At 65.7% G+C, this 113347-nt stretch carries 109 protein-coding genes and 2 riboswitches (2 of these 111 only partly in view); of the genes, 44 read left to right on the forward strand and 65 right to left on the reverse strand.

Translation table 11 applies throughout. The features are described 5' to 3' along the window. Positions 1-460: the 5' portion of a glycosyltransferase gene (locus tag EBN1_RS04345; RefSeq protein ID WP_241762804.1), read on the reverse strand. It extends 1322 nt beyond the left edge of the window; 460 of the gene's 1782 nt are visible here — the first part of the coding sequence; the start codon lies at positions 458-460; its stop codon lies off the left edge, out of view. A gap of 546 nt (positions 461-1006) precedes the next feature. On the opposite strand from EBN1_RS04345, the gene EBN1_RS04350 reads away from it, so the two are divergent. Together EBN1_RS04350 and EBN1_RS04355 are read left to right on the forward strand one after the other, a co-directional pair. Continuing rightward, positions 1007-1264, forward strand: a complete 258-nt coding sequence (locus tag EBN1_RS04350; protein WP_011236694.1) for a type II toxin-antitoxin system Phd/YefM family antitoxin — start codon at positions 1007-1009, stop codon at positions 1262-1264. Next, positions 1254-1586, forward strand: coding sequence for a Txe/YoeB family addiction module toxin (locus EBN1_RS04355; RefSeq protein WP_011236695.1), 333 nt, complete (start codon positions 1254-1256; stop codon positions 1584-1586). The genes EBN1_RS04350 and EBN1_RS04355 overlap by 11 nt, the downstream gene beginning before the upstream one ends. On the opposite strand, the gene EBN1_RS04360 is transcribed toward EBN1_RS04355, so the two are convergent. The 5 genes from EBN1_RS04360 to EBN1_RS04380 all read right to left on the reverse strand — a co-directional run bounded on the left by EBN1_RS04360 (position 1558) and on the right by EBN1_RS04380 (position 4783). Next, a complete protein-coding gene (locus tag EBN1_RS04360; RefSeq protein ID WP_011236060.1) occupies positions 1558-3135 on the reverse strand; it encodes an IS66-like element ISAzo15 family transposase in 1578 nt (525 codons plus the stop codon). The two genes, EBN1_RS04355 and EBN1_RS04360, sit on opposite strands and share 29 nt — an antisense overlap. Positions 3136-3231: 96 nt before the next feature. Beyond that, positions 3232-3570, reverse strand: a complete 339-nt coding sequence (gene tnpB / locus EBN1_RS04365) for an IS66 family insertion sequence element accessory protein TnpB (RefSeq protein ID WP_011236696.1) — start codon at positions 3568-3570, stop codon at positions 3232-3234. Beyond that, positions 3570-3896, reverse strand: coding sequence for an IS66 family insertion sequence element accessory protein TnpA (tnpA, locus tag EBN1_RS04370; protein WP_041645449.1), 327 nt, complete (start codon positions 3894-3896; stop codon positions 3570-3572). Before tnpA ends, tnpB begins: the two co-directional genes overlap by 1 nt. 298 nt (positions 3897-4194) lie before the next feature. Continuing rightward, on the reverse strand, positions 4195-4515 hold the full coding sequence (locus tag EBN1_RS04375) for a hypothetical protein (protein WP_041645748.1): 321 nt from the start codon (positions 4513-4515) through the stop codon (positions 4195-4197). Further along, on the reverse strand, positions 4502-4783 hold the full coding sequence (locus EBN1_RS04380; RefSeq protein WP_041645751.1) for a hypothetical protein: 282 nt from the start codon (positions 4781-4783) through the stop codon (positions 4502-4504). Before EBN1_RS04380 ends, EBN1_RS04375 begins: the two co-directional genes overlap by 14 nt. A 220-nt stretch (positions 4784-5003) precedes the next feature. On the opposite strand from EBN1_RS04380, the gene EBN1_RS04385 reads away from it, so the two are divergent. The 8 genes from EBN1_RS04385 to EBN1_RS04415 all read left to right on the forward strand — a co-directional run bounded on the left by EBN1_RS04385 (position 5004) and on the right by EBN1_RS04415 (position 9901). Beyond that, complete coding sequence (locus EBN1_RS04385) at positions 5004-5183, forward strand: type II toxin-antitoxin system HicA family toxin (RefSeq protein ID WP_041645754.1); 180 nt, start codon at positions 5004-5006, stop codon at positions 5181-5183. Between the two features lie 11 nt (positions 5184-5194). After that, the gene (locus EBN1_RS04390) at positions 5195-5614 is read left to right on the forward strand and encodes a type II toxin-antitoxin system HicB family antitoxin (protein WP_041645757.1); all 420 of its coding nucleotides are present in this window, start codon (positions 5195-5197) and stop codon (positions 5612-5614) included. A 330-nt stretch (positions 5615-5944) separates the two neighbouring features. Beyond that, positions 5945-7036 (forward strand): hypothetical protein, encoded by a 1092-nt coding sequence (locus EBN1_RS04395; RefSeq protein WP_011236701.1) that lies wholly within the window; start codon positions 5945-5947, stop codon positions 7034-7036. A 60-nt stretch (positions 7037-7096) separates the two neighbouring features. Beyond that, complete coding sequence (locus EBN1_RS22965; protein WP_422103723.1) at positions 7097-7333, forward strand: DUF4160 domain-containing protein; 237 nt, start codon at positions 7097-7099, stop codon at positions 7331-7333. A gap of 37 nt (positions 7334-7370) precedes the next feature. Further along, a complete protein-coding gene (locus EBN1_RS04400) occupies positions 7371-8408 on the forward strand; it encodes an IS5-like element ISAzo11 family transposase (protein ID WP_011236702.1) in 1038 nt (345 codons plus the stop codon). A gap of 189 nt (positions 8409-8597) precedes the next feature. Continuing rightward, entirely contained in the window at positions 8598-8852 is a 255-nt protein-coding gene (locus tag EBN1_RS04405; protein ID WP_011236703.1) for a DUF2442 domain-containing protein, read from the forward strand. A 497-nt stretch (positions 8853-9349) separates the two neighbouring features. Further along, positions 9350-9574: a type II toxin-antitoxin system RelE/ParE family toxin gene (locus tag EBN1_RS04410; RefSeq protein WP_277813120.1), complete on the forward strand. Its 225-nt coding sequence runs from the start codon at positions 9350-9352 to the stop codon at positions 9572-9574. Positions 9575-9583: 9 nt separating this feature from the next. Then, the gene (locus tag EBN1_RS04415) at positions 9584-9901 is read left to right on the forward strand and encodes a HigA family addiction module antitoxin (RefSeq protein ID WP_011236706.1); all 318 of its coding nucleotides are present in this window, start codon (positions 9584-9586) and stop codon (positions 9899-9901) included. 67 nt (positions 9902-9968) lie between these two features. On the opposite strand, the gene EBN1_RS04420 is transcribed toward EBN1_RS04415, so the two are convergent. The 3 genes from EBN1_RS04420 to EBN1_RS04430 all read right to left on the reverse strand — a co-directional run bounded on the left by EBN1_RS04420 (position 9969) and on the right by EBN1_RS04430 (position 13590). Then, the gene (locus EBN1_RS04420; RefSeq protein WP_068881123.1) at positions 9969-10667 is read right to left on the reverse strand and encodes a DUF2304 domain-containing protein; all 699 of its coding nucleotides are present in this window, start codon (positions 10665-10667) and stop codon (positions 9969-9971) included. After that, the gene (locus EBN1_RS04425) at positions 10664-12499 is read right to left on the reverse strand and encodes a glycosyltransferase (protein WP_011236708.1); all 1836 of its coding nucleotides are present in this window, start codon (positions 12497-12499) and stop codon (positions 10664-10666) included. The genes EBN1_RS04420 and EBN1_RS04425 overlap by 4 nt, the downstream gene beginning before the upstream one ends. Positions 12500-12582: 83 nt before the next feature. Next, positions 12583-13590: an acyltransferase gene (locus EBN1_RS04430; RefSeq protein ID WP_011236709.1), complete on the reverse strand. Its 1008-nt coding sequence runs from the start codon at positions 13588-13590 to the stop codon at positions 12583-12585. Between the two features lie 378 nt (positions 13591-13968). Here EBN1_RS04430 and EBN1_RS04435 point away from each other — a divergent pair, with 378 nt between their 5' ends. Then, on the forward strand, positions 13969-14709 hold the full coding sequence (locus EBN1_RS04435; protein ID WP_041645765.1) for a SapC family protein: 741 nt from the start codon (positions 13969-13971) through the stop codon (positions 14707-14709). A gap of 54 nt (positions 14710-14763) precedes the next feature. Here the strand turns inward: EBN1_RS04435 and EBN1_RS04440 are convergent, their stop codons facing one another. The 26 genes from EBN1_RS04440 to EBN1_RS04565 form a co-directional block, all read right to left on the reverse strand. Continuing rightward, positions 14764-16767, reverse strand: a complete 2004-nt coding sequence (locus EBN1_RS04440) for a tetratricopeptide repeat protein (RefSeq protein WP_049780175.1) — start codon at positions 16765-16767, stop codon at positions 14764-14766. 126 nt (positions 16768-16893) lie between these two features. Next, on the reverse strand, positions 16894-19101 hold the full coding sequence (locus EBN1_RS04445) for a glycosyltransferase (RefSeq protein WP_049780177.1): 2208 nt from the start codon (positions 19099-19101) through the stop codon (positions 16894-16896). 38 nt (positions 19102-19139) lie between these two features. Continuing rightward, a complete protein-coding gene (locus tag EBN1_RS04450; protein WP_011236713.1) occupies positions 19140-20363 on the reverse strand; it encodes a hypothetical protein in 1224 nt (407 codons plus the stop codon). After that, positions 20360-21610 carry a glycosyltransferase family 2 protein gene (locus EBN1_RS04455; RefSeq protein WP_011236714.1) on the reverse strand — a complete coding sequence of 417 codons (1251 nt, stop codon included), beginning with the start codon at positions 21608-21610 and terminating at the stop codon, positions 20360-20362. Before EBN1_RS04455 ends, EBN1_RS04450 begins: the two co-directional genes overlap by 4 nt. A 25-nt stretch (positions 21611-21635) precedes the next feature. Further along, on the reverse strand, positions 21636-23069 hold the full coding sequence (locus EBN1_RS04460; protein ID WP_083782932.1) for a class I SAM-dependent methyltransferase: 1434 nt from the start codon (positions 23067-23069) through the stop codon (positions 21636-21638). A gap of 18 nt (positions 23070-23087) precedes the next feature. Continuing rightward, positions 23088-23909 (reverse strand): ABC transporter permease, encoded by an 822-nt coding sequence (locus EBN1_RS04465; RefSeq protein WP_011236716.1) that lies wholly within the window; start codon positions 23907-23909, stop codon positions 23088-23090. Further along, entirely contained in the window at positions 23902-25317 is a 1416-nt protein-coding gene (locus tag EBN1_RS04470; RefSeq protein WP_049780348.1) for an ABC transporter ATP-binding protein, read from the reverse strand. Before EBN1_RS04470 ends, EBN1_RS04465 begins: the two co-directional genes overlap by 8 nt. A gap of 38 nt (positions 25318-25355) precedes the next feature. Next, positions 25356-26264, reverse strand: coding sequence for a peptidylprolyl isomerase (locus tag EBN1_RS04475; protein WP_083782933.1), 909 nt, complete (start codon positions 26262-26264; stop codon positions 25356-25358). A gap of 75 nt (positions 26265-26339) precedes the next feature. Continuing rightward, complete coding sequence (locus EBN1_RS04480; RefSeq protein ID WP_011236719.1) at positions 26340-27041, reverse strand: hypothetical protein; 702 nt, start codon at positions 27039-27041, stop codon at positions 26340-26342. A gap of 101 nt (positions 27042-27142) precedes the next feature. After that, positions 27143-28519: a hypothetical protein gene (locus EBN1_RS04485; protein WP_049780179.1), complete on the reverse strand. Its 1377-nt coding sequence runs from the start codon at positions 28517-28519 to the stop codon at positions 27143-27145. 233 nt (positions 28520-28752) lie between these two features. Further along, positions 28753-29172: a hypothetical protein gene (locus EBN1_RS04490; RefSeq protein ID WP_157866574.1), complete on the reverse strand. Its 420-nt coding sequence runs from the start codon at positions 29170-29172 to the stop codon at positions 28753-28755. Between the two features lie 48 nt (positions 29173-29220). Next, positions 29221-31530, reverse strand: coding sequence for a type II secretion system secretin GspD (gene gspD / locus EBN1_RS04495; protein WP_011236722.1), 2310 nt, complete (start codon positions 31528-31530; stop codon positions 29221-29223). Next, on the reverse strand, positions 31527-32243 hold the full coding sequence (locus EBN1_RS04500) for a hypothetical protein (RefSeq protein ID WP_011236723.1): 717 nt from the start codon (positions 32241-32243) through the stop codon (positions 31527-31529). Before EBN1_RS04500 ends, gspD begins: the two co-directional genes overlap by 4 nt. Then, a complete protein-coding gene (gene gspM / locus EBN1_RS04505) occupies positions 32240-32821 on the reverse strand; it encodes a type II secretion system protein GspM (RefSeq protein WP_011236724.1) in 582 nt (193 codons plus the stop codon). Before gspM ends, EBN1_RS04500 begins: the two co-directional genes overlap by 4 nt. After that, complete coding sequence (locus EBN1_RS04510; RefSeq protein WP_011236725.1) at positions 32818-33843, reverse strand: PilN domain-containing protein; 1026 nt, start codon at positions 33841-33843, stop codon at positions 32818-32820. The genes gspM and EBN1_RS04510 overlap by 4 nt, the downstream gene beginning before the upstream one ends. Then, complete coding sequence (locus EBN1_RS04515; protein WP_049780182.1) at positions 33833-34708, reverse strand: type II secretion system minor pseudopilin; 876 nt, start codon at positions 34706-34708, stop codon at positions 33833-33835. The genes EBN1_RS04510 and EBN1_RS04515 overlap by 11 nt, the downstream gene beginning before the upstream one ends. 65 nt (positions 34709-34773) lie before the next feature. Further along, entirely contained in the window at positions 34774-35445 is a 672-nt protein-coding gene (locus EBN1_RS04520; RefSeq protein ID WP_011236727.1) for a prepilin-type N-terminal cleavage/methylation domain-containing protein, read from the reverse strand. Next, complete coding sequence (locus EBN1_RS04525) at positions 35442-35867, reverse strand: type IV pilus modification PilV family protein (protein ID WP_011236728.1); 426 nt, start codon at positions 35865-35867, stop codon at positions 35442-35444. The genes EBN1_RS04520 and EBN1_RS04525 overlap by 4 nt, the downstream gene beginning before the upstream one ends. Further along, entirely contained in the window at positions 35864-36334 is a 471-nt protein-coding gene (locus tag EBN1_RS04530; RefSeq protein ID WP_011236729.1) for a GspH/FimT family pseudopilin, read from the reverse strand. Before EBN1_RS04530 ends, EBN1_RS04525 begins: the two co-directional genes overlap by 4 nt. Continuing rightward, entirely contained in the window at positions 36331-36777 is a 447-nt protein-coding gene (gene gspG, locus EBN1_RS04535; RefSeq protein WP_011236730.1) for a type II secretion system major pseudopilin GspG, read from the reverse strand. Before gspG ends, EBN1_RS04530 begins: the two co-directional genes overlap by 4 nt. Before the next feature lie 134 nt (positions 36778-36911). Continuing rightward, a complete protein-coding gene (locus EBN1_RS04540; protein WP_011236731.1) occupies positions 36912-38228 on the reverse strand; it encodes a type II secretion system F family protein in 1317 nt (438 codons plus the stop codon). Beyond that, on the reverse strand, positions 38221-39933 hold the full coding sequence (gene gspE / locus EBN1_RS04545; RefSeq protein WP_011236732.1) for a type II secretion system ATPase GspE: 1713 nt from the start codon (positions 39931-39933) through the stop codon (positions 38221-38223). The genes EBN1_RS04540 and gspE overlap by 8 nt, the downstream gene beginning before the upstream one ends. A 37-nt stretch (positions 39934-39970) precedes the next feature. After that, a complete protein-coding gene (locus tag EBN1_RS04550; RefSeq protein ID WP_011236733.1) occupies positions 39971-40642 on the reverse strand; it encodes a rhamnosyl O-methyltransferase in 672 nt (223 codons plus the stop codon). A gap of 249 nt (positions 40643-40891) precedes the next feature. Beyond that, positions 40892-41896 (reverse strand): glycosyltransferase family 2 protein, encoded by a 1005-nt coding sequence (locus tag EBN1_RS04555; RefSeq protein ID WP_157866575.1) that lies wholly within the window; start codon positions 41894-41896, stop codon positions 40892-40894. A gap of 40 nt (positions 41897-41936) precedes the next feature. Beyond that, complete coding sequence (locus tag EBN1_RS04560; protein WP_011236736.1) at positions 41937-43124, reverse strand: glycosyltransferase family 4 protein; 1188 nt, start codon at positions 43122-43124, stop codon at positions 41937-41939. Beyond that, complete coding sequence (locus tag EBN1_RS04565) at positions 43111-43932, reverse strand: symmetrical bis(5'-nucleosyl)-tetraphosphatase (RefSeq protein ID WP_011236737.1); 822 nt, start codon at positions 43930-43932, stop codon at positions 43111-43113. Before EBN1_RS04565 ends, EBN1_RS04560 begins: the two co-directional genes overlap by 14 nt. 307 nt (positions 43933-44239) lie before the next feature. Here EBN1_RS04565 and EBN1_RS04570 point away from each other — a divergent pair, with 307 nt between their 5' ends. Then, complete coding sequence (locus EBN1_RS04570) at positions 44240-45481, forward strand: ATP-binding protein (protein ID WP_041645775.1); 1242 nt, start codon at positions 44240-44242, stop codon at positions 45479-45481. Between the two features lie 42 nt (positions 45482-45523). Here EBN1_RS04570 and EBN1_RS04575 read toward each other — a convergent pair whose 3' ends face one another. The 4 genes from EBN1_RS04575 to EBN1_RS04590 are packed head-to-tail and all read right to left on the reverse strand — an operon-like array spanning position 45524 to position 50375. Next, positions 45524-47410 (reverse strand): polysaccharide biosynthesis protein, encoded by a 1887-nt coding sequence (locus EBN1_RS04575; RefSeq protein ID WP_011236739.1) that lies wholly within the window; start codon positions 47408-47410, stop codon positions 45524-45526. Continuing rightward, positions 47407-48387, reverse strand: a complete 981-nt coding sequence (locus EBN1_RS04580; protein WP_011236740.1) for an MraY family glycosyltransferase — start codon at positions 48385-48387, stop codon at positions 47407-47409. Before EBN1_RS04580 ends, EBN1_RS04575 begins: the two co-directional genes overlap by 4 nt. After that, positions 48384-49367, reverse strand: a complete 984-nt coding sequence (locus EBN1_RS04585; RefSeq protein WP_011236741.1) for a UDP-glucose 4-epimerase family protein — start codon at positions 49365-49367, stop codon at positions 48384-48386. The genes EBN1_RS04580 and EBN1_RS04585 overlap by 4 nt, the downstream gene beginning before the upstream one ends. After that, the gene (locus tag EBN1_RS04590) at positions 49368-50375 is read right to left on the reverse strand and encodes an NAD-dependent epimerase (RefSeq protein WP_011236742.1); all 1008 of its coding nucleotides are present in this window, start codon (positions 50373-50375) and stop codon (positions 49368-49370) included. It abuts the gene before it with no gap. Positions 50376-50522: 147 nt separating this feature from the next. Here EBN1_RS04590 and waaA point away from each other — a divergent pair, with 147 nt between their 5' ends. Continuing rightward, entirely contained in the window at positions 50523-51815 is a 1293-nt protein-coding gene (gene waaA, locus EBN1_RS04595) for a lipid IV(A) 3-deoxy-D-manno-octulosonic acid transferase (RefSeq protein ID WP_011236743.1), read from the forward strand. A 10-nt stretch (positions 51816-51825) separates the two neighbouring features. On the opposite strand, the gene EBN1_RS04600 is transcribed toward waaA, so the two are convergent. The 7 genes from EBN1_RS04600 to EBN1_RS04630 form a co-directional block, all read right to left on the reverse strand. Next, the gene (locus tag EBN1_RS04600) at positions 51826-53187 is read right to left on the reverse strand and encodes a TolC family outer membrane protein (protein ID WP_011236744.1); all 1362 of its coding nucleotides are present in this window, start codon (positions 53185-53187) and stop codon (positions 51826-51828) included. A 21-nt stretch (positions 53188-53208) separates the two neighbouring features. Further along, the gene (locus EBN1_RS04605) at positions 53209-53532 is read right to left on the reverse strand and encodes a rhodanese-like domain-containing protein (RefSeq protein ID WP_041645778.1); all 324 of its coding nucleotides are present in this window, start codon (positions 53530-53532) and stop codon (positions 53209-53211) included. An 85-nt stretch (positions 53533-53617) separates the two neighbouring features. Next, entirely contained in the window at positions 53618-54271 is a 654-nt protein-coding gene (locus EBN1_RS04610; RefSeq protein ID WP_011236745.1) for a protein-L-isoaspartate O-methyltransferase family protein, read from the reverse strand. A 71-nt stretch (positions 54272-54342) separates the two neighbouring features. Then, the gene (locus EBN1_RS04615) at positions 54343-57585 is read right to left on the reverse strand and encodes an efflux RND transporter permease subunit (RefSeq protein WP_011236746.1); all 3243 of its coding nucleotides are present in this window, start codon (positions 57583-57585) and stop codon (positions 54343-54345) included. Continuing rightward, the gene (locus EBN1_RS04620) at positions 57582-58685 is read right to left on the reverse strand and encodes an efflux RND transporter periplasmic adaptor subunit (RefSeq protein WP_011236747.1); all 1104 of its coding nucleotides are present in this window, start codon (positions 58683-58685) and stop codon (positions 57582-57584) included. Before EBN1_RS04620 ends, EBN1_RS04615 begins: the two co-directional genes overlap by 4 nt. Positions 58686-58957: 272 nt before the next feature. Further along, positions 58958-59953 carry a radical SAM protein gene (locus EBN1_RS04625; RefSeq protein ID WP_011236748.1) on the reverse strand — a complete coding sequence of 332 codons (996 nt, stop codon included), beginning with the start codon at positions 59951-59953 and terminating at the stop codon, positions 58958-58960. Beyond that, positions 59950-60444, reverse strand: a complete 495-nt coding sequence (locus EBN1_RS04630) for a pyridoxamine 5'-phosphate oxidase family protein (RefSeq protein WP_011236749.1) — start codon at positions 60442-60444, stop codon at positions 59950-59952. Before EBN1_RS04630 ends, EBN1_RS04625 begins: the two co-directional genes overlap by 4 nt. 358 nt (positions 60445-60802) lie before the next feature. Between EBN1_RS04630 and EBN1_RS04635 the strand changes: the two genes are divergently transcribed. The 6 genes from EBN1_RS04635 (at position 60803) to EBN1_RS04660 (ending at position 63319) form a co-directional block, all read left to right on the forward strand. Then, a complete protein-coding gene (locus EBN1_RS04635) occupies positions 60803-61081 on the forward strand; it encodes a hypothetical protein (RefSeq protein ID WP_041645782.1) in 279 nt (92 codons plus the stop codon). A 52-nt stretch (positions 61082-61133) separates the two neighbouring features. Beyond that, positions 61134-61406, forward strand: coding sequence for a hypothetical protein (locus EBN1_RS04640; protein ID WP_041645785.1), 273 nt, complete (start codon positions 61134-61136; stop codon positions 61404-61406). A 92-nt stretch (positions 61407-61498) separates the two neighbouring features. Beyond that, on the forward strand, positions 61499-61780 hold the full coding sequence (locus EBN1_RS04645; RefSeq protein WP_041645787.1) for a hypothetical protein: 282 nt from the start codon (positions 61499-61501) through the stop codon (positions 61778-61780). A 69-nt stretch (positions 61781-61849) separates the two neighbouring features. After that, positions 61850-62140, forward strand: a complete 291-nt coding sequence (locus EBN1_RS04650; RefSeq protein ID WP_041645791.1) for a hypothetical protein — start codon at positions 61850-61852, stop codon at positions 62138-62140. A gap of 147 nt (positions 62141-62287) precedes the next feature. Then, positions 62288-62476, forward strand: a complete 189-nt coding sequence (locus EBN1_RS04655) for a hypothetical protein (protein ID WP_049780183.1) — start codon at positions 62288-62290, stop codon at positions 62474-62476. Between the two features lie 78 nt (positions 62477-62554). Beyond that, entirely contained in the window at positions 62555-63319 is a 765-nt protein-coding gene (locus EBN1_RS04660) for a PP2C family protein-serine/threonine phosphatase (RefSeq protein WP_011236752.1), read from the forward strand. Positions 63320-63351: 32 nt separating this feature from the next. On the opposite strand, the gene EBN1_RS04665 is transcribed toward EBN1_RS04660, so the two are convergent. The 7 genes from EBN1_RS04665 to EBN1_RS04695 form a co-directional block, all read right to left on the reverse strand. Further along, complete coding sequence (locus EBN1_RS04665) at positions 63352-64671, reverse strand: sigma-54 interaction domain-containing protein (protein ID WP_011236753.1); 1320 nt, start codon at positions 64669-64671, stop codon at positions 63352-63354. After that, a complete protein-coding gene (locus tag EBN1_RS04670) occupies positions 64668-67733 on the reverse strand; it encodes a peptidase domain-containing ABC transporter (RefSeq protein WP_011236754.1) in 3066 nt (1021 codons plus the stop codon). The genes EBN1_RS04665 and EBN1_RS04670 overlap by 4 nt, the downstream gene beginning before the upstream one ends. Positions 67734-67749: 16 nt before the next feature. Continuing rightward, positions 67750-68502, reverse strand: a complete 753-nt coding sequence (locus EBN1_RS04675) for a peptidylprolyl isomerase (protein WP_011236755.1) — start codon at positions 68500-68502, stop codon at positions 67750-67752. Positions 68503-68536: 34 nt separating this feature from the next. Further along, complete coding sequence (locus tag EBN1_RS04680) at positions 68537-69910, reverse strand: beta-barrel domain-containing protein (protein WP_011236756.1); 1374 nt, start codon at positions 69908-69910, stop codon at positions 68537-68539. Further along, positions 69888-72383, reverse strand: a complete 2496-nt coding sequence (locus EBN1_RS04685) for an FHA domain-containing protein (RefSeq protein WP_041645797.1) — start codon at positions 72381-72383, stop codon at positions 69888-69890. The genes EBN1_RS04680 and EBN1_RS04685 overlap by 23 nt, the downstream gene beginning before the upstream one ends. A gap of 89 nt (positions 72384-72472) precedes the next feature. Then, a complete protein-coding gene (locus EBN1_RS04690; RefSeq protein WP_011236758.1) occupies positions 72473-73906 on the reverse strand; it encodes an efflux transporter outer membrane subunit in 1434 nt (477 codons plus the stop codon). Positions 73907-73947: 41 nt separating this feature from the next. After that, positions 73948-75873 carry an HD domain-containing phosphohydrolase gene (locus EBN1_RS04695; RefSeq protein ID WP_041645800.1) on the reverse strand — a complete coding sequence of 642 codons (1926 nt, stop codon included), beginning with the start codon at positions 75871-75873 and terminating at the stop codon, positions 73948-73950. Between the two features lie 683 nt (positions 75874-76556). Between EBN1_RS04695 and EBN1_RS04700 the strand changes: the two genes are divergently transcribed. Next, on the forward strand, positions 76557-78620 hold the full coding sequence (locus EBN1_RS04700) for a serine/threonine protein kinase (RefSeq protein ID WP_011236761.1): 2064 nt from the start codon (positions 76557-76559) through the stop codon (positions 78618-78620). A 48-nt stretch (positions 78621-78668) separates the two neighbouring features. Here the strand turns inward: EBN1_RS04700 and EBN1_RS04705 are convergent, their stop codons facing one another. Then, the gene (locus EBN1_RS04705) at positions 78669-79841 is read right to left on the reverse strand and encodes a formylglycine-generating enzyme family protein (RefSeq protein ID WP_011236762.1); all 1173 of its coding nucleotides are present in this window, start codon (positions 79839-79841) and stop codon (positions 78669-78671) included. Positions 79842-80188: 347 nt separating this feature from the next. Between EBN1_RS04705 and EBN1_RS04710 the strand changes: the two genes are divergently transcribed. From EBN1_RS04710 to EBN1_RS04720, 3 genes are all read left to right on the forward strand, one after another. Beyond that, positions 80189-80575, forward strand: a complete 387-nt coding sequence (locus tag EBN1_RS04710; RefSeq protein ID WP_241762807.1) for a DUF4399 domain-containing protein — start codon at positions 80189-80191, stop codon at positions 80573-80575. 55 nt (positions 80576-80630) lie between these two features. Beyond that, entirely contained in the window at positions 80631-81068 is a 438-nt protein-coding gene (locus EBN1_RS04715; protein WP_011236764.1) for a DUF4399 domain-containing protein, read from the forward strand. Between the two features lie 254 nt (positions 81069-81322). Continuing rightward, entirely contained in the window at positions 81323-81901 is a 579-nt protein-coding gene (locus EBN1_RS04720) for a hemerythrin domain-containing protein (RefSeq protein WP_197531847.1), read from the forward strand. A 109-nt stretch (positions 81902-82010) separates the two neighbouring features. On the opposite strand, the gene EBN1_RS04725 is transcribed toward EBN1_RS04720, so the two are convergent. Both EBN1_RS04725 and EBN1_RS04730 read right to left on the reverse strand, forming a co-directional pair. Beyond that, positions 82011-82556 (reverse strand): hypothetical protein, encoded by a 546-nt coding sequence (locus EBN1_RS04725; RefSeq protein WP_011236766.1) that lies wholly within the window; start codon positions 82554-82556, stop codon positions 82011-82013. A gap of 27 nt (positions 82557-82583) precedes the next feature. After that, positions 82584-83753, reverse strand: coding sequence for a zinc-dependent alcohol dehydrogenase (locus EBN1_RS04730; protein ID WP_011236767.1), 1170 nt, complete (start codon positions 83751-83753; stop codon positions 82584-82586). Positions 83754-83952: 199 nt separating this feature from the next. Between EBN1_RS04730 and EBN1_RS04735 the strand changes: the two genes are divergently transcribed. After that, positions 83953-84906 carry a YihY/virulence factor BrkB family protein gene (locus tag EBN1_RS04735; RefSeq protein ID WP_011236768.1) on the forward strand — a complete coding sequence of 318 codons (954 nt, stop codon included), beginning with the start codon at positions 83953-83955 and terminating at the stop codon, positions 84904-84906. 21 nt (positions 84907-84927) lie between these two features. On the opposite strand, the gene EBN1_RS04740 is transcribed toward EBN1_RS04735, so the two are convergent. Continuing rightward, complete coding sequence (locus EBN1_RS04740; RefSeq protein WP_168953637.1) at positions 84928-86139, reverse strand: hypothetical protein; 1212 nt, start codon at positions 86137-86139, stop codon at positions 84928-84930. A 219-nt stretch (positions 86140-86358) separates the two neighbouring features. Beyond that, a riboswitch (yybP-ykoY riboswitch) is annotated at positions 86359-86533 on the forward strand. A gap of 5 nt (positions 86534-86538) precedes the next feature. Here EBN1_RS04740 and EBN1_RS04745 point away from each other — a divergent pair. The 4 genes from EBN1_RS04745 to EBN1_RS04760 all read left to right on the forward strand — a co-directional run bounded on the left by EBN1_RS04745 (position 86539) and on the right by EBN1_RS04760 (position 90499). After that, positions 86539-87117 carry a TMEM165/GDT1 family protein gene (locus EBN1_RS04745; RefSeq protein WP_011236771.1) on the forward strand — a complete coding sequence of 193 codons (579 nt, stop codon included), beginning with the start codon at positions 86539-86541 and terminating at the stop codon, positions 87115-87117. 85 nt (positions 87118-87202) lie between these two features. After that, positions 87203-87304, forward strand: a riboswitch (TPP riboswitch). A 45-nt stretch (positions 87305-87349) separates the two neighbouring features. After that, a complete protein-coding gene (thiD, locus tag EBN1_RS04750) occupies positions 87350-88195 on the forward strand; it encodes a bifunctional hydroxymethylpyrimidine kinase/phosphomethylpyrimidine kinase (RefSeq protein WP_011236772.1) in 846 nt (281 codons plus the stop codon). 51 nt (positions 88196-88246) lie between these two features. Beyond that, the gene (gene thiC / locus EBN1_RS04755; protein WP_011236773.1) at positions 88247-90163 is read left to right on the forward strand and encodes a phosphomethylpyrimidine synthase ThiC; all 1917 of its coding nucleotides are present in this window, start codon (positions 88247-88249) and stop codon (positions 90161-90163) included. 9 nt (positions 90164-90172) lie between these two features. After that, complete coding sequence (locus tag EBN1_RS04760; protein WP_011236774.1) at positions 90173-90499, forward strand: nucleotidyltransferase domain-containing protein; 327 nt, start codon at positions 90173-90175, stop codon at positions 90497-90499. Between the two features lie 303 nt (positions 90500-90802). Here EBN1_RS04760 and EBN1_RS04765 read toward each other — a convergent pair whose 3' ends face one another. The 4 genes from EBN1_RS04765 to EBN1_RS04780 all read right to left on the reverse strand — a co-directional run bounded on the left by EBN1_RS04765 (position 90803) and on the right by EBN1_RS04780 (position 92578). Beyond that, the gene (locus EBN1_RS04765) at positions 90803-91348 is read right to left on the reverse strand and encodes a hypothetical protein (RefSeq protein ID WP_011236775.1); all 546 of its coding nucleotides are present in this window, start codon (positions 91346-91348) and stop codon (positions 90803-90805) included. Then, positions 91345-91785 (reverse strand): hypothetical protein, encoded by a 441-nt coding sequence (locus EBN1_RS04770; protein WP_041645805.1) that lies wholly within the window; start codon positions 91783-91785, stop codon positions 91345-91347. The genes EBN1_RS04765 and EBN1_RS04770 overlap by 4 nt, the downstream gene beginning before the upstream one ends. A 134-nt stretch (positions 91786-91919) precedes the next feature. Further along, positions 91920-92303 (reverse strand): type II toxin-antitoxin system VapC family toxin, encoded by a 384-nt coding sequence (locus EBN1_RS04775; protein WP_011236777.1) that lies wholly within the window; start codon positions 92301-92303, stop codon positions 91920-91922. Further along, positions 92300-92578 carry a type II toxin-antitoxin system Phd/YefM family antitoxin gene (locus EBN1_RS04780; protein WP_011236778.1) on the reverse strand — a complete coding sequence of 93 codons (279 nt, stop codon included), beginning with the start codon at positions 92576-92578 and terminating at the stop codon, positions 92300-92302. Before EBN1_RS04780 ends, EBN1_RS04775 begins: the two co-directional genes overlap by 4 nt. Positions 92579-92862: 284 nt before the next feature. Here EBN1_RS04780 and EBN1_RS04785 point away from each other — a divergent pair, with 284 nt between their 5' ends. Both EBN1_RS04785 and EBN1_RS04790 read left to right on the forward strand, forming a co-directional pair. After that, positions 92863-93396, forward strand: a complete 534-nt coding sequence (locus tag EBN1_RS04785; protein WP_041645807.1) for a DUF2478 domain-containing protein — start codon at positions 92863-92865, stop codon at positions 93394-93396. Next, positions 93393-93740: a YkgJ family cysteine cluster protein gene (locus EBN1_RS04790; RefSeq protein WP_338390409.1), complete on the forward strand. Its 348-nt coding sequence runs from the start codon at positions 93393-93395 to the stop codon at positions 93738-93740. Before EBN1_RS04785 ends, EBN1_RS04790 begins: the two co-directional genes overlap by 4 nt. Before the next feature lie 88 nt (positions 93741-93828). Here the strand turns inward: EBN1_RS04790 and EBN1_RS04795 are convergent, their stop codons facing one another. Then, the gene (locus EBN1_RS04795; RefSeq protein WP_011236781.1) at positions 93829-96018 is read right to left on the reverse strand and encodes a PhoX family protein; all 2190 of its coding nucleotides are present in this window, start codon (positions 96016-96018) and stop codon (positions 93829-93831) included. Positions 96019-96213: 195 nt separating this feature from the next. Between EBN1_RS04795 and EBN1_RS04800 the strand changes: the two genes are divergently transcribed. The 8 genes from EBN1_RS04800 (at position 96214) to mgtE (ending at position 104683) form a co-directional block, all read left to right on the forward strand. Beyond that, positions 96214-97038 carry an undecaprenyl-diphosphate phosphatase gene (locus EBN1_RS04800; RefSeq protein WP_011236782.1) on the forward strand — a complete coding sequence of 275 codons (825 nt, stop codon included), beginning with the start codon at positions 96214-96216 and terminating at the stop codon, positions 97036-97038. A gap of 62 nt (positions 97039-97100) precedes the next feature. Beyond that, a complete protein-coding gene (locus EBN1_RS04805; protein WP_011236783.1) occupies positions 97101-97685 on the forward strand; it encodes a YqiA/YcfP family alpha/beta fold hydrolase in 585 nt (194 codons plus the stop codon). Continuing rightward, positions 97682-98590, forward strand: a complete 909-nt coding sequence (locus tag EBN1_RS04810) for a methyltransferase domain-containing protein (RefSeq protein WP_011236784.1) — start codon at positions 97682-97684, stop codon at positions 98588-98590. The genes EBN1_RS04805 and EBN1_RS04810 overlap by 4 nt, the downstream gene beginning before the upstream one ends. 101 nt (positions 98591-98691) lie before the next feature. Continuing rightward, on the forward strand, positions 98692-100602 hold the full coding sequence (locus EBN1_RS04815; RefSeq protein ID WP_011236785.1) for a ribonuclease catalytic domain-containing protein: 1911 nt from the start codon (positions 98692-98694) through the stop codon (positions 100600-100602). A gap of 12 nt (positions 100603-100614) precedes the next feature. Beyond that, entirely contained in the window at positions 100615-101544 is a 930-nt protein-coding gene (locus EBN1_RS04820; RefSeq protein WP_011236786.1) for an energy transducer TonB, read from the forward strand. Between the two features lie 2 nt (positions 101545-101546). Next, positions 101547-102380 (forward strand): shikimate dehydrogenase, encoded by an 834-nt coding sequence (gene aroE / locus EBN1_RS04825; RefSeq protein WP_041646938.1) that lies wholly within the window; start codon positions 101547-101549, stop codon positions 102378-102380. Continuing rightward, complete coding sequence (gene mtgA / locus EBN1_RS04830; RefSeq protein WP_041645811.1) at positions 102377-103069, forward strand: monofunctional biosynthetic peptidoglycan transglycosylase; 693 nt, start codon at positions 102377-102379, stop codon at positions 103067-103069. Before aroE ends, mtgA begins: the two co-directional genes overlap by 4 nt. Positions 103070-103240: 171 nt before the next feature. Continuing rightward, entirely contained in the window at positions 103241-104683 is a 1443-nt protein-coding gene (gene mgtE / locus EBN1_RS04835; protein WP_041645814.1) for a magnesium transporter, read from the forward strand. 135 nt (positions 104684-104818) lie between these two features. Here the strand turns inward: mgtE and hemL are convergent, their stop codons facing one another. From hemL to thiD (EBN1_RS04850), 3 genes are read right to left on the reverse strand one after another with little or no spacing between them, the layout of a single operon-like run. Beyond that, positions 104819-106102, reverse strand: coding sequence for a glutamate-1-semialdehyde 2,1-aminomutase (hemL, locus tag EBN1_RS04840; protein ID WP_011236790.1), 1284 nt, complete (start codon positions 106100-106102; stop codon positions 104819-104821). Between the two features lie 47 nt (positions 106103-106149). After that, positions 106150-106776 carry a thiamine phosphate synthase gene (thiE, locus tag EBN1_RS04845; RefSeq protein WP_011236791.1) on the reverse strand — a complete coding sequence of 209 codons (627 nt, stop codon included), beginning with the start codon at positions 106774-106776 and terminating at the stop codon, positions 106150-106152. Continuing rightward, entirely contained in the window at positions 106769-107650 is an 882-nt protein-coding gene (thiD, locus tag EBN1_RS04850; RefSeq protein ID WP_011236792.1) for a bifunctional hydroxymethylpyrimidine kinase/phosphomethylpyrimidine kinase, read from the reverse strand. The genes thiE and thiD (EBN1_RS04850) overlap by 8 nt, the downstream gene beginning before the upstream one ends. A gap of 135 nt (positions 107651-107785) precedes the next feature. On the opposite strand from thiD (EBN1_RS04850), the gene EBN1_RS04855 reads away from it, so the two are divergent. The 6 genes from EBN1_RS04855 to EBN1_RS04880 all read left to right on the forward strand — a co-directional run. Next, positions 107786-107938 (forward strand): rubredoxin, encoded by a 153-nt coding sequence (locus tag EBN1_RS04855; RefSeq protein ID WP_197531876.1) that lies wholly within the window; start codon positions 107786-107788, stop codon positions 107936-107938. A gap of 69 nt (positions 107939-108007) precedes the next feature. After that, complete coding sequence (locus EBN1_RS04860) at positions 108008-108394, forward strand: response regulator (protein WP_011236794.1); 387 nt, start codon at positions 108008-108010, stop codon at positions 108392-108394. Between the two features lie 23 nt (positions 108395-108417). Further along, positions 108418-108783, forward strand: a complete 366-nt coding sequence (locus tag EBN1_RS04865; RefSeq protein ID WP_011236795.1) for a response regulator — start codon at positions 108418-108420, stop codon at positions 108781-108783. A 5-nt stretch (positions 108784-108788) separates the two neighbouring features. Continuing rightward, positions 108789-109304: a chemotaxis protein CheW gene (locus EBN1_RS04870; RefSeq protein ID WP_011236796.1), complete on the forward strand. Its 516-nt coding sequence runs from the start codon at positions 108789-108791 to the stop codon at positions 109302-109304. A 51-nt stretch (positions 109305-109355) separates the two neighbouring features. Next, positions 109356-111497 (forward strand): methyl-accepting chemotaxis protein, encoded by a 2142-nt coding sequence (locus EBN1_RS04875; RefSeq protein WP_011236797.1) that lies wholly within the window; start codon positions 109356-109358, stop codon positions 111495-111497. Between the two features lie 22 nt (positions 111498-111519). Continuing rightward, positions 111520-113347 carry the beginning of a hybrid sensor histidine kinase/response regulator gene (locus EBN1_RS04880; RefSeq protein ID WP_011236798.1) on the forward strand. Its footprint extends 3521 nt past the window's final position, so only the first 1828 of its 5349 coding nucleotides appear in the window; the start codon lies at positions 111520-111522; the stop codon falls past the right edge of the window.

The raw sequence follows: 113347 nt of genomic DNA on the forward strand, positions 1-113347 counted from the left end.
CCACGACACACTTGTCACGCCAGCGCGCGAGCGGTGCTGAGGCCTGGAGGTAGTCGGGCGAGGTGACGACGATGCGTTCGGCACGCTCCAGCACAGCCCGCTCGAACGGCCGGTACAGCCGGTAGGCCAGCACCAGCGCGCCGCGAATGCGCGACACGACGACGTCGGCGTGCCAATGCACGACCCACGGCAAATCGCGCGCCTCTGCGAGTACCAGCGCAAAGAACGCGGAATTGTTGGGCAGATGGAGGTGCAGCACGTCCGGACGGAAACGCTGGATGGCTTCGCGCAGCGCGCGCCGGAAACCCGGCGCGATCGGAGCATAGATCAAGCTGAACCAGACCGGAACGCGGACGAGCCAGTCGGGATCGTCGACGCGGGCTTCGCCATGCACCAGCGCCGCCGCCTCGACTCCCTGCGCGCGCTGCGCGGCGACGAGGTCGGCGAGGAAAACCTCCATGCCTCCGGGTTCAGGCGGGAAAAATTTGCCGATGTGCAATACGCGCATGTTCGCAAGGCTAGGCGCGACGAATGGTCACCGGCCGAAGATCAGGTTGGGAGGATGGAGCGGGGCGGGCGATTGTACCGCTCCATCAGAACCGGGGCAATGCTGTCAGGTTGTGTAAACAGTGCAATATGTTGAATATTCAACATATGTTTTTCCTGCCACGCGTACGGACGCAGATTACGCCAGAAAATATGAAACCCATCGCTTTCCCTGTTCCCGCTTCCTCCGGTTGCCTTTCAGACCACGCGACGCAACGCCGAAAACAAAGGGACACCCACTTTGTTTTATTGCCCGGGTTCCAGCAGCAACAGCGGCTCGCCCCGATCGTCAATTTCACCACCGTTGTCGAAGTCGGTGAGCACGCCATTGAAGCGTGCCGCCTGTGGCGCCTTCCGCTGGCGTCGAGTTGTTCGAGGGTCATAGGTACCTGCCTTGCAAGCGCGCACGCAACGCCTTAGACTTGTGCAATAATTAGCACAACTCAAGGGAATCGTCGTCATGCGCGTGGTGAATTTCTCCGAGGCACGAAACAACCTCAAAAACGTGATCGATCAGGTCATCGACGATGCCGACTACACGGTCATCGCGCGTCGGGATGCGCCCGATGCGGTGGTGATGTCGCTGGACACCTTCAACGGCCTGATGGAGACGGTCCATCTGCTCAAGTCGCCGGCCAACGCGGCGCATCTTGCGCGCTCCATCGAGCAGTACCGCCAGGGACAGGTGAAGCAGCGGGACCTGCCTAATGCCGATTGAAGAAAAGCTGCTGAAACTGGCCTGGACCTTGGCCGCCTGGGAGGATTACGAATACTGGCAAGGCCAGGACCGCAAGGCACTCAAGCGCATCAGTGCCTTGATCAAGGACTGCCTGCGCCACCCCTTCGAGGGCATCGGTAAACCTGAGCCCTTGAAAGAAAACCTCTCAGGCTTCTGGTCGCGCCGCATCGATGACACCCACCGGCTGGTTTACTGTGTCGATGGCCAGGCGCTGGCCGTCATCGCCTGTCGCTACCACTACCAGTGTAAGCGTCCGCCGCTTCCACGCCCTCTTACGCTTGCGCAGACTCTTTCTTTCTGATCGGCAGCAATTCGTCGATGCGGCTGTTGGGCCAGGCCGGCAGCTTCTCGAGGGTGTCGGAGAGCCACGCCAGGGGCTCGAAGCCATTGGCGCGTGCGGTGGCGAGCAGCGACTGAATCACCGCGGCCCGCTTGCCGGCGGCTTCGGAACCCGCAAACATCCAATTTTTCTTGCCCAGAGCGATCGGGCGGATGGCGTTCTCGATTGGATTATTGTCGATCGGCCAGTCGCCACGGCTCGCGTAACGCGCGAGCGCCGGCCAGCGCTTCAAGCTGTAGTCGATGGCGCGCGCCAGCGCCGCGCCATCGGCCACGGTCTTGCGGGTCTGCACGAGCCACAGGTACATCGCCTCCAGACGCGGGCGGGCGTACTGCGCGCGCAGTTCGGCGCGCGCCTCGATCGAGACGTCGCGCGCCTGCTCTTCGAGCGCATACAATTCGCCGATGCGCCGCAACGCCTCGGCCGCCACCGGGCTCTTGTTGGCCTGATGCAGTTCGAAGTACTTGCGTCTTGCATGGGCCATGCAGGCCAACTCGCCGATGTCGCCCCCCAGCAGCGCCTTGTACCCCGCGTAGTCATCGACCATGAGCATGCCCTTCCAGCCTTTCAGGAAGGCCTGGGGATATTGCCCGCCGCGCCCGGGCTGGTAATCGAAGAGGATGATGGGCGGGTCGGCGCCGAGCGTATTGCTGCGGTAGGCCCACAGATACGCCCGCTTCGTCTTGCCGCGCCCCGGATCGAGTTGCTCGACGGGGGTTTCGTCCGCATGCAGCACCGTACCCGCCAACAGATGCTCGACCAGTCGAGCGTAGAGGGGCGACAGCGCCACCCCGATACGCCCGATCCACTCGGACTGTGTCGAGCGCGGTAGCGCCACCTCGCTGCGCCGGGCAATCTGTTCGAGCCGGTACAGCGGCAGATGATCGACGAACTTGCTCACCGTCACCCACGCCAGCAGCCCCGGCGCGGCCAGGCCGCCGTCGATGACCGCCGCCGGCACGGGGGCGGTCGAGACCGTCTCGCAGTGCCGGCAGGCGTACTGCGGACGGATGTGGCGATGCACGAAGAACTTGGCCGGGATGATGTCGAGCTGCTCGGAGACGTCCTCGCCGATCTTGACCAGATCCTGCCCGCACGCGGCGCAGCTGCAGGATTCGGGCTCGTGGCGGTGTTCGATGCGCTCGAGGTGTGCCGGCAACGGCGGGCGGCCGGCGCGGGGGCGCTCGGGCGGGGCCTTCGGAGACGCTTCGGCTTCGGATGCCGCGGCGTCGCGCAGCGCCTCGAGCCGGGCTTCGCACGCGGCCAGATCGGCCGCGAGCGTCTCGTCGAACAAGTCCTTCATGCCCGCCGGCAGCGTCTCGCTGCGCGCGCCAAAGCGCAGGCGCTTGAGGGTGGCGATCTCGTGGACCAGGGCCTCGATCTTGAGCTTGCTCAGCTTGAGCTCGGCTTCCAGGCGGGCCACGTCGGCCGCCTGCGCGACCCACCGCTGAACCTGCTGCGCGAGCGCGGGCGGCAGGTCGAAAGCGGTCAGTTCGGCGGCGAAATCCATGCCGGAATTATACCCGATGAAGGCGCTGAATCCCAGCATCCACAAGGGTTTCAGGAATTTTTACGTGGCGGATCGTCGACGCTGCCGGCACACCGGTCACACCCGCCAGTGAGCCGGTGCGGCGGCACTCAGGCGCTGCCACTCGACCCCCGCCACGAGCCACTGCCACTGCTCGGCCGACAGCGCGAACACCGCCGTGTCGGCAGCGGGCCAGCTGAAGCTGCCCCGATGCAGACGCCGCTGACTCAGCCACACTCCGGTGCCATCCCACCGCAGCACCTTCACGCGCGTGCGGGCCCGGTTGATGAAGGCGTACGCACTGCCATCGCACGGCGCGCGGCCCAGGCTGTTCTGCAGCCGTGCCGACAGGCCGTCGATGCCCAGACGCATGTCGATCGGCTCGACCGCGAGCCAGATCTGCTCCGGCGCAATCATCACGTCGCCCCGTGCGCGAGCACCTCGGCGAGCCACGGCGCCGGCGGCAGCGCACCGAACTGCAGGCGCCAGCCCGACGGGCTGCACAGCGACAGCACATCCCCCGCTTGCCGTGGCGGCGCAACGCCGACAGGACGCGCCGCCACCAGCGTCAGGACCGAATCCGCCTCGCGCGCTGACTCGTGGCGCGACCGCCGAATCCAGTACCCCAGTGACTTCTTGCTCACGCCATGCGCGGCGCTGTAGGCCGCCTGCGTCTGACCGCTGCGGCGCCACCGCTCCACGTGCTCGCGCCAGCGCGCAACGCGCTCCGATTGTGTGCTCATCACGACCTCCGGGTGAAAATCAGGAGTGTCGGCAAAACCGGGGGGCTGTTACAGGTGGGAGCGGCGGACGCTTACCTACCAGTAATACCCTCAGATGTAGTTCGACGGAGATCAAACAAAAGCGAACAAAAGCACCCACTTTGTTTTTGGAAAGTCATGGGACACCCACGTTAAAAAAACGTAAGCGCGCAGAAAGTTGTGCCCACCTGAGCCAAGAGAGGTTGCGGGAGGCGGTGGAGGTTGTAAGGGTGGGGTGACTCAACGCGGTGCCGTTTGCGATGGCAACACCGCTGCTTGTTCACTTCTTGCCATAGGGAGCATCGTGATCAGGCGCGATAGTGAGCAGTCGGATGAAATCCCCGTCACGGTACGCGGTCGCCCGGCGTGCCTGGGTGATGCGCAGGGAGTAGATCGCATCGATGCTTTGGGGTGGCCTGACACTGGTGATCTTCTCCCACTTCAGGCCCTGGTCGCGGTACAGCTGGTTCCAGGTCAGCTGGCGAATTTTGTGGAGCGTATCCAGGGCTGCGTGGCGCTCGGGCTTTTGCAGGGTGAGCAGGTTGTCCTGAAACACCGGGTTGTTCAGGTCGAGTCTGACCTTGGCGTCACTGCCCGCCATGGCCCAGGCGCTTGAGCGTGTCTTCGGTATCGGCATCCGATGCAACATGGGCCACGGACCAGGCCATGGCCGTTTGCAGATCGGCCGCTGCTTGAGGCTCGTGCAGCCAGCGCTCGTTGTCGGGAACGACAGTGGCCGTGCGCACCAGCCAGACGCCGGGCTCGTACTCTTCCACCAGCACCTGGCGGCCCGCGTATTGCTTGCCCAGCGAAATCTGGCCGTTGGTGCCGACGACCTTGACGGTGGGAGAGTGTGCCGTGATGGCCATGATGAGGCTCCTTGGTAGCTATGCACGATATTATAAATTTCGTGCAGCACTAATTCAAGGTGAAAAACAAAGGGACACCCACTTTGTTTACGAAACGCGGGGGGAAACAAAGGGACACCCACTTTGTTTACGAAACGCGAAACTCAGCGCGCTCCAGTGCAGACCTGAAGCGCCCTCACCAAGCCTTGATAAACGCAACACATGTGTTTAGTATTGCCGCATGAACTCGAAGCAGATGAAGAAATGGCTTGAGCAGCAGGGTGCGACATTTGCGCCTGGCAAGGGCTCACATCTGAAGGTGTTCTTGAACGGTCGCCAGTCCTCACTTCCTATGCACGGTACGGCTGAGTTGGGCAAGGGGCTGGAAGCGGCGATCAAACGTCAGTTGGGCTTGAAATGAGAGGTGTGGCCATGTTCGATTACCCCGTAGTCCTGACACCCGACGAGAATGGCACGGTGCTGGTGACGTTTCCCGATGTGCCCGAAGCCATCACCTTTGGCGCAGATGAGGATGAGGCGCTGTTGCTGGCGGTGGATGCGCTGGAGACCGGGCTGTCGTTCTATGTCGATGCGCGTAAGCCACTGCCGACGCCTTCCTCTGCGCAGGGCCGCCCAACGGTGCGGCCTTCCGCGCTGGAGTGTGCCAAGCTCGGGGTGTATCAAGCGATGACCGAGCAGGGCTTGCGCAAGACGGATCTGGCACGTCGTCTGGGCTGGCATCTGCCTCAGGTGGATCGCCTGTTTGATCTTTCTCACGCTTCACGCTTCGATCAACTCGAAGCCGCCGCCCGTGCGCTGGGTCGGCATATCGAGGTGCGTGTTGCCCCGTAGAAATTGGGGTCAGACTCGATTTCAGGAAAACAGAGGCAGAAAACAGAGGGACACCCACTTTGTTCAGCCAGGCCCAGAAATGACAACGCCCACCAAGGTCTCCCCGGTGGGCGCAGTTATCAACAGTGCGAAGACAAAACCAAAGGACAAAACCAAAGGACAAAACCAAACAAAACCAAAGGACACCCACTTTGTTTTTCACGAAGACAAAACCAAAGGACAAAACCAAAGGACAAAACCAAAGGACAAAACCAAACAAAACCAAAGGACACCCACTTTGTTTTTCACTTTGTTTTTGACGTAGCCATGTTCTCCGTCTAGCCTCACGTCATGACCCGCCCACGCTCCACTCTCGTCTCTGTCTCCGACACCCCGTGGTACCACGTCGTCTCACGCTGCGTGCGCCGCGCCTTCCTGTGCGGCACCGATGCCCATAGCGGCCAGTGCTTCGAACACCGCCGCGGCTGGATCGTCGAGCGGGTGAAGCAACTGGTCAGCGTCTTCGCCATCGATGTGGCCGCCTACGCGGTGATGAGCAACCACTACCACCTGGTGCTGCGCATCGACGCCGAACGTGCCCGCTCCTGGAGCCGTGACGAAGTGCTGCGACGCTGGACCCAGCTCTTCGACGGCCCGCTGGCGGTGCAGCGGCTGCTGGCAGGGCAGGGCGATGAACTGGATGCCGGCACCCATCTCGCCATTGATGACTGGGCGGAGAAGTACCGCGCCCGCCTGTATGACCTGTCCTGGTTCATGCGCGTGTTGAACGAAACCCTCGCCCGCAAGGCCAATACGGAAGACGAGGTCACCGGCCGTTTCTGGGAAGGCCGCTTCAGGAGCCAGGCGCTGCTCGATGAACACGCCATCCTCGCCGCGATGGTCTACGTGGATCTGAACCCCATCCGCGCCCAGATGGCCGAAACGCCGGAAGAGTCCGAGCACACCTCGGTGGCCGAACGCATCGCAGCCCTGAAACCGGCCAGACAAAGAAGATCACCCGCCCCCCGCAACACCCAGCCGCCCGCTCCGGCGCCGCAGTCCGCCACCCCAATCGTCGCCCTCAAGTGCGAAGCCCATCTCGCCCGGCTACCCCAGCAGCCGCTGATGCCCTTCGATGCCACCGCCCGCCTCAAGGCAGCGATTCCCTTCGCCTTCGACGACTATCTGGAATTACTCGACAGCACCGGACGCAGCCTCCGCCCGGACAAACGTGGCGCCATCTCCAGCACTACTCCGGCGGTGCTCAATCGCCTGAACATCGACCCCGAGCGCTTCATCGACTGCGCAACCCACCTGATGCAGCAGTTCGGCAGCGCCGTGGGGGCACCTGCGCACCTCACCGCCCTGTGTGCAGCACGGCAGGTGAAGTATCTGCGCGGGATAGCGACGGCGAAAAGAGCGTTTGCGCGCGAGGCGGCGTAAGATCGGATTCAGGTTATCTTCCCGGCCGCGACACACTCAAGGAGGTCGAAAGTGCCGGTAGTGTTCAGGTATCAAGGTGTCCGTTTCTTCTTTTACTCGAACGAGGGCAATCCGCGCGAACCTGTGCATGTCCATGCTCAGCGGGGCGAGAGCCTGGCAAAGGTCTGGCTGTACCCCGAGCCAGTCATTGCGGAGAGTTTTGGCTTCTCACCGTCGGAGATGCGGACCATAATCGAGCAGGTACGCCTGCATACTGAAGGGCGCCTCGAAAAACCTCGCCTCTCCCGCTCTTGGTAAAATTACATCCTCCTGAATCTCGCCACAGCCGACATCGATGAAACCGCGCAGCGCCATCAAGACCGACCTGTTTGCCTTTGATGCCCACCGACAGAAGATCGACGCGCTGGGCGACCCGCTGGCCGAGATCGAGTCGCACATCGACTTTGCGGCGTTGGCGGCCGAGGTTGATCGGGTGGCGCCCCGTCCGGTGAGTGCGCAAGGCGGGCGCCCGCCGTACCCGACCGAGACGATGGTGCGCATCCTGGTGGTGAAGCGCCTGTACAACCTCTCGGACGAGCAGATGGAATACCAGTTGCTCGACCGCATGAGCTACAAGCGCTTCTGCGGCCTGGCGAACGCGACGAACGTCCCGGACCGCACCACGGTGTGGACCTTCGAGAACCGGATCGGTGAGGCGGGGGCGAAGGCCTTGTTCGACGGGGTCTCGGCGCAGCTGCTCCAGAAGGGCTTCATCGCGCGCGGCGGTCAGATCATCGACGCCACCTTGGTGCCGGCGCCCAAGCAGCACAACAGGCGCGGCGAGAAGGAACTGATCGAGCAAGGCGCAATGCCCGCCTCGTGGCGCCCGGCGAAGCGGCGCCAGAAGGATCTCGATGCGACCTGGACGAAGAAGCACGGCAAGAGCCACTTCGGCTACAAGCTCTCGATCAACGCAGACAAGAAATACAAGATCATCCGCAGACTCGAGACCGACACGGCCAGCACGCACGACAGCCAGCACTTCGACAACGTCTTCGACACGCGCAACACGAGCCGCGATGTTTATGCCGACCGGGGCTACCCGTCCGAGCAGCGTGAAGCCTGGCTGAAGGAGAACGGGTTTCGGAATCGGATCCAGCGCAAGGGCAAGCGCAACAAGCCGCTGTCCGAGTGCCAGCAACGGCGCAACAAACGCATCGCCAAGACGCGCGCGCGGGTCGAGCACGTATTCGGGGCCATCGAGCAGATGGGTGGCAAGCTGCTGCGTACCATCGGTCAGGAGCGGGCGAACTTTGCGATGACGATGATGGCGGCCTGCTACAACTTGAAGCGGCTGGTCTATTTCAGGAAGGCCGGAATCGAGGCCTTCTGACGCCCGAAATGGGTCGAATCGCCGCTGCCTCAGGCGATTCGAAGCGAAAACGGGGCGACACCGCCGGGAAAAAGCGGTGATTCATCAGAGAAATTGGACCGGATTCGCTCGCGGTCATAGATGCGCGGCAGGATTCATTGAAGACCTCGGGTTATTCGAGGTGCCCTGAAGACATCGAGAGGACATGGAATGAGCACTTTGGCCAAGGGACTGCGTTTTGATGATTTGATGATGTGGGTCGATCTGATGGATGGTCGTCAGCTGGGTGTACCGCTGGCTTACTTCCCACGCTTGCTCAATGCGACCCCCCAGCAGCGCTGCGACTACGTCATCAGTGGTGGTGGTGCAGGTATCCATTGGGATGCACTAGATGAAGACATCTCTGTCGAGGGGTTGCTTGCCGGACGCGGCGACCTGACTGCACGACATCGTATGGCAGCGTGACAGCAGGATTGGAACTGCCGCCCGAGTTCGAGCCCTACCTGCCGAGCCTGCTCGCCAACGAGGTGGCCCCGTTCAATCATGACACCTTGAACGTGACAGAGAACGATAACTACGTCGGTTGCCCCACCGCTCCCGGGCAGGGGCATCAAGGTGTCGAGGTGTGGCTCGATGCGATTCAGTCACGTTCTACACACCGCAGACTACGCCGCCGAGCAACGCTGGCCGGGCCGGTTTCAGCCCGTCATCATGATGTCCAGCGCCTCGGTCGGCTACGTATGAAAAGGGGCCCATAAAAGGGCCAGGCTCATTTAAACAAAAGAACACTCACTTTGGTTTGCGGGGAGAAACAAGAGCCGCCCTCCCCCTCCCTCTCCCCCTCGGATGCAGTCTTCCACTGGCAATTTCTACTTGACAGGTTCCGCGTCACGAAACATTATCGCCGCATGATCCACTCGTTCTCGTGCGCTGACACCGAGGCGCTTTTCCACAGCAGGGCCGTGCCGCGATTCCGAAACATCGAGCGTGTAGCGCGGCGCAAGCTGCTGCAGCTTCATGCGGGGACCGATTTGACCAGTCTGCGGGTTCCGCCCGGCAATCAGCTCGAAGCGCTCAAGGGCGACCGGAGAGGACAGTACAGCATCCGCATCAATGACCAGTGGCGGTTATGCTTCGAGTGGCGCGAGGACGGCGCCCATCTGGTCGAGATCGCGGATTACCACTAGGAGGGTCATATGACCGACACCGAACTGCTCGACGAGATCCATCCAGGCGAGATCTTGCTGGAGGATTTCCTGCGGCCGATGGGGATTACCGCTCGGCAGCTCGCGGCCGATATCGACGTGTCGCCAAGTCGGATTAGCGAGCTCGTGCATGGCCGGCGGCCGATCACCGCCGATACGGCGCTGCGCCTTGGGCTCTTTTTCGGTATGGAGCCCCGCTTCTGGCTAAACCTGCAGGCCGAGTACGACATGCGCATTGCGACAAGAGAGCTGAGGGACAAGATTGCTCCGCGTATCCGGGTTTTTCACTCCCGCCATGCGGCGATGTAAGCTGCACCAACAACATAAACAAACAAACGAACACCCACTTTGTTTTTGACGCAGGCAGGCTCGCCGTTTAGCCATACGTCATGACCCGGCCATGCTCCGCCCTCGTCTCCGTCACCGACACGCCTTGGTACCACGTCGTCTCGCGCTGCGTGCGCCGCGCCTTTCTCTGCGGCGCCGACGCCCACAGCGGCAAGAGCTTCGAGCACCGCTGCGGCTGGATCGTCGAGCGGCTGATGCAGCAATTCGGCAGCGCAGTCGGCGCACCCGCACCTCTCACGGCCCTGTGTGCGGCACGGCAGGTGAAGTACCTGCGCGGGATGGCGGTGGCGAAAGGGGTGTTTGGACGCAGGGCGGCGTGAAGGAAGTAATACGGAGCCCGCCAAGGAGAGTGATCTGCATGGCTGCGTCGCAGCTTTGCGCCGGCACGTGCGCGCTGTTCGTACTCCGCCTCGAACATCGCCAGCCGCTGGTTGAGGCGGCGCACCTGCCTTTCGAGCCGGGTATTGGCAATATCGGCAAGCAGGGCCTTGATCAGCAGGACGACTACGCCCGCAAGCAGCAGCAGCGCCGGGGGATAGGCGATGCCGGCAACGAAGGCGATGCGGTCGAGCAACATCGGCCAGGCGCCCAGCAGCGCGGCGGTGGCGGCAACGATGATCCATGAAACACCGTGACTCAGATGCAGGTGGTCGCGGCGTACGAGGACGAGGATTGCCGTCGCGAGCGCAGCCCCCAGGAGAGAGGTGGTGAGATTGAGGGAGATCATCGGCTGAGGTGGTGTTTGGGGTGCCAGCGCGCAAGACATAGCAGCGTGCTTTCCGCCATGTAGCGGGCGACGCGAGACCAGCTGGCGAAGATGCGCGACGGACCGGTGGCGCGCGGATACATTGCGACCGGCACTTCGGCGATTTCGAGCCCCGCATGGCGCAACATCAGCAGCACGCCGAGATCCTGGTAATCCAGCAGCGTCGCTTCATCCGCGGCGAGGATTTCGCACGCGGCGCGATTGTAACAGCGGAACCCGGAGGTGAGGTCGTCAATGCCGAAGCCGGTGATGGCGCGGAAATAGCGCCATGCGATCCTGCGCAGGCGGCTGCCGCGCTGGGGGAAGGCGCCGATGACGACATCGTGGCTGCGGGCGGCGGCGAGCAGCACGGGGATGCAGACCGGTTCGTGCTGGCCGTCGGCGTCGATCGTGACGACCTGGCGGTAACCGTGACGCAGCGCATAGCGGATACCGGTCTGCATCGCCCCCCAGGCGCCCAGCGGCAGGACCGGCGACAGCACGGTGGCGCCGGCCGCCGCCGCGATCGCCCCAGTCGCATCGGTGCTTTGATCATTGACGACGATGATGTCGCGCCAACCGGCTTCGCACAGACTACGTATGACCGTCCCGATCGTTCCGGCCTCGTTTCGCGCCGGAATCACGATGAGGAGATCCTTGTCGGGGGCGGCCACTGCCGCGTCGGGCACGACTGCCGCATATTCGACAGCGATCGACTCCACGCAGCGGTCGAGCGCGAACTTCTTGCGAAACGCCTGCTGACCCTGTACGCCGCAGCCTTCGCGGTAGTGGGGATCGCGCTGGAACGCGCGGATCGCGTCCCGCCACGCACCGACATCTTCGACCGGAACAGTCACCCCCGCGCCGCCTGCGCGAACTACCCACGGCATGCCCGAGCCGGACAGGTCCGCGACGACGCAGGGTCTGGCGTAGCGCATCGCTTCGAGCAGGACGATGCCGAAGGCCTCGGTACGCTCTCGCGACGCGAGGCAGAACACGTCGCAGTCGTGCAGCAAGGCATGCTTGGCAGCGTCATCGATGCCACCCAGCAAGCGGATATTCGGCTCGATGCCGGCGGCAGCGAGTTCGCCGATCAGTTTTTCAAGCGCGGGGCGAAGCGCTCCTTCGCCGACGATGAGCAGCTCGACGCCGGGCATCGCAGACACTGCACGGATCAGCGTTTCGAATCCCTTGTAATAGGTCAGCCGGCCAATCGACAGCAGTCTGAAGTTGCCCCGCCGCCACGATGGCGCGGAACCGAGGCCGGGATGCTCGGGCAAGCGGCCGCTGTCGAGCGCGAGCGGTATGACGCGGCATTTGTCGCGCCAGCGCGACAGCGGCTCCGAAGCCTCCAGGTACGGCGTCGAGGTGACGAGGATGCGCTCGGCGCGGTCGAGCACCGCCTGTTCGAACGGGCGATACAGCCGGTAGGCCAGCGCGAGCGCGCCGCGAATGCGCGACACGACGACATCCGAGTGCCAATGCACGACCCACGGCAAATCCCGCGCGGGCAACAGCAGCAGCGCCCAGAACGCTGAGGTGTTGGGCAGATGCAGATGCAGCACATCCGGGCGGAACTGCCTGATCGCCGCGGCGAGCGCGGTGCGGAAACCCGGCGCCAGCGGCGCGTAGACGAGATGGCCCCAGACCGGCACGCGCATCAGCCACGCCGGGTCGTCCGGCAAGGGCTGGCCGTGCACCAGCGCGGCAGCATCGATGCCCCGGGCGCGCTGGGCACGGACGAGGTCGGCGAGAAAGACTTCCATGCCACCCGGATGGGGCGGAAAAAACTTGCCGATGTGCAATACGCGCATGTTCGCAAGGCTAGGCGCGACGAATGGTCACCGGCCGAAGATCAGGTTGGGGGATGGGGCAGGACGGGCGATTGTAGCGCCTTTCAGACGACGCGACGCAATAACGGCAACCTGCCGATCACCCACGCCGTCGCGGCGGCGAGCGCGAACACCAGCACGGAGATCACCGGCACGGTCCACCACGCACTGCCGCTGGACAATGAGAGACCCAGCGTTTCGCGCGTGAAATCGATGAACAGGACGTGGACGCAGTAGATGCCCAGCGAGTGAGCGGAAAGCATCCTGACCGCGGGCGAAATCCACGAATCCGCGCGCTGGGCGGCGCCGAGAAACAGGAACGCGCCAATTGATCCGAGCAGGACGAAAGGCGACAGATAGGCGTAGAAAAGCTCGTCGGGCGCTCCGGCCTGCAGCGCGCGGTAATGCGTCGCTGCGGCGACGGCTGCTGCCGAAAGCGCAAACAGCGCGAAGCCCGGCAGGCGATTGCTGCGCCGCAGCAGATAGCCAAGATGCGCGCCAACGAGCAGATACACTGCCATCCCCAGGAACGAGTGCAGCCAGTACACGTCGATCAGGTCGTACGAGAAATTGAAATGCGTCGCCACGACGGGCCATATGCAGCTGACAAAAGCCCACATCAGCAGGAAAAAACGGTTTTCCGCCACCGAAGCATGAAGGTGAACCGCCCGCATCACCGGCACGAACGCGTAGATGCCGAACAGGGCGTACAAGTACCAGAGATGGTACTGGACAGGGCCGGTGGCCAGCCGGCGGACAAAGCCCGCCAGGTCGGTGACGCTATACCCCTGAAAGTATGCGTACACTGCGGACCAGAACAGCAGGGCCGGCAGTACCCGGCGCGCGCGTCGAAACAGGAAGGAAGCCAGCGGCTGTTCCCGGTTCAGCAGCAGGACGCCCGTCACCATCAGGAACAGGGGCACGGCGACGCGTACGAAAGAATCGTAGAGGTTGATCGCAAACCAATTGTCGTCAAAACGGTAGAAACCACCCGCTGCAACATGGAGCACAACGACCAGGAACGACGCCACCGCGCGTATCACGTCGAGCCCGTAATGCGACTCCGCCTTCATCGCCGCTCCCCATTGGCGGACTCCACCCGGGGCTCCACGAGCGGCTTCCCGATGGAATGCCGGTTCACGGCCCCGGCAGCATGCAGGATCTCGATGAACGGGTACTGCTGCAGGCGGAATGTCGTCATCGTAGGGGCGGAAAGTCACCGAAAAAATGCTCGCCGGGGATCGTACACAAGCTGACTGAAACGCGAACAGGCGCCAGCGCGGGCGCTGACTTTACCAGATCCGCGTACTCGGCCGTCCATTCCGGATAAACGCCGTCTATCGCGCCTCGTCCCATGTATGCGGTCACGCGGGCCCGCGCACTGCCTCTGCTACACTTGCCCCCTCCCGCGCAAACCCCCTTCACCCTTCAGCACCGAATACTTTCAGACCATGGCAAACATCCAACCTGTCACCTTCGCCAAGTACGGCAAAAAACGCTGGCAGCATTTTTCATCGTATGCCTTTGCTGCCCGGACCGCCCTCGTCCCGCTGATGCTGACTGAAGTTCGCAACGCCGCAAGCGCTTTCCCGATCGGCTTCGCCAAACACCAGAACAACTGCTTTCCAGTGGCGATCCTCGGCCTGGAAGCGGAGACCAACGTGTTCGTCGATGAACAAGGCCAATGGCTGGGCGCCTATACGCCGGCGGCTTTCCGGGCCTGGCCATTTTCGGTGAGCTATGCCGAACGCGGCGAAAAACTGCTGTGCGTCGACGAGGACAGCGGCTTGATCACCGATCCACCGGACGGTGAGGCATTTTTCAACGAAGACGAAACCCTGTCCGAAGCACTGCAGGGCGTGATGCATTTTCTCGCCCGCTTCACGCAGGATCGCGCCCCGTCCCTCGGCGCCTGCGCAGCGCTCGAAGCGGCAGGCCTGCTGCAGCCCTGGACGGCGACGGTGCGTACTGACCGTCGGCAGTGGACGATGGATCAATTCCTGCGTATCGACGAAGAAGCGCTGAACAAGCTAGGCACCAGCACCTTGGCCTCGCTGCACAAGGTCGGCGCCATATCGCTCGCCTATTCGCAACTGCACTCGATGGCCCACCTGCCGCTGGTGGGGCGCCTGGCCGAGCAGCGCCTGTCGCAAGCGGACGCGCGAGCGGAAACCGTTTCTCCCGGCGCCTGAAGGGGCCGCACCGGCCGGGTGGCGTTCAGTTTACCTCGCCTCCGGCGCCCCGCCTCATCGCGCCGGCGTGCCGCCCGATGCACCCCACTGAGAGCGCAGCGAACGATAGCCGGGATGCTTCGGGTTGAGCGCAATGGCGCGGTCGATATCGGCCACCGCCGCTGCGCTTGACCCTTGCATGCTGTTCAGCAGGGCACGGCCGTAATAGGCGGCGTGGTGAGGTTTCTCGGCCAGCAGGTCGTCCAGCAGCGGTCCTGCGGCGGCGAGGTTCCGCATTCCGAGATGTGCCATTGCCAGGCCGAGGCGGACGGCGTAATTGCGCGGATCGTCGCGCAGCAGCGCCAGGTATTCCCCAACGGCGACGTCGTAGCGCCGGATTTGCATCGCTGCGTCCCCGCGCAAGGTGCGTGCGTGAGTGCGCAGCTTGTCATCGGCAGCCTTGTCGATTGCGAGCTCAAGATCGTCGATCGCCCCCTCGAATTTGCCCATCATGGCTCGCGTGGCGCCCCGATGATAATAGAGGCCGAACGTGCGCAAGCCCTGCTTTTCAGCGGCGTCGAAAGCTGCGACCGCTTCCGGGATCTTCTTCTCGATCTGGAGAGTCACGCCCATGTTGAAGCGCGACGAACCGAATGACTCCCCGAGCGATTCGGCGCGCGCGAAGTCGGCATAGGCGAGTTGCGGGAGATCGTTTTCGAGGTAGTACGTCCCACGATTGAGGAAGGGGCGCCAGCGTCCGACCGCGTTGGCCGGCGCATCGACGTCGATTTTGTCGACGGCATCGGCCCACACTGTGAGACTGCTCCTGAACGTCGTCACACGCTCGACCGACAGGCCGACCAGCACCACCGACACCGCCAGCCCGATCAGGTAGACGACCGCCGGCCTTGTGCCGACGAACAGCAGCATGACGATGCCGGGAATCGCAATCGCCCACAGATAACTGCGATACAGCACGAACGGATCCTGGATCCATACCGTCGAAAATTCGGTCGCGAACAGGATCAACGGCACGCTCAGGCACAAACCGAGGAAGCGCAACGGCCCCTCGCGGCGGAACAGCAGATAGGCCACCCCCGCGATCAGGGCGAGGAAGCCGATCGCACCGAGCACGTGAGGAAACGCGCCGAACGCGAGCGGGAATGGCGGCCGCAGATCGATCGACATCCACTGTACGTTGGGCACCAGCCACAGGAAGCCGTACTGGAAGAAAAGCGTTGCCTGATTGATGATGCTCAACGGATAGGTGCGGGCTTCGATAGCGGGGTCGATCGCCTTCAGCTGGGCGACAAAGGTCCGCGATAGTTCGTCGAAGGCCACGCCGACGATCGAGCCGTAGATGCTGGACAGCACCGCCGCGACGCCCGCCGCTGCAAGAGCGCCGACCGCCGCGATCAGCCCAAGCTGCTTCGCCGTTGGACGGCGCAGGAATACGTACAACGGCACCCCGAGCACTGGCGCCATCAGCGCATGCTCCTTGGACAACACGGCGGCGAGGTAGCACAGCGCGGCGCCCAGATAGTTCAGCCTGCCCTTGCCGACGATGCCCCTGGCAAAGAACAGGCAGGACAGGACAACGAACAGCGTCGCCATCAGGATTGAACGCTGGATCAGATAGGCAACCGCGTAAACCGCGACCGGATTGAAGGCGAAGACGGCGACGCCGACAAACACGGCAGCATCGCGCGAGGCGGCGAAGCGCGTTTCCGCGGCCAGTTCATCAGGCCATTTCACCTGCGCCGCAAGCAATCGATACAGTCCGAGCAGCGACACGGCCACGCCGAAATGGACGATCAGGTTGACCACGCGCTGCTTCCACCAGCCCTCGCCGAACAGCGCGTTCACCCAGACGAAGGAGCCATAGGAAAGCAGCCGCTGTTTCAGGCTCAGCAGGCTGCCGTAGCCGTCGAGCAGGGCCTCACCCGCATCGAATCGCCCATCGTCGAAGACGAGCTCGTTTTGCAAGCCCGGTACATAGATGAGCAACACTCCGGTCAGCAATGCCGCACACCAGAATAGCCACTGCCGGTTGCTCTGCAGGTTTCCGATCACAATCATGTCATATCCACAAAAAATGGGGTGCGACCGGTCCATTCGACGCGCCTGACATCGCACTGAGAACTAAACAGGTTCACATAAACCGGGCACGGCCTCGCGGGCTGCAGTCAGCATGCCCCCGCGGACCTACCCCAGCACGCGGGAAACGGCGCGGAACACGCCGAGTAGCGCGCGCTTGCGCCGCGCACCCATGCGAGGCGTGGCCTCGGTCTTGCGCCGCAGATAAACAATAAAATCCTGTAGCACCGTGCGCAGCGGTACCTGACGGTCAACGTACAGAGCCCCGATGTGTTCGCGCTCTTCCGCCTCGGGACACTGGGCTACCGGACGCCCCGGCAATCCGGCAGCGACCCCCGGCATCGGCCGTCGCTCGTCGAGCGGCAGCATGCGATGATAGTCCGCCACCATGTCTTCACGGCTGCGTACCGGAGTGGAGAGCAGCGCCGCACGCACCGGCGCGAGCCGCGCGCGATCGACGTCGAGGGTCCGCAGCAGGTCCACCAGGGCGTCGGCCTCGGGGTCGCACAGAAAACCGTTGCGCCCCTCGTCGATGCGATCCGCGAAGCCGCCCAGTCGGGTTGCCACCGGCGGCACGCCCATTGCCCACAGTTCGCTCAGGGTATAGCTGAACGTCTCGGGTACCACCGACAGCAGCAGGCCGGCATGGGGGGCAATACCGGCGATGATGGCGGGAAGCTCTTCGCGCTGGTAGCGGCGGACCAGGCGATCGTCGCCCAAGGCGGCAAAGCGCTCTCCCTCGTCCCCACAGCCGACGAGAAAGACATCGGCAAAGACAGACACGGCCGGCAGCGCCGCAGCCAGCACGTCGGCTCCTTTCTGCGGCGCCATGCTGCCCAGCACGACGAGGCGCAATCGTCCCGTGGGGGCAGGCTCCCACGCGGGTCGCGGTGGAAACGCCATGCCGTGCGCAATGACTTCGACCGGGACGTCGGCAATGGCGGGTGCCAGGCGATGCAGGTTGCGGGCCACCGACGCACTCGGCGCCACGAGCCGGATGTGAGGCTGATGCAGGCGCCGATGATAGTGTTCGCGCAGCGCCTCCCAATAAGCGGGGCCAGCGTCGCGGAAGAAGCGGTTCAGCGGATTGTGGGCAAAGCAGTCGCGCAGCCGGTCACCGTCGCAGCGCGTGCACAGGCCGTCGAAGCGGATGCTCAGCGCTGCGCAGAACGGCGTGTAATCGTGACCGACGATCAGGGTCGGCAACGGCAGGTCGAGGATGTCCAGCGCATGGCCGATCAGCGATGAAACGATTACCGCGTCGACGTGAAAATCGCGCACGATCTCGTCGAGGATGCGCCGGTACTGGACGTGACTGATCGCAATCGAGCCGATCGGCATGTCGAGCAGCCAGTCGCGCAGGGGCTGATCCATGCGGTGCGAACGGTACAATGCGATGCGCTGTCCGAACGCCCCCCAGGTGCCGATCGAACGCAGCACGAGGTTCCAGCGTGCGCTGTCGGCTTCGCAGTAATCCTCCACCCACCGCCCCAGGCCGCCGCCCCAGCTATGGGCGACATGCAGTTGCACGGGCTTGAGCATCGGTGCAGACGGAGGCACCGATGCTTCACCCCACACTCCGGCCTCGCTAAAGCCGTGACGGATGCGAAGCAGCGGGTGATAGGTGAGGAAAGACTGCAGCCCTTCGCGGGCGCGCGGCACCACAGCCTCGATCGCCGCAGGCCCCTCGATATACAGCCAGTCGCAGGCCACGAAACGCCAACCACGCTCAAGCAGTGTCTCCTCGGCTGCGGCAAGTCCGCAGCCCGCGTCCAGCGCAGCCACCGCTTCGGCTCGCCAGTAAGCACAGAACGATGCAATCGCCGGCACTTCGAACGCCCGCCCACGCGACAGGTGCGTCAGCCAGCGATTGACATGCCCAACGTCCATCCAGGCCGGCTTGTCGGCGGAAAATGGCGAAAACACCGGACTGGCCGCCGTCAGCGGACTTGCAACGCCGATACCCGTGTCCTCGCACACCGCACGGGCCAGCAGCGCGTCCCAGTCGTCCACCACCGTACAGCCCGCATCGATGTAAATAAGGTCGCCCTTCTCGTTCTGCTGCGCCAGGGCCAGGAGCACATCGACCATGTTGCTGCCGTCGGGGATGTGCAACACCTGCGGCGCAGCAATGCCGGCGAGTGCCGGCATTGCGCCCCGGAAGCTGCTGGCCTGCGCTGTTTCGACGACACAGATCACACGCCCGTCATCATGGCGGCCCAACCAGTCGAGCAGTGAGGGATGCCAGCCGAACTCGGCACCGGCGCGCACGTGCACGCAGACCCGCCAGCGCGGAACGGCGAGGTTACGCGGCATGAGCTCCGCAGCAGGACGAAACATCAACGCAGGCGGAGTCAGACCAGAACCTTGCGCGCCAGCCCGGCTCCCGCACGCAATACCGCTCCGGCAACCGACTTGCGCCAGCCACGCAGGCGTCGTGCCCCCGCCACCCGGCGCTCGGCATAGGCGATGAAATCCTGCAGCACGACGCTGAACGCCACATCGGGCTTGACCGTCAACACGCCACTGACGCTCGGTTCGGCCGCGTTCACCTGGTACCAGTCCCGATAGCAATGATGCTGCGGAGCGGTGCAGAACGGGTCTGGAAACACTTTCCGCAGATCCTCGCGCTCACGGTACAGCACCCGTTGTGCACGGCTGATCGTCGTGCCATCATCGAAAGCAGCATACTTGCCCGGCCGCTTGCCGAGTTGCGCCTGCCCGGCCTTGTCGCACTCGGCCAGATACCAGTTACGCAGCTCGATGAGGGCCGGGTTGTCCTGTCCGTACTTGTTCAGCATCGCTTCCTGCGCACCGCTGTCGAAGCCGGAGAAGTGATAGAAGCCCAAGTCCTCGTCATTGACCTTGACCCCGCCTGCAAGCGAACCGGTAACCCGGCGATGCGTCAGGTTCCAGGTGGCGACATTGAAGCCCGCATCGCGCATGACTTCGAGATCGTCGAAGAAACAAGGTGCCAGATCGACCCAGCGCTGGTCGGTGAACAAACCGCGATCGGTGTTGTCGTGGCAGAAGTCACGCAGCCGGGCTGCCCACCAGTCGATGAAGGCACGCCCCTGCCCGTCGGCACGCGCACCCAGAAAACCGAGGTTGAACACGCCGTGCTTCAGGCTGGCGAATTCGTTGTCGATGATCGACTCGAAAGTCTTCTCCGGTGCGGTCTGGTGCGGCGTCAACAGGATGGCATGCTCGTCGAGGCGACGGCACAATTCGTCCAGGCGGGAAAACACCACCATGTCCGGATCGAAGTAGAAAGCCTTTTCCGCTCCCAGGCGGTCGAACAGATGCTGGAACGCGAAACCTTTCACCGCTGTGCACAGCTCGACGACCGTATGGCCGAAAACCCATTGTTCGAGGTTGTCGATCTGCAGGTCCCCGAGCGTGATCACCGAATCGAATGGCTCGCTGGCGAGGTCGAAGCCCGGCGGCGGATCGTCGCTCAACATCAGGTGAAATCCGATGTCCGGCGCCAGCTGCTTCACCGACGCAGCGAGCACGCGCGCCTTGGGCAGGTAGTTGGTCGTGATGCTGGTAAAAGCGTGAATACGTTGCTGGTTCATTTTCTACCCATCAGTTTCAGGACGAATCGCGCGTAGCGCCAGATGCGGCTCGACGTTATGACTTCAAGTCGTGCATTCGCGTGCGTCATGGCCTGACGCAACGCCTCGTTCCCCGCTGCCAATGCCTTGTTTTCGGCCTGCAGCGTCGTCACGTCGGCTTCACGTTCACGCACGAAACCGCTGGCGCGTTCCAGTTCATGCTCCAGCACACCTTGATAGGCGCGCGCCTCGTCGAGCAGCCGGCGTAACGCGTTGCCGTCGTCGCGCAGTGCGTCGGCGAGGCGGCGAGGCTCGGCGCTCTTGGCCTCACGTTCGGCAAAAACTTCCTCGACCACGGCGAGCGCCTCCGCCGGCCCCTGCATCGCACGTTTCAACCCGATGCGTTGACGCAGGAAACGCAAAGGATCGGCGAGCAGGAAAGCGGCGACATTGCGCGCGTAGTCGGGATGCAGGACTGCAATCACCGGTTCGGCCTCACGCACGCGCTCGATGCGCTCGTCACCGAAGCTTACCGATCCTGCGTGCAACACGAACACATCTGCGGCAAGCACACTGCGCCAGCCCAGCGCTTGCGCCCGCATGCAAAAATCGCTTTCCTCACCGTAGCCGCGGCCGAAACGCGCCTCGTCGAACAGACCGACCGCATCCAGGCAGGCACGCCGGATATACAGGCAGAAACCCACGCCGGTAGGCAGTTCGGGATGCTCGCCCGCGAGGGCATCGGCGACCAGCCGATCGAGTGCCGCGAGACCGAGCGTACCCGGCACCTCCCCGCCCCAGTCTTCGAAAGGATAGGAGCAGATCGTGCCGTTATTCGAGAACGGCGTGACGGTGCCGATATCGGTGGCGGAATAAGCGGCACCGCGCAGCCGGTCCAGCCAGTCGTTCGCCACCTCAGTGTCGCTGTTGAGCAGCACTACGTCGCGCTCCGGGTGCAGCGCCATCGCACGGTTGACCGAACCGACGAATCCGCGATTGCTCTCGTTGCGCAACAGGTGGATACGGCCCGTTGCCGCCAGCGCATCGACCAGCGCCACGACTTCCGGCTCCGGGGAGCAGTCGTCCACCACGATCAGTTCGAAACGTGCCCGCGCACTGCAGCCCAGCACGGATTCCAGGCAGCGCCGCGTTTCTTCGGCACCACGGAATACCGGCACGATGACATCGATGAGGTCCGCGCCCGCGCCTGCGGAACCACCCCGCTGGATCTCGCTTCCGGCATCGGGGCCGACGTGTTTATCGTTCACTCTCGCTTCCTTGCTGCTGTTACGCTCACGCGGGCTTGCGCACGCGGATCACCGCGTTGTCGTCCCATGCCCAGGTCTGATTGACCGCCCACAGGCTGCGCACCGCTCCCTCCAGTTCGTCCACCCGTGACTGCAGTCGCGCAGTGTACTCGTGCTGCACCGCAACGTGCTTGGTGAAAGCATTCTCGAGTCTGCGCAGCGCGGCCGGAGAGATGATGCCGAAACGCCTCAGCATCCGCTCCATGCGCCCGGCCGGCTCCACCGGAAACGCAGGAGAAGGCAGCGCAGCGGGCGGATTCGGCACCGCTGCGGCAGCATTCAGCGGCGGCTGCCAGGCAAACGGAACCACTTCGCGGCCATCGGCGCGGTGACTATGGAATTCGGGATCGAGGCCATGACCACGGCACATCAGCTCGATCAGGTCGGGATGATAGAAGCGCACGTGTTCCGGGTCGCGCCAGAAACCCAGCAACTGGCTGCGGATCGATTCGGGGTCGGGAAACACGAACACGGCCACGCCACCGGGACGCAGCGCGTGCGCGATGAGGCTGATCAGCCGGTCCACTCCCGCAGTATCGAGGTGTTCGACGAAATGCGAACAATAAATGCCGTCGAACCGGCCGCCGGCGCCGGCAAGATAGTCGAGCGCATCGGCCTCCTCGATGTCGAATCCGAGGCCGCGCGCATAGCGCACCGAGGCGGAATCGCGCTCGACGCCGCGCGCGGCAATGCCCCGCTGACGCAGGATGTCGAGAAACACCGCGGTCCCGCAGGCCACTTCCAGCACCTCGCTGCAACCGTCGAAATGCCGGGCGAGCGGCAGTTGCATGCGGTATAGCAGGCCGTGGTCACGCAGGCCGAAAGCATAGTGGGCATAGCCGGACACCGTACTGTCCGAGGAGGCGACCACCGGCAACGGCTGAAGGGCCTGGAGTGCCTGCTCCAAGCTGGCCGCAAGCGCAGGCGCCCGGGCAGGAAATGTCTCGCGGAAGGCGGCATCGGCCGCTTCGTCACCATTGACGTAAATGCCCGAAGCCAGCGCGACCACGTCTGCCAGCCACAACCGCGCACGCGAACCCGCGGGGGGCAAGGCCACACCGGGCACGCGCATCAGCACCGGATAGCCGAGCAGTGCGCCGACACGCACCATGTCCAAGCTCGCACCGGTCACGCCGTCGATGACGATCACGTCCGGGCGATAGACCAGCAGTTCGTCGGTGAAATGACGGTTCGCCAGTTGCTGCTGGAAATCCGCACCCAGCCCTCGCCAGCGCGGATGCACGCTGAGCCGGCGAACGCCGCCGTCGAGACGGCAATCACCGACGGCGAACTCATCGGCATCGGCGTCGAAGCGCAGCACGACGCGGCGCTCATCGACGCCGCGCACTGGAGCGCTATCGAATCCGCCTTCCTCGACCACTCGCAGCAAGCGCAAAACCGGCCTCGGCACCACAGTCATCGCCACCGTTGCCCTACGCTACAGGACATCGGCAAAACCGCTGCGCAGGCGACGGAACACCGCATGGCCGATGAGCAACGCGCCCGCTGCGACGAGCCACCACAGCAGCAACTCCTGCCACGCCGGCCAACGCCCGAAAATGAGTATGCCGCGGAACATTTCCACGACGTGGGTCATCGGGTTGAGCCACAACAGGTGACGATAGCTCTCGGGCACCGCGGTGATCGGGTAGAACACCGGGCTCAGGAACATCATCGCCGTGGTGATGAAACCGGTCACCTGGGCGACATCGCGCAGGAATACCCCCAACGCCGCAACCAGCCACGACAACCCCACCAGCACCAGCAGGAAAGGCAGCAGCACCAAGGGCAGGGCGACCACCGAAAGTGGCGGCACACCCATGCTGACACCGACGAAGACCAGCAATACTACCAGTGAAAAGGCAAAGTGCAGGCACGCCGCGAGCACCGCCACATAGCTCAGTATCTCGAGCGGAAACACCACCTTCTTGACGTAATTGACGTTCTCCAGGATCAGCACCGGCGAGCGGTTGAGTACATCGGCAAACAGCGAAAATACCGATACACCGCAAAACAGCACTGCGGCGAACATCGCCTTGCTGTCGCCGACTCCGCCCCAGCGCACCTGAAAGACCACACCGAACACGAAGGCATACACCGCCAACATCAGCAGCGGCGCCAGCACGAGCCAGATGGCGCCCAGCGCAGAACCGCGATAGCGGCGCACGATCTCGCGCCGCGTCATTTCACGCAGCAGCTCCCGATGTCGCCAGGCGAGCCCCACTGGCCGCAGCACGCGCACCGAGGCAGCCTCAGTCATGGCACGCCCCCGCTGTTGCACTTTCCCGGTCCACTTCCAGATTCCCGCCGTCATGCACCACCTGAAGCTGGATCGACGTCATCGGCACGCCCAGCAATCCGTGCGTGACATGCGACGCAACACACCGAATCACCAGCGCATCGTGCACCCAATGATGCTGGACGTGATGCTCCTGGGTGCCCGCGGCAATGCCCACGCTGATCGCGTATTCGCCCGAAGGCAGGTAAGGCAGACGGAAGGCGAAGCGTGCTGCGCCCTGCATACCGGCCTCGAATACCGGAGTCGCATCCAGGCACGCCAGATAGGTGTTCTCGCCGAACAGCACTTGCCCCAGGCGATCCTTGAACATGAAGCCGACGATGAGATCCGCCGCTTGCGCGAACGCTTCGAAACGCACTTCGAGCATGACCTCCTCGCCGCCCACCAGCCAGGCAAGGGGGCGCTCGGCATGATCGCGGATGCCGACCCAGTTCACCCTCACATGCCCGGTACCGAAACCTCGCGCCTCGCCGTCGAAGGGCAAGATCTCCAGATCGTTGCGCAGGTTCGAATGGATCAACAGGTCGCGGCGGGCGTCGTGGGCGAGGAGGTCGCCCTCCGTCGCCGGCCGCGCCATGTCGCTCCCGGCGCCGCCTTCGTTCGGACGCAGGCCGGCGATCTCTTGCCGCTCGGCATAGACCGCTTCCAGATAAGCTTCGGTGACATCCTTGGCGGTCCCGGCCATGCGCAGCGAACCGTGTTCGAGCCACAGCGCGCGGTCGCACAGGCTGGTCACCGACGGAATATCGTGGCTCACCAGCAGCAGCACGCCGCGCGAACGGAATTCGCGCAGAAAGCGCATGCATTTCTGTGCGAACAGCGCGTCGCCCACGGCCAGGGCCTCGTCGACGATCAGGACATCGGCATCGACGTGGGCGACTACCGCGAACGCCAGGCGCAGGAACATGCCGCTGGAGTAGTGCTTGACCGGCTCGTGGACGAAATCGCCGATCTCGGCGAAAGCCAGGATGTCGGCCAAACGAGCATCGATCTGCGCCCGGGACAGCCCGAGAATGGCGGCGTTCAGGTATACGTTTTCGATCCCGGTGAACTCCGGATTGAAACCGGCACCGAGTTCGAGCAGCGCGGCGACCCGCCCGCGCACCTGCACCTGCCCTTCAGTCGGATCGAGCGTACCGCACAGTAATTGCAGCAGCGTGGACTTGCCAGCACCATTGCGCCCGATAATGCCGATGGCCTCACCGCGGCGCACGCTGAAACTCAGGTCGCGCAGGCTCCAGAAATGCCTGGCGCGCCGATGCGGGCCGCGCCACAGCAGATCGAGCAGGCGGTGATGGGGGGCGGCGTAGGTTTCATAGCACTTGCCCAGGCCGCGCACCCGGATCACTTCGCCGTCAATAGTGCTCATACCGACGATGGAATCGCCCTTCCGAGCGACGTCCACGATTACTTTTCAGCCGCGCGGGCGTGCGCCTTGAAGTCGAGCGGCTTGACCAGCGCCTTGATCGCGTCCTGATCCACCTCGATGCCGGGCAGCTTGCCGATGCGGCCGTACTCCTTACCGATTGCCATGCGACGGTACTTGAGCGTCTCGTCGCGCACGAGCTTGTCCTTGACCTCGTCGAACGGAATCGTGGTCTCGGCCTTGCGCTCTACCAAGCGGATCACGTGGAAGCCGAACTGGCTTTCCACCGGGCCGACGATCTCTCCAGGCGACTTGAGACCGAAAATGGCGTCCTCGAACGGTTTGACCATGCTCCCGCGAGCAAAGAAACCAAGGTCTCCGCCATTGGCCTTGCCAGACGGATCCTCGGTGAATTCCGCGGCGAGTTTGCCGAAATCCTGACTGTCCTTATTCGCCTGCGCGACCACCTGCTTCGCCAGCACCAGCGCCTCTTCCTTGCTGCGCCCTTCGCTCTTGATCAACACGTGCTGGGCATGCACCTGCTCGGGTTGAACGAACTGTTCGGGATGAGCCACGTAGAATTCACGTGCAGCCTTGTCGAAATCGGGCAACTCCTGGCCGTTCACTAGATGATCGAGCTGAACCTGGGCTGCCGCGCGCTCCATGGAGGCATCGATTTTCCAGCGCTCGCCCGCGTCGAGCGTGCGAGCACGCGCCTCGTCAGACAGCTTGCGGACCGCAAACAGCTGCGCAACAAAATCGCGCAAGCGCTTTTCACTTGCCATCAGTTCGGCACGCCCCTGCTCCGGCACAAAATTCTCCACCGCCAGTTGAACGTCATGAGCGGTAATCGTGGTTTCGCCCTGACGCACCAACACTTCGTCAGCGGCATGTACATTTGCATTGGCAAAAACAGCCGAAAGAAGCAAAACGACGCACTTTATTTTCATACAAAAACGCTCTTAATATCGAGAATAAAAAAAAGCAGGCCGAAGTCGGCCTGCTTTCCATGCGAGAAAACCGGATCAAGCACCTTCGAAATAGAAACCGCAATTCGAAGTGCTGGTGCAGGTCGTCTTGCCATTAAGATCCTTGCTCGCCGCATTAATGTAATACACGGTATTCGGATCAAGGCGGCAATTGAGGTATTTGTTCACCGCCGGATTATTCACAGCAAGTTGCACACTCGTGCTTTCAGTCGCCTGACGATAGCAACCTAGATCTTTGCCTGAAAGACTCACATCACCCGGCACCTTGGATATCACCAACAGCTTGGATGAAGTTGCCCCCGACATCCCCGTGGCGATGACACGGTTGAAGTAGGTTCCTGAGGCTGGAGTAGTGATCTTGAAAGCGTAAACCATCGTCGGCACCGGCCGGAATGAAAGGCGGCTCTGCACCTTCGCAGGCAGCGGCGTGTCGACGCAAGTCAGCGTATCGGATGCAACGCACCCTCCAGAATTGGGAGGAGGATCAGTCGGACCGGGATCAGTCGGACCGGGATCAGTCGGACCGGGATCAGTCGGACCGGGATCAGTCGGACCGGGATCAGTCGGAGCCGACCCTCCCGATGCAGCAACCTTCACATTGCCCGCACTGTCGACAGTCAGAGATGTGAGTGTATAAGTCGTACTTGCCTGCCCATCAACCGAAAGGGTCAGGCTGGCAGCATGCGCTGTCGAGAACGCAACGGCCCCCAGTGCAGCGGCAAGGACAAGACGTTGCATAACATTCCCCTTCCGAATTTGACGTTCGAATTTTAGCATTCAAAAAACAAAAAACACCGGCCTTTCGGCCGGTGTTTGCACTACAAATTGTAAGACCGAGCTTACAGGGGCTGGAAGATGGCGCGCACGCCCTTGTGCGCCGAGCTACCGCCGTAGTTCGACAACACATTCACACCTTCGACTTCGAGCGTGCCGTTGGTGAAGGAGGACAGCGCAAAGCCGATCACCGGCAGACCACCCACATTAACGCCTTCAAGAGAAGTCACACCCGTCTCAGCCGCGGGGCTAATGAAGCCGATGTCCATCCAGCCGGCGTTGAAGCCAGCAGCCAGTTCGATCTGCGCGTTGGTGAACGCAGCACCCAGCAGGCCGCCCTCTCCACCGTTGGCAACGATCGAGATAGTATTGACTTCATTGCACAGCGCAGCTTCTTGAGTATCCGGCAGCGGCGAGAAGTCGCCTTCACCCACTTCGGTTTTCTCTTCGCGGTCGTAGTAAGTGATGCCGATGGTGTCGCAAGACTGCGACTTGTCGGTCAGCCACTTCTGGCTGAACGGTGCACGAGCAGCCGTATCCACACTAGTGCTCAGGACACCCGGATTGACGTAGAAACGCTTGGTCGGGAAAGTGATGACCCAATCGGTCAGCGCATCGAAGTCCAGCCCGACGACGTAATCGTTGATCACGTTGGTACGGGCCAGGACAGCGGATACGGAGTCGACCGGGTCACCGGGGAACGTGGCATTCACGATCTCATTGCCGTTCAGGATATGCGCTTCGCCGGACGCGTTGTTCAGGCTGGGGGTGGTGGTGCCGGTAGCGGTGTGGCTAGCGAGATCCGCGGACCAGAAGTCATCCAGCGCAACGGCGTCGACCGTGGTGGACAGGCCGTCTTCGACGTTGATCACGGTGTTGAAGCCGTACAGACCGCCACTGGCCGGCAGCAGGGTAACGGTGCCGGCAAAAGTGCGAACAAGCGCGCAGTTAGCCGGCACGCCAGCCGAAGTGTGGGTAGCGGCTGCGGCGACGTCCACCGGAAGGTCGCCCATCTCGATGATCTCGAGATAGCCTTCACGGGTACGTGCAGCGTCTTTCACCGAGTCCTTCGAGAACAGCGTGGTACGGAAGGCTTCCGGCGTGGTCAGCTGGCGGGGCGCGATGCACGAGGTGTCCTGCGAGCTGATCTGGGCACCGGTTTCGGTACGGGTGATCACACCGGTCCACTCGTCCTTCGGCGACAGGTAGAGGTTGAAGTCAAGCACTTCCTGGCTGTTCTTACCTTCCAGGAAACGGACCTTCACGGCCTTGGCGCTGTCGGTGGTGTTAACTACATGCACATATGTGTCGTAGCCGTCCTGCACGGTGTAATACGGGTACAGCAGAACCTGACCCAGCCCGTCCGGATTGACGTGAACGGCATGCGCCGAACCGACCACACCCAGACCGGCGACCACGGAAGCAAGAAGTTGTTTCTTCATCGCGAACTCTACCTTTTGATTGAAATGAAATTGCCATTAAACCAAGCAACCCAACATGCATCCGGCTACGTGCTTGGCTTACGCCCGATAAGTTTCTCATGACGCCCTTCTGAGCGCAAGGCGCAACCTGCGATGTCATCATAGCAAACGCTCCGAAACAGTTCGCAAGCATTTCCGTGTTTTTTTCGTCATGCAAGCGGCGCTCCCGGCGAGTACGTTGCATATTCACAACACTAGCGCGCCTGGAACAACCACCACTCACCCTCCACCCGCACCCAGCGCTCCGGCACGACGCGCTCGATGAGGCCTTTCGGCGCTGCCTTTACGCCACGCGGGCTGTCGTACGCGGTCTCCATCTCGACCTTGCAGGCATCTGCCGAAGGACATTCCACTTTCAGCACGCGGGCGGTGCGGAAACTCGCGCGAGGAGGGCGGGAGCGGATCCAGTTCTCATAATTCATCATATCGCGGTAGGACGGCGTGAAGAAACCGTAGGCGGCCTTGAAGTCCTTGGCGATCAATGCGTCGAAGCGGGCCTGGGCGCGCTTCGCCACTGCTTCTTCCGGCGTAGCCGGCGTGACGGTCGCGCAGGCCGCCAGCAGGGCGAGCGGCAATAACGCACCGCAGACGAGTCGGGGAAAGCGGATATTCACGGTTGGCATTCTCCTTTTGATTGTTCGGGGCCAGTACCCAGCACGCGTTCAGGATGCGGGGGCCGGAGCTGGAGTCTCTTCGGGAGCTGGCAGCATGTCCTTGCCGACGCCCGGGTCAGCCTCGAAGCGCTCCCAGCCAGGCAAGACGCTCAGGCCTTCCATGCGCCGGCGCATTTCGATACCCAGTTCACGCACCTGCTGGTCACTTTGCACCACCCGGGGAGTGATCATCACCAGCAGTTCGGTACGCCGGGTGACATCGCTTGTCGTGCCGAACAGCGGGCCGAGCACCGGAATGTCGTGCAGCCAGGGCACGCCTGTTTTGCCGTTGGTGTCCGAATCGCGAATCAGGCCGCCGAGGATGACAGTCTCGCCAGTACGCACCGCAACCTTGCTCGCCACCTCGCGCTGATTGAAACTGCGCTGGCCGGTCGCATCGTCGACTGCGCCGACGTCGGTGACCGACTGCTTGATGTCCATCGCGACCATGCCTCCTGCATTGGCCGACGGCGTCACCTGCAGCATTACGCCAGTGTCCTTGTACTGGATCGAGGTGCTGGTGGTGCCGCCGTCGGTCACGGTCTGCGTCGAGCGGATCGGTTGCTGGTCACCGACATGGATGACGGCGGTGTGGTTGTCGAGAACCATGACGCTGGGACTGGAAATGACGTTCACCAGGGATTTCTGCGCCATCGCGTTGAGCACTGCCCGCACCTGCCCCGCGGCATTGGTGATGCTGTAGGAAAAACCCGGCACGGTACGGCCGAGGGTTTCGCTGGCACGGTCGGTGAAAAGGCCGCTGCCGCGGTAGTCGCCGCCCAGTTTGCCCTCGAAGAACCATTGCAGGCCGAACCGGGTTTCATCGCTGAGCGTGACTTCGAGAATGCTGGCCTCGATCAGGACCTGGGTGGGAGACAGATCCAGACGGCGCAACGCGGCCTCGATCTTGCGATATTCGGAACCCGGCGCATAGATCAGCAATGCATTGTTGAACTCGTCAGCCACCACCCGCACCAGCGGGCCGAGCGAGAACTGCGTCGTCGCCTGCGTTTGGCTGCCGTCGTTGCGGCCGGCATTGTTCAGCGCCTGCGACATCATGCCCGAGCCGCCGAGACCGGTGCGCCCGATGGACGACAGCCCGGGCGCCACGCCGCTGTCGGTCGGAGTGCGCGCCGCGCCCGCCTGCCCGCCGCCGAACACTGCGCTGAGCAGGCTCCCGAGATGCTGGGCAGAGCCATTTTGCACCGGATAGACATAGAGCTGCGGTTCGGTACCACCGTCCGAGGGGCGATCGAGCTTCTCGATCCATTCCTTGGCCTGTTGCAGGTAATGTGCCCGCGGAGTGACCACGAGCAGCGCGTTCAGGCGCTCTATGGGCAGGATGCGCACCACTCCGCCGAGCGGACCGAAAGTGGGCAGCTGCTTGATTTCGGCCGGCGCCTGCTGCTGGCCTTCGCCCCGCGCGGCAGACGCCGCAGCTGCCGGTGCGCCGGTCACTGCGCGCAGGGCGGCATCGACTTCCTTGACCGACGCATATTCGAGCGGAAACAGACCCACCGACATGCCTTTGAGCATATCGACGTCGAAAATATTGACAAAATCCAGCCAGCCTTCGAGCTGATTCCCCGAACCGGACAGAATCAGCAGATTGCGCAAGGTATCGACGCGCACGAAGGCCTCCGCGGGCGCCACTGGACGAAGGATATCGGCCATTTCGGCCGCTCCGACGAACTGCAGCGGCACGACGACCATGCCTTGTCCAGTGGGAATGGCCTTGACATTGACCGCCGAAGCCCCCAGCCCCCTGAGCAGTTCGGGGCGGCCGACGTGATACAGCCCCTGCGCATCCCGCGCGAGTGTCAGGCCGTTCGCAGCCAATACCGATTCGAGAATGGACAGAACTTTATCCGGCGGCACAGCTCCCTGGGTATGAATCGTGACTTCACCGCCAAGCGGTTGATGCAGCGTGTAATCGAGCTTGAGCAGGTCTCCGAGAATGGCATGGGCAAAGTCGGTGACCGGAGCCTGCTCGAATTTGAGCGAAACTGCTCCCCCTTTGGAAATATTGACCGCTTTCGAGGCCGGCAAGTTGATCACGCGGTCGTTGCCGGCAAGCAAGGTGGGCTCACGGCGCGGGGCGGCTTCAGTTTCCGCCTTTTTCGCTTCGACATTTTCTTGCGCTGCAGCCGGAGCGGTTTTCACCCCTGCTTCGGAGGTTGCCCCTGCCCCCCTGGCAACCGTATCTTCCTGCACCGGTCCGCCAGAGGCACATCCGGCAAGGAAAACAGCAACGCTGCCGAGTGCGATAAGACAAACGCGGAAAAAGGGTCTGCTGATTGACATGTCGATGGAGGTCATTTTTTTTCGAGCCCGAGCCGGGCGGCACGCCGCTTGGCAAGGCGTTGCGCAAGGGAGCCGCCGCCACGTTTGGCCATGGAAGATGCGGCACCGGGCGGAGCCGGAGCCGCCGCTGGTGCCACCCGGGCGGAAGGTTCCGGCGATGGCTTGCCACTGTCGGCAACGGCAGGCTGGGCGCCGTCTGCGACAGAAGCGCCCCCCTTGCCTGGCAGGACGGGTGCCGACAGCCGGGTAGCCTGAGGCTGGGCCGCGTGCTTGAGTGTGAGCAGGCGCCGTTGCTCCCCCTGTATAAAACTTGCTTGATTGCCGTCGAGGGCGCCCACCGTCCACGGCCCGAAGCTGTCCCCCTGCTTGAGCCGGCTGACTTTGTTGTCGGCACGCAGCATCAGATGCTTGTCTTTGCCAACAGTGAAAATGCCGAGCAGCAACACGTCCTCGAGCGGATCGGGGGCCTGGGGCGTCTCGACCGCCACAACTTCCGGCGGCGGCGGCGGGCGACGCGTCTGGGCAAAGACGGGACGATCGAGTGTCTGACTCAGGGCAACGAGATCGGTGATTTCGCGCTCGATCTTTTCTGTCTGCAGGGACGAAGGATCGGGCCGTTGCGCCGGAGGAGGCGTCCAGCTGGTGTCTCCTGCAGCCCATACCGCCCCGACAACGGCGAGCAGCACAGCATCGATACCGAGCAGAACGGAGAATGTCGTTCGCTTCATGGCTGAAGATGCAACACACTGAGATCGAGCTGCCCCACCAGCCGCTCCTGGGGTTGCGGCTGACCGCGACGAACACGGGGCACCGAAGCATTGACCTGGAGGTTATCGACGAGAATCACCGGCGTTTCGCGATCAAACCCCGCCAGCAGGCTACGCAGGCCTTCGAGACTGCCATCGACCGTGAGCTTGAGCGGAATCTGGGTGAAACCGGCATGGGGGCGCGCGGGCAGGATCTGGCTGCCGGCAACTCCCAGCCCCGCAGCTTCGGCAAGCTGGCGGATGCGCTGCTGCATGTCGGTTCCAATCCGGGCCGCATCAGCGGTGGCCGGATAGGCGTAGCGGGACAGATCCGCCCCGACGCGGGCCAGGGAGGACTGGACCTGCGGCCCTACTTCGCGCAGACCCAGCAGGCGGGCGTAGCGCGGCTCGATCGACGCCGTCGTATCCTGCGCCCAGAAAAGCTTGCCCAGCAGCAAATATGTGACCAGGGCAAGCACCGCCAGCGCTGCTACCAGCACGCTCGCTACGACGAATCGACCATCGCGCCCGGGGAAATGCGTGTCCACGGCAAACGTCACTGCGCCTTCTCCTCGCCCGGGACGATGAATTCGATGACGAAGTTTTCCTTATTGGAACCTGCGGCACGTGAAATAGGGGATGGCGCACGTACATTCCGGAACGGCGAGCCCGGCGCACCGAGAATCTTCATCAGTTGGGCGGCATCGGCCGCTTGCCCGACGATACGCACCTGCCGTCCCTGTACTTCGAGCCGGCTGAGGAAAGCGTCGTCGGGCAGGAGCAGCGTAATGAGTTCAAGCAACTGAGGCAGTTCCTGCCGCTGTTCCAGGTGGGCACGCAGTGCGCGCGCACGTTCGTTGCCAACTGCAAGTGCATTGCGTGCCCCCAGCAGACTCGCGACTTCGGTCTCGAGCGCCGCATACTGGCGCTGTGCATCGAACACGCGCTCGCGCGCCTGCAGCACCGGCGTCACTGCCAGTGCGAGCATGAGCACGAAGGCCCCGGCGAACGCGAGCAGGATGCGGTTGCGGGCGGCACGCATGCGTTTCATCCGATCATGCTCGCCATAACCCTGAAGCACGATCGGCGCGGTCGCCACAGCCCAGATTTCAGGTTCCACTCCACTCAGGCGTTCCTGCTCGTGTGCGAGCGCCGCCCTCACATGCGAACGTGCAGTAAGCGCCAGACGCACCCTCACTTGCGCGCCCACCGGTTCGACGCGCCATCCCCACACGGTTTCCTCGGGGGGGAACGGACTGACCGCAAGGACCTCGAGTTCGATCGCCTGGCGCAATTCGTCGCCACCGAGCGGTGGCAGCCTGACTTCGCGCAGCAGCACACTGTCTTCCGGCAGCACCACGGCCAAGGTCGCTGCTGCGACGTCTGCCGGTGCCGGCGCGGCCGATACACCGAGGCGCAGCGCTTCGCCGCCGTCTGGCAGCAGAACCCGGATCGCCTCCTGCGGCGTCAGCCAGGCCAGCGACGGCCACTGGAAAGCTTCATCCCAGCCATTGCGCCAGACCTGGCCGATCCTGCGCAGATCAAAGCCGAACAGGGTCGGATTGCCGGCCTCAAGCGCCATGCCCGTCCTCGCTCACAAAGCTGCGCACCGGTTCGACGCGCATGCTGCGCCAGGGCAACCCCGCCGGCCCTTCGGCGCCGAGGTCGACCCAGCGGGCGCGCGCCAGTGTGCGCCCGCCTTCGCCGGGGTAAAACGCCTCAATGTAATAAACGGTGCCGGAAGACGACAGAATATGCTCCTGAGTGAAAGCGGTTGTGTCAATCGAAGGCTCCTTCGCATCGCGCGCCGCCGAAAAAACATCCGCGACCGCGGCATCGCCCCGGGCAAGCACTCTCAGCACGCCTTTTGAAGCCGCAAGTGGATCCACGCCCGCTGCACCAGTTTGCGTCGTCACAAAACCGCTAATTTTATCATAGATATCAAAACTCACACCGAGTACCTGGAGCAGGTCTTCCGGGGTATCGAAGGGGCCGCCGCGCGTGCGAAAAGCCACCCCTGCGGCTTCGTAGGCCGGGTTCTCGGCACCGAGCGGCAATGCATCCTCGTCCGGGTCACGCCAATCGGCAATGCGCTGCGCGAGCAGTTCGGCCTGTTCGGCATCGAGACCGGCGCCGAACACAAACAGGTCGCGCAGCAAAGCTTGCGACGCGCCGTTCAGGTCCACAAACCCCCCGCCAGGCGACACGCGGACGACAAGCTGCCGGTCATCGATGGGGTAACTCAGGGTAAGGCGACGGTCGACCGGGTCCGTGGCGAACTTCAATTCGCGCGCTGCGAGCTGGATAGCCGCATCGCCATAGGCTGCGGCCTCAGCGAAGCCCCGCGCACTTTGCGCGCTGCGCACTTCCCCCCGGGACGATGCGGCCAGGCTCATGGCGAATATCGACAGTGCGGCCACGACCCACATCACCGCTACCAGCGCCATGCCCGCAGCCCTGTGCGGTGACAGGCGACCGACGATCGCACCGGCAGACCAAACGGCAGCGCGCCTCATTGGGCACGATCCAGTGCCGTTGCATTCACATCGAGGCCCGGCTCAGCCGCCAGCACCGGGACGATCAGGTCCGGCCAACTCGCTCCACCGATGCGCAACTTGAAGGCGACGCGTCCCGGCAGGACTGCAGCGTCGCTCCAGTTGTCCTGCCAGTCGCTGCGCCCCAAGCGCTGATAGGCGACGGAGAACGAATCGAGCCGCCGCACCAGGACACGGGCAGGTTCGTCCTCCCAGTCCGGGCGAGCATCCGGATCGGCTGCAAAAGCCTGCAGAGGGGGCACGAACGGCACCCATTGCAGCACCAGGTCGAAACCTTCCGCCTCGGACCGCACCGACAGCCGCAGCCAGTGCAGCCCACCGACCCCGTGACGGGCCGGCATCGGCGCAAGCCATTCGAGCGCCTGGGGCTCGCCGAGAAAATCGGGCACTTCGGTGCCATCGTCGAGTTTGCGGGGGTGTGCAACCGATGCCTCGCTGACGATCCGGCGAAGGAAGCCACTGACAAGACGCATATCGTCCGCGCGCTCGCTGCGTGCCTCGAGACGAGAACCGGATTCACCGAAAGTGCGCAATGCCGCTACCAGCGCCAGCATGATCAGCGACAGCAGACTAAGCGCGATGATGATCTCGACCAACGTAAAGCCGCGCGTCGCGCGCTGCCGCTTCATCGCCCTCCTCCGGCATTGACATCGATGATCGCCGGGTCGACTTCCGGACGCATAGTGACGAGGCGGAAACGGCGCTCGGCGCCGCGGTCTTCCCAACTGACATCGACTTCGATGTTTTGGAGTGTCCAGGCCTCGGGACGCCCATCGAGCGGTGGCACTGGGGCGGTGCGCAGATGCCAGTCGAAGCCGCCGGCGGCGCCCGATACGTCCAGACCTCCGGGCGGAACCGAATCGTACTGGGCAAGGATGGATTCGGCGACGAGGACCGCACGCACGTGCCGTTCGGCTTCGCCTGCCGCACGCATGCTGCCGCCCAGGGCTTGATAGAGCACGCCCAACGCCAGCGCCATGATGGAAAACGCGACCAGCACCTCGATGAGGGAAAATCCGTGCTCAGGAATGCTACGGCGCACGACCTTCATCCACCGAGCGGCTCCTGGGACACCCGCCCGAACAGCCAGTCGACACGCAAGCGCAGGCCGTCTCCGGATGGGCGTTCGAGCTCGATACTGCCACCGGTTGCACTGCCGTCGGGATAAAAGCGGATCCCCGCGCGCTCGCCGGGAGCGATTTCGGTGTCGGCGACGATCGCGCGGACCTTGAGTTTTTCCGGGATCTTCTCCGCAGGCTCAGCGCCGACACCGAAGCGATGGCCCTCGAGATCGACGGTAAATACCGCCGCCTGCCCACTGCGAACCGCCTCCAGGCGCGCGGCCTTGATATCTGTCAGCATGTTCCGCACGGTCGAGCGGTATTCCATCGCGTCATACAGGCGACCCAGCGCGGCGGGCAGCACGCCGAGCATGACGGCCGCGACCGCGAGCGCCACGACCAGCTCGATGAGGGTAAAACCCCCTCTCCCGCCATCCCCGTCGCCGGGAAGTGTCACTGCCAGTTGCCGATATCCGCGTTCTCGCCCTCGCCGCCGAGCGCGTTGTCGGCGCCGAGGGAGAAGATGTCGATATCGGTGTGCTTGCCCGGGCTCTCATAGTGGTAGGGATTGCCCCACGGATCCTTCGGCACCTCACCCTTCTTCAGGTACGGGCCATTCCAGCCCGGCGCCGACCCGGGCCGACTGGTCAGCGCATCGAGCCCTTCATCCCTGTTCGGGAAACGGCCGACATCGAGCTTGAAGAGTTCGGCCGCCTGTTCGAAATCCTTGACCTGCACTGCGGTGGTCTTGCTTTTCGCTCCGCCCAGTTGCCCGAGTACGCGCGGTCCGACCAGACCTGCCAGCAGTCCCAGAATGACCAGCACGACAAGGAGTTCGACAAGCGTGAAACCAGAGGCCGAGGAATGGCGAGGACGATGGATCATGTGCAACGGAAACATTTACGGGGACCTCAAAAAAAAAAGCGGCGGGGCGACATTTTTGCCCTGTCGATCGCAGGGCATTCTAAACCGGGGGAAGGCGAACAGCTGAGGCTTCTGCGAGGAATCGGCATTCAGGCGCGTCCTTTTCCGCTTCACACGGCAAGGTCGTTGACCGACAGAATACCCATCAGGATCGAAACGATGATGGCAGCGATAACACCCCCCAACCCCAGGATGAGCAGAGGTTCGAGCATCGTCAGCGCACGCTTGATTCCCGACTGCACTTCACCGTCGTGAACCCGGGCCAGTTCGAGGAGCATCTCGTCGAGCCGTCCCGTTTCTTCGCCCAGGCGAACCATGTTGAGCGCAAGCGGCGTAAACAGGCCGGTTGCACTGAGCGCTTCGGCCATGCGCTCGCCCTGCTTGATTGCCGGAGCAACGCCGGTCATGGCCTCACGCAAGCGGACATTATCCATCGTGTCGGAGGCGATCTTGATCGCGATGACGATGGGTACGCCATTTCCGAGCAGAGTTCCCATACTGCGGGCAAAGCGGGTGATCTCGAATTTCTGCACCACGCCACCCAGCACCGGGAGGCTGAGCACACACGCATCCCGCCAGTTGCGGCCACCGGGGGTGTGCAACCAGCGCCGGAAGACGGCCACGCCCAACGCGACGACCAGTGCCATCAACCATCCCCAGTCGGCAACCAGGTGGCCTGCACCGACGATGATCCGTGTCGGCAGCGGCAAAGCTTCGCCCATGTCGTTGAATAACGATTCGAACTGCGGCACGACAAAAGCAAGCATCAGGAAGACCGATACCGCGGCCACCAGCACCAGGATGGCGGGATAGATGAGTGCCGACACCACGCTCTCGCGCAGCGCCCGGGTACGTTCGAGATGTTCCGCCAAACGGCTCAGCACTTCGCCGAGCTGGCCGCCGGCCTCGCCGGAACGCACCATGTTGATGTAGAACTCGCCAAACAGCCTCTGGTGTGGCTGCAGCGCCTGGCTGAAGCCTTTGCCGGACTTGACCGAATCGAGCAGGTCATCGAGCAGGGCGGTGATCGAGGGTCTCTGACTCATGCTCACCATCACCTTGAGCGCCCGGTCCAGCGGCAGGCCGGCGCGCAGCATGACCGCAAGCTCTCCGGTAAGGTGAAAAACATCGACGTGACCAGGCTTTCTATCCGTAGCAAACAGGCTTCGCGAAGCATGCACGACCGGTCTGCCCTGCTTGCTGGCGACTTTCGCCGGCCCCGACATCCGTTGCTGCGATGAGGGGAGTGGTGTCGCGGGCTTCGGCGCGCCGGTCCTGACTGCGGCCGCCGCCGCGGCTTCCAGCCGGATCGGCGTCAAGCCTTGGCTGCGCAGTTGGCGCAGGGCGTTCTCCCGGGAAGCGGCCTCGATGCGTCCATCCACCATGTTGCCGTCGCCATGCGCAGCACGATAGGCAAATTCAGTCATTGCTCTGATCCTGCGTCACGCGCAACAGCTCATCCATCGAGGTGACGCCGGCGGCAACTTTGCGCAGCCCGTCTTCGTAGAGAGTCAACATGCCTGCCCGACGGGCGACGTTGTGCAGGATGGTCGCATCCGCGCCGGACAGCACCGCCTGGTGGGCGGCGTCATCCATGACGAACAGTTCGTGGATCGAAGTCCTGCCGTGGTAGCCGGTATGTTTGCAGCGCGGACAGCCCCGAGCAGCGAACACGCGCCGCTCGCCCTCCGGCAGGAAACGCGCAATGCCGGCCTTGTCGAGCTCGGCGTCGTGCAACTCGACCGCCTCACGGCAATGTTCGCAGAGCTTGCGCACCAACCGCTGCGAAAGTACGCCATTGACGGTCGAAGTTATCAGGTAGCGTTCCACTCCCATGTCTTCGAGCCGGACGATCGCACCGACGGCCGTATTGGTGTGCAGCGTAGATAGTACGAGGTGACCGGTCAGCGCGGACTGCACTGCGATCTGCGCAGTTTCAGTGTCGCGCATCTCGCCGATCATGATGATGTCCGGATCCTGGCGCAGGATGGAACGCAGCGCATGCGCAAAGCTGAGGCCGATCTGACTCTGGACCTGCACCTGGTTGACGCCGGCGAGCTGGTATTCGACGGGATCCTCGACGGTGAGGATTTTAAGTTCGGTTGCGTCGAGCTTGGCCAAAGCGGCATACAGCGTCGTCGTCTTGCCGCTGCCGGTGGGGCCGGTGACAAGCAGGATGCCATGCGGCCGCAGCAGCAGGTCGCGGAATCTCGCGAGGTTGTCTTCAGCAAACCCCATATCCTCGAGACTGATGCGGATACTCGCGCGATCGAGCACACGCATGACCACGCTTTCGCCGTGCACAGTCGGCAAAGTGGAGACGCGCAGGTCAAGCTCGTGGCCCTTGACCCGGGTGCGGATGCGTCCGTCCTGCGGCAGGCGGCGCTCGGCGATGTTGAGATGGGCGAGCAGCTTGATGCGTGACGTGACTGCCGCACCGAGACTGGGAGCCGCGCTTTCGGCCGCCTGCAGCACGCCATCGACCCGGTAGCGTACATGCAGGCCATCCTCGAACGGCTCGATGTGGATATCGGATGCCCGCAGGTCGATGACGCGACCAATGATCTGGGTCACCAAGCGGATGACGGGCGCTTCGCTGGCGAGATCCTTCAGGTGCTCGATGAACTCGTTGTCACTGCCGAGCGCGCCGACGAAACCTTCGTCTTCTTCGTCGTCGGGGCTTGCCGCTTCGAGGTAAAGGCGATCGAGGGCCGCCTGGATATCGGATTCGAGCCCGAGCGCCGGACGGATGCGCAGGCCCGTCGCCAGGTGCAGCGCCTTGGTCAGAAAGCCGTCCTGCGGCACCGCCATGACGACGTGTAGTTCGTCAGCCTCGCGCCGCCACGGCAGCACACCCTGGCTGAGCAGGTATTCGCTGCTCAGCCCCTCGACGACGACCATCTCTTCCGGAAACTCCCCCGCCTGCACGAGCGGGATATCGAGCTGCCCGGACAGGGTGCGAGCGATGTCGATTTCCGACAGCAACCCCAGGCGAATCAGTACGCGCCCGAGCAGATCACCCATTTCCTGTTGCGCGATGAGCGCCTGTTCGAGGTCGCGCTGACTGAGCTTGCCTTCACGAACGAGAAGCTCGCCGAGACGGGGGCGGTCGGCGGCAGAATCAACTTGCATTTTTACTCACGAAGATGGCGGCTATGCGCCGTTGCGCTCACGCGCGCCGCAGAAAGCCCGCAGGTGCGAAAGTAAAGCCGAACTTGCACTCACGTGCCTCATCCCTGACGTAGTCGTCAGGAAATTGCCGGACATATTCGGCAATGGCCTCGAACGGCCCCGGCCCCCAGCCCGGCAGAACCGGATGACCATTGATGTTGCTGTCCTCGACCACCAGGTAATCACCGGAACGCATTACGCTGCGCAATGACAGCATTTCCTGCAACACGTGTGGCTGGTGATGATCGCTGTCGAGAATCGCGAACATCGGCCCGGGCAGGCTGTTGCGCAACTCGGTGATACGGGCGGCGACAGCGGAATCGGTCGATGAGCATTTCATGAATTCGATGGCGGGTACACGAGATACCTGGGGGTCGAGCAGATGGTCCTCGATATCGACAGTCAGGACGCGCAGCAGCGGATTGATTCCTTGGCCGATCATCGAGAAATAGAGAGCGGAACCCCCGTGGCGCGTGCCGAACTCGACGATCAGCGATGGTTTGAGCTCGAACAATATCTCCTGGTAGTTCCACAGGTCCATGACGGACTTGAGGCAAGGCACGCCGAGGAAGCGCACCGTCTCCCATACGCCGTTATCGTAGTACCAGCGATGGAAGCGTTCGGCGACATCATCAGCCGCTGCGAGTCGGTCGGGGTGATTAGTGTCCACTGGGGGAAGTCCTCAGACAGTTCGGTTGCACCCTGCGCACAGCCCTCGCGAGAGGATCCGGAAATGGGCGAACGTACGGGATCGCGGAAGGAGAGCTCGGCGGATAAACAAAAGATGATAGCCAACTCGACCACCCAATGCATCCGATAGTCGATGCGGTGCAAGCGGCATCACTCTTGCCTTCGTGCGCAGTGCCACCGATGGGGGCGAGCACTCGTTCCCAACCCCGGAAGCACGACACCTCCTTCTTCACCGGGTTGAAGGAGCGCCGGACCGCTCCCGGCATCGGCGGCGCAAAGGGAACAAGGATACAGAGAACATAAGCACGTTGCGAGCCAGCCCGATCCGTCGCACCGGCCCCGCAAGGATCGCCCCAATGCGCACGCGTCGCACCGGCGCACCGAGCCGGTCACGGGCAACACCGGCAGCGGCAATCCACTTGCGGTGCCCCCCGACGCCGACGCGCTCGACGAGGGCTGCGGCCTGATCCACCGCGCGGACATACTGCGCGCGGGCATCTTCGAGTGAGTGCCGGAAATGGAGGATGAAGTCGAGTATCCGGCTCATCGGCGCGGCAGCGCCGATCGCGTTAGCAGAATGCTGGCGATATCCGGTCAGTGCTGCATCCACCGAAATGACTTGGCCTGCCGCTGACGCCACGAGAATGAGCCACCAGTCGTGATGGAATACTTGCGGCGGGAAAGGCAGCGCCAGATCGAGCAGCGCACGGTTACCCACCATCGCGCACCCCGGGATCAGGTTGTGAGCGATGAGCCAGGTATCGACGCCATGCCGCACCTGCGGGGCAGCGGCCCGACCGAAGTGTGATTCAGCGATGGAGCGACCTGCGTCGTCGATCAGGGCAAGGTCGGCATATGCAAGTATCGGAGTCGATCCGCCGTGGCGCGCTTGTGCGCCCTCGAGTGCCGCACGCATGCGGGCGAGTTTGTGCGGATACCATAAATCGTCCTGGTCACACAGCGCGAAGCTTGCCGCCCCGGCTCGGTGGGCGCAATCGAGCAGTCGCTCGAAGTTCCGCCGGATGCCCAGCGTGGCATCCTCGTCCGCCATCAGACGAATTCGTGCATCGTGCGCGGCGTAACGGTGCAGCACTGTCACCGTATCGTCGCTCGAGCCGTCGTCACGCACGAGCAGAACCCAGTTCGGGTCCGACTGGGCCAGCACGCTATCGAGCAGTACCGGCAGGAAACGCGCGCCATTGTATGTCGCGAGCAGGATGTGCAGCGGTTCCACGGCACTCATCGCTCACGCTCCCGGCAGACGCGGCTGGCTCTCATTCAAATCCCATCGCCGCAAGGATGCGTGCGTTCGCGCGGCGCACGTCGAATTGCGCCTCGGCGAGGCGCCGGCTCGCGGCCCCCATCGACGCGATTCGCTCGGGCTGCTCGATGAAACCGATCATCGCATCGACCAGCGCATCGACATTGCGCGGCGGCACCAGCCAACCGTTTTCACCCGGCTCGACGGTATCCCGGCATCCGGGCATGTCGGTCGTGATGATCGGGCGGCCCATCGCCATGGCTTCCTGGATGCTGCGCGGAACGCCCTCGCGGTAGTACGACGGCAGGACGAAGACGCTCGCTTCGGCGATCGCCGGGCGAACGTCGCTGACGTGGCCTCGCCATTCAACGACGCCTTCGGCATTCCACGCACGCAGTTCGGCCTCGCTGACCGAACCCGGATTGGCGTCGATGCTGCCAAGCAGGATGAAACGTGCGCAAGGATGCATGGCGCGAACCCTCCGCGCCGCCTCGACGTACTCCCGGACACCTTTTTCGGCGAGCAGCCGGGCTGCGAGGAGGAATGTCGGCGGATCGGTGACCGGCGGTGCGGCGGCGAACCAGCCGAGATCGACGCCGATGCCGCCGAGCATGATGGCGCGCTCGGCAGCGACCATGCGGCTGCGAACGAACAGTTCGATATCGTCCCGGTTGAGGAAGAACACGCGATGCGCCGCGGCGAGCCCGGCCCGGTACAAGCCGCTGACCGCGGCGCGCAGCACGCGGCGGCGCAGTGAGAAGCCGGGGCTTTCTTCCGAATAGACATAGCCGGCGCCTTCGACCATCGCGGAGCGATCCGGCACGCCGGCGAGGCGCGCCGCGAAAGTGCCGTAGATCACCGGCTTGATGAAATACGTGAACGCATAGTCGGGTTGCAGCCGGCGCAGCAGGCGCACGAGCCGGAAGATGTCGCGCGCGTCGCGCAGCGGCCGGATGCCGGCCCGCTCGAGGCTGTAATCGACGGGTTCAGCGCCGAGCGCGACGACGGCGTCGCGGCTCGCGGTGTCGTAGTCGGGGGCGAGCGCGAACACCTGCAGGCCACGCGCAACCCAGTCGCGGATCAACGGGCCGCGGAAATTGTGGATCGAATACGCCTGACTCGAGATCAGCGCGAGCTTCGCGTGCTGCAGCGGCGCCTTCGCATGGATATCGACCGCAGGCAGTTCCTCAGAACGACCCAAGCTGCTTCCCCGCATGCACCTGGAACACCCGGCGATCCTCGAGTCTCACCGCGGTGAGCTTTTCGCCCCATACGCAGCCGGAATCGAGGGCGAGCAGGTTCGGCTCCATGCGCAAGCCGAGCGCGGACCAGTGGCCGCAGACGATGGTCGTGTCGCTGCTGGCGCGGTTCGGGTGCGCGAACCACGGCAGATGATTCGGCGGCGCGCTGTCGGGAGGCCCTTTCGCATCGAATTCCATGCGCCCGTCGGGCGTGCAGAAACGCATGCGCGTCATCGCGTTGACGATCACCCGCAGCCGCTCCCACCCGGCGAGGTCATCGCGCCACGCTTTCGGCGAATTGCCCCACATGTGCTGCAGGAACGCTTCGCAGGAATCACCCGAGAGCACGGCTTCGACTTCGCGGGCGAGTGCGCGGGCGGGTTCGGCAGTCCATCCGGGCAGCAGCCCGGCATGGACCATCGCGTATCCGCCTTCGAGATGCATCAGCGGCAGTGTGCGCAGCCAGGCGATGAGTTCGTCGCGATCCGGCGCCTCGAGCACCTGCTGCAGCGTGTCGTGGCGCTTGCGGCCCGACGCGCCGGCGTACGCGATCTTGAGGAGGTACAGGTCGTGGTTGCCGAGCACGCTCACCGCGGCGTCGCCGAGCGACCGGACGAAGCGCAAGGTCTCGAGCGACGCGGGTCCGCGGTTGACCAGGTCGCCGACCAGCCACAGGCGATCGCTCGACGGGTCGAAGCCGCACTGGTCGACCAGTTCACGAAATTCCCGGAAACACCCCTGGATGTCACCGATTGCATAAATTGCCACCCTGGACTTACCTCAACATGCTTCACGTGCCATTTTCGCCACAACGGGGAAAGGCTTGGGGGGGAATTATACGGCGCATATTCCGGAACCCGGCGGCGCAGCACGCGCCGCAACGCGTCGTCGGCCCGGGTGTTGCCGGAGCGCAACCACTGCAGCCTCTCGGGCATTGCAAACCCGTCCGGCGGCGAGGCGCGCGCGACAGGCATCCGGCTGTTCGAAATCCCGGGGCCCGTTATCCCAAATATACGAGACAATATTCCCAAATCCACGCAGCTGGATTCCCTGTTGCACGATACGATGTTTCACCATGAACAACACGCACTCTCTTTACCCACGGCTGATTGAGGCGCGTATTGCCGAAGCAATGGCCGATACGCCCGTCGTGCTGGTTGCCGGTCCTCGGCAGGCAGGCAAGACCACCCTGGTGCGGCAGATCGCCGCGCAGGGGATGCGCTACCTCACACTCGACGACGAGCTCACGTTGCTGGCGGCCAAAGAGGACCCGGTGGGCATGATCCGCAGTCTGGATCGCGCGGTGATCGATGAAATTCAACGTGCTCCCCAGTTGTTGCTCGCGATCAAAAAGACGGTGGATGAGGATCGACGCCCCGGTCGTTTTCTGCTGACCGGGTCGGCCAACCTGATGGCTTTACCGACCGTGGCCGACTCACTCGCCGGGCGAATGGAGACGCTGACATTGCTGCCTCTGTCGCAAAGTGAAATGCACGGCAGTACAGCAAACTGGATCGACAGCGCCTTTGCCGGGCAGATACTGAAGGTGCGACGGGCCATGGTCGGGGATGATCTGGTGGAGGCGGTGCTGCGCGGTGGCTACCCTGAGGCGGTTTCCCGCGCTACGGTCAGGCGGAGAACAGCGTGGGTCCGCCAGTACCTCGACGCCATCATTCAGCGGGATGTCCGCGATGTGGCTGGCATCGACAAGCTTGACCAGTTACCCCGGTTCCTGCGCGCGCTGGCGCAAGTCTCCGGTCAGATGTGCAATTACACCCAATTGGGCGGCCAAGTCGGGCTGGATCACAAGACTGCCGCCCGGTACATCGGGGTGTTTGAGCAAATGTACCTGCTCAAGCGCATTGAGGTTTGGGCAAAGAACCGGCTGAACCGCGTCGTGAAGACGCCGAAAGTTCAATTCATCGATTCGGGGCTGTTGTCCACGCTGGCGGACGTGACCCCAGCGCTTGCTCAGCAGGACCGCGGCCGGTTTGGCAATGTACTGGAGACCTTTGTTTTCGGCGAGTTGCTCAAGCACACGACGACTGCTGAAGGGGATTACCAGTTGCTCTACTACCGCGACCACGACCAATTCGAGGTGGATTTCGTCATCGAGAATGCGGCTGGCCAGCTGATCGGGGTGGAAGTCAAGGCGGCAGCCACGGTCAGGGAAAGCGATCTTCGTGGCTTGAAGCGGCTGGCGAGCATCGCGGGGGCACAGGTCAAGTTGGGCGTGATTCTTTACGATGGAATGGAGACCCTGCCGCTTGGAGATGGTCTCTGGGCTGCGCCACTGGCTAGTTTATGGGGGCAGTAGTGCTACAACGCCGACGCCGGTCCGCGATTGACCAGACTTACCTCAACATGCTTCGCGTGCCACTTTCGCTGCCACAAGGAAAGGCTTCGGGGGATTATACGGTGCATATTCCGGAACCCACCGACGCAGCACGCGCCGCACCTCGTCGTCGCTGCGGGTGTTGCCGGAGCGCACCCACTGCAGCATCTCGGCCATTTCGAAGCCGTCCGGCAACGAGGCTCGAGCGACGCGCAGCTTGGCGTGATGCGTCGGGCGGGTGCGTTCGCTGTGCGCGAGGACTTCCTCGAACAGCTTTTCCCCCGGGCGCAGGCCGGTGAACACGATCGGGACTTCACGCTCGCTCTTGCCGGACAGGCGGATCATGTCGCGCGCGAGGTCGAGCACCTTGACGGGCTGCCCCATGTCGAGGACGAAGATCTCGCCCCCCTCGCCCATCGCGGCGGCCTGCAGCACGAGCTGCGCCGCTTCGTGGATCGCCATGAAGTAGCGCGTGATCTCGGGATGCGTGACGGTGACCGGCCCGCCGCGCTCGATCTGCGCCTGGAACTTCGGGATGACGCTGCCGGCGCTGCCGAGCACGTTGCCGAAGCGGACCATCTCGAAACGCGTGCGGCGCGACTGGCGCTGCATCTCCTGGCAGATGATCTCCGCCAGGCGCTTGCTCGCCCCCATCACGTTGGTCGGGTTGACCGCCTTGTCGGTGGACACGAGGACGAAGCGCTCGACGCCGAGCGCCGCCGACGCCTGGGCGAGGATCCACGTGCCGAGGACGTTGTTGCGCACCGCCTGCCACGCGTTGTGTTCTTCCATCAGCGGCACGTGCTTGTAGGCGGCGGCGTGGAACACCACTGCCGGCGCGTGGCGTTCGAGGATTTCCATGACCCGGCGGCGATCCTTGACGTCGCCGGCGATCGCGACGAGGCCGATCTCCGGAAACTCCTCGGCGAACTCCTCGCTGAGCGTGTACAGCGCGAACTCGTTCAGTTCGAACGCAATGATCTGGGCCGGCCCGAAGCGCGCGATCTGCCGGCACAGTTCGGCGCCGATCGAGCCGCCCGCGCCGGTCACCATCGCCACCCGCCCGGCGAGCATCTCGCGTACCTGCGGGGTGTCGATCTCGACCGGTTCGCGCCCGAGCAGATCCTCGAGGTCGAGACTGCGCATCTGCGACAGCGTGTCGTGCCCGGCGATCAGCTGCTCGATCGCGGGCAGGATGAACACCCGCACGCCCGCGCGCACGCATAGGTTAGCCACATGGCGGTGACGTTCGGCATTGGCGCCGGGCATCGCGATGATCGCGTGGCGGACATGCAGCGCGTCCGCGCACTCGGCGATCTCGCCCACCGCCCCCAGCACCCGCACGCCGCAGACCTCGCGATGCCGTTTCAACGGATCGTCATCGAGCAGGCCCACCACATGCCACTCGCGCGAGCGGCGCAATTCCTGGATCAGGTTCATCGCCTCACGCCCGGCCCCCAGCACCAGGACGGGTTTGCCGACGCCACGCAGCGCACCGAACTCCCGGTGCTCCTTGAAAACACGGTAAGCGGCGCGCCCGCCGCCCATGATCGCCACCAGCAACAGCGGATAGATCAGCAGCAAGGACCGCGGCAGCGCCGGCGCGGGGGCGAGGAGCACGGCGCCGAGCGCGATCACGACCATGCTGAGCCCGACCGCCCGGCCGATGCGCAGCAGGTCGGGCAGGCTTGCGAACACCCAGATACCCCGGTACAGGCCGGCCGCGCGAAAGATCAGCGCCTCGACCGGCACGAGCAGCAGCGCGCCGTAATTTACGATCGGCTGGTACGGCCCGAGCCCTTCGAAATTGAAGCGCAACATGAAGGCGCCGAACCAGGCAGCGACCACTGCCGCGAGGTCGAAGCCGAATACTGCCAGCGAACGCCAGTGCAACGCCACGCTCAGGTTCATTTTGCGGGTTCCGTTTCCATATGACGATTCCATTGCCGGTCGATGCGGTGCCCGAGGACGACCAGCACTGCGCTCCATGCGGCGGCTCCGGCCCACCCGCCTGCATCGAGGAACAGCAGCATCACCACCGCCAGGGAGGCGCCGGCCAGCATGACGAGCAGCCAGCGCAGGCACATCGCACCGTGGGCAAAGCCGCCGCGCACCATGCGCTGATAATAATGTTCGCGGTGCGCGTGCCACACCCGCTCACCCCTGCCCGCCCGGCGAAGCAGGGTCACGGTCGCGTCGAACAGAAACGGCGCGAACACGAGCGGCGCGAACCACAGCGGCCACGCGCCGATGTCGTAACCGTACCAACCGAGGCCACCGGCAAGAAAACCCGATGGAATCGCGCCGACGTCACCCATGAAAATTCGCGCCGGATGCCAGTTGAACAGGAGGAAACTCGCCGAAGCAGCAGCCACCGCGATGCACAGGCCGGCGAGCGCCGGCTGCGCGGCCTGCGCGAATCCGATTGCATAAGCGGTGAACCCTACTGCGGACATACTGCCAGCGAGACCGTCGGCGCCGTCCATGAAATTGTAAGCATTTATCGACCATGCGATGACAATGACCTGCAGCGCGACGAACAGCGGCGATCCCGGGCCGTGAAAAAAAACAACAGCGGCAGCCGATGCCAGATGCACGCCGAGCCGCAGCCAGAACGGCAGATCGAGCCAGTCGTCGGCCCACGACACCGCGGCGAGGACCAGCACCGGGATGAGCCATACCGGCGCTGCGCCCGCCCACGCTCCGCACAAGAGCGTTGCCGCGACGATGCCGAGCCCGCCGCCGTGGGGCGTCGGCCGCTCGTGGAGCGACCGATACCCGGGCTGATCGAGACCGCGATCGGCGAAACGCAGCCGCAGCGCGATCGTGCCCGCCGAGATCGTTGCGGCGATTGCGGCGAGCGCGATGAGGCCGGCCACTCCGCTCATCGCCCCCGCTCCGCGCAGCCCGCTGCAAAGGTCTCCTGCAGCCCCTGTTGCAGCGATACCCGCGCCCGCCAGCCGAGTTCGCGCTCGATCAGCGCCGGCGAGTAGCTTTCGGGGCCGAGCAGGCGTTCGACCGCCGCCCGGTCGAGTGGAACCGGCCGGTGACGCAGCTTCCCGAGCCAATGGCCGATTTCACCGCCGAACCGAAGGACGCCCGCGGGACAGCGCAAGCGCACCGGCGCGAGCCCCAGCGCCGCACGCAGCGCGTCGTACAGCTCGCGCCCCGAGCAGCTGCGCGGATCCGCGACGATGTAGGTTTTCCCCGCCGCACGGGCGTCGTCCGCGACCAGCAGCATCGCCGCGACTACATCGTCGACGTGCACCAGCGAACGCTTCGCGCCGGTTTCGGGCAACGGCGGGAACCACCCCGCGCAGATACCGCGCGCCATGCGCTCGAGATTTCCCCGGCTGCCGGGGCCATACACCATTGCCAGCCGCAGATTGGTGACTCGCATGCCGAAGCGCGGGCCGGCGGCGAGCACGGCGTGCTCCGCGGCGCGCTTGGCCCGCCCGTACGCGGTTTCCGGCAGCGCCGACCAGGTTTCATCAACAGGCGCGGCGCCGGGCGCGCCCATCGCCTTGACGCTCGACAGGAACACGAAACCGCGCACGCCCTGGCGGCCGGCGGCATCGACGAGGTTCGCGGTGCCGGCGAAATTCACGTCGCGGTGCCGGAGCGCTGCAGTGTCCCCGCGCGAGTCGAAGACGTGCGCGTGCCCGGCGCAGTGGAATACCAGTTCGACGCCGCGGCAAGCGCGGTCGAGCGCGTCCGGGTCGAGCAGGTCGGCACGCACCGCCGACGCGCCGGGCAATGCCAGCCGCGACATCCTTCGAACGTGTTCGCCCCGCGCCTCGAGCGCCGTCGCGAGCCGGCTGCCGATGAAGCCGGTCGCGCCGGTGACGAGAACGGTGCGTGCTGCCATTCAGGAGCGGTAATAGTCGCGATACCAGGCAACGAACTGCCCCACTCCGTCCCGCACGCTCGTCCCCGGCTTGAACCCCGTCCAGGCATTCAGCTCCGCGGTATCGGCATACGTCGCCGGCACGTCGCCGTCCTGCAGCGGCAGGAAGTTCTTCTCCGCCTTCCTGCCGATCGCGTCCTCGATCGCTTCGATGAACGCCATCAGCTCGACCGGATCGTGGTTGCCGATGTTGAACACGCGGTACGGCGCGTTGCTGCGGGCGGGGTCGGGCTGCAGCGCGTCGAAACCCGGATCGGGTTCGGCGACGCGGTCGAGCGTGCGGACGACGCCTTCGACGATGTCGTCGATGTAGGTGAAGTCGCGCATCATCCGCCCGTGGTTGAAGACGTCGATCGGGCGGCCTTCGAGGATTGCCCGCGTGAACAGGAACAGCGCCATGTCGGGGCGGCCCCACGGCCCGTAGACGGTGAAAAAGCGCAGCCCGGTGGTCGGCAGGCCGTAAAGGTGGCTGTAAGTGTGCGCCATCAGCTCGTTGGCTTTCTTGGTCGCGGCGTAGATGCTGACGGGGTGGTCGACGCTGTCGTGCTCGGAGAACGGCATCTTCGTGTTGCCGCCGTAGACGCTCGAGCTGCTCGCATACACCAAATGCCGCACGCCGCCGTGGCGGCAACCTTCGAGAACGTTCATGAAGCCGACCAGGTTGCTGTCGACGTACGCGTGCGGATTCTGCAGCGAATAGCGCACGCCCGCCTGCGCCGCGAGGTGGACGACGCGCTCGAACCGTTCCGCGGCAAAGAGGCGCTCCATGGCGTCGCGGTCGGCAACGTCGAGCTTGATGAAACGGAAACGCGGATGCGGCGCGAGGCGCGCGAGGCGGTCTTCCTTCAGGCGCGGGTCGTAATAATCATTGAGGTTATCCAGGCCGACGACCTCGTCCCCGCGCGCGAGCAGCACTTGGCAGACATGCATGCCGATGAAGCCGGCTGCGCCGGTGATGAGAACTTTCATGGTCGGGCCCGTCCTGTTCACGTCGAGCCGCGGATTATCTCATACGCGCTTGTAATGCTGCCTGCGCAACCTCCGGTTACGAAAACGGGCTCGCGCCGCACGCCGTTATACTTGCCGCACCGTTCCGGACCCTTTTCCAACTTCTCGATGCTCGCCCGCCTGCCCTACACCCTGCTCTGGATTATCGCGCTGCCGCTCGTGCTGCTGCGCCTGCTGTGGCGTGCGCGGCGGCAGCCGGAATACCTGCGGCATGTCGGCGAACGTTTCGGCCGTTACCGCATTGCGGCGCCGGCGCCGGTGTTGTGGGTGCACGCGGTGTCGGTCGGCGAGACGCGCGCGGCCGAGCCGCTGGTGCGGGCGCTGCTCGCACGCTGGCCGGATCGCAGCGTCGTGCTGACGCACATGACGCCGACGGGCCGCGCGACTTCCCAAGCGCTGTTCGGCGACGATCCGCGCGTGCTTCGCGTTTATCTGCCGTACGACCTCGGCTTTCTGGCGACCCGCTTCCTGCGCCGCTTCCGGCCGCAGGTCGGGCTGATCATGGAAACCGAGTTGTGGCCGAACCTGCTCGCAGCGTGCCGGAAGCGGGGCGTGCCGGTGCTGCTCGCGAACGCGCGTCTGTCGCAGCGTTCTGCGGCGCGCTATGCGCGCTGGCCGGCGCTGACCGGGCTCACGCTCGGCGCCTTGAACGCGATCGCGGCGCAGACCGACGCCGATGCACGGCGGCTCGCGGCGCTCGGCGGCGGGCGGGTCGCGGTGACCGGCAACATCAAGTTCGACATCGCCCCGCCCGAATCCCTGTTGCGGCTTGGCGACGCTTTCCGCGCGCGTTTCGGCGGCCGCCCGGTGATCCTCGCCGCGAGCACGCGCGAAGGAGAAGAGGCTTTGATTCTCGACGCGTTCGCGGCATGCGCCCCGGACGACGCGCTGCTCGCGCTCGTGCCGCGCCATCCGCAGCGTTTCAACGAAGTCGCCGGGCTTGTCGAGGTGCGCGGCCTGAGCCTGCAGCGGCGCTCCGACGACACGCCGGTGGAGCGCCACACGCGCGTCTGGCTCGGCGATTCGATGGGGGAGATGTTCGCGTATTACGCGGCAGCCGAGGTCGCGCTGCTCGGCGGCAGCTGGCTGGCGTTCGGCGGGCAGAACCTGATCGAGGCGTGCGCCGTCGGCACCCCGGTCGTCCTCGGCCCGCATACGTTCAATTTCGCGCTGGTGGCCGACCAGGCGGTCGAAGCGGGCGCCGCGCTGCGCGCCGACGATCCCGGCGCAGGAATGGCAGCAGCGGTCGCGCTGCTCCACGATCCGTCACGCCGGCAGGCGATCGGGGCCGCGGGACGGAGTTTCGCCGCGGCGCACCGGGGAGCGACCGAACGAACGATGGCGATCGTCGAAGAGCTGGTCGGCTGCGGCAAGGCACCGCTCCCGCCGCGGCGGCGATGATGACCGAGGACTAGCGCGAGGCCGGCCCGAGTTGCGCCGGCGGAAGGGTCATCGCGTTCTCGGCGAGCAGCGCGTTGATCACCTGGACGTCCTCTTCGCCGAGCGTCCCCGCCGCCGCCTTCAGCCGCAACTGCGCGAGCAGCGTGTCGTAGCGGGCGCGAGCGAGCTGGCGCAAGGTGTCGGCGAGCTGGCTTTGCGCATTCAGCACGTCGATGTTGATCCGCACGCCGACTTCATAGCCGAGGCGGTTGGCCTCGAGCGCCGACGTCGACGACACCTGCGCGGCTTCGAGCGCGCGCACCTGCGCCATGCCGCTGGTCACGCCGAGATAAGCCTGGCGCGCGGCGAGCGCGGCGTTGCGGCGGGCCTCCTCGAGATCGGCTTCGGCCCTGACCCGCAGCGCCGCCGCTTCACGCGTCCGCGACGAAATCGCGCCACCCGCGAACAGCGGCAAATTGAACTGCAGGCCGACAGTCTGCGCATCGCTTTCCGTCCGCCCGCCGGCGCCGGCAAAACTGCTGCTGGTGCTGACGCCGCCCTGGTGGCCGTAGGTCGCGACGACATCGACGGTCGGGTAATGCCCGGCGCGCGCAAGCTCGACTTCGCGCGCCGCGATCTCGCGCGACACCTGCTGGACCTGCACGCCATAAGCGCCCTGCTCCGCAGCACTCGCCCAGTCCACAATGCTGTCCGGCTGCGGCCGCGACAGCGTGACACTGCCGCGCAACCCCGCCAGCGGTTCCGGGTCCTTGCCGATGATCTGCGCGAGCGTGTGGCGGCGCACGTCGAGATCGTTGTGTGCGGCGATTTCCTGTGCCACTGCGAGATCGAAGCGCGACTGCGCCTCGTGCACGTCGGTGATCGTCACCGTGCCGACTTCGAAGCTCGCTTTCGCGAGCTCGAGCTGTTCGGCCGCAGCGGTGCGCAGCTGCGTCTGCGCGACCAGCACGTCCTGGGCGTTGAGGACATCGAAATAGGCTTGCGACACGCGCAGGATCAGGTCCTGCCGCGCTTCGCCGAACTGCACGCCGGCGAGCGCGGTCTGCAGCTCGCCCTGCTTGTATTGCACCCAGTTCTGCCAGCGGAACAGCGGCTGCGTCAGCTGCACGCCGTACGCGTTGCTGTTGTAGCGCCGCTCGCCGAACTGGCTGCTGTCGACGTCGTTCCACGTCGTGTCGGCCGACGCGCCGATCACCGGCAGCAGGCCTGCACGGCCCTGGACGACCCTTTCCTGGCCGGCATCGAACTGTGCGCGAGCTGCCGCATAGCGCGCGTCATTCGCCAGCGCGTCGCGATACACGTCGAGCAGATCGGCGGACCACACTGCTGCCGGGATCAGGCTCGTCACACAGATTGCCAGCACCCGCTTCATCGGCTTCACTCTTCGATTCATTCAGTATCGGGCCATGCCCGGGTCGACCTGCGCCGCCCACGCTGCGACGCCGCCTGCCAGATTGATGACGTTGCCGAAGCCCTGGCGCTCGAGGAACATGCCGACCTGGGCGCTGCGCGCGCCGTGGTGGCAGATGACGACCGTCTCGGCGCCCGCGTCGAGTTCACCGAGGTGAGCCGGCACCGTCGCCATCGGCATCGGCTGCGAGCCTTCGATATGGCAGGTTTCGAATTCCCACGGCTCGCGCACGTCGAGCAGCACGGGTTTTTCGTGCGACGCGTCAGCGAGCCGGTCGGCGAGTTCGGAAGCAGTCATCTGGCGCATCGTCACATCCTCCAAAGTGGAGTTTCGCTTACTCTCGCAGCAGTGGCGTGCGCCCGCGATCCGGCCGGCGGAAGCCGCCCGCTGCTCAGAACCTGAATTCGTCGGGGCGCTGCGCGTTCTTCAGCATCGGCACGACGGTTTCGAAAATGTCCTCGCTTTTGTACGCCCCTTCACCGACACACGTCACGAGCCGCGCTTTCATCACCGGTGCTTCGCCGACGAATGCGAACAGGCGCCCGCCAACCTTGAGCTGTGCCAGCAACGCGGGCGGCAGCATCGGCAGGCCGCCCGACATGACGATGACGTCGTAGGGGGCGCGGTCGCTCCACCCCGCGGCCGCATCGCCGTCCTCGACGATGACGTTCTCGACGCCGTAGCGGGCAAGGTTTTCAGCGGCGAGCTTGACGAGTTCGGGCTCGATGTCGATCGTGCGGACCCAGTCGGAGCACGCGGCGAGCAGCGCGGCAAAGTAGCCGGAACCGGCGCCGACTTCGAGCACCGTGTCGGAGCGCTTGACCTGCAGTGCCTGCAGGATCTTGCCTTCGATGACGGGCTTGAGCATCGACTGGCCGCAGCCGATCGGGATTTCGATATCGGCAAAAGCGAGCGTCTTGTAGGCGGCGGGAACGAACTCCTCGCGCCTGACCGCCATCAGCAGATCGAGCACGTCCTGATCCAGCACATCCCAAGGGCGGATCTGCTGCTCGACCATATTGAAGCGGGCTTGTTCGAAATTCATTTTGGGCTTCCTGTGCAAATATTAGCACACGCTAATAGAGTGCGCGACCGGATGAGAAAAACCTTCGCATTCTAACGCACTTGCGGCGCTGCGGCGGTCGCCGCGGGACTCCCGGAGCGCTCGTCCTCCGCCGGTTCGACGCGGTACCAGGCCGCGTACAGCGCCGGCAGGAACAGCATCGTCAATACCGTCGCGACCGTCAGGCCGCCCATGATCGCGACCGCCATCGGGCCGAAGAACGCGCTGTCCGACAGCGGGATCATCGCGAGGATCGCCGCGGCGGCAGTCAGCATGATCGGGCGGAAGCGGCGCACCGCCGATTCGACGACGGCGTCCCACGCGCTGCGTCCGGCTTCGCGGTCCTGGCGGATCTGGTCGATAAGGATCACCGAGTTCCTCATGATCATCCCCGACAGCGCGATCGTGCCGAGCATCGCGACGAAGCCGAACGGCTGGCCGAACAGCAGCAGGAACGCGGTGACGCCGATCAGGCCGAGCGGCGCCGTCAGCAGCACCATGAACACCAGCGAGAAGCTGCGCAGCTGCAGCATCAGCACGGTCAGCACGACGACGAGGAACAGCGGCATGCCGGCGGCGACCGAACTGCCGCCTTTCGCGCTCTCCTCGGACGAACCGCCGACTTCGATGCGGTAGCCGAGCGGCAGTTCCTCGCGCAACGCGTCGATGGCCGGCGCGAGGTCGGTGACGACGCTCGCCGGCTGCACTGTCCCGTACAGGTTCGCGCGCACCGTGACGGTCGGCAGCCGGTCGCGCCGCCAGATCACGCCCTGCTCGAAGCCGTATTCGGCGGTCGCGACCTGCGCGAGCGACACGCTGGTCCCGTTCGCGGTCGGGATCGCGAGGTCCGGCAAAAGGCCCAGATGCACGCGCTCGGACTCGGCGCCCCGCAGCACGACTTCGATCGTCTCGGTCCCGTCGCGGAACTGCGTCACCGCGAGACCCTGCAGCGACGTATTGAGCAGGTTCGCGATGTCGCGCGTGCTCAGCCCGAGCAGGCGCGCCTTGTCCTGGTCGATCTTCAGCCGCACCTGTTTCGACGGCTCCTCCCAGTCGAGATGCACGTTCGACAGCTCCGGGTGGGCGCGCAGCGCCGCCGCGACTTCGTGCGCGATGCGCCGCATCTGGCCGAAGTCCTGGCCGCTGACGCGGTATTGCACCGGGAAACCGACCGGCGGGCCGTTTTCGAGCCGGTTGACGACGCCGAGCACGTCGGCCGGCCCTTCCTCGAAGAGGCGGATCAGCTTCGTGCGCACCGCTTCGCGCGCCGCCGGACTTTCGGTGAGGACGACGAACTGCGCGAAGTTCGTCTGCGCAAGCGCCTGGTCGAGCGGCAGGTAGAAGCGCGGGCTGCCGCCGCCGAGCCACGCGACGTAGTTCTCGATGCCTTCCTGCTCGTCGAGAAAAGTTTCGATGCGCCGCACCGCTTCGTCGGTCGCGTGGTGCGACACGCCTTCGGCGAGCCGCAGGTCGACGAGCAGTTCGGGTCGCGTCGAATCGGGGAAGAACTGCTGCGGCACGAAGCGTCCGAAGACGACGATCGACCCCGCGAAGGCCAGCACCGTCAGCGCGATGACGAGCCAGCGATGCCGGACGCAGCCGTTCACGAGCACGCGCAAGCGTGTGTAGAAAGGGGTGTGGTAGATCGCGTGTTCGTCGTGCAGCTCGTGCCCGTACGCGGCGCGCGCGGCGAAAAACCGCCCGAGCCGTGGCGACAGCCGCCCGGCGACGCGCGCGAGCCGTGACGGCTCCGTGCGCCGCGCGCGGAAGTCCGGCAGCAGGTGGAAACCCAGGTAGGGCACGAACAGCACTGCCGCGACCCACGACACGAGCAGCGCGATGACCGTGACCTGGAAGATCGAGCGCGTGTATTCGCCGGTCGACGACGCCGCGGTCGCGATCGGCAGAAAGCCGGCGGCCGTCACGAGCGTCCCCGACAGCATCGGCATCGCGGTCGAGAAATACGCGAAGCTCGCCGCTTTCGCGCGCTCCCAGCCTTCCTCCATTTTCGTCGCCATCATCTCGACGGCGATGATCGCGTCGTCGACCAGCAGGCCGAGCGCGAGGATCAGCGCGCCGAGCGAGATCTTGTGCAGGCCGACGCCGAACATGTTCATGAACAGGAACGTGATCGCAAGCACCACCGGGATGATGATCAGCACGACGACGCCGGTGCGAAAACCGAGCGACAGCAGGCTGACGATCATGACGATGACGACCGCCTCGGCGAGCACGGTGACGAACTCGCCGACCGAGCGCTGGACGGTGCGCGGCTGGTCGGCGACGCGTTCGAGGCGCACGCCGACCGGCAGCTGCGCGCCGATGCGCTCGACCGCGTCGTCGAGCCCGCGGCCGAGCGCGATGATGTCGCCCCCGGCGCGCATCGACACGCCGAGCCCGAGCCCATCCTCGCCGATGAAGCGCATGCGCTCAGCCGGCGGGTCGGCGAAGCCGCGCTTGACCTCGGCCACGTCGCCGAGCCGGAACGCGCGGCCTTGCGCGCGGATAACCGTGTCGGCGATCGCCTCGACATCGTCGAACGCGCCCGACGGCCGCAGCCACACGCGCTCGTCGGCGGTCTCGAAGAAGCCTGCGCCGGTCAGCGCGTTCTGCTCGGCGAGCGCATCGACGAAGTCGCGCAGCGACAGGCCGAAGGTCGCGAGCTTGGGGTTCGACAGCTCGATGAAGATGCGCTCGGGCTGCTCGCCGAACAGGTTCACCTTGGCCACGTCGGGCACGCGCAGGAGTTCGCTGCGGATCGCTTCGGCGTAGCGCTTCAGGTCCGCGTAGTCGAGGCCGTCGCCGACGAGCGCGAAGACATTGCCGTAGGTGTCGCCGAACTCGTCGTTGAAGAACGGGCCGATCACGCCCTGCGGCAGCATCGGGCGGATGTCGCCGATCTTCTTGCGGACCTGGTACCACACGTCCGGAATCTCGTCCGCGGGCGTCGAATCCTTCGCGGCGAAGAACACCAGCGATTCGCCCGGCTTCGAATAGCTGCGCAGGTAGTCCGCCTGCGCGACCTCCTGCAGCTTCTTCTCGATCTCGTCGGTGACCTGCTCGGCGACTTCCCGCGCGCTTGCGCCGGGCCACTCGGTGCGCACGACCATCACCTTGAAGGTGAACGGCGGGTCTTCGGACTGGCCGAGCCGGGTGTAGGAATAAAGTCCGACCAGCGTCAGCACCACGATGAAGTACAGCACCAGCGACGGGTGCCGCAGCCCCCACGCCGAGATGTTGAAACGGCCGTGGTTGAAGCGGCCGTGATCGCCGGCATCACCGGCGCCGCGGCTCATCGCTTCACATCCACCGCGACGGGAGCGGCTTCGTCGACCGGCCGCACCGTTTCGCCCTCGACCAGACGATGCACGCCGGCGACGACGACGCGCGCATCCGGCGGCAGCCCCGACCGGATCACGACGCCGTTCTCGCGAAACTCCCCGGCTTCGACTGCGAGCGGGCGCACCGTCGAGGCGTCGTCGACGATCCAGACGACGTCGCGCCCGTCGACGCGGGTCAGCGCCGGCAAAGGCAGCACCGTCTGCGCCGCCGCCGCCGACGCGAACGCGACACTCGCTGTCGCCCCGAGCGGGAGCGCCTCGCCCGCGCGCGGGACGCTGACCCGCACTGCGAACGAGCGCGTGGCGGCATCAGCCGCCGGGGCAATCTCGCGTATCACCCCCGCGAACTCGCGGTCCGGATCGGACCACGGGCGCACAACGGCTTTCGCGCCGACCGCGAGTCCGCCGACGCGGCTCTCGGGCACGTGGATCAGCACTTCGCGTTCGTCGAGCCGTGCCACGCGCACCACCGGCTGGCCGCTGGAAACGACTTCGCCGGGCTCGGCAGGCGCCGCGATGACGACGCCGTCGTGATCCGCCACAAGCGTCGCGTATTCCGCCTGGTTGCCGGCGCTGGCCGCCTCGGCGCGCGCCTGGCGCAAGCGCGCCTGCGCCGCCTGCAGCGCGGTGCGGCGGCTGTCGAGCGCGGATTCGCTGATGAAATTGCTCTCGCGCAGGCTCTTGCTGCGTTCGAACTCGCTGCGCGCAAGCGCCACGTCCGCTTCGGCCGCGACGACCTGTGCGCGGGCGGCGTTCGCAGCGAGCCGGGCATCCTGCGGATCGAGCCGCGCGAGCACGTCGCCACGCCGGATCCGCGCGCCGACATCGACGCGTCGTTCGGTGATCTTGCCACCGATGCGAAACGCCAGATCGGTTTCGAAGCGCGAGCGCACTTCGCCCGTGTACACGTTCACGTTCGTCATCGGCGCGGACGCCTCGGCGACGCTGCGCACGAGCACCGCACGCGGCGGCTTGTCGGTGACTTGCGGGTCGGAACAGCCCGTCAGCAGCGCCAGCAGAGCCAACGGGGCAGCGAGGAAAATCGGGGCCTTCATCGGGAACCTCCGCTCGCGCGGAAACAGCCGCGAGCGCGTTCAGGATCGAGTCGAAATGGATTTCGGCATATTTGCCGATGTCCTACGCGCGGCAGTACCGGCCGAAAGAATAGCGCGATAGCGCCCGATGGAGCAGCGGCGCAACGAACCGGTAGCGATCGTATCACCTCGACCGGGCGGAACGAGGGGGGCGACAGCGGGATCATCGCCGGCATCGCCGCCGCGGCCAGCACGATCGAACGGAAGCGACGACGCGATACCGGGTACGCGCCTCAGGCGGACCGCAGCGCGGTGAGCCCGCCCTCGAATCGGGCTTTGGCAAACGACGCGCCGGCCCTCAGCAACTCGGCTGCCCCGTAACGGTGGCGCATGTTGCAGCCGTTGCACAGTTCGGCGATCGGCTCCATGCCTTCGCGCCGCGTCAGCACCTCATCCAGGCTGTCGGTCGCCACGTGCCCGATGACGTGCCGGTGGCCGATGTCGTTGTAGCAGTACAGATATTCTCCTGCCGCCGAAACGAAGACATCGACGTTGCGCGGGATGCAGCGGAAGCGGTTGCGGCGCCATTGCCGCAGCAGGTCGCGGGCGCCGGGAATGAAATCGATTTCCTGCGAGCGCAATCGATGACGCCGGATGAGGTCGCGCAATGTGCGCGTTGCCGGTTCGTCAGCCTTCAGGCTGCCAGCACGGTTGTACAGCGTCGGCGACATCGTCAGCGTATCCACGCCCTGCGCGCGCAGCCAGTCGATCGTCTCCGGCAGCGAAGGCAGGCATTCGGCCATCGGCGTGAGGCTGATCGCGAGCCGCGTGTGCCGAAGCAGTTTTTGCGCCGCCTGGATGTTCGCCATGACGCGAGCGTGGTCGAGGTTCACATGGACACGTCCATACACCGCAGGATCGATACTGGAAAAGGACACCAGCAGCAGTTCGATGGCGCCATCGAGATGGCGGAGTTTGTCGGGGTCGAGCAGGTGTCCGTTGCTGACCATGTCGAAGCGCACCGGATGGCCGCGAAGGTCGTCGACAAACTCGAAGAACCGCGGGTGCGTGGTCGGCTCGCCGTACCCGGCGATGACGACGCGGAAAACCCTCTCCGGCGACAGCCGCCCGAGCAACTGCTGCCAGCTCTCCCGCTTCATGAGTTGCGGGCGCTCGATCAGCTCGCGCGGGCACATCGGGCACAGCGCGTTGCACTTGCTCGTCCATTCGGCGTTGACGGCGATCCGGTAGTCTCCGCCGCTGCGCATTTTCGGTGCTGTCGCGCTCATGGCAAAGGACCCAGCCGGGGAACGTGGTTCGGGCAGTTCGGCACCACCTGCTCGATGTCGACCACCACTACGCGCGTGCTCCCCGGAAAGAGGGCCAGCAGCTCGCCCGCATCGTGGATCGTCGCCTTGCCGTTGACGCGCAGGCGGCCGCCGTCGGCGAAATCGATGAACAGGCAGCCGACATGCGGATTCGACAGGATGTTGCCGAGGCTCATGAAGGCGCCGTTGCCGTCGAAATCGGCAAAGGCGAAGCGCCTTTCGTCGAGGATGCGCAACAGTCCGGGCCCGCCGCCCTTGAACGAGCAGTCGCAGCGGCCATCGGGCGAGCTGGTTGCGAGGAAGAAGAACGGCGCGTTTTCCAGGCGGGCGTGGAATTCGCCCGGGATGTGGTCCCACAGCAGGCGCCGGCGGCGGGCGTCGTCCCAAATCGTGCGGGTGTTCCAGCGCTGCTGGGCGGCAAGTTCGCCCTCATTGAACGGCGGCAGGTTCATCGGCTGTGGTCGCTCCGGAAAGGGGTCGGTCGGGTGGCGGTGCCCCCATCACCAGCCGAAAGTCTGTACCGGGAAGATTAAGGTGAGCTTAAGCGGAGAGGGCGAACCCGGCTGTTGCGAACCAACCAACAGAATTGCGAAAAGCTGTTCGGCAGGGACCACCACGGCACATCACCGCAAGCAACGCCCACGGCGCGGAATTTTCATGATCACGCAACATAATCGTTCGCTTTCAATGGCTTGAGATTATATCCGAGCCTCTCCAGACAGCTGGCACGGTCCCTGCGATAGGTCTGCTGAGCGCGCGAAAGTGCTCGATGCAAATCCAACCCTTAACAGAGCTCTCAGGAGAACGACCATGAAATCCAACCTGATCATCAAGGACCTGTCCCTCGACAAAGCCCTCGACCGCAAAGCCATGTCGTCGGTTCGCGGCGGGGTCGGCAATCAGGCCAACGCGACGCAGCAGGGGAATTTCCAGGAAATGTTTGCTGGGGTCGCAGTCGCCAACGGCGCGGACTTCGGCGGCAGCGGCCCGGTGAATTTCCAGGTCACGTCCACGCCGACCCAGGACGCGTGGAACAACGCCGACAACAAGAACAAGATGGGCTATTCGCACTACTACCCCTACGCGTAATACCAGCGAACCCAGCGAATCGATCCATCACCGACCCTTCAGGAGAACCATCATGAATTCGACTCTGACCATCAAGGACCTGTCCCTCGACAAGGCCCTCGATCGCAAGTCCATGTCCGCCGTCCGCGGCGGCTTTTTCGATCAGGCCAACGCCACCCAGCAGGCGAACGGCCAGACGATGACCGCGCCGGTCGAAGTCGCCAACTTCGGCAACTTCAGTGGCAGCGGCCCGGTGAACATGCAAGTCACGTCCGAGCCGACGCAGCACGCATCGAACGACGCCTACAGCAAGAACAAGATCGCCCAACCGTACTACTACTGGTAATGGCGACGAGCCTGGCGGAGGCGACGACAGCCTCCGCCAGCTTCCGCCGCATCAATGCCTGCTTGCCCAACCGACGTTTCAGGAGAACTACCATGCATTCGACTCTCACCATCAAGGATCTTTCCCTCGACAAGGCCCTCGATCGCAAGTCCATGTCCGCCGTCCGCGGCGGCTTTTTCGATCAGGCCAACGCGACGCAACAGCAGAACTTCCAGTCGATGTTCGCGCCGGTGGCCGTCGCCAACGGTGCAAACTTTGCCGGCAGCGGTCCGGTGATCATCCAGGTCGACTCGATGCCGACGCAAGTGGCCTCGAACGACAGCGACAGCAAGAACCGCAACCTTTTCAACGACCTCTTCCGCGGCTTCGCCTGACGCCGCGGTCCCGGTGGAAGCCTCGACACGGCTTCCACCGGATTCGGGAAAAGCTGCACCGGAGGATATATGGCTGCCATCACCATCAAGGACCTGCGGGCCGACTTCACCCTGGACCGCAAGACAATGTCCTCCGTCAAGGGCCGGGGAGGCGCGCCGTGGGTCTATGGATGGATAAGCCCTTATATCGGGAATGCGTCGACCCGCGTCGGCGCCGTCACCAACTTCTACCAGACCAACAACATCTTCGTCGCGGATCAGATCAACAATCAGATCCAGGTAATCGACATCGACAATTCCGCTGCCAATGCCGCCATCAACGTCGCCGCGACACAGACCGCCATCAACTTCAAGCGGTAGCGGGCGGACCGGCATTCCGGCCTGTGACGGCGCAGGCCTTGCCGCTCCCGTACGGAGGGGAAATGCCCCTCCGGACAGCTCACTTCGGTGACCTATACTGGGACATCGGGCGGTCGTTTTCCAGCCACGAACTTCGAGGAACACACCATGGCCACGATAGTCATCAAGGACTTGCCGGAAAACACGGCGCTCGACCGCGAGGCAATGCGGGCGATCAGCGGGGGCGCCCGACTGGGCGGACGTCCGACCGGCGGGCGCGCGGCGCCACGCACGGTTTTTCGCCCCGCAGTCGGACAGGCGCCGCGCCGCGCCGCGCCGACGCTGCTGTTCCCGTAGCGGTCGCAACCGCCCGCGCGGGAATCGATACCGGACCGCCGTCAATAGCCGGCGCCCCGCCAGCGCCGCAAGACTTTCATGCCCCCTGCCGACCGGATCCGCTGGACCTCAGCGGCCCGCTGCCATGTGGGTCTGGTCCGCGATGTCAACGAGGACGCCTTCCTCGACCGCCCCGAGCGCGGCCTGTGGGTGGTCGCCGACGGCATGGGCGGGCACGATGCGGGCGAACTGGCGAGCCGCATGATCGTGTCGGCGATCGACGGTCTCGCGCCGTGTGCGGACCTGGCAACTTTCATCATGGCGGCGCGACAGCGCCTGCAGGTCGTCAATCGCCAGCTTCGCGCGGAAGCGATGATGCGCGAAGTGCCGATCATCGGCAGCACTGTTGTCGTCATGCTCGGTTGCGGACCATTCTGTGCATACCTGTGGGCCGGCGACAGCCGCATCTATCTCTATCGCGCCGGGCGCCTGATGCTGCTGAGCCGCGACCACAGCCACGCCGAAGAGCTGCGTGCGCAAGGCCTTGCCGATAGCGAAACGCTCGCATCCGCGCAGAACCTCGTCACGCGCGCAGTCGGCGCCCTCGACACGCTCGAACTCGACGAAGGCTCGATGCCGGTCGTCGACGGCGACATCTTCCTGCTGTGCAGCGACGGCCTGACGAATTACGCGAGCGAGCGGGACATCGCCAACGCGCTCGCTGCGGGCGACTGCCCGCAGGCGGCGGACACGCTGGTCGAGCTCGCGCTGAAAGGCGGCGGGCGCGACAACATCACCGCGGTGGTCGTGCGCGCCGAAGATTCCTGCAGCGCCGACATGACGGTGCTCAACCCCGCACTGTGACGGGGTGCGGGTGAGTCGCTCAGGCCGCCCGCTCAGCGGCCGTCGTCGCCGCGGGACGGCGGGCGGTGGCGAAAGTCCTTCGAGCGGATGCCGTGTTTCTTCAGCAGCGTCTGCAGGTGCGAGCGGTTCATGTCGCAGCGCCGCGCCAGCTCCGCGACGGTGCCGCCGACCTGCTGCAGGCCCCGCTCGAGGAACAGCCTCTCCGCCTCGTCGCTGGCGGCGCGTTTTGCGTCGCTGAGCGATATCGAGGCTGCCGTCGCGGCCGACGCGTCGCTCGCAGCCGGCAGCGCGGCCGCGGCATTTGCCGGTGCCGACTGCGTCGCATCGGGGCGGATATCGGCAGGCAGATGCTGCAGGTCGGCGGTCTCCCCGGCCAGGCAGGAGATGCGGTAGATGATGTTGCGCAGCTCCCGTATGTTGCCGGGATAGGGATAGCGCAACAGGAACTCCCGCAGCCGCGGCGTCATGCGCACCGGGCGGCGCTTCAGCGCTGCGGCAGCCTCGTCGCCGAAGAACGCGAACAGCAGCGGAATCTCGTCGCGGCGTTCGCGCAGCGGCGGCAGCGTCACGTGGATGACGCCGAGGCGGTAGAACAGGTCCTCGCGGAACCGGCCTTCTTCGCTCAGGCGGCGCAGGTTGCGGTTCGTCGCCGCGACGATGCGGGTGTCGACGGCGATCGGCTCGTCGGAGCCGACGCGCTGGATCTCGTGCGATTCGAGCACCCGCAGCAGCTTCACCTGCCCGGACAGCGGCAGTTCGCCGATCTCGTCGAGGAAGATCGTGCCGGTGTGCGCGCTTTCGAACTTGCCTTTGCGATCGCTCACCGCGCCGGTGAACGCGCCCTTGCGGTGGCCGAAAAGCTCGGACTCCAGCAGGTTGTCGGGGATCGCGCCGCAGTTGACCGAGATGTAGGGCTTGTCGGAGCGCGAGCCGTTGGCGTGGATCACTTTCGCCATCAGCTCCTTGCCGGTGCCGCTTTCGCCGTCGATGAGGACCGGCAGGTCGGTCGGCGCCGCCTTCTCGGCGATTTCGAGCGCCTCCAGGAGCTGCGGGTTGTCGCCGAACGCGCCTTCGAAGACGAAGCTGCGCTCGAGCAGCGCCCGCCGCCGCGCGCCCGGCGTGCGCTCGACGCGCACGCTTTCGGCCGCGGCCGCCTCGACGAAGCGCTCCTTGTGCGACAGCTGCATCACCTCGTCGCGCACCGCGTTGGCCTGCCGCAACAGCTTCTCGATCTCGGGCCGCGCGAGCGTCGGCGCCCAGCGCAGCGTCGAGCGCAGGATCTCGATCTTCTCGAGCAGCCCGGCGTACGAAATCACCGGGCTGCCGCGCAGCCCCGGAGTCAGGATCTTCATGCCGCCGCCAGCTGCTTCTGCACCAGTTGGTAATACATGCCGCGCCGATCGACCAGCTCGTCGTGGCGCCCCTGCTCGACGATCGCGCCTTCGTACAGCACGAGGATCTTGTCGGCGCGCATGATCGTCGACAGCCGGTGAGCGATGACGACCGCGGTGCGCCCGGCGAGGATGTCGTGCATGTTGCTGATGATGTTGCTCTCCGACTGCGTGTCGAGCGCGGAAGTCGCCTCGTCGAACACCAGGAGGCGCGGGTCGTGGTACAGCGCGCGGGCGATGCACAGGCGCTGGATCTGACCGCCGGACAGGCCCACGCCGCGCTCGCCGACGATCTGCTCATATCCCAGCGGCATCTTGCGGATGAACGCGTGGGCGTCGGCCATGCGCGCGACCTCCTCGATGCGCCGCCGGTCCGGCGCCTCGTCACCGCTGGCGATGTTCTCGGCGATGGTGCCGGAGAACAAGAGGTTGCTCTGCATCACGTAGCCGACCTGCGCGCGGTAGTACTCCTTGTCGATCGTCGCCATGTCGTAGCCGTCGACGACGATGCGCCCGTCGGTCGGCGGGTAGAAGCCGACGAGCAGCTTCGCCAGCGTCGTCTTGCCCGAACCGCTGCGGCCGACGATCGCGACGAGCTCGCCGGGCTTGATCTCGAAGCTGATGTTCTCGAGCACGTATGGCGTCTCGTCGCCGCCATAGCGGAAATACACGCCTTCGAAGGCGATGTGACCCTGCAGGTCCGGCAGCACGACGCGCGAGGCAACCTCTTCCGGGCGCTGCTCCGGCTCCATGTCGAGCACGTCGCCGAGGCGCTCCATCGCGACCCCGGCGTCATTGACCTGGCTCCACAGCGCGACCAGCCCCATCAGCGGCGCGAGCACGCTGCCCATCAAGGCGTTGAACGCGATGAGCTGACCGATCGTGAGCTGATGCGCGAGCACCTGCGACGCTCCGACCCACAGGATCGCGATCGTCGTCGCGGCGTTGAGCACCTGGCTGGCGACGCCGACCAGCACGTTGAAGCGCTGCGCGCGGTATTGCACCTCCAGCGCCTTCGCGTATTTCTTCTCCCATTTCAGCCGCACCGGGCGCTCGATGCCCATGCCCTTGACCGTCTCGACGCCGCCGAGCGCTTCCATCAGGAAGGCTTTGGCGTCGGTCGAGGTGGTGAACACTTCGCGCGCATAGTTCTTGATCTTCGGCGTCACGAGCACCGTCAGCGCCATGATCGGGATGACGAACGCGAGCAGCAGGAGCGTCATCTTCACGTTGTAGAGGAACAGGATCGTGAAGTAGATGAACACCATCAGCAGGTTGAGCACCGTCGTGACCGTCGATTCGGTCAAAAACGCGCGGATCGTCTGGTTTTCCTGGAAGCGCGCGAAGATGTCGCCGGTCTTGCGCTTGGCGAAGAACGAGAACGGCAGCGACAGCGTGTGCTTGAAAAACTGCGACATCATCGCGAAGTCCATGTTGCGCACCATGAAATTCGCGAGAAACGCCCGGATGCCCGACATCAGCAGCGTGAAGAGGTTGGTGATGACGAGTCCGGCGATCAGGAGGTGCAGCAGGCTGACGTTCTCGTGCACGATCACGCCGTCGAGGATGTTCTGGATGATCAGCGGCGGCACGATGCCCAGCACCTGGATCACGAAAGTCGCCATGACGAGGTGCGCGAGGATCTTCTTGTACGGCCGCAGGTACGAGACGAAACGCAGCCACGGCGAGCGCGACACCGTCAGCTGCGCGAGATTCTGCCCGGGTGTGAACAGCAGGCAGGTGCCGCTCCAGCCGCGCTCGAACTCTTCGATCGCGATCTTCCTGAAGCCGACAGCCGGATCGGCGACCCACACCTGCCGCTTCGAGACGCCATACACGACGACGTAGTGGTAGCCCTCCCAATGCACGATGAACGGCAGTTCGAAGCCGAGCAGCGCGTCGAACGTGCATTGCACGCCGCGCGTGGTGAAGCCGAGCGATTCGCCGGCGCGCGCGAGGCTGTCGAGCGTCGCGCCCTGTGTCGTCACGTTCGCGAGTTCGCGCAGTTTGCCGAGCGTCATCGGGATGTCGTAGTGGCGGCAGATCATCGCCAGGCACGCCGCGCCGCAGTCCATTTCCTCGGCCTGCTCGACGAGCGGGAAGCGTCGGATCAGCCGCTCGCCGAGCTCCGGCTTCGACTGCAGGTCGAGCATGACGCGCAGGTTGCGCCGTTCGGCGAGCTTTTTCTGCCGCTGCAGCTCGCGTTCGACGAAGCGGATGCGCTCCTCGAGCACCTCGCGCAGCTTCGGATTGCGCTCGAGGATCTGGTGGACGGATTTTTCGGGGACCACCAGCAGCGTCGTATCGACGACCGCGACCACCGACGCGACCTGTTCCTGGCGCATCAGGCACGCCTTCTCGCCGAAGATCTCGCCGTGGCCGAGCGTCGCCAGCGGGTACTCGCTGCCCTGCTCGGTGCGCACGAGGCGTACTTCGCCCTGGCGGACCACGTACAGGCGGCGGTCGTCGCGCGCGTCCTGCTTGAGGATCTCCCTGCCGGCCGCAACGCGCTTGACGCCGACGCTGCGCACCAGCTCTTCGAGCTCGGCGCGGTCGACCTTGCCGCGCAGATCGAACAGCCGCGCGACGACGCCGCCGGCCGAGCCGATCGCGACGTAGCTGGTGACGAACGCCTGCGCCGCCGGATTCTTCGCCAGGACCGGCTCGAACGCCTGGCGCGGGATCAGCAGCAGCTCGGTCTTCGCCGACGCGCGCGCCGAGAATTCGTGCCGGTACTCGCGCAGCATCGCCATCTCGGCGACGGTCTCGCGCGCCTTGCGCACGCCGAGGCTGATTTCCTTGCCGTGCTCGTCGGCGAAGATCCGCACCGAACCGGAGCGGATCACGAACACGCCGTCGGCCGGCTCGCCGGCGCTGCAGACGGTTTCGCCGAACGCGAGGAAGCGCGGCTGGGCCTGCCCGGCCAGCTGCTCGAGTTCGTCGCGCGTGAAGGGCGACAGCAGTTCCACCGACGACAGGAAATCGGCGAGGGAATCGAGTTTCGGTGGGGCGTCCGTGGACATGATCACCTCGACGGGACTAACGCATTTCGATGACATGATCCTGCGCCCGGGCGGCGAGCCAGCCTTCGCGCAGCAGGCGCCGCACCTCGGCCGCGGTCTCTTCGTCGAGCCGCGCCGGGTTCTTCGCATTCACGAGGAAGATCTCGTAGAACGCGCCGTCGGGCGCGGCGAACGGTCCGAGCAGGTCGCCGGGCGCGGCGTTGAACACCTTGGCCTCGATTTCGGTCTTGAGCGAGCCGCGCATCACCTTGCCGATGAAACCGCCATCGTCGCGCGTGTCCGCGATCGAGTGCTCGCGCGCGAGCTCGGTGAAGCTGTCGGGGTCCTCGGCGAGCAGCGACATCATCTCTTTCGCCTGGCCCTCGGTTTCGAGCACGATGTGGCTGACCTCGATGCTGTCGAACTTCGGCGAGTTGAGCTGGAAGTATTCTTCGACCGCCTGGTCGCTGCAGACGCGCTGCATCATTTTTTCCTGGTACAGGCTGTCTGTGATGAACGCCTCGAACTCGTCGAGGCTCACGCCGCGCGCGTCGAGGTAATGGTTCATGTCGGCCGCCCGGTGCAACCCCAGCACGCGGCGGAACTGGTCGGCGCGCTCCTGGATCTCGTCGGCCGACACCGCGACGCCCTGCTTCTTCGCCGCATGGACGGTGAGCCGGTCGCGGACGATCTCGTCGATGAGGCTGTCGAAGCGCCCGGTAAGCTTCAGGATCCGGACGAATTCCCCGCTGCCGATGGATTCGTCGTCAATTCGCACTATCGCGGTCATCTGGTGTGCTCCTTGTGTAAGCGCCCGGATCGGATCAGCCGCTGATCTGGCGGAACGGATCGAGCGCGAGGTCGATGAGGCGGCGCTCGCGGACGACGATCTCCGCGGTCGCCGTCATCCCGTAGCGCACCGGGTAGCGCGTGTCCGCGACTTCGTAGTGATCGCGCGACAGCGTCACGTGGCCTTCGTAGACCGGCTCCTTGCTCTGCGCGGCGGGCGAAGTCGCCGGCGAGATGAACTCGAGCCGGCCGTCGATGAGGCCGTAGCGCTGGTACGGGAACGCGTTGAACTTGAGCTTCACCGGCAGCCCTTCGCGCAGGAACGCGCGGTCGCGCTCGGCGATGTCCATCTTCAGCACCGCGCGCGCGTCCTTCGGCGCGATGCCGCCGAGCGGCGTGTTCGCCTGGATCTTGTCGCCGGGCTGCGTCGAGGCTACGTCGGTGATGACGCCCGACACCGGCGCAATGATCAGCAGGAAGTTGTCCTTGTCGATGTTCTCGAAGCGGATCCGTTCGGCCGCGTTCGCCGCCAGCCGCGCGGTCTGCAGCTGCAGCCGCAGCTTGTCCTCCTCGTTCGCGATTTCGCGCGCCGCCGCGTCGTACTGGATGCGCAGCCGCGTCAGCTCCTGGTCGCCGCTTTCGAGCTCGACCGTCGCCCGCGCGGTTTCCTGGCTCAGACGGAAGTCCAGTTCGCCGAGCCGCGACTGCGCGACGCGCAGCGCGTTTTCCGCCGCCAGATACGCGCTCTTCTTCGCTTCGACCTGCAGCTCCGACACCCCGCCGCCGCCGGGCAGCGCCAACAGCCGCTGGAAGCGGTCGAGCTCCATCCGAGTGCTGTCGCGCATGCGCCGCGCGTTGTCGAGCTCGCTGCGCGCCTGCTGCAGCTGCGCGCGCTGGGCTTCGGCGAGCTTCGTCGTGCCTTCCGCGGTGCGCCGCTCGTGCAGCTGCAGCGCCGCTTCGATCTGCTGCTTCAAGGCCGCGACCTTGCGTTCGAGCAGCGCTTTGCGTTCGGGAAACTGCTTCCATTCCCGCTCGGCGTCCTCGAGCTTGAGCTGCGCCTCGAGTGCGTGCGTCGCCGCCTCGACCGCTCCGCGTGCGTTGAGCCGGGCGAGGACGTCGCCCTGCGACACCGGCTGCCCCGCTTCCATGTAGATGTCGGCGAGCTCGCCGTCGATCGGCGCATAGACGCGCCGGACGTCCGATTCGGGCGCGAGCACGCCGTGCGCGGTGACGATCACGTCGGCGCGCCCGACGAACGACCACACCAGCGCGGACAGCACCAGCCCGAGGACGGCGGCGACGAGAGCGAGGCCAAAGCGCGACGGTTCGGCGATCAGGATCGCGATCCCTTCGGCGCTGTGATCCTCGAGGGCCTCGGTCAGCGGCTTAAGGTGATTTTCGCTCTTCATCGCTCTGCCCTCCGATCAGCGCCAGCTTGGCCTTGAGCAGCCCCGGCTCCAGCACCCTGTGAAGCTCCTGCAGCGACTGCCGCTGCAGCTCGGCTTCCGCGTCGATCTCGGCCTGGACCGCGGCCGCTTGTTCGCCCATGTCGGTTTTCAACATCTCGTGGATCCGCGCACCCTGCCGCGCCGCGGACTGCGCTTCGGCGAGCAGCCGGGCCTGCGAGCGGAACCTGCCCGAAATGCCCGATTCGAGCCGCTGCTCGCCGCCGATCCCGCCGGCGCTGCGGTACTGGCGCCACGACGTTGCGGCGCGCGTCAGCAGGCCGTTGGCGCGCGCGAGCGCCTGGTCCCGGTAGGCGTCGACGTCGGCTTCGGTCGCGCGGATGAAGTAGACGTCCTCGCTCTCGTCGAGCGCCGCGTGAAATGCCAGCAGCCGCTCGTCGTAGCCTTTGCCGCCGCGTGCCTGCTGCAGCGCGCCGAACTGCTGCAGCACGGTTTTCTTGCGCGCGAGCTCGGCGGCGGCGACCTCCGCCCACGGCCCCGCGGAAATCTGCTGCAGGCCGGCGAGCGCCTCTTCGCCCCGGCCGTCGCGCCACGCTTGGTCGGCAGCGGCGTACTGGCGCACGACCTCTGCGGAAGGCAGGCGCGTCTCGCCGAGCTTTTCGAGGTGCTGGCGGAAAGGCGGCGTCGAAAAATGCAGCTTTCCGAGCAGCGCGATCAGCGGCTCGAGGCGGCGCGCCTGCAGCGCGCGGTCGAGTTCGACGAACTGGCGCAGGTCCTCGCGCACGGCGTCGAGGCCGGCGAGCCGCGGGTACTTCCCGGCGTAGTCGTCCAGCAGCGCACTGAGCGTGTCGGCGCGGCCGGCATCGAGTTCGACCGCGATGGCGGCATTGAGACGCTCGATCGCGGCGAGATACACCGACTCGTCGCTTTCGAGGCGGCGCAGATGGGTCAGCACTTCGGCATGGACGTCCCTGAACTGGGGCACGTGCGCCGCAACGCGGGCGAGCGCGCGCTGGCGGGCGCGCGAGTCGGCGTGCCAGCGCTGCAGCAGCGTGCCGATGCGCTCCTCGTCGGCGTAGATCCGGATCGGCGCATCTACGCCGCCGCGCTCGACGACGAACCGCTCGAGCTCGCCGACCCACTCGACCTCGGCGAGCAGCGGCTGCGCGTCGGCGTTGTGCGCAGCCTGCGCTTTCATGTCGGCGACGAGCGCCGCGGCACGGCCGAACGCGTGCACCTGCAGGCTCCCGACCCATTCAGGCAGCTTCGCCTTCAGCAGCGCTTCGGTGCCGAGCGCCTGCAGCGCCGCATCGTCCGGGTCGCTCGCGAGATACGCGTCGGCGACCGCTGCGGCGCGCGCAAAGTCGCCTGCGGCGACGAGGTGCGCGAGTTCGCGTTCCGCGCTGCCGGCACGGTAGAAGCCGAGCGCGACCGCGACGAGCAGCGCGACGACGGGAAGGCCCCAGCGCAACATCCGTTTCACCGTCCCGCGCTCGCCGCCGGCGAAAGCCCGACCCAGTTCGCGCACGAAAAGCACGGTCCGGCTGCGCTCGCGCCGCACCCGCGGCACCGGGCTTCCCGCTTGCGCCGCCTCGTCATTGACTTCGTCGGGCTGCGGCGACGGGGAAATGCAGAAGATGTCGAGGAACGAGTCGGGCGCCGCGATGAACATCGTTCTGTCCGGGTTGCCCGGATCGTCTTCCGCAGCCGCGACGGGAGGAGTGAATCCGGTCAGCGTCGGCTCGGCCTCGACCTCGGCTTCGTGTTGCAGGCTCACGCGGTATACGAAGTGACTGCCGCCGAACGCGACGATGTCGCCGTCGTGCAGTTCCACGGCGTGCTCGTCGAGACGCGTGCCGCCGACGAATGTCCCGTTCGTGCTGCCCAGATCCTCGATGAACGGCGCGCCGCCTTTCAGGAAAATGTGCGCATGGCGACGCGAAATGTAATTGACCTGATGCGGGTACGCGCTCTTGTAGCGCGCGATCACGTCGTCGATCTTGCTGATCAGGAACGGGAAGGAGGCAATGACGACCGGTTCGAGCAGCAGGTCGTCGCGCTCGGGCGTCAGCGTCAGGCTCAGGAGCGTCCCGACCCGCTGCACTTTCTTCGCCCGCGCCACGAGCCGGACGCGATACGACAGCACGCCGCCGAAACAGACTTCGTCGCCGTCGCGCAGCGCCGCGGGCTTCTCGCCGACGGCAACCCCATTGACGCTCGTGCCGTTCTTGCTGCCGAGGTCGGCGACATACAGCTCACGCCCCTCCCAGAACACCCGCGCATGGCGGCGCGACAGCTCCGCGACGATCTCCTTGTCGTATGTCGCGAACGGATGTTCGTTGCGCCCGATCGCGAACAGCGACTCCTCGATCAGGATGTCGCCCAGTTCCGGGCGCGACACCGCCTGCAGGAGCACGTTGCGCTCCTGTCCGGCAGCGGTCGGGGTCCGGGCGACGAACGCCCCCGCGTCACTCATGCGACGACATGATGGTCATGAACAAGCCTCTTTCGCGTGGCTGAGCCGAGCTTTCCCGTTTTCCCATAGGCACTTCCTCATCTGCATGCTCAGCGCCGCACATTCGCGACCTCGACGGTCGGCCAGCCGCCGCCGAGCGCTTTGTAGAGCGTCACCGTGTCAGCGAGAATCTGCTGGTGGTTGGCGAGCAGCGCGAGCTGCGCCGCGAGCAGCGAGCGCTCGGTCTCGAACACTTCGAGCTGGGAGACGAGCCCTTCCCGGAGCTGCGCCTCGACCTGCGCCGCGACGATCTGCAGCTGGTCGATCTGCTGCTGCAGCTCGGTGCGCTGCTGGCGGTGAGCTTCGAGGTTCGTCAGCGCGTTCTCCACTTCCTCGAACGCGGCGATCACGGTGCGCTGGTACTCGTGCTCGAAGACTTTCGTCTGGGCTTCGGTCGTCTTGAGGCGCGCCTTGATGCTCGGATCGAACGCGGGGATGTTGATGCTCGGCAGAAAACCGAACGTGAAGGACTTCAGCAGGTCGCCGAGCGCGAAGCTCGACGTGCCGCCACGCCCGGTCAGGCTGATCGACGGCAGCTGCGCGAGCCGCGCCTGCCCGACGAGGTCGTAGGCTTCGAGCAAGCGGAACTCGGCGGCGACGATGTCGGGGCGGCGGTTCAGCAGCTCGGAAGGCAGCCCGGCCGGCACTGCCGGCAGCTCGACGCGCTCCTGCAGCTTTCCCGGCGGCACGGTGAATTCGCCGGCCGGCACGCCCAGCAGCGTCGCCAGCGCGTTGCCGGCGAGGCCGCGCGCGCGCTGCAGTTCAAGCAGGTCGCGGGTCAGCGCGTTGTTCTCGGCGCGCTGGCGCAGCACCTGCGTACGGGGCACGAGGCCTTGCCCGAGCATCGCCTCGAACGTCGCGAGGATCTGCCGGCTGCGGTCGAGCGCGCGCTGCTGGCGGTCGATCTGCTCGTCGAGCTGGAGGATCTGGAAATACGTCGTCGCGACGTCGGACACGAGCGTCAGATATCCCGCCCGCCAGTCCGCTTCGGTGGCGCGGAATTCGGCAGTCTGCGCCTGGACGCCTTTTTCGACCTTGCCCCAGATGTCGAGGTCCCAGTTGACCTGGGTGCCCAGGTTGAACTGCTTGCGGAAGTTCTGCCCGGTGCTTTTCTCGAAACTCGCGCCGGCGCCGATATCAAGCGTCGGCAACGCGCCGGCGCGCGCTTCGCCGATCTGCGCCTCGGCGACCTGGATGCGCGCGGCGAGGATCTTGACGTCGAAGTTGTCGGCGATCGCACGGTTGACGAGTTCGTCGAGCGTCGGATCACCGAACTCCCGCCACCAGTCGGGCGCGATCGTGTCGGCCGCCGACACCGCGGGACGCGACCACGACGCCTTGCCGGGCGTATCGGGGCGCTGGTATTCGGCCACTTTCACGCCCGCGCAGCTCGCGAGCAACAACGCCAGCGAGCCGGCCAGCAGCGCCCGCAGCAGCGGCAGCGTCCGCCCGTACGGCCTTGACATCGACATTGGGGAAGCCATTGCGTCTCCACCTTCCGCGGGAAAAATTCGCGCTCCGCGGCTCAGGCCGCGGCCCACGCCTTCGATTCGACGAACACCCTGAACAACCGCGCATCGAGCCGTCCGGCGCGGCATTCGGCATCCAGCAGGTCCAGCGCATGTTCGAGCGGCATCGCCTTCTTGTATGGGCGATCCCCGGCGGTCAGCGCGTCGTAAATGTCCGAGATCGTCAGGATGCGTGTCTGGATGCTGATCTGCGCCCCGCGCAGCCCCATCGGGTAGCCGGAGCCGTCGAGCTTTTCGTGATGGGCGTGGGCGATCGCCGGCACGCCGCCGAGGTCGCGCGTCCACGGGATCAGGATCAGGAACGAATACGAATCGGCGACGTGCGACTCGATCTGCTTGCGCTCTTCAGCCGTCAGGCAGCCTTTCGACACGCTGAGCGCCGCGAACTCGCTGTCGCTCAGCAACGGTACGGAAACGCCGTCGGCTTCGTCGACCGTGCAGCCGAGAATGCGATCGAGCTCGTGCGAGCGCTCGGTGTACGAAATCGCCGGCTCGTTGGCGCGGCGGATCACGGCGAGGAACTCGTCGAGGCGCGCGAATTCGTCGCGCAGTCCCTGCTCGATGCGGCGCTTTTCTTCACGGAACGCGGTGAGGCCGAGTTCGCGCTCGCAGTGCAGCTCGGCCAGTTTCCGGTACGCCTGCCGCTCGAGGCACGCGCACGCGTATTTGAAGCGCTGTTCGAGCAGGCGCATCTCGGCGTGGTGGAGCTTCTTCTCCTTGCGCAGCACATGCTCGCGCACGCCCACTTTGCCGAAATCGTGCAAGAGCGCAGCGTAACGGATCTCGCGCAGCTGGTCCTCGGTGAAGGCGATGCCGCGCAGTTCGGGTTCGTCGGTGCGGTCGACCGCCCGGGCGAGGTTCTCGGCGTAGTGCGCGACGCGGAACGAGTGCCCGGCGGTCACCGGGTCGCGTTCTTCGATCGCCTGGACCGAGGCGCGGACGAAGCCTTCGAGCAGGCGCTCGATATCCGAGTACAGCTGGAAGTTCTTCAGCGCGACCGCCATCTCCGCACACACGCCGGTGAGCATTTCGAGATCCTGGCCCTTGAACGCGCAGGGATCCGAAGACGTGTCGAGCTGGATCAGTCCGAGCACCTCGCCCTCGAGCAGCAGCGGGACGCACATGACGCTCCGGATGTCCTGTGCAACGATCGATTCCTGGCAGCCGAAGTGGCGATCCGCCAGCGTGTCGACGGAGAGAATCGACAGTTTCCTGTTTAGCACCTCGTCGACGATAGTGCGAGAAATCCTCAGCTGCTCCGGGTCCTCGACGGTGCCGTCGCGCCAGCGCGCCGCGACCGGCACCGGCACCTCGCCTTCGTTCTTCCGCAGCAGGATGAAGGCGCGCTCGGCGCGCGGAAAGAGTTCGAAGATCAGGTTCATGATCTTCTCGGTCAGCGTGGCCGCGTTCGTGACGGCGCCGAGCGCGATGCCGACCTGCGCCATCGCGTGGAGCTTGCGGATCACCCCTTGCGCATCACCGTCCTCGGTCTGCGGCGGTCCTTCGAGCGGCCTGGCATACTGGGTCGCGTCGACCGTCTGCCGGATCACGGCCGGCGCGCTGTCGCGAGGCGGCACGAGCAGCGAATGGAACGCGAGCGGCGTCGACGAGATCGACAGCTCGTCGCCGTCGTGCAGCGGATGCCAGACGCCGGGGCGCAAGCGTTTGCCGAGCACGAACGTGCCGTTGAACGAGTGCAGGTCCTCGATGAAATACTCGCCCCCGTTCAGGCACACGCGCGCATGCCGGCGGCTGATGGTGTGTTCGGGGATGCAGAGAAAACGTCCCTCGGCCAGCGAATCCTGCGGATCCCGGCCGATCACCACTTCGTCATGGAGGGGGAACACCTCGCCCGTTGCGGTGACTTCGAGGTACGCGGTCACCGGGCCTGGTGACTCGGGAACGGCCACTGTGTTTCGCATTCCCACCCTCCCGCGTGCGCCGGACGATCGCTTAACTTTGACTCGTGATGAAAATACCGGTTCCGGGCAAACCGGACTGCGAAAACCCTTGAAGCCGCTCGCCCGCTCGTTCGTCAAAACGCCCATCCTCCGGTCACGGGCAGATCGCTGAGCGTCAAGATTTTCAAGCAGCTTCTCCCGAAGTCCCTGCTGCAGTGCCGAGTGCGCTCGAACACTTTTCGCAGGCTCGGCAGAGCTGTTGCACGGAGCGTGCCATCTCATCAGCGGCGCCCGGAAAACCCCTCGAGCGCTTGGAAAAAGCGTTTTATTTCCCGGAAAAGGGGAGTCTTCCGCGACCGTTCACCGGATCCCGCGTCGAGCGGAAGTGGTTTTCATCGAACACATTCCAGCGGATCTGTTTGCCGCGATCGAACACCTGGCTGGAAAGGCCGCCTTCTGCGACCGTGGCGCTTCCCGATCGCGCTCGCGGCGCCCGCCAAGCGGGCGCGGATGAACTATATTTTTTAAAGACACTTCGATTGATGAACCCGTGCAGGGTGACGTCGCGAGCGTTCTCCCTGTTCGACACTACGCTTCGATGCGCGCCCATCCACCAACCCGCAGCATCGCCCGGCTGATCCTCGTAATCCCGACCGGGCGCGAACGTGAGCCCGGAAGACTCCTGGCCGACCGAGGGGAAGCAGATGGCTAGTCTTTCGCACGCGATTCACGCTTTCCGCAGCGGCGGTCTGTCTCCCAACGAGTTTTTCGCGCAGGTCGACCGCGTCCTGGCGACGGACGAGCCCGACCAGGCGAAGCTCCTCGAGGTCCTGAGCGAAGAGCACACGAAGCTGCCGCTGCCGCCCGACGTGTACGCCGAAGTGCATCGGCGCATCGAGCACCTCACGGGCACCGGGCACAAGGACGCGAACGACGACCAGACGCGCATGCAGCTCGCTCCGGGAGCCCATGTTTCCGGGATTTCCGGCATTCACGCCCCCGCCGCAGGTACCGCGCCGTCCGAACCGGATCGCATCAAAGGCGTCGGAGACACGGTCAATGGCCGCTTCCTGCTCGAGGAATGCCTGGGCTTCGGCGGCATGGGCACCGTGTACAAGGCGCTCGACCTGCGCAAGCTCGAAGCTTCCGACCGGAACCCGTATATCGCGATCAAGGTCCTCAACGTCCAGTTCCGCGGCCATCCGAAATCCCTGATCGCGCTGCAGCGCGAGGCACGCAAAGCCCAGGCGCTCGCCCACCCGAACATCGTCGCGGTGTACGACTTCGACCGCGACGGATCGATGGTGTACCTGACGATGGAGTACCTGTCCGGCAAGCCGCTGAGCCGGGTGCTGCGCGCGCAGGGTTTCCGCGGCATGCCGTACGCAGAAGCGCTGCCGATCATCACCGGCATGGCCAACGCGCTGGCCTACGCGCACGAGCACGGCTTCGTCCACTGCGACTTCAAGCCGGCGAACGTTTTCCTCACCGACAAGGGTCCGGTCAAGGTCATCGACTTCGGCATCGCGCGGGTCTTCCGCCGCTCCGAGGAGGAGGCCGAAGCGACGGTCTTCGACGCCGGCAGCCTCGGCGGCCTGACGCCAGCGTACGCAAGCCCGGAGATCCTCGAACACCGCGAACCGGACCCGCGCGACGACATCTATGCGCTCGCCTGCATCACCTACGAGCTGCTGACCGGCGCGCATCCGTTCGGGCAGTTGCCGGCAACCCAGGCGCGCAATGCGGGACTGCGTCCGCCGCGGCCGAAACATCTGCCGGCCAGAGCGTGGCGCACGTTGCGCACCGCGCTGTCGTTCGACCGCGAAACCCGCACCCCCAGCGTCGCGCAATTCCTCGCCGGGATGAAACCCCAGCAGCGCGTCGCACTGCCGGTCGCGGCGGGGATTGCAGCGGCGGTGGCTGCTGCGCTCGTCGCGATCGCGCTTCTCTACGATCGGACACCCGCCGAGGTCGCACAGGGCGAAGCTCCCTCCGCCACTGCCGGCGCACCGCAAGAGGCGCCTCCTCCGGCCGTAGCCCCCCCAGGCGAATTCTCGGCACCCGAACCCGCACCGCCCGCCGCGATCCCGCCGCTGTCCGTGGCATCGGTCACGCCGGTGCTGGCGAAAGTGCCCTGCTCGGCGCTGGCGGCGTCGAGCAGCGGCAACACGCTGCAAGTGCAGGGCTACCTGCCCGCCACCTTCGGGCTCGCAAGCTTGCGCGACGCGCTGACCGCGATCCCCGGCGTGACGACGCTGAATACCGACGTGCAGCAGGTGAGCGCCGACAAATGCAGCGTGATCGAAACGTTCGCGCCTTACTGGGCGAAGAACCGGCAGGCCGGCGGCGAGGCTTCGATCCGCATGCAGGCGGGCGGCGCCGCGCTGACGGAAGGCGACTCGCTGATCATCGACGTGACGACTCCCGCCTACGAGTCGTACGTCCATGTCGACTATTACGTCCTCGACGGCACTGTCGTCCATCTCGTGCCGAGCCGGCGGGCGCAAGCCAACCGGGCGCCACCGCGTTACAGCGCGACGATCGGCACGGTGGCCGGATGGACGATTTCGAAGCCTTTCGGCACCGAGCTGATCGTGCTGCTGGTCACGCCGGTGCCGCTTTTCGACGGGCTACGCCCCGAATCGGAATCGCGATCGGATTATCTGCGCGCCGTCGACAAGAGCTTGCGCGACATCGCCGCGAAGCACGGGCAGGACAAGATCACGGCGGACTTCATCCAGATCACGACGCGCGCACGGGTACCCTGATTCGTGAAGGCGGCGATGCGCCGGACCAGGCCGAAATGCCCCGGATCGCTACTCGACGTCGCGCGCGACGCGGAACCCGTTCTGCGAGTGCCGCACGCTGGCACCGTACTTGAAGCGGGTCGACGACAGCATGTAGTCGGCTCCTTCGCGCCATGACCCGCCGCGTATCACGCGCACGCGGCAATCCGGTTCATCCCAGGAACGCCCGTCGGCCGGCGCCCCCTTGTAGGAGTTGTGCCAGCAGTCGCTGACCCATTCCCAGACGCTTCCGTTCATGTCGTACAGGCCGTACGGATTGGCGCGGAACGAGCCGACATTCGCCGGACCGCCTTCACGCCACGGATCGCCGCAGCCCTTGCAGTTCGCGTTGCCGCCGACCATCTGGTTGCCCCACCAGTATCGCGTCGTCGTGCCGCCGCGGATCGCGTATTCCCACTCCGCCTCGGTCGGCAGCCGGTAGGTCTTGCCGGTGACCCCGCTCAACCATTTCGCATAGATGCGGGCATCCTCCCAGTGCAGGTCGCGCACCGGGGCGTTCTTCGCCGCGCCCTCTTCCATGGCCAATTGCGGACATGCACGGGCTGCGACGCAGGCGTCCCATTGCTCGTTCGTGACCTCGTACTTGCCGATCGCGAACGGCCGCGCGATCGAGACGCGATGCGCCGGTCTTTCCGTCGGATAGTCGGTGTTGCTTCCCATGACGAATTCGCCGCCCGGCAGTCCGACCATCGCCGGGCACGTCGGGCAATCCTTGATCTCGGCAAGCGTTGCCGCTGCGGCCGGAGGTTTTTCCAGCGCCGGTGCTGCAGGGGCAGGTGCCGTGCGGGGTGGTCGTGCCGGCGCGGCGGGGGCAGCCGGAGCGGGCCGCGCGCGCGGCGGTGCGGGAGGTGTCGCCCGCGGAGTCGCGGGCGTCTCGACTTTTGGCGCAGCCGCGCGCAGCCGCTCGATGCGGGCCCGGGCGAGCGGTGCGAAACGTCCGTTCGGGTACGCTTTCAGGTACGCCTCGTAGTCGCTCGCATATTCGCTGTCCTTGATCGACTCCCAGAACGTCAGCTCGTACTGCTCCGCGCTGTCCTTGGGGAGGATTCCGGCAAGCTGGACGGGCGGCGGCGGTGCGCTCCACGGTCCCGTACCGACGCCGACACCGGCGCCCGTCGCGGCCGGGGCGAATCCGGAAGCGAACGCCACGAACATCCCGACGATGAGAAGTTCTCGCCACATCTCCAGACCCCGCTTTTCTTGTGCAGGGGAAGGACACCCCCCGCAACGCATCCAGGGCGGTCAATACGCTTCGCACGGGGATGCACCGCACGGAACAGGACATGTTTCCCGCCATGGCCCCCGGATTTCTGAGTCCCGCGCCGGCCGGGAGGCGACGATGTCCCGATTCATTATATGTATCTTTCAGCCAACTTCCGTCCTAATCTTAGGTGGCGATCAGGCTGGCCCGGAGTGAACTCGACGAACGTTCGCTCCGGCGTCCACCGCACGTTTACCCCGCATGTTTCCTGGGGAGGATGTCCGACATGTCCAGGAAAATCATTCTTGCTTCGATAGCAGCAGTAGTGATGGCAATCGGGCCCGCGCCCGCCTCCGCGGCAGGGACCCCGTCGCCGAAAGATGCCGAGGCTTACATCATCTGGCCGCCGGACGGTGCCGTCATCAGTGGCGGCAAGCTGTGGGTGCGCATGGGGCTGCGCAACATGGGCGTGTGTCCGAAAGGCGTCGAACTGCCCAACGTGGGCCATCATCACCTGCTCATCGATACCGAACTCTCGCCTGACGGGCAGATTCCGCTGGACCGCAATCACGTGCATTTCGGCGCCGGCGAAACCGAGGCGCGCATCGAGCTTCCGCCCGGCAAGCACACGCTGCAGCTGCTCATGGGCGATCACAACCACGAGCCGCACGACCCTCCTGTGTATTCGAAGAAGATATCGATCACGGTGCCCTGACCGGGTAACGCCCGGAGTTCCAGTTTGATCTTCCGCCAAGACCGGGAGCCGATCCATGCACAAGCCCATCCGCACGCTACTCATCGCCGCCACCACGGCGTTCCTGCTGTTCGCCGAAGGCGCCGTCGCCGGCAGCACCGCTGCGCCGGCCAATGCCTATCTTTACATCGGTTGGCCCAACGATGGCGAGGTCCTGCCCGCTGGACGGCCGTTCAAAGTGTGGTTCGGGCTGCGCGACATGGGCGTCGCGCCGAAGGACGTCAGCTTTCCGAACACCGGCCACCATCACCTGCTGATCGACACCGATCTGCCGTCACCGGACCAGGAAATCCCTTCCGACCGCAACCACCTGCATTTCGGTGCAGGGGAAACGGAAACGACCCTGGAACTGCCTCCGGGCAGGCACACGCTGCAGTTGTTGATGGGCGACGACAAGCACGTCCCGCACAACCCTCCGGTGTATTCGAGGAAGATCACGATCACCGTGCGGTGAGGGCCTTGCCGCGGAGCACGATGCCGGAGCCCGAGGCATGACGCGTCCGTACCGATATCTACACACCCCTGTAAGACTTACCCCGCGGCGCTTCGCCACGCCGAGCACGGAGCACGCCTGCATTCCGCCCGCCGTTCGCACCTCTACAGCGTCGCTGCTCATCATTCCGGCATCCCGTCCTGATGCGGGAACGGCGCTTGCTATTGGCGACTGCAGCCCTAACTTTTGACGGAGGCCCCTCCATGAACCCGCTGATGCGCAAACTATCCCCGAGTGCAACCCATATGATCCGCACCGACCACTCGCACGTGTTGTCGGTTTTCCATCAATATGAAACCGACACCTCGCCACAGACCAAGAAGGCGCTCGTGAACAGCGCGTGCCTGTCGCTCGAGATCCACGCCCAGCTCGAGGAGGAAATCTTTTACCCGGCGATGCGGCAGGCGATGGCCGAAAGCGCGACGGTCGACAAGTCCGTCAGCGAGCACGAGGAAATGCGGCGTCTGATCACGCAGCTGCGCGGCATGGAGCCGACGGACCCGCAATACGACGAGACTTTCATGAGCCTGATGCGCGACGTACTGCATCACGCGGCCGAGGAAGAGACCATCATGCTGCCGAAGGCTGAACGCCTGCTCGGCAACCGGCTCGCGGAACTCGGCGCAGAGATGATGAAGCGCCGGCTCGAACTGTCCGCGCCACATGCCGGGGAGATCGCGATGAACGGCGTGCGCACGATGCAGACCGGCACCCTGGTAATGACCACCGGGGCTGCGGTAGCGGGCGCGTACCTCCTCAAGAAGGTGTTCGAGCGGGGCCACCATCACGCCTGACGAACAGAACAATCGAGCCGCTTACTCTACGTAGCAACTACACGAAGGCCACGGGCTCCCAAAAGCCGTGGCCTTCGTAGTTCGCATCATCGATTTACGGGCCATCGATTTACGGGCGCAGCGCCACCGGCGGCCATGGCGCGAGCAGCGCTGGCGTCGCCATGTCGGGCGGCATCTCGAAATCCTTGCGCGCCGCGCCGCGCATCGCCACCGGCGGCAGCGGCAGGCCGCGCCGTTCGTGGTAGTCGCGGATCGGCGGGCGTCCCCGCCGCTCGATGCGGTCCAGTGCGTTCGCGCAGCCTGCGTCGAGCGCGGCGACCGCGGCCACCGCGCCAAGCAGCGCGCGCGAGGCGGGCGGGCGGGCATTGCGCGCATTGCCGAGCGCGGCGAAATCGAACGCGTCGCCGGCCACCCGCACCCACATCCACGGTCCCGGCCGGCGCGCGGCAAGGATACCGATGCCGGTGACGATCTCACGCACGCCGCACGCGCGTACAAAGCGCTCGTTGCCGCGCATCCCGGCCGCCCCGGCCACGAGGCGTGGCATCAGCACCTGCGCGACGCCGAGCCCGATGCTGAACCAGCCGAGGCCGCGTGCGGCGGCGCGGGTGCGGCGGTGACGGGCCGGAGTTCTCGTGAAGGCAGTCGCACTCATCGCTCATCTCCTCAGGGCTTCAGGGCTTCAGGGCTTCAGGACGACCTTGATGCAGCCGTCCTTCTTGTCGCGAAACGTCTTGTACATTTCCGGCCCGTCCTCGAGCGCGGCAACGTGCGTGACGACGAAAGTCGGGTCGATCTGCCCTTCCTCGATGCGGCGCAGCAGATCGGCGGTCCAGCGATTGACGTGGGTCTGACCGGTGCGCAGCGTCAGCCCCTTGTTCATCAGCGCGCCGAACGGCAGCTTGTCGATCAGCCCGCCATACACGCCCGGCACCGACAGCGTGCCGGCCGGGCGGCACACGTAGATCATCTCGCGCAGCACATGCGGCCGGTCGGTTTCGAGCATGATCGCCTGCTTCGCGCGGTCGTACAGCGAGTCGAGCGACTGCGTCGCGTGGGCTTCCATGCCGACCGCGTCGATGCACTTCTCCGGCCCCTTGCCGCCGGTCAGTTCGTTGAGCCGCTCGATAACGCTCTCGTCCTCGCAGTTGATCGTCGTCGCCCCTCCGGCCTGCGCCATGCCGAGGCGTTCGGGAACGCGGTCGATCGCGATGACCTGCTTCGCGCCGAGCAGCACGGCGCTGCGGATCGCGAACTGCCCCACCGGCCCCGCGCCCCAGATCGCGACCGTGTCGGTCGGCTGGATGTCGCACTGCACCGCCGCTTGCCAGCCGGTCGGCAGGATGTCGCCGAGGAACAGCACCTGGTCGTCGGAAAGTCCGCTCGTGATCTTCACCGGCGCGACGTCGGCATACGGCACGCGCACGTACTCGGCCTGCCCACCCGCATAACCGCCGGTCAGGTGCGTGTAGCCGAAAAGCCCCGCCGTCGAATGTCCGAAAGTCTTGTCGGCAAGCGCCTTGTTGCGGTTGCTGCGTTCGCAGACGGAAAAGTTGCCGCGGCGACACTGCTCGCATTCACCGCAGCAGATCGTGAATGGCACGACGACGCGGTCGCCGACCTTGAGGCGGTGGTCCGCGGCGCCGACCTCGACGACTTCGCCCATGAACTCGTGACCGAGGATGTCGCCCGACTCCATGCCCATCATGAAGCCGTCGTAGAGATGAAGATCCGAACCGCAGATCGCGCAGCTCGTCACCTTGACGATCGCATCGCGCGGATCCTCTATGCGCGGATCGGGAACGGTGTCGTAGCGGACGTCCTTCTTGCCATGCCAGCAAAGCGCTTTCATCGGGTGGCTCCTTCGATTCCCGGTATATATTTCGGGGACGGCGCCGCCCCTGCGGCGATCGGCGTCTCGCGCGTCCGCAGCAAGCGTCATTCCTGTCCCGACCCCGAACGCGGCTGTCGGCACGAGGAAAAAGTCGGTGGAAGAAGTGCGCGGAGCGCAAAATGCTTGGTTGCACGAATTCCAGTGCGAGGGGCTATTCATGAGGAAAGTATTGGGCTACTGGTTCGGCGTGCTGCGCCGCACCGTGAATTACTGGCTCGACAGCGACGCGTTCATCCATGCCGCGGCGCTCGCGTTCTTCACCGTGTTCTCGGTCGCGCCGGTCGTCATCATCGTCGTCAGCATCGTCGGCGCAGTGCTCGGCGAGGATGCGGCACGCGGCCAGATCGCCGCGCAGCTCGAACAGGCGATCGGCCCGGAGGCCGCCCAAGCGGTGCAGACCGCGGTCGCAAGCAGCCGGCTGGAAGCCACCGGCCTGCTGCCGACGCTCGTCGGCATCGGCGCGATGCTGTTCGGTGCGACGACCGTGTTCGCGCAGATGCAGCGCTCGCTGAACGCGATCTGGGGAGTGATGGCGAAACCCTCGCGCAGCAGCGTCTTCCTGCTCGTCAAGGCGCGCCTGCTGTCGCTGATGGTGGTGCTGGCGATCGGCTTCGTGCTGCTGGTATCGCTGCTGCTGAGCGTGATCGTGAACTCGCTCATCGCCTTCGCGAGCGACTGGCTCCCGGTGCCGGCCCCGCTGCTTGCGGGCGTCGAGACGGTGGTGTCGCTCGCAGTCGTCACGCTGCTGTTCGGGACGATTTTCCGCGTGCTGCCGGACGTGATCCTGCGCTGGAAGGACGTCGCGCTGGGCGCCTTCGTCACGGCGGCGCTATTCACGTTCGGCCGGTCGCTGATCGCGCTGTACCTGGCGAAGACGGCGCCGGCTTCCACTTATGGCGCCGCGGGCTCGCTGGTGCTGCTGTTGTTATGGGTGAACTATTCGTCACTGATCCTGCTGTTCGGCGCGGCGTTCACGCGCGCGCATCGGGAGGGCCGCGGATTGCCTATCCGGCCACGCCACTCAGCGGTACTGGTGCATACCGAAGTGGTCGAGGAAAAAGTTTCCGACCTCGAAGGCCGGCCGCCGCCAGCCCGGTCGTCGCCCGTGTGACGATGGAACTCGAGCAGCGAGTCATGCATCGGCCGCGGCCTTCAGTACGATCTCGAAGTCCGGGCCCGGATCGAGCGACAGCACGAGCGCGGCGAAGCGCAGCCGCGCCGCCTCGAGCGATGCTGCGCTCCAGCCGGAACCTTCAGTCACGAAAGGGCCTTCCGGGTGGAAATTCCACTGCGTCGGCCCGATGATCGCGTACTCGGCGACGCGCTCGCCGTCGAGCTGCACCGCGTGCAGCACCAGGCCGCGCGCGGTCTCGACCCACGCGAGCCCTGCCCCGTCACCGAGCGGCGCCGCGTCGAGCAGCGTCGGCATGTCGGGCGCGAGCGGGTGACGCAGACGGCTTGCGCAATCTGCCAGATCGATGACCCGCGCAAACAGGCGCGCCGCGATGCGGTGGCCTTTCGTCAGCAGGATGCGCACGAGCATCGAACCGGCATGGCGCGCGAGCACGCCGGTTTCATGCGCCTGCCCGTGCAGCGACGGCGTGCGACAGAACTGCGGCGAAGGCAGCCCCCCGAGCATCTCTCCCCAGGTCTGCGCCGACAGCGGCGGCAGCAGCGGCACGGCATCGTGCTCGGAAGTGGAAGTGCCGATTTCGATCAGGTCGGCGAGCGCCTCGCCGATCGTGCCGCCTCGCCGGGCACGTTCGACGAACTCGCGCAACGCCGTCGGCTCGCGCGTCGCGCGAAAGAAACCGCCGAGCAGCTCGACCGCGACCAGGTCGAGCAGGTCGCCGCCCAGTTCGTAGGCTGCCCGCCCGTCGCGGACCTGCGCGAGGCCGTGGTGCAACATCGCGAACCGTTCCCGGCGCGGCTCGTGGCCGAACAGCACCGGCCAGTCGAGCATCAGCCGCGACAGATGCTCCTGCGCGGTTTCCGCCGCGACCGTGCGCTCGTCGTCGCGCGCTTCGCTGCGCGCCGCCCCTTCCGCACCCGCGGCGACGAATGCCGCCAGCGCGACGACCGTCTGCGCCCGAGGAGCCGTTCGGCACAGCCCGGGAAGTCGCGCCAGCGCCTCCCCGACCGTGCACCCGACGAGCTGCCGCGTATCGAGCGGGCGGGAATCGAGGATGGCCGGCGCGGTGACACGCTCGCCATCCCATCTCGCCTCGATGTGCAGCGGCTCGCGCAGCGCGCGCCGCTCCCGAAGTCCTTGCCCGGTTGCCGCCTTCGCCGCCGGGACGGGAATTCCGACACTGCGGGCCCCCGCTACCACACCCTCGAACATGCATCCTCCTTGCCCCAATGTCGGCATCCGCCCTCCGCCGTCACGGCGACCGGCTCACGAGACGCAGCGCAGACGGCGGGAGGTCATGATATGCGCCCAAGTGGCCAGCGGGAAAGTCCGGGCGGCGATCGAGGGACTGCGCCTGCGACGAAGGCCGCGCTGCGCGGAGCCGCCTCAGCGCGACTCGTCTTCCAATCAATGCGTCACCCCGGTAGAATTCGCGCCGTCATCAGGGAGTAGCCGCCTGCGAGCCTTCGCAGGGACCACGTCAACAGACTTGCGCGTCGCGCATGGCGTGGCCAGCCTTCGGGCCTGGCGAGACTTTTGGCTGCATGCCCTCCGATTTTTCGGGCCCGGGAGGCGTGCGGTCATCGGTCATCAGCCGGCCCGGAGAACCTGATGAATCTTCCTGCCGAAGCTTTCCTGACGTCCTCGGGTATCGTCGCGCTCGCCGAGATCGGCGACAAGACCCAGCTGCTCGCCTTCATGCTCGCGGCCCGCTTCCGTCGCCCGTGGCCGATCGCCGCCGGCATCCTGATCGCGACCATCGCGAACCATGCGTTCGCCGGCGCCGTCGGCACGTGGATCACGACGCTGCTCGGGCCGGACCTGCTGCGCTGGGTGCTCGGCGCGTCCTTCCTCGCGATGGCGGCGTGGATCCTGGTCCCGGACAAGCTCGACGACGACGATCTCGCCACGCCGAAGCTCGGCGTGCTCGCGACGACGATCGTCGCGTTCTTCCTCGCCGAGATGGGCGACAAGACGCAGATCGCGACGGTCGCGCTCGCTGCGCAGTACGGCGCCTTCGCCGCGGTCGTCGCTGGCACGACGTTCGGCATGATGGTCGCGAACGTGCCGGCCGTCGTCGCTGGCGACCGCTTCGCGAACCGGTTGCCGGTCCGCCTGATCCACGGCATCGCGGCGGCATTGTTCGCGGTGCTCGGCATCGCCGCGCTGGCGGGCTTCGGCGGCGGCTGAGCGCATCACCGTTCATGAGGAAATGAACGGTTTCGATCGGGACGCTAAAAATCCTTGCCCAAGCTGTTTCCGTCCGGTAACGTTCGCAGCTCGTTGGGGGTGCCCGTGCGGCTTTCGCACGCGCTGAGAAAAACCCTTTGAACCTGATCCGGATCGCACCGGCGTAGGGAAACGCTTTCATGCAGACCTGTTCACCACCGCTCCAGCCATTCTCCCGCACGGGATTGCGCGCATGACGCGCCCGCCTCCGAACGTCGTCTCGATCGCCGGCGTCGATCCGAGCGGCGGCGCCGGCGTACTCGCCGACATCAAGACTTTCTCCGCGCTCGGCGCCTATGGCTGCGGCATCGTTGCCGCGCTGACCGCGCAGAACACGCAGGCCGTCACGGGCGTGCATACGCCGCCGGTCGCGTTCCTGCGCCTGCAGATCGACACCCTTTTTGCCGATGTCGAGCTCGCTGCAGTCAAGCTCGGCATGCTCGGAACGGCCGATGTGGTCGCGGCCGTCGCCGACCGGCTCGCCCATTTCGGTGCACCCTTCGTCGTCTGCGATCCGGTGATGGTCGCGAAAAGCGGCGATCACCTGCTCGCGAAAAACGCCGTCGCGATGCTGATCGAGGCGCTGCTGCCGCAAAGCTTCATGATCACGCCGAACCTCCCGGAAGCGGGCGTGCTGCTCGAGCAGCGTGCCCCCGAGTCGGTCAAGGAGATGTACCGCGCGGCGGAGCGGCTGCGCGACATGCTGCCGCTGTCGTCCGAGCGCTGGGTGCTGCTCAAGGGCGGCCACCTGCCCGGCGCCGAAGTCGTCGACCTGCTGTTCGACGGCGACCGGATGATCGAGCTGCCGTCGCCGCGCCTCGACACGAAGAACACGCACGGCACCGGCTGCACGCTGTCGTCGGCGATCGCCGCGCTGCTGCCGCAACATGCGGGCGGGCTGCGTCCGGTCGAAGCCGCCGTGCGCGACGCGCGCCACTATCTGCTGCGCGCGATCGCGTCTGCCGACGCGCTCGCGGTCGGCCGGGGGCACGGCCCGGTCCACCATTTCCACGCCGTGTGGCCCCGCCAGCAGGCATAACGACACGCCGCGCTGCACAGCGGCCTAACTATCCCCAGATACGGAGACACCATGAACGCCAGCGAAAAATTCATCGCCGCGAAAGCCCATGTCGACGAGGCGGCGGTTGCCCCGCTGCCGAACTCGCGCAAGATCCACGTCGAAGGCTCGCGCCCGGACATCCGCGTGCCGATGCGCGAAATTTCGCAGGCCGACACGCCCGCATCGATGGGCGCGGAGCCAAATCCGCCGATCTTCGTCTACGACTGTTCCGGCCCGTACACCGACCCCACCGCGAAAATCGACATCCGCTCCGGCTTGGTGGCGCTGCGCCAGCAGTGGATCGAGGAGCGCGGCGACACCGAGGTGCTCGCCGATCTGTCGTCCGAGTTCGGCCGCAGCCGCGCCGCCGACAAGGCGCTCGACGAGCTGCGCTTCCCCGGCCTGCATCGCCATCCGCGCCGCGCCAAGGCCGGAATGAACGTCAGCCAGATGCACTACGCGCGCCGCGGCCTCATCACGCCCGAGATGGAATACGTCGCGATCCGCGAGAACATGAACCGCGCGGCCTACGTCGAGTCGCTGCGCACCGCGGGCCCGACCGGCGAGAAGATGGCGAAGCTCCTGACCCGCCAGCATCCGGGCCAGTCATTCGGCGCGTCGATCCCCGAGGAAATCACGCCGGAATTCGTGCGCTCGGAAGTCGCGCGCGGCCGCGCGATCATCCCGAACAACATCAACCACCCGGAAAGCGAACCGATGATCATCGGCCGCAACTTCCTCGTGAAGATCAACGCGAACATCGGCAACTCGGCGCTCGGCTCGTCGATCTCGGAAGAGGTCGACAAGATGACCTGGGCGATCCGCTGGGGCGGCGACACGGTGATGGATCTGTCCACCGGCAAGAACATCCACGAAACCCGCGAGTGGATCATCCGCAACTCGCCCGTGCCGATCGGCACCGTGCCGATCTACCAGGCGCTCGAGAAAGTCGACGGCAAGGCCGAGGAGCTGACCTGGGAGATCTTCCGCGACACGCTGATCGAGCAGGCCGAACAGGGCGTCGACTACTTCACGATCCACGCCGGCGTGCTGCTGCGCTACGTGCCGATGACCGCGAACCGCATGACCGGCATCGTCTCGCGCGGCGGCTCGATCATGGCCAAGTGGTGCCTCGCGCATCACAAGGAGAGCTTCCTCTACACGCACTTCGAGGACATCTGCGACATCATGAAGGCCTACGACGTCGCCTTCTCGCTCGGCGACGGCCTGCGCCCGGGCTCGATCTACGATGCGAACGACGACGCGCAGCTCGGCGAGCTGAAGACGCTCGGCGAACTCACCGACATCGCGTGGAAGCACGACGTGCAGACGATCATCGAAGGCCCGGGGCACGTGCCGATGCACCTCATCAAGGAGAACATGGATCTCCAGCTCGAGCACTGCAAGGAGGCGCCGTTCTACACGCTCGGACCGCTGACGACCGACATCGCGCCGGGCTACGACCACATCACGAGCGGCATCGGCGCGGCGCAGATCGGCTGGTACGGCACGGCGATGCTGTGCTACGTCACGCCGAAGGAGCACTTGGGCCTGCCGAACAAGCAGGACGTCAAGGAAGGCATCATCACTTACAAGCTCGCCGCGCACGCCGCGGACCTCGCGAAAGGCCACCCCGGCGCGCAGATCCGCGACAACGCATTGAGCAAGGCGCGTTTCGAGTTCCGCTGGGAAGACCAGTTCAACCTCGGGCTGGACCCGGACAAGGCGAAGGAATTCCACGACGAGACGCTGCCGAAGGACTCGGCGAAAGTCGCGCACTTCTGCTCGATGTGCGGCCCGCATTTCTGCTCGATGAAGATCACGCAGGACGTGCGCGACTTCGCCGCGAAGGAAGGCCTCAAGGAAGACGAGGCGCTCGCGAAAGGGATGGAAGTTAAGGCCGTCGAGTTCGTCAAGAGCGGGGCCGAGGTGTATCGGCAGGTGTAAGCTGCAGACATGGCAAGCACGGGGCGCATCTCCGATCAGACCGTCGCCGCCGCCGTCCGGGCGCTGGCGGAGGGTGCGCACCCCCGGAAAATCCTGCTGTTCGGCTCGTATGCCCGCGGCGATGCAACGGCCGAATCCGACCTCGACCTTCTCGTGATCGAAGACGAAGTCCCCGACCGAGCAGGCGAAATGGTGCGCCTGCGCCGGCTGCTACGCCCGCTGCGCATCCCGACGGATGTCCTTGTCTATTCAGCCGACGAAGTGCAACGCTGGGGCGCCCAGCCGGGCTCGGCGCTGTACTGGGCGCTGCGCGAGGGGAAAGTCGTTTATGGCTGACGCGGTCGATCAGTTCGGCCCCCATCGCGGGGCGCCGGCTCCAGTCGAAGATGGCCATGTCGCAATTGCGCCACCAGACGACACACAACCCCTCGATAAGCGCCTCGCGCGCTTCGATCCGGAGCGTCACAGTGGCGAGGCCATGGTGAGTCCGAATGTCGGAGCTGAACATTGCCAAGCGCCGGCCGTTGACTGTCATTAAAGCTCCCGTAGGGCGGAAAAGCGAAGCGCCTTCCGCCACTCCGACGCCTGCACATGCATCGTCGCAAGGCTTGGCGGATAACAGTATCTACGCGGGCTGAATCAGAGATTCATGGCGGAAACCGCTTGCAGGCCCTGGCTGATGTTCTCGCGGGCGGCGGCTTCGACCGCCAGACGGAGCCGGGTGACGCCAACCAGTGAGTCGCTGGCCCTTGCGGTGCCGGAGCTCTTTACGGACTTGCGCATTACCACCGAGCGGTCGGACAACTTGACCAGTGACCAAGCAGCCTCCATGTCGACGGTGAAGGAGAATCCAATAAGCGGTTTAGTCAAATTGGATACTCGGACGGACAACTCGTAGTCGCCCCCCTTGCCCTGAACGACACTCTTGAACACCTTGTTGCGGACCACGGCCTCCTCGATGGCGGCTTTTAGATCAACGTCGGAGATGTTGCTGCTGTCCATGGCGCCGGTATCGCTGCCTCCGCTGCTCTGGATGCGCACGGCGTATGGGTGGGTCCGAGTGGTGCCAAGGGCCTGCGGGACCATCGCTTCGCGGTTTGCCGGTGAGGCGCAGCCTATGAGGGAAAGTGCCAACGTGGCGGCAGTGACGGCGAGGCCTGTGCGGATGGTATTCGAGAAAATCATTTGTTTTGACCCTTGTAGATATTATCGATGACCTCATTCGCCATTTCGCCCGGTGACTTGCGGGTCAGCGAGGTATGGTACGAATTGCCGCTTGCAAGAGGGAAATCGCTTTCTGGTTCGCGGATCACGACGGTGAGTTCGAGCATGTACATGGTGATGTCCCACATCCACTTTTCTACGTAGGTGACCGTGGCATCGACCTTGCCCGGACGAGTGTCCGCGTCGGTGGTGACACTGATGCCCTTCGAGCGCAGCCTGTCAGCGATCAGTGCATCGGTGTTGGCATTGTCGTCGGCGAACTTCTTGACATGCATGGTCTTCAATGTCGAGAGATCGGTGGCCGGATCGGTGTGGGCGGTAGCCCGGTTGATTGCACATCCGGTCCCCAGAGTGACGATCATGCAGAGCAGGAGAAGGAGTTTCAGTATCTGGTTCATGGTGTGATGCCCGCTGATCCCACAAGAAATAATTAAATGGAATACGACTAATGATTATATCATGGTCGGGTATAACAGACGCCCGATAGGGAATGAATCAGGCATATCCTGACCCTGTTCTCTTTCCCTAAGAATCAGATGACGCGGATGGTGCTGCCGTAGCGCGCGAGCTTGCGATCGACGGTGAGCAGGATCAACGGCTCGGACAGCGACTGCGTGACCAGCAGACGGTCGAAGGGGTCGCGGTGGTCGTCGAATGCCGGCAGGTCGGCGAGCTTGAGGATGTGTGCGTTTTCGATCGGGAGCCAGGCAAAGCCCATGGCTTCGACCTGTTCGGCGAACACCGGCAAATCGATGCGGATCTTGCCGAGCCCGGCCTTGATGGTCAGTTCCCACAGGGACACGCGGCTGACCAGCACTTCGCCGGCGGCCTCGACCAGATGGCGGACCTCATCGGTGACGCGAGGGTCGCCGGTCTGCCACCAGAACGCGAAATGAGTGTCGAGCAGCAGCCTCACCGGTCGGCTCCGGAGCTGCGGGGGTCTGCGCCCTCGCTGCCGTCCTGCAGGCAGGAAAACAACTCATCGACCGGCGCATCGAAATCGTCCGCCATCTGCCAGTCGAGCCCCTTCATGCTGCCGGGCGGCGCAATTCGGCGGCGTGGCGGACGGTAAGCGGCCAGCCTGGCCACCGGCTGGCCGGCACGCGCGATGACCACCTCCTCGCCACGCTCGACGATTTCGAGCAGGCGGGACAGGTGGGTCTTGGCTTCATGGATGTTGACGACGTGCATGAGAACCTCGGGCTCTGTTGAGCCAAATGAGTGAGCTAAGGTTTAGTCTAGCTCCATCAGGATGCATTCATGAACTCGAACACGGCGCGGTGCCGGTTTGGCAGCTCCTCATCGTGGGAGGCATTCTCGATTCTGGGAGGCTACGCCCCTCGCTCCAGTGAGGCTGAATTGCTTATGCCGGGGAAGAATTCCTTGCAATCACCAACAGAAAATCCCGCCATCCCTTCATCGCTGCCGCAGCGGATGAGACAATCCCACACTCATCCCGCCAGCCCGAGTCCGCCATGTCCTCCGATGCCCTGCCGATCGCCGCGATCCTCTACACGCCCGCCGACCATATCGAGCCGGTGCTGATCGAAGCCGCGCGGCAGCTCGCGCAGCAGGGAGTGCGGCTCGGAGGCGTGCTGCAGCACGATATCCCGACGACGACCGAGGATCCCTGCGGCATGGAGCTCGAAGACCTGTCGGGCGGCGAACGGTTTGCGCTGTCGCAGGACCTGGGCAGTGGTTCCGAGGCATGCCGGCTCGATCCGGACGCGCTCGCGCATGCGGCAATGGCGGTGCGCAATGCGCTCGAACAGGGCGCGACGCTGGTGTTCATCAACAAGTTCGGCGCGCAGGAGGCCTGCGGCTCGGGCCTGCGCGCCGAGATGGCGATGGCGGTCGCGTCGGGCGTTCCCGTCGTCACTGCGGTCGGCGAGCGCTTCCTCGACGAATGGCAGCGCTTCACCGGCGGCGGTTCGACGCTGCTGGCGCCCGACGTCGCGGCGATCCTCGAATGGTGGGACACCGTGCGCGACGCGGCGCAGCCGGCGTGACACTGCGCGGGCCGGACTCGGGAACCACGCTCGCACCGCCAGCTTCGCCTGCGGCTCCGGTGACAGCCGGCGGCAGCGCCTCGAGCGCGATGCAATGCCGGGCAGGCTGCGACGCTTGCTGCATCGCGCCGTCGATCTCGTCGCCGATTCCCGGAATGCCGAACGGCAAGGCGGCGGGAGTCCGCTGCGCTCAGCTCACGACGACGAACCGTTGCGCGATATTCGGCCGACCGCACCGCCCGGCCTGCTGCGCCGGCCTCAAGCCCGCCGAAGAGATGTGCGACCGCTCCTCCATGGAAGCGCTGCGGTGGCTCGCGAAGCAGGAAGCAGCGACGAGCCCGTAGCGTCTCGCCGTCCGCCGCGCGCTTTTCGAAAAAAACACGGCTTGCGCCCCGCTCCTTTTCGGTTCCTCGCCGAGAGCCGGTCGCCGTGTCAGATGCCGATCTCGCCGCCGTCCTCGCGCGTGATCACGATCGTCGCCGAGCGCGGCCGGGCGCGGCCGCCGTCCGGCCAATGGCTGCCGAAGCGAGCTGTCGCGTAAGCGGGCCGCGTGGCCTCGCCCGGGTGCTGGATGTTGATGAACAACGCCCGCCCGTCCGGCGTCTCGGCGAGCCCGGTGATCTCGCACTCCTTCGGCCCGACGAGGAACCGACGCAGGTTCTCCTCGCCGAGCTGCGCGCCGACGTACGTGTTGACCGCCCTGCTCGAAACGCCGTCGCTGCTGACGATCGTGCGCGGTCCGCCGTCGCCGACACTTCCCGGCACTGCGGCAAGCAGCATGCAGTTCGTGACGTCCGTGTAAGCGCGGTCGTCGGTCCCGATCCACAGCACGCCGGTCGCCGGACTGAACCACAGGCCGTCGGGGCTCGAGAAGTCGTTCGCATCTGTGAGCCCGGAGATGTTCACCGCCCTCGCGTCCGCGCTCGCGCGCGCGCCGAACAGGAACACGTCCCACGTGAAGCTCGTCGCGCCCGCGTCGCCGCCGGCCTCGGCGAAGCGGACGACATGGCCGTTGGGATTGCCCTGCCGGTCCTGGCCGGTCGTCTTCCGATCGTTGTAGAAGCGCGGATTCGCGGCATCGAGCTCGGCCAGCGGACGGCTCGATGCGTTCGCTTTCGTCAGCGAAACATAGACTTCGCCATTCTTCGGATTCACCGCCGCCCACTCGGGCCGGTCCATCTTCGTCGCGCCGGCCGCGTCCGCAGCGAGCTGCGCGTGAACGACGACGTCGGCCTGGTCGGCGAACGGATACGGGGCGTTCGCCCTTGTGACGTTGCCGACGCCAAAGCGCAGCTCGATCCATTTGCCGCTGCCGTCGGCATCGAAGCGCGCGACATAGAGCCGGCCGTCGTCGAGGTACTTGTCCCCCGCGGCGAGCCCCCCGTCCGCGTCCACGGGGTTCCACGGCAGGTTCGACACGTACTTGTAGAGGTACTCGTCGCGTGAATCGCAGCCCATGTACCACACGAGCGGCGCGCCGGACTGCACCGGCCCGAGCCACGCGCCCTCGTGCGCGAAGCGCCCCAGCGCGGTGCGCTTCTTCGGTGTCGACGCGGGGGCGAACGGGTCGATCTCGACGACCCAGCCGTAGGTGTTCGTGGCGTTGCGATAGTCGTCGTTGCCGTCGTCGGATGCGCCGAGCTTCATCGCGTTCCAGCGCCCGTAGAGGTCGTCGGGCGTGTCCGGCGTCACCGTCGCCCACCGCTCGCGTCCATTGCCGCGCACGCCGTAGCGCGCGAACGCCGCGAGCTCTTTCGCGCTGCGGCGCGGGTCGTCGACCGCCGCGATGCGACGGAAGTAGCTCGCCCAGTTCTCCTCGCACGTCAGGTACGTGCCCCACGGCGTATGTCCGCTCGCGCAGTTGTTGACCGTGCCGCGCGTGCGGCTGCCGTCCGGCGCGTATTTTGTGACCATGTAGCGCGTCTTCGTCGCCGGCCCGGCGAGCGCCATGTCGGTCAGCGTGTGGATGCGGCGGTTGAAGCGCGAGTCCCGCTCGTAACGCCATTTCCCGCCCGCTTCGATAGTCTCGACGATGGCGACGCCGTGAGCGTAGAACTCGCGCAGCACTTCGCCGGCGTCGGTGCGCACGCCGTCGGCGACTGTCTGGCCGCGCGCGTGCAGGTACTCCGGCGTGATCGCTTCGTGATTCATGCACAGCAGCCCGCGCCGCGACTCGTCCCTGTGGTGCCGGCCGTTCGCGCCGAGCCCGAAGTAATGCATGCCGTCATGGTGGTCACCGGCGCGCAGCGCGAAGCTCGCGGGGTCGTCCTCGCCGTTGTTCAGGTATTCGCCAATGCTCGCCGCAAGCGGGTCGCCGAGGCGAAACAGGACGCTGTAGCGGTAGCCGTCGGGCAGCACGACGGCATCTTCGAGGCTTTTCGCGACGGGCGCGAAGCCAAGCCGCGCGGCGCGGCGGCCGGGAGCGGCGGCTCCCGGGACGGCGGGCGCAGCGAAAGCGTTCGGCAGACCGGCGCCCGCCAGCGTCAGCGCCGCGGCGCCGAGCGCGCTGCCGAGCAGTTGGCGACGCGACAGCCGCGCGTGCAGCACGGCGTCGAAGCTCGTGTTCCCGGAAGTGTTCGTCGATTCGTCGTCGCGGGACGGGGACAGGCGGGAATCGGTCATCGTGTAATCCTCGGCAGGGTTTCTTGTGTCGCGGGACTGTCCCCGCACGGTATGCGGCAATTGCTGAAGCTGCATGACAACGCAACGCCCGTTCCCCGCCGTGCCGGATCGACAGCGCCCATTTATAGATCATTTCGCTGCCCCGCAACAATCCGCTCCGTATAATCCCGGCTTCGCACGCCCAAGGACTCTGGCATGGATCTTCCCCTCTTCGTTATCGCGCTCATTCTCGGCATCGTCGAGGGGCTGACCGAATTCCTGCCGATCTCCTCCACCGGCCACCTGATCATCATCGGCGACCTGCTCGGCTACAACGACGCGACGAGCAAGGTGTTCAAGATCGTCATCCAGTTCGCCGCGATTCTCGCCGTGTGCTGGGACTATCGCGAACGGCTGGCACGCGTCGCGGCCGGCGTCGGCAGCGAACCCGCGGCGCAGCGCTTCGTCGGCCTGCTGTTCATCGGCTTCCTGCCGGCGGCGGTGCTCGGGCTGATGTTCCATTCGACGATCAAGAGCCTGCTGTTCAACCCGCTGACCGTCGCGACAGCGCTCGTCGTCGGCGGCGTGCTGATCCTCTGGCTCGAGCGCCGCGCGTACCATCCGCGCATCAACGCGGTCGACGAGATGCGCTGGGCCGATGCGCTGAAAGTGGGGTTCGCGCAGGCCGCGGCGATGATTCCGGGCACTTCGCGGTCCGGGGCGACGATCCTCGGCGGGCTCGTGTTCGGGCTGTCGCGCAAAGCCGCAGCGGAATTCTCGTTCTTCCTCTCGATTCCGACGATGTTCGCGGCGACCGTCTACGACCTGTACAAGAACCGCGACCTGCTCCACATGGGCGACTTGCCGGTGTTCGCGATCGGCTTCGTCGCGTCCTTTTTCGCGGCGATGTTCGCCGTCAAGGCTTTCATCCGCTTCATCTCGAACCACACTTTCATCGCCTTCGCGTGGTATCGCATCGTGTTCGGGCTGGTGGTGCTCGCGACGTGGCAGTTGGAGCTCGTCGAGTGGAGCGAACCCTAGCCGCGCCGCATCCCGCCGCGGGCGGCTAGACTGTCGCTTTCCGGCCGTCCCGAGAGGCTCCGATGATCATCTACCTGCACGGCTTCCGCTCTGCTCCGGCGTCGATCAAGGCGCAAGCGCTGCAGCGCCACATGGCGGCGAAAGGATTGGCGCACGCGTTCTGGTGCGAACAGCTGCCGGTGTCGCCGCGCGCGGCGATCGCGCTGGTCGAGGCGCAGATCGCGCACTGCCGCCGCGAACGGCCGGAGCTTCGTCCGACGCTGGTCGGCAGTTCACTCGGCGGCTTCTACGCAACCTGGCTCGCCGAGAAGCACGGGCTCGCGGCGGCGCTCGTAAACCCGGCCGTCGTTGCGCCGCTGTCACTCGAAGCCTGGGTCGGCCCGCAGACGAACCTCTACACCGGCGAACGCTTCGACTTCACGGCACGGCACATCGAGGAACTGCGCGCGCTCGACATCGCTGCGATCACGCGGCCCGAACGCTACTGGCTGCTCGTCGAAACCGGCGACGAAGTGCTCGACTACCGCGACGCGGTCGCGAAATACGCCGGCGCGCGGCAGACCGTGCTCGCCGGCGGCGACCACGGCTTCTCGCGCTGGAACGATTATCTGGACGCCCTGCTCGCGTTTGCGGGACTGCCATCATGAGCACGCCCGATTTCGACGCGCGCCGCTTCAAGTCGATCGAGCGGGCCGGCTTCAACCGCATCGCCGCCCGCTATGCCGACGGCGCCCACCTGCGTGCGGACCTTGCCGACGCGCTGCTCGGCGCCGCACGGCTTGCACCCGGCCAGCAGGTGCTCGACCTCGCCAGCGGCCCCGGCCTGCTCGCGCGCGCAGCCGCCCGCCAGGTCCAGCCCGGCGGCTGGGTGCTCGCAAGCGACATCGCCGAGGAGATGCTCGCCGAAGGCGCGCGGCGCACGCTCGGCGAAACTGCCGCAGCGGCGCTGCCCGCCGGCACGCCGGCCCTTTCGTTCGCCGCCGCCGACGCCGAACAGCTGTGCCTGCCGGACGCGAGCTTCGACTGCGTGCTCGCCGGCCTCGCGCTGTTCATGTTCCCGCACCCGGACCGCGCCCTGATCGAGATGCACCGCGTGCTGCGCCCGGGAGGTCGGGTCGCGCTGTCGACGTGGGGCGCGCGCGATGACGTCCCGCTGATCCGCTGCGCACAGGACTGCATCGCCCGCTTGCTGCCGGCGCCAAAAGTCGCCCGCCCGTCGGTGTTCCGCTTCGGCGACGCAGCGGTGCTCGAAGCGGCGCTCGAAGCGGCCGGGTTCGTCGACGTGCACATCGAGCCCTGCCGCTTCACATGTCATTTCGCCGACGCGGCGGCGTACTGGCAGACTTTCCTCGATCTCGCCGGCGGTGCCGCCGAAGCTCTCGCACGTCTGCCGCAAGCCACCCAGCACGCGTTGCGCGACGCCGTCTCCGCCGAGCTCGACGCACACCGCAGCGGCAGCGGATATTCGATCGATGCGCTCGCGCTCGTCGCCAGCGCGCAGCGTCCGGCAGAAGGAACTCTCGACGGGCAGGCTGCGACGAACAGCTGGTGATGGAACGGGACGAGGGTCGCGCCACGTCCTGCCCGGGACTTCGAGCCCGCTGCGACCGAATCCTTTAAACTGTCGGGCTTGCTCATTGATGGCGGTAGCCGATGTTTGTGCTGTTCGAAGAGGACGGGGCCTTCAAGGCCGGGACGGTTCTCGCTGATAACGACTCCTCGCTGCAGGTGGAGACCTCTCACGGCAAACGGATGAAGCTGAAAAGCAGCCACGTGCTGCTGCAGTTCCGCGAGCCCGCGCCGGGCGACCTGCTCGAACGCGCCGCGGCCGACGCCGAGGAACTGGACACCGGTTTTCTGTGGGAAGTGTGCGGCGACGGCGAGTTCGGCTTCCAGGACTTCGCCACCGAGTACCACGGCCACGCGCCGAACGCCGTCGAAGCCGCCGCCGTGCTGCTGCGCCTGCATTCGGCGCCGATCTATTTCCACCGCAAGGGGCGCGGGCGTTTCCGCAAGGCTCCCGCCGAGATCCTGCAGGCGGCCCTCGCCGGCCTGGAAAAGAAGCGCCAGCAGGCCGAAGCGATCGAGCGCATGCGCAGCGAACTCGTCGCAGGACGCATGCCAGCCGAACTCGCAAGCATGCTGCCGCAGCTGCTGTACCGCCCGGACCGCAACCGCGTCGAGACCAAGGCGTTCGAGGCGGCATGCGTCGACGCCGGCCTGTCGGCGCCGCGGCTGCTGCTCAAGTGCGGCGCGCTCGCGTCGAGCTACGATTTCCACTATCACCGCTTCCTGTTCGAATATTTCGAGGACGGCGTCGCGTTCCCGCCTTTCGACCCGCCGCACGAGCCGGCCGAGCTGGCGCGCGCTGATGTCGCGGCGTTCTCGATCGACGACGCGACGACGACCGAGATCGATGACGCATTCTCGGTGACGCCGCGCGAAGGCGGCGGCTGGCGCATCGGCATCCACATCGCCGCGCCGGCGCTCGGCTTCGCGCGCGGCTCGTCGCTCGACGCGATCGCGCGACGGCGCCTGTCGACGGTGTATATGCCGGGCAACAAGATCACGATGCTGCCCGACGCGGTCGTCGAGGACTTCACGCTCGGGGCCGGGCGCGAGTGTCCGGCGGTGTCGCTTTACCTCGACGTCACCGCGGCGCTCGCGATCGTCGGCCACGAGAGCCGCGTCGAGCGCGTGCCGATCGTCGCGAACCTGCGTCATCACGACATCGAGCCGCTCTTCAACGACCAGGTGTTGCACGAGCAGGCCGACGGCCCGGACTTCCAATGGAAGCGCGAGCTGAAGCTGCTGTGGGACCTCGCGACGGTCCTTGAGGCCGGGCGCGGCAAGGCCGAGGACAACCGCAACCAGGTCGACTTCAACTTCTACGTCGACTGGCAGACCGAGACTGCGGACGGCGCCGGCTACGTGACGATCTCGCAGCGCCGGCGCGGTTCGCCGCTCGACAAGCTGGTCGCCGAGATGATGATCCTCGCGAACGCGACCTGGGGAAAACTGCTCGACGAGGCCGGCATCCCGGGGCTGTACCGCGCGCAGAGCGGCGGCAAGGTGCGCATGACGACGGTCGCCGCGCCACACGACGGGCTCGGCGTCGATTGCTACGCGTGGTCGAGCTCGCCGCTGCGCCGCTACGTGGACATGGTCAACCAGTGGCAGATCATCTCGGTGCTGCGGGGCGAGCCGCCGGCGTTCGCGCCGAAGTCGGCGGACCTGATGGCGGCACTGCGCGACTTCGAACTTACCTACGCCGCGTATGCCGATTTCCAGCGTCAGATGGAGCGCTACTGGTGCCTGCGCTGGTTGCGCCAGCAGCCCGGCATCGCGGTCGATGGCAAGGTGCTGCGCGACAATCTCGTGCGCCTCGAGACGATTCCGCTGCTGCTGAAAGTGCCGTCGCTGCCGGTGCTGCTGCCGGGCACCCGCGTGCGCCTGACGATCGAGGACAGCGACGTGCTCGACGTCGATGTCCGCGCGCGCTACGTCGAGACGCTCGCCGAGCCGACTCCGGAAGAGGCCGCAGACGCCGCGCTGGAAAGCTGAGCCGGCTGCGCAATGTCGAGCCGTCCCCCCCTCCGCCGATCGACGCCTGCCGCGAGCGCCTTGCGCCTGCTGGCGAAGCTGACCGGCGGCGCGGGGCGGGACGCGCGCCGGCTGCAACTGGCGCTCGCCGTGTCGGTATTGCTGCATGCGCTGGTCCTGAGCATCAGTTTCACACTTCCGGTGCGCCCGCCGAACCGCGACCCGGGGCTCGAAGTCGTCCTCGTCAATGCCCGCCACGCGCGTGCGCCCGACAAGGCCGAGGCGCTTGCGCAGGCGAACGTCGACGGTGGCGGCAACAGCGACCGGCAAGCCAGGCCGAAGTCTCCGCTGCCGCCGCAGGAAGTCCACCGCGACGGCAACGCGCCCGTCGAAGCGAGAAAGCGCGTCGCGCCGCCCGCGCCGCTGCAGCGCAGCGTGCTGACGCAGCCGAAAGTCGCATCGACCATCTCCCGCCCCCCACCCCGCACCAGCGATGCCCCGCCGGCACTCGCCCCCACTCCGTCGGGGCTCGACCTGCTCAACAGCGCGGCCACGGTCGCGCGCCTGGAAGCGGAGATCGGCCGCCAGCTCGACGATTACGCCAAACGCCCGCGCAAGAAGTTCATCGGCGCGCGCACCAGGGAATACCGCTTCGCGCAGTACGTCGAGGACTGGCGCCACAAGATCGAGCGCGTCGGCACGCTGAACTACCCGGAAGCGGCGCGCGGGCGGTTATATGGCAGCCTGCTCCTGGTCGTCGCGATTCGTGCCGACGGCTCGATCGAGCGCGTCGAGATCCGGCGCTCGTCGGGCGAGCCGGTTCTCGACGAAGCGGCGAAACGCATTGTCCGGCTCGCCGCGCCGTTCGCGCCTTTCCCCGGCGACATCCGCAGCGACACCGACATCCTCGAGATCGCCCGCACCTGGACTTTCACCAACGCCGACAAGGTAACCGCGCAGTGACCATCGACCGCTACGCCGTCATCGGCAACCCGATTTCCCACAGCCGCTCGCCGGCGATCCACGCCGAGTTCGCGCGCCAGACCGGGCAGCAACTGTCCTACGAGGCGCTGCTCGCGCCGCTCGACGGCTTTCGCGACGCGGTCGAGCGCTTTCGCCGTGCCGGCGGCCGCGGCATGAACGTCACCGTGCCGTTCAAGCTCGAAGCGTTCGCGCTCACCGATCGCTGCGCGCCGCGTGCGAGCGCCGCCGGCGCCGTCAATACGCTCGCGTTCGGACCCGACGGCATTTTCGGCGACAACACCGACGGCGCCGGACTCATCCGCGACATTGTTCACAACCTCGATCGCCCGCTCGAAAGGCAGCGCGTCCTGTTGCTCGGTGCGGGCGGCGCGGCGCGCGGCGTGCTGCTGCCGCTGCTCGCCGCGCGCCCGGCATCGCTCACGCTCGCGAACCGCAGCGTCGACAAGGCCCATGCGCTGGCTGCGGCGTTCCGCAGCCACGCGCCGGACGTCGCGCTCGACGCGTGCAGCTTCGTCGACCTCGCCGGGCGGGTGTTCGATGTTGTCATCAACGCGACCGCCGCGAGTCTCGCCAACGAAGCGCCGCAGTTGCCTCCGGGGCTGTACGCGGCGAACGCGCTTGCATACGACATGATGTACGGGTGCGGCGACACGCCTTTCCTCGCCGCGGCGCGCAGCGACGGCGCCACCCAGCGGGCCGACGGCCTGGGCATGCTCGTCGAGCAGGCGGCGGAGAGCTTCCTGCTGTGGCGCGGCGTAAGGCCGGATACCGCTGCGGTGCTCGCCGCGCTGCGCCGTCAGCTCGACGGCGGATGAAAACCGCACTGCGCGGCGCCGGCCGGGTGCTGCTGGTGCTGGTCGCGCTGTTCGTGCTGTACCAGCTGTGGATTTTCACGCTCGTGCTGTGGTGGAGCCACTTCAATCCGTCGAGCACGAGTTTCATGGAGCTGCGCCTCGACGAGTTGCAGGCGAAGCGACCGGATGTCGAACTGCGGCACGAGTGGGTGCCGTACGACCGCATCTCGATCCACCTCAAGCGCGCCGTGATCACCGCCGAGGACGACACTTTCATCGACCACGACGGTTTCGACTGGGAAGGCATGCAGCGCGCGCTCGAGAAGAACCAGCGCAAGGGACGCGCCGTCGCCGGTGGCTCGACGATCAGCCAGCAGCTCGCGAAGAACCTGTTCCTGTCACCGTCGAAGAGCTACTTCCGCAAGGCCCAGGAGGCCCTCATCACGGTGATGATCGAAGCGGTGTGGAGCAAACGCCGCATCCTCGAGGTCTATCTCAACGTCGTCGAATGGGGCAACGGCATTTTCGGCTGCGAAGCCGCGGCGCGACGCTATTTCCGCGTCGCGGCAAGCCGCCTCGGCCCTGCCGAAGCCGCGCGCCTGGCGGTGATGCTGCCGAATCCGCGCCGCTACGAGAAGCAGTTCGGACCGCGCCTCGCAGCTCATGCCCGGAGGATCCGGTCGCGGATGGTTTACGCGACGGTGCCCTGAAACCGCCTTCCGGCGAACCGGCCGGCACGGGGGTCGAGGGCGTCGGTGACAAACTTTCGCCGCAGCGCAGCATTTTGTCGGATCCGGGGTCGCAAGGGCGGGTCGAAGTCCGTAGAATTCGCGCCTTACGCCCTGTCCATACCCGATTCCACACCCGCCCCGGAGGCGCCGATGAGCGCGCAAGACGAGCTCCACCCGGACGACATCCAGCAGCACCTGCGCGAAGTGCAGGCGCTGCTGTCGCGCCACAAGGTGGTGGAAGAACTCGTCCATCGGCAGGACATGCCGCGCCACGAGCTCGTCGAAAACCTCGTCCACAAGCAGCACCTCGCCGAGCTGCAGACTCGCCTCGACAAGCTCCACCCGGCCGACATCGCGTACATCCTCGAAGCGCTGCCGCCCGAGGACCGCCTGTTCGTCTGGGACCTCGTCAAGGCCGACCGCGACGGCGAAATCCTGCTGGAAGTATCGGACGCGGTGCGCGAGACGCTGATCGAGACGATGCGTCCCGACGAGCTCATCGCCGCGGCCGAGACGCTCGACGCCGACGAGCTCGCCGACCTCGCGCCCGACCTGCCGCCGGAAGTCATGCAGGACGTCTTCCAGGCGCTCGACAGCGAAGGCCGCGAACAGCTGCGCGCGGCGATGTCGTTCCCGGAAGACTCGGTCGGCGCGCTGATGGACTTCGACATGGTGACGGTGCGCGAAGACGTCACGCTCGAAGTCGTGCTGCGCTACCTGCGCCGCTTCGAAGAGCTGCCCGACCATACCGACAAGCTGTTCGTCGTCGACCGCGACGATCACCTGAAAGGCATCCTGACGCTCGAATCGCTGCTGATCAACGATCCGGAGATGACTGTCGCGTCGGTGATGCACCGCGAGAACGTCATCAGCTTCGAGCCCGACGACGAAGCCGACGACGCGGCGCAGGCGTTCGAGCGCTACGACCTCGTGTCGGCGCCGGTCATCGACCGCGAACGGCGCGTCATCGGCCGGCTGACGGTCGCCGACGTCGTCGATTTCATCCGCGAGGAATCCGAAGCCGAGATCCTCAGCCACGCCGGCCTGCGCGAGGAGGAAGACATCTTCGCGTCGGTGTGGGATTCGGTGAAGAACCGCTGGGCGTGGCTCGCGGTGAACCTCGTCACGGCGTTCATCGCGTCGCGCGTGATCGGCGCGTTCGAAAACTCGATCGAGAAGCTCGTCGCGCTCGCCGCGCTGATGCCGATCGTCGCCGGCATCGGCGGCAACTCGGGCAACCAGACGATCACGATGATCGTGCGCGCGATCGCGATGGGGCAGGTCGAGCAGTCGGCGATGCAGCGCCTGATGAAAAAAGAGATCGGCGTCGCGCTGTTCAACGGCGTCGTGTGGGGCGGGCTGCTCGGCGTGCTCGCGTGGTGGCTCTACGGCAGCGTGTCGCTCGGCGTCGTGATGACGGCCGCGATGACGCTGAACCTGCTGCTCGCCGCCGCCGCCGGCGTCGTGATCCCGATGTTGCGCATGCGCCTCGGCGCCGATCCGGCGATCGGCGGCTCGGTGATGATCACCGCACTGACCGACTCCGGCGGCTTCTTCATCTTCCTCGGGCTCGCGACGCTGTTCCTGCTGTGATCCCGGCCGAAGCCCTCGGGTTCAGCACCGTAGGGCGGAAAAGCGCAGCGCCTTCCGCCGGACGCAAGCCGGAAACAGGTGGCGGATAACGCCTTCGGCCCATCCGCCCTACGCGATTCGGGATGCCGGCCCCGCTCACCCCAGCCTCGCGAATACCTCGCGTGCCGCGGCGATCGTTTCGTCGATGTCGGCCGCGGTATGCGCCGCCGACACGAACCCCGCCTCGAACGCCGACGGCGCGAAGTAGTGGCCGGCGTCGAGCATCGCGTGGAAGAAGCGGTTGAAGGCGTCGCGATCGGATGCCATGACGTCGGCGAAGGACTTCGGCACGGCGGCGCTGAAATACACGCCGAACATGCCGCCGACCGAGTCGGCGCTGAACGTCACGCCGGCGTCGTTCGCCGCCGCGGCGAGCCCCGTGACGAGTTGCGTCGTGCGCGCGCCGAGGTTTTCGTAGAAACCGGGTTCGCGCAGCAATTTCAGCGACGCGAGGCCGGCTGCGACCGCGACCGGACTGCCCGACAGCGTGCCTGCCTGGTACACCGAACCGAGCGGCGCGATTTTCTCCATGATGTCGCGCCGGCCGCCGAAGGCGCCGACCGGCATGCCGCCGCCGATGACTTTGCCGAGTGTCGTGAGGTCCGGCATGATGCCGTAGAGCCCCTGCACACCTTGCGGGCCGACGCGAAAGCCCGTCATGACTTCGTCGAAGATCAGCACGACGCCGTATTCGGTGCACAGCCGGCGCAGCCCTTCGAGGAAGCCCGGCAGCGGCTTGACGAGGTTCATGTTGCCGGCGATCGCCTCGACGATGACTGCTGCGATCTCGCCACCGCGCGCGCGGAACGCGTCCTCGACCTGCTGCAGGTCGTTGTAGTCGAGCACGATCGTGTGCTTGGCGAAATCCGCCGGCACGCCGCCCGACGACGGGTTGCCGAACGTCAGCAGACCGGAGCCGGCCTTGACGAGCAGGCTGTCGGCGTGGCCGTGGTAGCAGCCTTCGAACTTGACGATCGCGTCGCGGCCGGTGAAGCCGCGCGCGAGCCGGATCGCGCTCATCGTCGCCTCGGTACCGGAGCTCACCAGCCGCACCATCTCGATCGACGGCATCAGCTCGCAGATCAGCTCCGCAATGTCGACTTCGGCTTCGGACGGCGCGCCGAACGACAGCCCGGCGAGCGCCGCCTCGCGCACCGCCTCGACGATCGCCGGGTGCGCGTGGCCCGCGATCGCCGGCCCCCACGAGCCGACGTAATCGACATAGGCCTTGCCGTCAGCGTCCCACACGCGCGCCCCTTCGGCCCGACTGATGAAGCGCGGCGTGCCGCCGACCGAGCGGAACGCGCGGACCGGCGAGTTGACACCGCCGGGGATGGACTTCTGGGCACGCTGGAAAAGGGTTTCGTTTCTGCTGGTCATGTCGATGGCAACCCGTGATGACATTTGAAGGGAAAAAAGCGGACGCCTCAGGCGTCGAACAGCGTGCGGTAGGCAGCGGCGCGCGCGCCCGGATCGGGGGCGTCGAAGACGTCGGAGACGACCGCGAGAAGACTCGCCCCGGCCGCGATCACTTGCGCCGCGTTGTCGAGCGTGATGCCGCCGATCGCGGCGAGCGGCACATCGAGTTCGCGCCGGCCGCGGACGAACAGCTCGAGCGGCGCGCGCACTGCGGCCGGTTTCGTCGCCGAGGGGAACACCGCGCCGAATGCGACGTAATCGGCGCCGGCCGCACATCCCGCGACCGCGCGCGGCCACTCGTTGTAGCAGGTGACGCCGAGAATCCGGCCCGGCCCGAGTGCGCGTCGCGCCGCGTCGAGATCGCCGTCCTCGCGGCCGAGGTGCACGCCGTCCGCGTCGGTCGCGAGCGCGAGCTCGAGGCTGTCGTTGACGATGAACGGCACGCCGGCCTCGCGGCACAGCGCCGCGATCTGCCGCGCCTGCCCGAGCCGCAGCGCGGCGTCCCGCTGCTTGCTGCGGTACTGCAGCAGCGCGGGCTGCCCTCTGAGCGCGCGCTCGACCTGCGCCACGAGCGTTGTCGTGTCGGGAGAGTCCGGGGTGATCAGGTACAGGCCGCGCAGGCGTGTGTCAGGCATCGTCGCGCTCCTCGGGCCGCGCCCAGAAGAAGCGGTCGGGAAGCGCCAGCCCCATCCCCGGCCGGTACGCGCCGGTGAGCGCCTGGAACGTGAACTCCTGCGCTTCGCGCACCGCCTCGGGAACTTCCATGCCGTGCGCCAGCGCAGCCGCGACCGCACCCGCGAGCGTCGCGCCGGCGCCGAGGAAACGCCCCGGCAGCCGCTCCCACGCATCAGTGCGCACGACGCCTCCTGCCCCCATCAGGATATTGACGACCTGCGGTCCCGGCTCGCCGGCTCCGGTCAGCAACACGTATTCGAGACCGAGTTCCAGCAGGTGCGCGACGGCATCCTCGAGCACGAGCTGCTCGTCGGTGTCGGCGTCGGTGTCGGCGTCGGTGTCGGCGTCCGCGTCGGCGTCCTCGAGGCTGGCGAGCGCGAGCCGCAGCACTTCGTGGCGGCTCGCGACGAGCACCGTCACCTGCGGCAGGACCAGTTCGGCCAGCGCCGCGAGCATCTCGTCTGCCGCGCCTTCGTCGCCCTCGGCGTACGACAGCGCAGGCTCCAGCACGAGCGGCAGATCGGGGTAGTCGGACAGGATTTCGGCGATCGCGGCGACGTTCTCGACGTTCCCGATCAGCCCCAGCTTGAACGCGTGCACCGGGATATCTTCGAGCACTGCGCGCGCCTGGGCGGCGACCGCGTCGGCATCGAGCGCGAAGAGCTCCTCGATGCCGCGCGTGTCGCGCACGGCGACTGCCGCGACGACCGTCAGCGGGTGGCAACCCATGCTCGCGAGCGTCAGGACATCGGACTGCAGGCCACCACCGCCCGTCGCGTCGCTGGTGGCAAAACAGAGCACGGAAGGCGGAACGTCGGGGGTACCGTAAGACATTTATTCAGGCTACCTGCTGTGGGGTACGCCGGCTGGTCTGGCGCGGCAGGGAAAATGCGGTAAGATGCGGCGGATTTTACAGCCAATTCGCGCCGAGCACGCCGCCAGATGGCCAACATGCAACACAGCACCTGGATGTGCCTGGTCTGCGGTTTCATCTATGACGAAGCCGTAGGACTGCCCGCCGAAGGTGTCCCGCCGGGCACCCGCTGGGAAGACCTTCCTCCGAACTGGACCTGCCCCGAGTGCGGAGCCCGCAAGGAAGACTTCGAGCCGGTCGAGTTCTGAAGCCTGCGGATGTCGCACATGTCGACCGGGCGGAAGGGCTGCAAGAACGAACCAGCGAGGATTGACGTCATGGATCTGACCGGAATCAGGGTGATGGTGATCGACGACAGCAACACCATCCGGCGCAGCGCCGAGATCTTTCTGACCCACTCGGGCTGCGAGGTGCTCCTCGCCGAGGACGGCTTCGATGCGCTGGCGAAAATCGCCGACCATCGCCCTCATGTCATTTTCGTCGACATCATGATGCCGCGTCTCGACGGCTACCAGACCTGCGCGCTGATCAAGAAGAACCCGCGGCTTTCGGCGACGCCGGTGATCATGCTGTCGTCGAAGGACGGGCTGTTCGACCGCGCCCGCGGCCGCATGGTCGGCTCGGACGAATATCTCACCAAGCCGTTCACGAAGGACAGCCTGCTCAAGGCGGCAGCTGCTCACGCCAGCCGCACCACAGACTGACCGCCACGGGAGCACCGGGACAAATGACGATCAAGAAAATCCTCGTGGTCGACGACTCGCCGACCGAACGCTTCGCCCTGACCGAGCTGCTGTCCGCGCGCGGCTACCAGGTGGTCACGGCCGAAAACGGCGAGGACGCGATCGCGAAGAGCAAGAGCGAAATGCCCGACCTCATCCTGATGGATGTCGTCATGCCCGGCATCAACGGCTACCAGGCGACGCGCATGATCGCGCGCAGCGAATCGACCCGCTCGATCCCGATCATCATCTGCACCAGCAAAGGCCTCGAGACCGACCGCATCTGGGGCATGCGCCAGGGCGCCCATGACTATCTCGTGAAGCCGGTCGACGGCGCCGAGCTGCTCGTCCGCATCCAGGCGCTGGGCTGAGGCGGATGGCGAAGCGACTGAGCCTGCGCGAGTTCCAGGAAGACCTCGTCCGCCGTTTTGCCGAAGCGCGCAGCGGCGACCGCCACGCGCTGCTGGGCGTGCGGGCCGGCGCGGAAAACTGGCTGATCGACCTGACCGACACCGGCGAGATCCTGCCGGTGCCGCCGCTCGCGCCGGTGCCGCTGACGTGCGAATGGTTCCGCGGCCTCGCGAACGTGCGCGGCACACTGTTCAGCGTCGTGGACTTTGCGGCTTTCCACGATGGCGCGCCGATCGATCCGGGCGGCGCGACCCGCCTGCTGCTGGTGGGCATGCGTCACAGCGTCAATTGCGCGCTGCTCGTCTCGCGCGCGATCGGCCTGCGCAGCCCCGACGACTTCCAGCCCGACCGGACCGCGGGCGACGACGCGCGGCCGTGGGTCCAGGGTCGCCTGCGCGATGCGCGGGAGCGTCTGTGGCTGAAGCTCGATCTCCCGCAACTCCTTGCGCATCGCAGTTTCCTGAACGCCGGCATCGACTGACGCAAACCTGTTTTTTCCCTGAACGACGATCCGAATTCGCGGAGCAAGAACATGGCCCTCAAGCTTCCAAAGCTGGACTTCACCATCGCCAGGACGGCTTACGTCGAGGACGCGCCGGCCGCGACCACGATCATGGAAGCGCCGCTGCGCCGTCCTGCGGCGAAGGAACGGAAGGCGCGGCCGCAAAAGCGCCCTCGCACCGCGTCCGAAAAGATCATCCTGCTGGGCATCGCCTTCGCGCTGACGACGATCGCGGGTCTCGGGCTGATCTTCCACCAGTTCCGCGAATCGGGGAACGCGACGACCTACATTTCCGTCGCCGGCGAAATGGAAACGCTGTCGCAACGGATCGCCAAGGCAGCGCAGCTGTCGCTGCAAGGCAACCCGCAGGCGTTCGTGGACCTGCGCAGCGGGACGAGCCGCTTCACCGAACTCCTCGACACGCTCGATCAGGGCGGCTCGATCGCCGGCAGGGAAATCCCGCCGGTGCCTGCCGTCGCGCAAGCCGGAATCGACGCGCTGCGCGCGGCGTGGAGCGAGACCGAGCGCAACATCGCCCGGTTGCTCGGCCAGGAGAAGATCCTTCTCACGCTGACCGACGCCATCACGACGCTCAACGAGGAGGATGAACAGCTGTTCCAGCAGGCGCGGCAGCTGGCGCAAGTCAAGCTGCAGACCAACGCTTCGAGCGCCGACATCGCCACGGCCAGCACCGTCGTGATGTTGACGCAACGCATCACGAAGAACGCGAACGCGTTGCTCGCCCCCAACGCGATCGAACCGCAGACCGCGACCGCGCTCGGCCAGGACGCGCACGCCCTCGTCGACCTCGTCGCCACGATCGCGCAGGCGACGACGGATCCCGCGGCACGCGCGCGCCTGCAGGGTTTCGAGGCGCACGCACAGGACACTCTCGGCGCGGTCACCCGCATCGTCGACAACATCGACGTCCTGGTACGGGCGAAACAGGCCGGTCGCTATATCTTCTATCAGGATTCCGAGGCACTGACGACTCATGTGCGCGCGCTGTCCGCCACCTTCGACGAAAGCGTCCGCGGCCTGACTCCGGCGACGCTCGGGATCGCCGTCGTCGCCCTGCTCGGCCTGGCGATCCTCGGCCTGATGGCGAAGATCAACAATGCGGAAATCGCTGCCCGCGGCGCCGAAGCCGAAGCGTTGCGCAAGAACGCCGAGGACGAACACAACCTTGCCCAGCAGGCGATCCTGCGACTGATGAACGAAATGGGCGAGCTCGCCGACGGCGACCTGACGGTGCGCACGACCGTTTCGGAGGACATCACCGGCGCGATCGCCGACTCGGTCAATTACACGATCGAGGAACTTTCGGTGCTGGTGCGGCGGATCAACGACGCTGCGGGCCGCGTCACCACCGCGACCGAAGCGGCGCAGAGCACGTCGAACGAATTGCTCGACGCGACCGGACGCCAGTCGCAGGAGATCCAGGAAGCGGGCGCAGCAGTGCAGCAGATGGCCCGCTCGATGACCGAATCGTCCGAACTCGCGTTGCGCTCGGCGCAGGTCGCGCGGCGCTCGCTCGACTCGGCGCGCAAAGGCGCCGGGGCGGTCGAGAACACGATTCGCGGCATGAACGACATCCGCGGCCAGATCCAGGAAACCTCGAAGCGCATCAAGCGGCTCGGCGAGTCGTCGCAGGAAATCGGCGAGATCGTCGAACTCATCTCGGATATCACCGAACAGACCAACGTCCTCGCGCTGAACGCGGCGATCCAGGCCGCCTCGGCCGGCGAAGCGGGACGCGGCTTCACCGTCGTCGCCGAAGAAGTGCAGCGCCTGGCCGAACGCTCGGGCGAAGCGACGAAGCAGATCGCGGCGATCGTGAAAACGATCCAGACCGACACCAAGGATGCGGTCGGCTCGATGGAAACGGCGACGCGCGACGTCGTCGAAGGGGCGCAGCTGTCCGACGCCGCGGGCCAGGCGCTGGCAGAGATCGGCGACGTGTCGACGGAAACGGCGCGCCTCATCGAACAGATTTCCGGCGACACGCAGCAGCAGGCCGCAGCCGCGACGCGCGTGGCCGAAGCGATGAAGGAGATCCTCGCAGTCACCGAGCAGACGGCGCGCGGCACGCAACAGACTGCCGTGTCGGTCGGCCAGCTTGCCGATCTTGCGGTCGAGCTCAAGGGCTCGGTGTCGGGCTTCAAGGTCTGACCCGCGGCATCGAAGGACGCCCATGAGCCACCCTGACGCCCTGGATCTCGGCCCGCTGGCGTGGGTCAAGACCGAAATCGACCACGCGCTCGCGCGTGCCGACGAATCCCTCGAGCAAGCGCTCGGCGCCTCGGCGGCCGCCGCCTGCGTCCAGTTTGCACAGACTCATCTCCACCAGGCATGCGGCGCGCTGTCGATCGTCGGCCTCGACGGGCTGAGCCAGTTCGCGTCTTCGCTCGACCAGCTGCTGGGCGTGCTCGCGCGCGCCGAGCGGCCGATCGACGCTGCAACGGTGGAGCTTGCGCGCCGTGCGCTGGCGACGATCGGCAACTATCTCGAAGAGCTCGTGCACGGCACACCGGACCAGCCGCTGCGCCTCCTGTCGCTGTACGAGGAAATCGGCGCCGCGCGGAGTGGCGGGCCGCTGTCACCCGCGGAACTGTTTTTCCCCGATCTCTCGCTGCGTCCTGCGCGGCGCGGCACGGCGCCGGCCGGATTGAACGAGGACGTCCGCCAGCAACAGCTGCGCGCCCACCGTGCGCTGTTCCAGCGTGGCCTGCTGCAATGGTTGCGCACCCCTGCGGATGCCGCTGGTCCGCACACGATGCTCGCAGCGGTCAGCGAGATCGAAGCGCTGCATACCGGCACGCCGGTCGGTGTGCTGTGGTATGCCGCACAGGCTTTTCTCGAAACGCTGATCCATCAGGACCTGCCGGCACGGCCGGAAATCAAGCGCCTGTGCTCGCAGCTCGATGCCCAGCTCAAGCGCCTGTCCGACATCCCCGTCGTCGTCCCCGACCGCCTGGTGCGCGAGCTGCTGTACTGGACCAGCCAGGCGCCGGCACGCACCGACCACCAGAAGGACGTGCGTGCGACCTGGCAACTCGACGCGCTGCTTCCGCAACCCGGCGCGACAGTCAGCGCAGCTCCGCTCGCGGCGCTGCTGAAGACCCTGCAGGGGCTGATGAGCGCGGCGAAACAGGCCTGGGACGGCTTCGCGGAAGGCCAGGCAGTGGAGCTGCCGCGCTTCGACGCGCATCTCGCCGAGCTCGCCGCACAAGCCTCCCGGCTCGGCCGGCCGGCGCTCGACCGGCTGCTTCGTGGCATCGTCGAGTTCATCGCATGGCTGCGCAAAGACCCGCTGCACTGCAACGACGCGATTGCGCTGGAAATCGCGACCGCGCTGCTGCTGTGCGAAGCGGGGCTCGAACGCGGCGCTCCCGCGGCGGGATTTTCCGCGCACGTCGATGCCACAGTGGCGCGTCTGGAAGCGCTCGCGCGAGGCGAGCCGGTCGCCGCTGTCGAGCGTTCGCCGGCGGTCGAGACGGCACGGCGCGCGCAAGAGCGCGACGCGCTCGGGCAGCTTTCGCGTGAAATCCTGTCGAGCCTTGCACAGGTCGAGCAGGTTCTCGACGACTTTTTCCGCAACGAGCAGAAACGCGCGCCGCTGGCGAGCCTCGCAAAGCCGCTCAGGCAGATCGGCGGCGCGCTCGCGCTGGTCGGCGATGCGCCGGCCGTCGCCCTCGTCGACACCGCTGCCGACACGATCGCCCGCCTTGCAGACGCCGGGCAAAGCCTCGATCACGGCGAACACGAACGACTCGCGCGGCGACTGTCGGCGCTGGGTTTTTACATCGAAGCCCTGCAGCACGGCCCCGCGCAACTCGAACGCTTCCTCGATCCGCAGGACGTCGAAGACACGCCGGTCCCGGCCTCTGCGTCCGCCACGCAGGCAGCAGAACCGCCTCCGGCACCGCCCGCCGCCGCGGCCGCCGAACTCGATGCCGAACTGCTCGCGATCTTCATCGAGGAAGCCCACGAAGTCCTGGCGACGATCGGCGAACGCCTCG

Origin of the sequence: Aromatoleum aromaticum EbN1 (genome assembly GCF_000025965.1) — a bacterium.
GTDB classification, from domain to species: Bacteria; Pseudomonadota; Gammaproteobacteria; order Burkholderiales; family Rhodocyclaceae; genus Aromatoleum; species Aromatoleum aromaticum.

What these genes read in the sequence shown, in the direction of transcription:
- EBN1_RS04350 (WP_011236694.1), top strand. Translation starts at nt 1,007, where the DNA reads ATGCGCGTGGTGAATTTCTCCGAGGCACGAAACAACCTCAAAAACGTG.
- EBN1_RS04355 (WP_011236695.1), top strand. Translation starts at nt 1,254, where the DNA reads ATGCCGATTGAAGAAAAGCTGCTGAAACTGGCCTGGACCTTGGCCGCC.
- EBN1_RS04360 (WP_011236060.1), bottom strand. Translation starts at nt 3,135, where the DNA reads ATGGATTTCGCCGCCGAACTGACCGCTTTCGACCTGCCGCCCGCGCTC.
- tnpB (WP_011236696.1), bottom strand. Translation starts at nt 3,570, where the DNA reads ATGATTGCGCCGGAGCAGATCTGGCTCGCGGTCGAGCCGATCGACATG.
- tnpA (WP_041645449.1), bottom strand. Translation starts at nt 3,896, where the DNA reads ATGAGCACACAATCGGAGCGCGTTGCGCGCTGGCGCGAGCACGTGGAG.
- EBN1_RS04375 (WP_041645748.1), bottom strand. Translation starts at nt 4,515, where the DNA reads ATGGCGGGCAGTGACGCCAAGGTCAGACTCGACCTGAACAACCCGGTG.
- EBN1_RS04380 (WP_041645751.1), bottom strand. Translation starts at nt 4,783, where the DNA reads ATGGCCATCACGGCACACTCTCCCACCGTCAAGGTCGTCGGCACCAAC.
- EBN1_RS04385 (WP_041645754.1), top strand. Translation starts at nt 5,004, where the DNA reads ATGAACTCGAAGCAGATGAAGAAATGGCTTGAGCAGCAGGGTGCGACA.
- EBN1_RS04390 (WP_041645757.1), top strand. Translation starts at nt 5,195, where the DNA reads ATGTTCGATTACCCCGTAGTCCTGACACCCGACGAGAATGGCACGGTG.
- EBN1_RS04395 (WP_011236701.1), top strand. Translation starts at nt 5,945, where the DNA reads ATGACCCGCCCACGCTCCACTCTCGTCTCTGTCTCCGACACCCCGTGG.
- EBN1_RS04400 (WP_011236702.1), top strand. Translation starts at nt 7,371, where the DNA reads ATGAAACCGCGCAGCGCCATCAAGACCGACCTGTTTGCCTTTGATGCC.
- EBN1_RS04405 (WP_011236703.1), top strand. Translation starts at nt 8,598, where the DNA reads ATGAGCACTTTGGCCAAGGGACTGCGTTTTGATGATTTGATGATGTGG.
- EBN1_RS04415 (WP_011236706.1), top strand. Translation starts at nt 9,584, where the DNA reads ATGACCGACACCGAACTGCTCGACGAGATCCATCCAGGCGAGATCTTG.
- EBN1_RS04420 (WP_068881123.1), bottom strand. Translation starts at nt 10,667, where the DNA reads ATGATCTCCCTCAATCTCACCACCTCTCTCCTGGGGGCTGCGCTCGCG.
- EBN1_RS04425 (WP_011236708.1), bottom strand. Translation starts at nt 12,499, where the DNA reads ATGCGCGTATTGCACATCGGCAAGTTTTTTCCGCCCCATCCGGGTGGC.
- EBN1_RS04430 (WP_011236709.1), bottom strand. Translation starts at nt 13,590, where the DNA reads ATGAAGGCGGAGTCGCATTACGGGCTCGACGTGATACGCGCGGTGGCG.
- EBN1_RS04435 (WP_041645765.1), top strand. Translation starts at nt 13,969, where the DNA reads ATGGCAAACATCCAACCTGTCACCTTCGCCAAGTACGGCAAAAAACGC.
- EBN1_RS04440 (WP_049780175.1), bottom strand. Translation starts at nt 16,767, where the DNA reads ATGATTGTGATCGGAAACCTGCAGAGCAACCGGCAGTGGCTATTCTGG.
- EBN1_RS04445 (WP_049780177.1), bottom strand. Translation starts at nt 19,101, where the DNA reads ATGCCGCGTAACCTCGCCGTTCCGCGCTGGCGGGTCTGCGTGCACGTG.
- EBN1_RS04450 (WP_011236713.1), bottom strand. Translation starts at nt 20,363, where the DNA reads ATGAACCAGCAACGTATTCACGCTTTTACCAGCATCACGACCAACTAC.
- EBN1_RS04460 (WP_083782932.1), bottom strand. Translation starts at nt 23,069, where the DNA reads ATGACTGTGGTGCCGAGGCCGGTTTTGCGCTTGCTGCGAGTGGTCGAG.
- EBN1_RS04465 (WP_011236716.1), bottom strand. Translation starts at nt 23,909, where the DNA reads ATGACTGAGGCTGCCTCGGTGCGCGTGCTGCGGCCAGTGGGGCTCGCC.
- EBN1_RS04470 (WP_049780348.1), bottom strand. Translation starts at nt 25,317, where the DNA reads ATGAGCACTATTGACGGCGAAGTGATCCGGGTGCGCGGCCTGGGCAAG.
- EBN1_RS04475 (WP_083782933.1), bottom strand. Translation starts at nt 26,264, where the DNA reads ATGAAAATAAAGTGCGTCGTTTTGCTTCTTTCGGCTGTTTTTGCCAAT.
- EBN1_RS04480 (WP_011236719.1), bottom strand. Translation starts at nt 27,041, where the DNA reads ATGCAACGTCTTGTCCTTGCCGCTGCACTGGGGGCCGTTGCGTTCTCG.
- EBN1_RS04485 (WP_049780179.1), bottom strand. Translation starts at nt 28,519, where the DNA reads ATGAAGAAACAACTTCTTGCTTCCGTGGTCGCCGGTCTGGGTGTGGTC.
- gspD (WP_011236722.1), bottom strand. Translation starts at nt 31,530, where the DNA reads ATGACCTCCATCGACATGTCAATCAGCAGACCCTTTTTCCGCGTTTGT.
- EBN1_RS04500 (WP_011236723.1), bottom strand. Translation starts at nt 32,243, where the DNA reads ATGAAGCGAACGACATTCTCCGTTCTGCTCGGTATCGATGCTGTGCTG.
- EBN1_RS04510 (WP_011236725.1), bottom strand. Translation starts at nt 33,843, where the DNA reads ATGGCGCTTGAGGCCGGCAATCCGACCCTGTTCGGCTTTGATCTGCGC.
- EBN1_RS04515 (WP_049780182.1), bottom strand. Translation starts at nt 34,708, where the DNA reads ATGGCGCTGGTAGCGGTGATGTGGGTCGTGGCCGCACTGTCGATATTC.
- EBN1_RS04520 (WP_011236727.1), bottom strand. Translation starts at nt 35,445, where the DNA reads ATGAAGCGGCAGCGCGCGACGCGCGGCTTTACGTTGGTCGAGATCATC.
- EBN1_RS04525 (WP_011236728.1), bottom strand. Translation starts at nt 35,867, where the DNA reads ATGAAGGTCGTGCGCCGTAGCATTCCTGAGCACGGATTTTCCCTCATC.
- gspG (WP_011236730.1), bottom strand. Translation starts at nt 36,777, where the DNA reads ATGTTTCCGTTGCACATGATCCATCGTCCTCGCCATTCCTCGGCCTCT.
- EBN1_RS04540 (WP_011236731.1), bottom strand. Translation starts at nt 38,228, where the DNA reads ATGACTGAATTTGCCTATCGTGCTGCGCATGGCGACGGCAACATGGTG.
- gspE (WP_011236732.1), bottom strand. Translation starts at nt 39,933, where the DNA reads ATGCAAGTTGATTCTGCCGCCGACCGCCCCCGTCTCGGCGAGCTTCTC.
- EBN1_RS04570 (WP_041645775.1), top strand. Translation starts at nt 44,240, where the DNA reads ATGAACAACACGCACTCTCTTTACCCACGGCTGATTGAGGCGCGTATT.
- EBN1_RS04575 (WP_011236739.1), bottom strand. Translation starts at nt 47,410, where the DNA reads ATGAACCTGAGCGTGGCGTTGCACTGGCGTTCGCTGGCAGTATTCGGC.
- EBN1_RS04580 (WP_011236740.1), bottom strand. Translation starts at nt 48,387, where the DNA reads ATGAGCGGAGTGGCCGGCCTCATCGCGCTCGCCGCAATCGCCGCAACG.
- EBN1_RS04585 (WP_011236741.1), bottom strand. Translation starts at nt 49,367, where the DNA reads ATGGCAGCACGCACCGTTCTCGTCACCGGCGCGACCGGCTTCATCGGC.
- EBN1_RS04590 (WP_011236742.1), bottom strand. Translation starts at nt 50,375, where the DNA reads ATGAAAGTTCTCATCACCGGCGCAGCCGGCTTCATCGGCATGCATGTC.
- waaA (WP_011236743.1), top strand. Translation starts at nt 50,523, where the DNA reads ATGCTCGCCCGCCTGCCCTACACCCTGCTCTGGATTATCGCGCTGCCG.
- EBN1_RS04600 (WP_011236744.1), bottom strand. Translation starts at nt 53,187, where the DNA reads ATGAAGCGGGTGCTGGCAATCTGTGTGACGAGCCTGATCCCGGCAGCA.
- EBN1_RS04605 (WP_041645778.1), bottom strand. Translation starts at nt 53,532, where the DNA reads ATGCGCCAGATGACTGCTTCCGAACTCGCCGACCGGCTCGCTGACGCG.
- EBN1_RS04610 (WP_011236745.1), bottom strand. Translation starts at nt 54,271, where the DNA reads ATGAATTTCGAACAAGCCCGCTTCAATATGGTCGAGCAGCAGATCCGC.
- EBN1_RS04615 (WP_011236746.1), bottom strand. Translation starts at nt 57,585, where the DNA reads ATGAGCCGCGGCGCCGGTGATGCCGGCGATCACGGCCGCTTCAACCAC.
- EBN1_RS04620 (WP_011236747.1), bottom strand. Translation starts at nt 58,685, where the DNA reads ATGAAGGCCCCGATTTTCCTCGCTGCCCCGTTGGCTCTGCTGGCGCTG.
- EBN1_RS04625 (WP_011236748.1), bottom strand. Translation starts at nt 59,953, where the DNA reads ATGAGCGCGACAGCACCGAAAATGCGCAGCGGCGGAGACTACCGGATC.
- EBN1_RS04630 (WP_011236749.1), bottom strand. Translation starts at nt 60,444, where the DNA reads ATGAACCTGCCGCCGTTCAATGAGGGCGAACTTGCCGCCCAGCAGCGC.
- EBN1_RS04635 (WP_041645782.1), top strand. Translation starts at nt 60,803, where the DNA reads ATGAAATCCAACCTGATCATCAAGGACCTGTCCCTCGACAAAGCCCTC.
- EBN1_RS04640 (WP_041645785.1), top strand. Translation starts at nt 61,134, where the DNA reads ATGAATTCGACTCTGACCATCAAGGACCTGTCCCTCGACAAGGCCCTC.
- EBN1_RS04645 (WP_041645787.1), top strand. Translation starts at nt 61,499, where the DNA reads ATGCATTCGACTCTCACCATCAAGGATCTTTCCCTCGACAAGGCCCTC.
- EBN1_RS04650 (WP_041645791.1), top strand. Translation starts at nt 61,850, where the DNA reads ATGGCTGCCATCACCATCAAGGACCTGCGGGCCGACTTCACCCTGGAC.
- EBN1_RS04655 (WP_049780183.1), top strand. Translation starts at nt 62,288, where the DNA reads ATGGCCACGATAGTCATCAAGGACTTGCCGGAAAACACGGCGCTCGAC.
- EBN1_RS04660 (WP_011236752.1), top strand. Translation starts at nt 62,555, where the DNA reads ATGCCCCCTGCCGACCGGATCCGCTGGACCTCAGCGGCCCGCTGCCAT.
- EBN1_RS04665 (WP_011236753.1), bottom strand. Translation starts at nt 64,671, where the DNA reads ATGAAGATCCTGACTCCGGGGCTGCGCGGCAGCCCGGTGATTTCGTAC.
- EBN1_RS04670 (WP_011236754.1), bottom strand. Translation starts at nt 67,733, where the DNA reads ATGTCCACGGACGCCCCACCGAAACTCGATTCCCTCGCCGATTTCCTG.
- EBN1_RS04675 (WP_011236755.1), bottom strand. Translation starts at nt 68,502, where the DNA reads ATGACCGCGATAGTGCGAATTGACGACGAATCCATCGGCAGCGGGGAA.
- EBN1_RS04680 (WP_011236756.1), bottom strand. Translation starts at nt 69,910, where the DNA reads ATGAAGAGCGAAAATCACCTTAAGCCGCTGACCGAGGCCCTCGAGGAT.
- EBN1_RS04685 (WP_041645797.1), bottom strand. Translation starts at nt 72,383, where the DNA reads ATGAGTGACGCGGGGGCGTTCGTCGCCCGGACCCCGACCGCTGCCGGA.
- EBN1_RS04690 (WP_011236758.1), bottom strand. Translation starts at nt 73,906, where the DNA reads ATGGCTTCCCCAATGTCGATGTCAAGGCCGTACGGGCGGACGCTGCCG.
- EBN1_RS04695 (WP_041645800.1), bottom strand. Translation starts at nt 75,873, where the DNA reads ATGCGAAACACAGTGGCCGTTCCCGAGTCACCAGGCCCGGTGACCGCG.
- EBN1_RS04700 (WP_011236761.1), top strand. Translation starts at nt 76,557, where the DNA reads ATGGCTAGTCTTTCGCACGCGATTCACGCTTTCCGCAGCGGCGGTCTG.
- EBN1_RS04705 (WP_011236762.1), bottom strand. Translation starts at nt 79,841, where the DNA reads ATGTGGCGAGAACTTCTCATCGTCGGGATGTTCGTGGCGTTCGCTTCC.
- EBN1_RS04710 (WP_241762807.1), top strand. Translation starts at nt 80,189, where the DNA reads ATGGCAATCGGGCCCGCGCCCGCCTCCGCGGCAGGGACCCCGTCGCCG.
- EBN1_RS04715 (WP_011236764.1), top strand. Translation starts at nt 80,631, where the DNA reads ATGCACAAGCCCATCCGCACGCTACTCATCGCCGCCACCACGGCGTTC.
- EBN1_RS04720 (WP_197531847.1), top strand. Translation starts at nt 81,323, where the DNA reads ATGCGCAAACTATCCCCGAGTGCAACCCATATGATCCGCACCGACCAC.
- EBN1_RS04725 (WP_011236766.1), bottom strand. Translation starts at nt 82,556, where the DNA reads ATGAGTGCGACTGCCTTCACGAGAACTCCGGCCCGTCACCGCCGCACC.
- EBN1_RS04730 (WP_011236767.1), bottom strand. Translation starts at nt 83,753, where the DNA reads ATGAAAGCGCTTTGCTGGCATGGCAAGAAGGACGTCCGCTACGACACC.
- EBN1_RS04735 (WP_011236768.1), top strand. Translation starts at nt 83,953, where the DNA reads ATGAGGAAAGTATTGGGCTACTGGTTCGGCGTGCTGCGCCGCACCGTG.
- EBN1_RS04740 (WP_168953637.1), bottom strand. Translation starts at nt 86,139, where the DNA reads ATGTTCGAGGGTGTGGTAGCGGGGGCCCGCAGTGTCGGAATTCCCGTC.
- EBN1_RS04745 (WP_011236771.1), top strand. Translation starts at nt 86,539, where the DNA reads ATGAATCTTCCTGCCGAAGCTTTCCTGACGTCCTCGGGTATCGTCGCG.
- thiD (WP_011236772.1), top strand. Translation starts at nt 87,350, where the DNA reads ATGACGCGCCCGCCTCCGAACGTCGTCTCGATCGCCGGCGTCGATCCG.
- thiC (WP_011236773.1), top strand. Translation starts at nt 88,247, where the DNA reads ATGAACGCCAGCGAAAAATTCATCGCCGCGAAAGCCCATGTCGACGAG.
- EBN1_RS04760 (WP_011236774.1), top strand. Translation starts at nt 90,173, where the DNA reads ATGGCAAGCACGGGGCGCATCTCCGATCAGACCGTCGCCGCCGCCGTC.
- EBN1_RS04765 (WP_011236775.1), bottom strand. Translation starts at nt 91,348, where the DNA reads ATGATTTTCTCGAATACCATCCGCACAGGCCTCGCCGTCACTGCCGCC.
- EBN1_RS04770 (WP_041645805.1), bottom strand. Translation starts at nt 91,785, where the DNA reads ATGAACCAGATACTGAAACTCCTTCTCCTGCTCTGCATGATCGTCACT.
- EBN1_RS04780 (WP_011236778.1), bottom strand. Translation starts at nt 92,578, where the DNA reads ATGCACGTCGTCAACATCCATGAAGCCAAGACCCACCTGTCCCGCCTG.
- EBN1_RS04785 (WP_041645807.1), top strand. Translation starts at nt 92,863, where the DNA reads ATGTCCTCCGATGCCCTGCCGATCGCCGCGATCCTCTACACGCCCGCC.
- EBN1_RS04795 (WP_011236781.1), bottom strand. Translation starts at nt 96,018, where the DNA reads ATGACCGATTCCCGCCTGTCCCCGTCCCGCGACGACGAATCGACGAAC.
- EBN1_RS04800 (WP_011236782.1), top strand. Translation starts at nt 96,214, where the DNA reads ATGGATCTTCCCCTCTTCGTTATCGCGCTCATTCTCGGCATCGTCGAG.
- EBN1_RS04805 (WP_011236783.1), top strand. Translation starts at nt 97,101, where the DNA reads ATGATCATCTACCTGCACGGCTTCCGCTCTGCTCCGGCGTCGATCAAG.
- EBN1_RS04810 (WP_011236784.1), top strand. Translation starts at nt 97,682, where the DNA reads ATGAGCACGCCCGATTTCGACGCGCGCCGCTTCAAGTCGATCGAGCGG.
- EBN1_RS04815 (WP_011236785.1), top strand. Translation starts at nt 98,692, where the DNA reads ATGTTTGTGCTGTTCGAAGAGGACGGGGCCTTCAAGGCCGGGACGGTT.
- EBN1_RS04820 (WP_011236786.1), top strand. Translation starts at nt 100,615, where the DNA reads ATGTCGAGCCGTCCCCCCCTCCGCCGATCGACGCCTGCCGCGAGCGCC.
- mtgA (WP_041645811.1), top strand. Translation starts at nt 102,377, where the DNA reads ATGAAAACCGCACTGCGCGGCGCCGGCCGGGTGCTGCTGGTGCTGGTC.
- mgtE (WP_041645814.1), top strand. Translation starts at nt 103,241, where the DNA reads ATGAGCGCGCAAGACGAGCTCCACCCGGACGACATCCAGCAGCACCTG.
- hemL (WP_011236790.1), bottom strand. Translation starts at nt 106,102, where the DNA reads ATGACCAGCAGAAACGAAACCCTTTTCCAGCGTGCCCAGAAGTCCATC.
- thiE (WP_011236791.1), bottom strand. Translation starts at nt 106,776, where the DNA reads ATGCCTGACACACGCCTGCGCGGCCTGTACCTGATCACCCCGGACTCT.
- thiD (WP_011236792.1), bottom strand. Translation starts at nt 107,650, where the DNA reads ATGTCTTACGGTACCCCCGACGTTCCGCCTTCCGTGCTCTGTTTTGCC.
- EBN1_RS04855 (WP_197531876.1), top strand. Translation starts at nt 107,786, where the DNA reads ATGTGCCTGGTCTGCGGTTTCATCTATGACGAAGCCGTAGGACTGCCC.
- EBN1_RS04860 (WP_011236794.1), top strand. Translation starts at nt 108,008, where the DNA reads ATGGATCTGACCGGAATCAGGGTGATGGTGATCGACGACAGCAACACC.
- EBN1_RS04865 (WP_011236795.1), top strand. Translation starts at nt 108,418, where the DNA reads ATGACGATCAAGAAAATCCTCGTGGTCGACGACTCGCCGACCGAACGC.
- EBN1_RS04870 (WP_011236796.1), top strand. Translation starts at nt 108,789, where the DNA reads ATGGCGAAGCGACTGAGCCTGCGCGAGTTCCAGGAAGACCTCGTCCGC.
- EBN1_RS04875 (WP_011236797.1), top strand. Translation starts at nt 109,356, where the DNA reads ATGGCCCTCAAGCTTCCAAAGCTGGACTTCACCATCGCCAGGACGGCT.